Genomic DNA, 113,159 nt, shown 5'->3' on the forward strand with positions numbered 1-113,159 from the left:
TTCGAGCCCGGGGTCTACGAGCCCGATCCCGACAAGTCCGCGCAATGGAATCGCGGCGCGTATCTGGTCGAGGGGCTGGGGCATTGCGGCTCCTGTCATACGCCGAAGAATGTCTTCGGGGCCGCCGACGAGGACGCACGCTATACCGGCTCGGAACTGCAGCAATGGTTCGCGCCCAGTCTGCGTGGCGGTTTCGACGAGGGCCTGGGTGACTGGTCGAAAGAAAACATCGTCGAATATCTGAAGACCGGGGCCAACGGCGACCATGTCGCCGCCGGGTTGATGCGGGAGGTGATCGAGAAGAGTACCCAGCACATGACCGACGAAGATCTGACCGCCATCGCCACCTACCTCAAGGACCTGCCGGGTGGAGGCGATCGAGTCGGACAGACTGGCCCGGACACGGAGGGAGAAAGCGTGCCTCTCGTCGAACAGCAGGAAGACGGCCGGCAGGAGGAGAGCCAGACCGACGATGGCGAATCCGGTCTGGGACGGGCGCTGTACGTCGACAACTGCACGGGATGCCACGGCTATGATGGCGAGGGCATCCAGAACGTGTTCCCGGAATTGCGCGACAGCCCCATCGTGCAGCAGGACAATCCCGCCTCGCTGATTCACGTGGTACTGCGCGGCGCCCGGGAACCCAATACCGAGGCGCGCCCCAACCTGCTGTCCATGCCCAACTTCGACTGGAAACTCGACGATGATCAGATTGCGGCGCTGTTGACTTACATTCGAGGTGCCTGGGGCAACGACGCCTCGGCGGTGAGCCCCGATACCGTTGCGGATCTGCGTGAAGCGACGACGCTCGAGGCCACGCCCGTAGAGCCCGAGTGACGGAGTCGGAAGCAAGAGCGGGAAAGTTTTTCGGTGGGTTGTGTGTGGGCCGCGTTGGTACCCGGCGAACGGCCATGGCGGTCACTGGCCCCGCGAGGAGGCAAACTCAAGGGCTGCGTCGATCGAGAAAGCGCCTCGGTCAGGGCGCTTTTGAGGTATCGACCGACGTATTTCAGTAAGGCTGAGTCTGATGCGCTCACACTAGCGGGCCGCATTCAAAAAGGCCGCATCCGCTGGGTTCACGGCGTCTGACGCATTGCCCGGCTAGCCTGCAGGGTTCGGGTCAGCAGTGCTCGCAGTGCCGCAGGACGTACCGGCTTGAGAAGCAGATGATAGCCGCCCCGGCGAACCTCCTCGGCGACCTCGTCGGTACGATCGGCGGTGATCACGATACCCGGCACCGGCCCCTGGCAGAGCTCCTCGAGCGCTTCGAGCGCCATCATGCCGGTGATCTCGTTGTCGAGGTGATAGTCGGCGAGAATGGCCTCGGGATCGCCGTCGAGATGGCGCAGCACCGACTTGGCTCCACCGATGGTCGTGGCCGTGAACACCTCGCATCCCCAGCCACTGAGCATGGCCTTCATGCCCTCGAGGATCAGCGTCTCGTTGTCGATGCAAAGGATGCGGGTGCCGGCCAGCTTGTTGCCGGCCCGTCGCGCGGGGGCGTCCTCGGGCTTCTGCTCGATGGCCTGGGCGTGCACGATGGGCACCGAGACCGCAAACACCGTCCCCACGCCGACCCATGAGCGCACCTTGATCGGGTGATCGAGCACACGGCTCATGCGCTCGGCAATGGAGAGTCCCAGCCCCAGCCCCTTTTCACTCTCCTTGTGGCGCGAGGCCTGATCGAGGCGGCGGAATTCCTGAAAGATCTCGGTGAGCTTGGACTCGGGAATCCCCGGGCCGGTGTCCCACACCTCGATGGACAGGCGTTCGCCCTGACGTCGGCAGCCGAGCAGCACCCGGCCCTGCTGGGTGTAGCGGATGGCGTTGGACAGGAAATTCTGCACGATGCGCCGCAGCATCTGGGCATCGCTGTCGACCCAGGCCCGGGTCGACACCACGTCCATGTCGAGACCACGGTCCTCGGCCATGACTTCGAACTCGGCACGCAGCGGCCGGAAGATGTCGGCCAGAGCGAAATGCGCGCGCCGTGGCGTCAGGGCGCCGGCATCCAGCTTGGAGATGTCGAGCAGTGTGCCGAGCAGTTCTTCTGCGGCCTGCAGGGAATTGTCGATGTGGCCAATGGTGCGCTTCAGATCATCGGCATCGACCTGCTGGGATAGCGCCGAGGTGAACAGGCGTGCGGCGTTGAGAGGCTGCAGCAGGTCGTGGCTGGCCGCGGCCAGAAAGCGGGTCTTCGAGGTATTGGCGTCCTCGGCGAGCTGCTTGGCCTGGCGCAGGGCCTGTTCGGCCTCGGCACGGACGCGGTTTTCCTGACGCAGCGCGGCGTTGGCCTCGGACAATGCCTGGGTGCGCTCGCGCACCCGTTCCTCGAGATTCTCGTTGGTCTCGCGCAGGGCGATCTCCGCCAGGCGCCGCTCGGTGATGTCCTGATAGAGGGCGAAGAAGCCGAGAATGCCGCCGGCGTCGCTGAAGTGCGGCGTATAGGTGACCAGCATGTAGCGTGTACCGCCGTCGCCGTCGTCGAGCGAGATTTCGAAGCTGACCCGTTCGCCGGCGAGCGCCCGGTGCATCCAGGGAGCCCTCTCCCGGGCGATCTGACGGGGCATGACGCTGTCGACGCTTTCGCCGATCACCGCGTTGCGGTCGATGCCCATGGCGGCTTCGTAGGCGCGGTTGGTGAAGAGGTAGCGACACTCCTTGTCGAAATAGGCGATCAGTGCCGGCACGTTATCGGTGTAGATACGGATATTGTTCTCGGAGCGGATCAACGCCTCTTCGGTACGCTTCTGCTGGGTGATGTCCTGATAGGTGTAGACGAAACCACCGCCGGGCATGGGATTGCCCTGAACGTCGAGCACGCTGTCGTCCTGGCGGTAGCGCACGTAGCGGTGCGGCTGCCCCTGACGGATGTTCTCGAGCAGCAGGTCGACGTGTTCCTCCGGGTCGCCGGGGCCGTACTCGCCATTGTGGGCGTTGTAGCGGAAGATCTTGTCGATCGGTGCCCCGACGCGAATGAGATTGTCCGGGAAACGGAACAGCTCCAGATAGCGCTGGTTCCACACCACCAGGCGCATGTTCTGGTCGACCACGCTGATACCCTGATTGATGTTCTCGATGGTCGCCTGGAGCAGGGCGCGGTTGAATTCGAGCACCTGCGAGGCTTCGTCGACGATGGAGATGACGTCGGAGATGCCGATGCCGCGGCCCTGCAGGGCGGAGTTGACCACGATACGTGCCGAGGAGGCACCGAGCACGGAGGCCAGGAAGCGCTCGGTGAACTGGATCACGTCGATGGAGGCGCGGGTGTTGTCATCGAGCGTCGTGCCGTTGCGTCTGGCGTAGTCATCGAAGGCTCTCGAGACCTGCCCCGCTCCGAGAAAACGCTGGCAGAGTACCTTGAGGTCACCCACCGTGGTGGCGCCGGTCCAGGGCCGGTTCACCGAGGTCTGGCGGGTCTCGATGCTGTCGACGAACAGCGAGGCCTGAATGCGTTCGACCACCCGCTGCGAGGTGATCTGCGACACGAAGATGTAGCAGAACAGGTTGAGGCCCAGCGAGAGCATCACGCCGTGGGTGAAGGGGTCGCCGACGTTGAGACCGAACAGCTGCGTGGGCGAGAGCCAGGCGATGTCCCACGGGCCGCCGAGCAGCCAGGAGGGCGCCAGCAGCCCCGCCTTGACCAGGGCCGGCAGCAGGAGAGTATAGGCCCACACCGCGAAGCCCGCGTTCATGCCGACGATGACACCGAGGCGATTGCCGCGCTTCCAGTACAGGCCGCCGAGCAGGGCGGGGGCGAACTGAGCCGCGGCGGCAAACGACAGCATGCCGGTGGAGGCCAGCGAACTGTACTCGGCGATCAGCCGGTAGAAACCGTAGGCCAGGGTGAGGATGACGACGATGGTCAGCCGTCGTGCGCGCAGCACCAGCCTGCCGTAGTCGCGGGGCTGGGTATCGAACCAGCGCAGGCGGAACAGCAGGGGAATCACGAGTTCGTTGGAGATCATGATCGACACTGCGACCGCCGCCAGGATCACCATGCCGGTGGCGGCCGAGAAGCCACCGATGAAGGTCAGTAGCGTCAGCCATTCGTGGCCGCTGACCAAGGGCAGCATCAGGACGAAGGTGTCGGGCTCCACCGAGCCGTCGGGAAACAGGGTCAGGCCGGCAGCGGCAATCGGCAGCACGAAGAAGCCGAACGCCAGCAGGTAGAGGGGAAACAGCCAGCGGGCCCGGGCGGCATCGTCGGGATGAATGTTCTCCACCACGGCGACATGGAACTGTCGGGGCAGACAGAAGATGGCCAGCATGGCGAGCAGGGTCTGGGCCCAGAACCCTTGGCCGAAATCCTGCTCGGCAAGCTGACGTTGCAATTGCAGGAAGGTGTCGGCGCGTCCGAACAGATCGCCGATACCGTCGAACAGACCCCAGGTGACGAAGACGCCCAGCACGAGAAAGGCCAACAGCTTGACCAGCGACTCGAAGGCGATGGCGTGAATCAGTCCTTCATGATGCTCCGTGGCGTCGGTGTGCCGGGTACCGAAGAGAATCGCGAACAACGCCATGACTACCGCCACGTAGAAGGCGGTGTCGCCGAACAGTGGGGCACGGGTCATGTCGGAAGTGGCGGTCAGCACCTGAAAAGCCGAGGACACGGCTTTCAACTGCAGGGCGATGTAGGGCAGAGTGCCGATCAGCGCGACCAGGCTGGCAAACACGGCCAGTGCCTGGGTCTTGCCGTAGCGTGAAGCGATGAAATCGGCGATGGAGGTGACATTCTGGCGTTTGGCGACGCGGATCATCTTCGCCAGTACCGGCCAGAACAGCAGGAAGGTCAGCAGTGGACCGACGAAGATGCTGGCGAACGACCAGCCCGAGGTTGCAGCCTGCCCCACGGCCCCGTAGAAGGTCCATGACGTGCAATACACTGCCAGCGCCAGGCTATAGACGATCGGACGTCGACGCGCCATGCCGTGACGCTGGGCGCGACGATCGCCGCGCCAGGCAATGGCGAAGAGCATGGCGATGTACGCAAGGGATACAACGATGAGCAGCCAACCCTGAAACATAATCTTCTCCTGCAGTGCAGCCCCATTCTAGGGGAATGCCGACCGCGAGGGCAGCCATGAACCTGCCTGCGGGCATGAAACCCGGGAGCAGGTTGCTGGCAGGAGAGAACGTTACGCGTTGGTGCAGATCGCCTGGAACAGCGGGGCCGAACTCTCGACACGGTGCAGTTGCGCATAGCGTGGCTGCCCGTCGTCCTCGGCGAGGGGCACCATTTCCCGGGCGCTGCAATTCAGCAGGTAGGCCTGGTGGGAGATATGGTCGGTGTGCTGGCGCTCGAAACGGTACAGGATAAACTCGACGAGGTGATCCTCACCGGCCTTGCGAGTGACGAGATTGTTCTGGTCGATGACGTTGAAGGCGATGGTCAGAGGGAAGAGATAGGTCCATGGTCGCCAGAACATGTGATGGGCTTCCGTGGAAACGACCTGGGCCGATTCCGGCAACTGGGCCCGCTTGTGGTCGAACCAGCTGTATTCGTAGTGAATCTGGTAGCCGAGTATCCCCAGGCCGCCCAAGGCTGGAATGATCCAGCGGGGCAGACGCTTGCCACTGAGCTGTCGCAGAATCAGCCCGACCCCGGCAGCCCCCAGACCGGCAGCCAAGGCGGCGATCAATTGCCAAATCATACAATGCCTTCCTAACGAAATCGGGCTTCCCGCTGGGAAGCCCGACGTGGTGTGGACCCATGACCCGGACCTGCCGGGTCATGGGTATTATGGCTTAGTGGTCGATGGCACCACCAGCTCCTTTGGGGTAGCGCACGCTTTCCACCAGATCCTGGATCTCCTGCGGCGGCTCTTCGGTCGCATTGGAGACGAGGTAGGCCACGGCGAAGTTGAGGATGGCACCCACGGCACCGATGGAGAGCGGGGAAATGCCCAGCATCCAGCTGTCCGGGGTATCCGGCAGGTTGTTGGTGCCCGGGATGAAGAACCAGCCCTTGTAGATGAAGATGTAGACCAGGGTGAAGATCAGGCCGACGAGCATGCCGGTGATGGCGCCCTTGTTGTTCACCCGCTTGGAGAAGATCCCCATCATCAGCACCGGGAACAGCGAGGCGGCAGCGATACCGAAGGCCAGTGCCACGACCTGGGCGGCGAACCCGGGGGGATTGGCTCCGAGGTAAGTGGCCACGACGATGGCGACGGACATCGATATCCTGGCGGCCAGGAGCTCGCCCTTTTCGGTGATTCTGGGATTGATCGCCCCCTTGATCAGGTCATGGCTGATGGCCGAGGAGATGGCCAGCAGCAGGCCGGCTGCGGTGGACAGGGCCGCGGCCAGGCCGCCCGCGGCGATCAGGCCGACAACCCAGCCAGGCAGGTTGGCGATTTCGGGGTTGGCCAGGACCAGAATGTCATTGTTGACTTCCAGTTCGTTGCCTTCCCAGCCGCGCTCGGAGAAGTCGGCGGACCCATTGTAGAACTGGATGTTGCCATCGTTGTTCTTGTCCTGATAAGTGATCAGGCCGGTCTCTTCCCAGGTCCGGATCCACTCGGGACGGTTCTCGTAGGCGATGGGGTTGGCAGCGGCGTCCTCGTAGTTCTCTACCTGACCTGCCATGTCCGGGTAGATGGTGGTCATCAGGTTCAGGCGCGCCATGGAAGCCACGGCCGGTGCGGTCAGATAGAGCAGACCGATGAATACCAGCGCCCAGCCTGCGGACCAGCGTGCGTCGGCAACCTTGGGCACGGTGAAGAAGCGCATGATGACGTGGGGCAGGCCGGCGGTGCCGATCATCAGCGACAGGGTGAACAGCACCATGTTCAGCTTGTTATCCACCATCGCCGTGTAGGCGTTGAAGCCCAGGGCCGTGACCACCTCGTTGAGCTTGGACAGCAGCGGCTCGCCGGACACACTGTGATCGGAGAACAGGCCGAGCGGCGGGATGGGATTGTCGGTCAGTTCCAGAGAGATGAATATCGCCGGAATCGTGTAGGCGATGATCAGCACGATGTACTGGGCCACCTGGGTATAGGTGATCCCTTTCATGCCGCCCAGCACCGAGTAGAAGAACACCACGACGGCGGCAATGATCAGGCCGGTGGTCGCGTCGACTTCCAGAAAGCGCGAGAAGGCCACACCGGCACCGGCCATCTGGCCGATGACGTAGGTGACCGAGGCAATGATCAGGCATACCACTGCCACCATGCGCGCCGGCTTGCTGTAGAAGCGGTCGCCGATGAATTCAGGAACCGTGAACTTGCCGAACTTGCGCAGGTAGGGAGCCAACAGCAAGGCCAACAGGACATACCCGCCGGTCCAGCCCATCAGGAAGGTGGAGTTGGCGTACCCTCCGGCGGCGATGAGACCCGCCATGGAGATGAACGAGGCGGCGGACATCCAGTCGGCCCCGATGGCCATGCCGTTGGTGATGGGATGGACCCCGCCACCCGCGACGTAGAAGTCCTTGGTCGAGCCGGCCTTGGCCCAGATCGCAATGCCGATATAGATGGCAAAGGAGGCCCCGACGAAGAGAACGTTGATCGCAAACTGACTCATGGCTTACTCCTCGAGTCCGAATTTCTTGTCCAATCGATTCATCTTCCAGGCGTAGAAGAAGATCAGAACGATGAAGACGAGGATGGAGCCCTGTTGTGCGAACCAGAATCCCAGGTCCGTGCCGCCGACAGAAATGCCTGACAGCAAGGGGCGTAGCAGGATGGCGCAGCCATAAGACACCAGCGCCCATACGATCAGGCATCCGGTGATCAGGCGGACATTCGCCTTCCAGTAAGCAGCGGCATTGGTTTTGTCTTCTGCCATAGTATTGCTCTCCGCTTGTTTTTAAGTAGGAGTTGCTTCGAGAACAGTTTTGCTCGGCAGGATGCCTGTCGATCGTCCGACAGGCATCCATTCCATTATTGTCATCGGAGTCTGCATTGTTTTGATGACAGGAATTGGCTGTCGCTGTAAAAGTCTCCCTGCTTGTTTTTTTATTGCGCGACTGTTGTTATTTCTCTCATATATGCTTGGATTTCTGACGCTTTATTGCGTGATGTCATCCTTATGCCTCGCAGGCAATATTGGTCAATAAACGAAAAAAATAAAATCCCATACTTTGGTATTGTGGAAAGGTTGTTAAGTGCTGGTTTATGTTTTTTTGTTTTTAAAAACAACAAGATAAATTTGGTTGTTCTCTGAGTGCCGCAAGGAGTGATTTCTGAATAGGACGATGGTATATGCATCGGGGGATAGGACAATGGTCTAACAATTAATCACCTAGAACCTTGGTCTATGTTCAATTGAAAGAAATATGGCTGATATTCTAGCTTTGTCACTGTAAACGACAGAGGAGACATGAAGGAATTCACCGGCAAGTCTGCCGCACTTGTCCCTTGTGAATGTGCCGCTGACTCGAAACTTGATCGACAAGGCATGCCAAGCTTTCTCGTTGCGTATTGGATTCTGTCTGGAAAGCCGGCGAGTGCGGTCCAGACAAGACAAAAGTCGGTGAAAGAACGGAGTTTGCATGAGTAAGTGAGCACCTTGAGCCGATTCAGTGCAGATACTTTTTAGACGGACCGTAAGGTGATCTCCGTATCGATGAAGACCCGCGCGGTAGGATCAATGGCTCGCCTGCTTACGGTTGTCAGCGGGATACAGCCGTCATGACGAGGGCGATATGATGGTCGACATCGATTTTTCACAAGCTCCCTTTTCTCTGCTTGATGAGGCAGGGAGGTCACGGGTCAGGCGCGGGGCCGACCTGGCCTATTTCGATGCCGGGAAGATCATTCTCGATTCCGGCCAGCCCGGCGAGTTCGTCTTTGTCATCCACAAGGGCGAAGTTGCGGAGCTGGATATGTCGGTTCCCGAATCCCAGCGGCGTATCGGTCATTACACCAGCGGCGATATCTTCGGAGCGATCAGCATTCTGAACGGCAAGAGCCGCTATCGCTTCCAGACCGAGCAGGAAAGCCTGTGTTACCTGCTGCCCAAGTCGCTGTTTCTGACGCTATGCGAGGAAGCGCCTTCCTTTGGCGAGTTCTTCCAGCAGCGGCTGGCGGAAAAGACCCGGCGCCTGCTCGAGCGCCGTGCCGAAGGTGGCGTCACCATGGCCGGCTTCATGCTGGCACGCATCACCGAGTGCATGCGTGAGCCGTTGATGGCCACGCCCGAGACGACGCTGGCCGAGGCCGCGGCGCTGCTCAATACCCATCATGCTGATAGCCTGCTGGTAAGCGATGGTAAACGCTGCGGCATGGTCACCAAGACCGATCTGCTCAATGCCGCCGTCATCGAGGGAGTGCCGACGGCATCGCCGGTTCTCGGCATCGCCCACTTCGAACTGATCTCGGCGCGTGCCGGGGCCTACCTGTTCGAGGCGCTGATCAGCATGACCCGCCACGAGGTGGCCCGCGTCGTGGTCATGGAGGAAGGCCGGGTGCTGGGCGTGGTCGAGCTTACCGATGTGCTGAGCTTCTTCTCGAGTCGCGCCTATGTGGTCGGTCTGCAGCTCGAGCAGGCCGAGACCCTGGATGAGTTGGCGCAAGCCAGCGCTCGGCTGCCGGAGCTGATACGGGGACTCATGGCCCAAGGCGTCAAGCTGCGCTTCGCCATGGAGCTGATGGCGGCCCTGAACGGACGTATCATGTCCAAGGCATTTCAGTTCGTCGTGCCGGAGCCTTGCCAGTCGCAGAGCTGTCTGCTGGTGATGGGTAGCGAAGGCCGCGGAGAGCAGATCCTCAAGACCGATCAGGACAATGCGCTGATCCTTCCCGACGGCAGTGACTGGCCTGACGTCGCCGAGACGATGCCACGCCTGACCGAAGCGCTGCTGACGCTGGGGTATCCGCCCTGTCCCGGCAACATCATGGTCTCCAATCCCGACTGGGTAGCCACCGAGTCGGCATGGCGCGGCAAGGTTGCACGCTGGGCCTCGAGACGCGACGGCGCTTCGCTGATGAATCTCGCCATCATGCTCGACGCCCATGCGGTGGCCGGCAACGTCGCCCTGCTCGACGGGCTGCGTGAACATCTCTTCGAGCATTGTTCGGGGGATGAGCTGTTTCTGTCGCAATTCGCACGTGCGGCGTTGCGTTTCTCCACGCCGCTGACCATGTTCGGCTCCGTGAAGCGGCCGGAGCATGGCATCGACATCAAGAAAGGCGGGATATTCCCCATCGTGCATGGGGTGCGGACTCTGGTGATGGAGCGACGCATTGCCTCGACCTCGACCTTCGCCCGCCTGAATGCCCTGGTGGCGGATGGTCGGCTCGATGCCGAATTCGCCGAGGATCTGGAAGCCGCCATGTCGCTGTTTGCCGAGCTGCGTCTCAAGCAGCAACTGGCGCAGTTGGATGGGGCGCCCATGGTCGAGCCCAACCGTATCGTGGTACAGCGCCTGTCGTCGCTGGAGCGGGATCTGTTGCGCGAGGCGCTGCACACGGTCAAGGAGTTCAAGCAGCGCCTGTCACATCGCTATCACCTCGAATATTGAGAATCGAGACATCAAGCATCCGGAAGGGAGGAGTGGGCCATGATGCGTACCCTGCGCCGCGCCAGTGATCGTCGCCGTCATGGCAATGGCAGCTACGCGTGGCTGTTCGTGCCTTACGTAGGAGAAGAAATGGTCGCGCTTGACTGCGAGACCACCGGGCTCGACCCCAAGAGCGCCGAGCTGGTGTCGATCGCCGCCGTCAAGCTGCGTGGCGACAGGGTATTGACCAGCGATTCCCTGGATATCCGCTTGCAGCGTCCGGAGGGGCTCGGCGGCGATTCGATCCGTATCCATGGCCTGCGGGGAGTCGATCTGCATGGAGGTGAGGCGCTGGGAGATGCCTTGGCGAAACTGCTGGAGTTCATCGGCAATCGTCCTTTGCTGGGCTGGTGCATCGATTACGACATGGCCGTGATCAACCGCCACCTGCGTCCCCGGTTCGGTTTCGATCTGCCCAACGAGTGTATCGACATTGCCCAGGTCTATGCGAAAGAGATGCGTCGTGCGTGCCCCGAACTGGAACCTCATCTGAGTTTCGAGGCGCTTGCTGCGGCGCTCGACGTGCCTGTCATGGGACGGCATACCGCATTGGGGGACGCCGTGACCACGGCACTGATGTATCTGCATCTGAAAAAGCAGGCGCCCAAGCGTGCGTGATGTATCGCGACAGGCTGCCGTCCGCTGTTTGCTCCGTACGAGAACGAGGAAGGAGACGCCGTCATGGCCGTGTTCGAGAATGTGCTGTTGATGGCCGGGCTGACGGTAGTGGTGCTGGCCTACGTCCTGTACTTGCATCGCACCCAGGACATTCGCGGGGTGCTGATGTTCTGGTCACACCGCCTGGCGCTTACGCCCGTAGAGTTTCGGTTACAGCGCGGCGGTATTGTCCTGATGTTTATAGGCGTGCTGCTGCGTTATCTCTCCATATTGCACCTGTTGTGAGATCGGCGATATACCGGACTGTCTCAGCGCGTCTTGAGCCCCAGGCGTTTCGCCAGGCGGTGCAGATTACTGCGGTCGAGCTGCAGTTGGCGGGCCACGGCGGCCCAGTTGCCGTCGCACTGCGCCAGGGACTGTTCGATCAACTGGCGCTGGAAAGCCTCGGTTGCCTGGCGCAGGTCGGGTGAAGCATGTTGCTGCGCTGGCGGTGGCGGGATTGCCGGCGAGATCGCCGCCGGTGCCGGGACGTGAAGGGCTTCCGCCAGATCGAGATGATGGGCTTCTATGCGCACCACGGTCTGGCGACGAGAACCGGAGGAGTGAGCCTGTTCCGCGACGGCGCGTAACGCGGCGCGTGCCAGGGTGTGCTCCAGTTCGCGTACATTGCCCGGCCAGCGCCATGCCAGTAACCGTGCCTGAGCTTCGGGGGCTAGGCGCAGGTTGGCCAGCCCCAGGCGCACACGATTGTCCTCGAGGAAATGGCCGGCCAGTACCGGCAGGTCCGCGTAACGTTCACGCAGTGGCGGGACACGCAGCGGAAAGGCGTTGAGACGATGGTAAAGATCCTCGCGAAAGCGTCCGGCGGCGACCTCCTCGGCCAGGTCACGATTGGTGAGGGCAATGATGCGTACATCGACCTGTTGGAGCCGCTCGCTACCTAGCGGCTGAATCTCGCCCTCCTGAAGCACCCGCAACAGCTTGGGCTGAAGGGCCATGGGCAGCTCGCCGATTTCATCGAGCATCAGCGTGCCGCCGTCGGCCATGGCGAAATGCCCCCGGTGATCGCGCACCGCGCCGGAAAAGGCACCGCGGCGGTGGCCGAACAGCTCGCTTTCGATCAACTGGGCACTGATGGCTCCGCAGTTGACCCGCACCAGTGGACCGCGGCTGCGGGTGGAGCGGGCATGCAGCGCTCGTGCCACCCGCTCCTTGCCGACACCGGTTTCGCCGTGGATCAGCACACCCAGATTCGTCGTGGCGACCAGATCGATGCTGTTATCGAGTTCACGCATCGCCTGACTCCGCCATGGCAGTGAAGGGCTCGTATGACTGGCGTCGTCCAGCGCTTCGCTCAGTCTAAGGCGTGTCGTGTCCAACTGTTCGGCAAGACGCAGGCAGGTGGCGAGCAGTGCGGCGGAGGCAAGCAGCTCGTCTTCGTCCAGCGCCGTCAGGCTGCCCGGTGTCAGGGCATCCAACGTCAGCATGCCGATCAGGCGCTGGCCGTCGCGTAGAGCCACGCCGACGCAGTCGTGCACTTCGCTCAGGGCCTCATCGAGCAGACCATCGAAAGGGTCGGGCAGGGGGCAGTCCTGGGCGAAGCGGCAGACGCCGGGATGTGCGGCGATCGTCGCCAAGCGCGGATGAGCTTCGAGCGCGAAATGACGGCCCTGAACTTCCTGATCCATGCCGAGTACCGCTACGGGGTGCAATTCACCGTCGATCATGACCAGCAGTGTGCTGGCGTCGGCGGGGTAGTCGCGCACCAGCGCCTGTAGCAGCTCGGCCCAGTAGGGCTGGGCCTGGCTCCAGCGCTGTCCCTCGCTCAGTTGACGCAGCAATCGCTTCAGGGCGATCAGGAATGCGGTCATTTTTACCCTTTGGCAAGCGGTGAGGTCGAATTGACCTCGATAGAGGTGGTCATAACATCACGCAGCGCTTGACGATACAAGCTCGGCAATCGTAACCATCCATGATAATTGATTGAAACATAAGGGGGCGCGGAATATGGCCCGGGTTTTGCGTTGAGTCTGGCGTCATTCACGTCAATTCCTCGCAGAAGGAGACTCCATGCTGACCCCTGACCAGGAACGTATCGTCGCCGCCACCGCTCCGGTGGTGGCCGAACATCTCGACACCATCACCCAGCGTTTCTATCCGTTGATGTTCGAGCGTTATCCCGATGTCAAGGCACTCTTCAACGCCAGTCACCAGGCCAGCGGCGCCCAGCCGCGTGCGCTTGCCGGTGCGGTACTGGCCTATGTGCAACTGCGCCAGGACCCGCGGGACACTCGCAGCCTGCTGGCTCCCATCGTCGGCAAGCATATTGCCCTGAATATCCGCCCCGATCAGTACCCGATCGTCGGCGAATGCCTGCTGTCCGCGGTCGCCGAGGTACTGGGCGATGCCGTGACGCCCGAGGTGGCCGATGCCTGGGGCGCGCTCTATGAAGAACTCGCCGGCCACCTGATCGAACTTGAGGACCGACGCTACTTCGAGTTCGCTTCTCGCCCGGGAGGGTGGCGAGGCCCGCGTGGCTTCCGCATCGCCGAAAGTCACGAGGAGAGCTGCGTGATTCGCTCTTTCGTGCTGACGCCGGAGGACGGCGAGGCGGTGGCGGACTTTACGCCCGGCCAGTATATCGGCGTCAAGCTGGAGATCGATGGCGAACCGGTCTATCGCCACTACAGTCTCTCGGCGTCGCCCAACGGCAAGTCCTATCGCATCTCGGTGCGTCGTGATCCCGAAGGCCGAGCCAGCCGTCATCTACACGACACACAACAGGTCGGCGACCGCCTCGAACTGCTGCCGCCGGCAGGGGAGCTGGTTCTCGACGAGAGCCAGGCACCGGTCGTGCTGATCAGTGGCGGGGTGGGACAGACACCGATACTGCCCCTGGCCCGCCAGGCGTTGAAGGATGGACGGCAGGTCGCCTACCTGCATGCGGCTCTGGACGGTCGGCATCGTGCCTTCGCCGATGAGCTCGCGGCACTGAAGGCGGAGTATCCCGAGCGGTTGACCACGGTCTCGATCTACGAGCGTCCGCAGGCGGAGGATACCCCCAGCCATGCGGGACTCATCACGCCCGAGCTGGTCTCGCTGTATCTCCCCGCCGGTAACCCCGAGGTCTATTTCGTCGGTCCGCAGGGCTTCATGTCATGCATCGACAATGCCCTTGAGGACTTGGGCGTTCCTTCAGCGCAGCGCCACTACGAACATTTCGGTCCGGCTAAGCCGCTGCATTGATTGTCGCTATCTCAAGGCCATCGCTGAGCGCGGGTCGGTGATATATCGCCCCGCGTATCGGTAGCCGTTACAGGCGGCTGGACGGCCGGCGTGACCAAGCATGTAGCGATGCAGAAAAGCGATAACGATCCGCAGTTGGATTCGTCGGGACCGTTGCAGAATACTGTTGGGCGGTACAGGTACAGTAGCCTCGAAGGAACCGCATGGATTACTTTCTGATCAAGCATATTCACATGAGCGCAGCCGCCCTGAGCATTTCGCTGTTCACGCTTAGAGCCTGGTGGTCGGTGCGCGAGTCGCCACGGCTCAACCAGCGTTGGGTGCGCGTGCTGCCGCATCTGATCGATACCGTATTGCTGGCGGCGGGAGTGACGCTGATGTTCATGCTGCATGCCTGGCCCACCCAGCAGCCATGGCTCGCGGCCAAGCTCATCGGGCTGGTGGCCTATATCGGAGTGGGTACCCTGGCGATCAAGCGCGGACGCACGCCGCGCTCGCGGGGGCTGGCGGCGTTACTGGCTATCGCCATCTTCGCCTATATCGTCGGTACGGCCCTGGCGCATCACCCGCTCTCCTGGTGGCGGTTGATCTAATCCCCACCGCCCTTCGTGGGGTGAAAGCGCGATGCAAGGCGCATGCATGCGAGTGCCGGTGTAGAACGCGGGGCGCATTTCTTAATGTCGTTACCGGATGATAGCGGGGCCGTGAATGGCCTCGCTATACGGTCTCGACAGCACATCAGATCACCCGCGAAAAACGCTTTTCCTGCTTCGGCTTCTTGAGGTAGTGGTCGAAGACCATCGCCACGTTGCGCATCAACAGCCGTCCGGCCGGCTTGAGTTCGATGGCGTCACGATGGACCTCGACCAGGCCGTCGGCGATGAAATCGTCGAGCGAGGCCAGCTCCGCGGCGAAGTAGACGTTGAAATCGATATTGTGCTGGCGCTCGATGCTGGCAAAGTCGATGCGATCGTGGCACATCAGCTGGTTGATCACGTCGCGGCGCAGCTCGTCATCCGCATTGAGCTCGTAGCCGCGACATACCGGCAGCTGCCCTGCATCGAGAGCCATGTAGTAAGCCGACAGCTCCTTGAAATTCTGACTGTAACTGGCCCCGACCTTGCCGATCGAGGTCACGCCCAGGCCGATCAGGTCGCAGTCGGCGTGCGTGGAGTAGCCTTGAAAGTTGCGCTGCAGCGTGCCGTTTTGCTGGGCCAGGGTCAGCTCGTCGTCGGGCAGCGCGAAGTGATCCATGCCGATGTAGACGTAGCCGGCCGCCGTCAAGCGTGTGATGGTGAGCTCGAGCAGCTCGAGCTTGCGTTCGGGAGGCGGCATATCCTCGGGACGAATCAGGCGCTGAGCGCGGAATAGCTCCGGCAGGTGAGCATAGTTGTAGACGGCGAGCCGGTCGGGACGCAGGGCGATCACCTTGTCGAGTGTGGCATCGAAGCTGGCCACGGTCTGCTTGGGCAGGCCATAGATCAGGTCCACGCTGACCGAGCGGAAGCGGGATTGCCGGGCAGCGTCGATCAACTCGCGAGTCTGCTGCTCGGTCTGGATACGGTTGACCGCTTTCTGGACTTCCGGATCGAAATCCTGCACGCCGAAGCTGAGCCGGTTGAAGCCGATCTCGGCCAGGGTGGCGATCTGGGTGGGCGTCACCGTGCGCGGATCGACTTCCAGCGAAAACTCCCGATTGTCGCTGTGATCCATGTGGAAATGGCGATCAAGTTCGGCGAACAGCTCACGGAGCTGCTCGCTGGTGAAATAGGTCGGTGTCCCGCCGCCCAGGTGCAACTGCTCGAGCTTGCGACTGCTGTCGAATAGCGGTGCCTGTAGCGCGATTTCACGCTTGAGGTATTCCAGATACTCCACCGCACGCTCAGTCTTGTGCGTGATGATCTTGTTGCAGGCGCAGTAGTAGCAGAGGCTGCGGCAGAATGGCACGTGGACGTAGACCGAGAGCGGCTTGGGATGCGCCATGGCATTGCTGTCCTGTGCGGCGCGGCGATACTCCGATGGCGTGTAGCCGGCATGAAACTGTGGCGCCGTAGGATAGGAGGTGTAGCGTGGGCCGGGCCGGTCGTATTTCTCGAGTAGAGTCCGGTCGAAGCGCAGGGCGGAAGTCATGGTCGTCACCGTTGGTGGAGGAGAAGGCGTGTAATTGTTTTGGAGGCACTATATCGGCTGGTGACGAGAGAGGTGTTGACGTGTGTCATGCCCAGTCCTGCCAGGCATGCCGTCATGCGTGCCGGATACCGCAAGCTTGTCGATAACCGGTGGTCTTTACGGGATCAGACGTGGGATCAGGAGATGCCCTGATTGGCTGCCCATACCGCGGCTTCGGTACGCGAGCGCATGTTGAGCTTCTTCAGCAGGTGACGGACATGTACCTTGACCGTGCCTTCACGGATGTCCAGCCGGTGGGCGATCAGCTTGTTGGAGTGGCCCTTGACCAACAGCCTCAGGATTTCCCGTTCGCGCCGGGTGAGGTTCTCGGCGCTGGGGCCGGAGGGTGCTGCCGGACGGCGCAGGGCGCCAGCCAGTAGCGGGGTCAGCCGATTGTCGAAGGTCATTTCCTCCCGGGCCAGACGATCGAGCGCTTCCAGCAACTGTTCGGGCGCCATGTCCTTGAGCAGATAGCCGCTGGCGCCGGCGCGAATGGCGGCGATGACGTCCTCTTCCTGATCGGAGACGGTGAGCATCACGATGGGCACGTCGACACCGGCCTGCCGCATGGCCTTGAGCACGCCGATACCGTCCATGTCACGCATGTTGAGATCAAGCAGGATCAGATCGGGAGACATCTCGTTGATCCGAATGAGCGCCTGGCTGCCGCTATCCGCCTCGCCGAGGCAGAACAGCTCGTCGCTCATGTCGAGCAACTGGCGGACACCACTGCGAAACAGCGGGTGGTCGTCCACTATCAGCACCCCGAGTCGTTCGGTATCAGATGTCATGCTGCATTCCTCTCGGTATGAAGGACAGGTCGATACGTGCTCCCCCCAGCGATGAGGAGGAGAAGTGTAGCGTACCGGCCAAGCTATGCGCCCGTTCCTGCATGATAATGGTGCCATAGTGCTGGGGTCGGTTCAGCTCCGCGGGCAAGCCGACCCCATTATCCTCGATACGCATCGTGACGTAAGCGTCGCTTTTGCGCAGCTCAAGCCGCACGTGGCTGGCCCGGGCGTGCTGGACCACGTTGGCCAATGCTTCGCGCAGAATCTGCACCACGTGCAGCTCCTCGTCCGGTGCCAGCAGATCGTCCTCCAGTGCCACATGTTCCTCGATGGTCAGCTTGCCACGGGCGGCGAACTCGGCCACTGCCGCCGAGACGGCGCTGCCGAGGCCCTGCTCGGTCAGGCGCAGGCGGAAGGTGACCAGCAGTTCGCGCAATTGACGATAGGCGTGGTCGATACCCTGGCGAAGCTCGGCGAGGACGGTGGCAATTCGGGGGTCGGCCTCGTCGGTGGCGAGATGCGTCTGGAGCTGACGCTCCAGACGCATGGCCTGAATGTTGAGATAGCTCAGCGACTGAGCCAGGGAGTCATGCAATTCGCGGGCAATCACTGCGCGTTCGTCCATCAGATCCAGACGGCGCTGCTGGCGGCTGCGGGCCTGCAGGACCATGGCCGCACTCAGATGGTCGGCTATCGTTTCGCAGATCTGGCGCTTCCACTGCGGCAGGGACTCCGCGTCGGGCAGGGTGACGATCAGCGTGGCATAGCGCGTGCCGGCTTCCTGTAAAGGGAAGTACAACGCATGCGGGTCCTCCTCCGACGAATCCTCTGCGGTTTCAAGGCGTAGCCTGGCAGGTGCCAGTAGCGTGGCGAAAGGCGCCAGGGCGTGTTCGTAGTCGATGTCCCGCGGTGCAGTAGAGGCCAGATAACGGGCGTTGGCATAGAGCAGACGCAGCGCCAGATGGCTCTCCTGCAGGCGGTAGGACTTGTCCTGTACCTGATTTTCCAATCCCCGGTAGACCAGCGCGAGTTGCTCGGCCATGTCATCGACGGTGGCCGACAGCAGGCCGATCTCATCATCGCGACGATAGTGGCTGCGGGCAGTGAAATCGCCCTGACGCAGTGCCTCGACCACGCTCAGCAGATGCCGCAGTGGGGGCAGGACATGACGAAACACCTGATAGCCGCCGTAGGCGAGGATGGGCAGGGTCAGCAGCAGAAAGGTGATCTGCAGCCACTTCAGCCGTTGCAGACGCTGTTCCGCAGCCTGCTGCATCAACCCGACCAGGCCGTCGAGTTGCGACACATGTGTCGCGATGCGCTGGGCGATGGCCGTGTCGACCCGCGCCGGCTGGCGCAGTGCGGGTCGCAGCAGCTGCTGCCATTGGCGCTGCAGTTCGCGCAGCCGTCGAGTCTGGGGAGCCTGCGGTCGGGCGAACAGTCCCGTGTCGGCGATACGGGCGTATGTGCCATCCATGTCCTCGAGTAACTGCTGCCAGCGCGGCTGCTCCACCTGGGAAGCCACCGCCAGCAGGCGCCAGGCCTGCATGCGCAGTGAGCCGGCCCGGTTGATGGCCTGGGCGTCACCCTGGGCAGTTTCGGTGAGATAGATGGTCGCGACCATGCTACATAACGCCAGCAGCGTTATGGCGCCTAGGGTCATGCCCATGGCGAAGGTCAGCGAATGCCTCAGTCGGTTAAGCACCTCGCCTACTCCTAAAGATTCTTTCTTCAAATTCAACCTACTCCTTAAGAGGTATTATTTATTCATCTACGCATTATTTTTCATGATGATAGCGGGATAGGTATAGCTACCCACTAGGGCTAAGTGCCTGATTCATGAAGTGACTTCCCGCCACTGGGGTTGACGTGGGTCAACAGGGGGTAGACCGTGAGGCGCCAGAGTACCCCTATCGGTGCATCAACAGGCCATAAGGGGAGACACCATGGCGACTACCGTTTCACCGTCCCGTCGTGATCAGCGTCGAGCGCTGGGGTTATCCACCCTGGCGTTTACGCTGTGTTTTGCGGTATGGACCATCTTTTCGATCATCGGTCTGCGGATCAAGCAGGAAATGGGGCTATCCGACACCCAGTTGGGGCTGTTGATGGCTACGCCGGTACTCACCGGCTCGATCAGCCGGCTGTTTCTGGGCATCTGGACGGACCGTTTCGGGGGGCGCTGGGTATTTAGCATCGTGATGCTGGCCACCGCCGGTTGCGTCTATCTGCTGACTCTGGCCTCCAGCTATCCCATGCTGCTGCTCGCCGCGCTGGGCGTCGGCCTGGCCGGGGGCGCTTTCATCGTCGGCGTGGCCTATACCTCGGCCTGGTTCGAACCCCGTCATCAAGGCACCGCGCTGGGACTGTTCGGCGCGGGCAACGTGGGGGCGGCGGTCACCAATTTCGGTGCGCCCTTCCTGTTGTTGGCCATGGACTGGCGCGGTGCGGCACTGGTCTACGCCACGGTGCTGGCGATCATGGGTGTGGTGTTTCCCCTGCTGGCCAAGAACGATCCGCTGAGCGAGGAGCGTCGTCGCAATCCGGTACCGCTCAAGGCTCAACTGGCCCCATTGGCCGAGATTCGCGTATGGCGCTTCTCGCTTTACTACTTTTTCGTCTTCGGCGGCTTCGTCGCCCTGGCCCTGTGGCTGCCGTACTACCTGACCCAGGTCTACGGCTTGAGCATCGCCGCGGCGGGCATGGTCGCCGCTCTTTATTCGATTCCCGCCTCGCTGTTTCGCATTCTCGGCGGCTGGCTGTCCGACCGTTACGGCGCGCGGCGGGTCATGTATTGGACACTAGTGGCCTCGGCGCTGTGCACCTTCCTGCTCAGCTATCCACCCACCGAATACGTGGTCGCGGGCGTGCATGACGAGATCCGCTTCTCCTTCTCGCTGAACTTGGCAGGCTTCATCGTACTGATTTTTGTGCTGGGCTTTTTCATGTCGCTGGGCAAGGCGGCGGTGTTCAAGCACATTCCTGTCTACTATCCCCATCATGTCGGCGCCGTAGGCGGTGTGGTGGGCATGGTTGGCGGCCTGGGCGGCTTCTTCCTGCCGTTGACCTTCGGCATGCTCAACGACGTCATTGGCGTATGGCAGAGCAGCTTCATGCTGCTGTTCGTGGTGGTCGTCGCCGCGCTGGCCTGGATGCACTACGCCATACGCCGCGCCGAGCGCGATGAGTGGCAGCGCCAACAGCCGCACACCGACCTGCCGGAGCTGTCGACCCCCAACCGTTTCGTGCTGGAGGACTGGCGGCCGGAAGATCCTCAGTTCTGGGCGGAAAAAGGCAAGCGCATCGCCACGCGCAATCTATGGATCTCGATTCCCAACCTGCTGCTGGCCTTCGCCGTGTGGATGGTGTGGTCCGTGGTGGTCGCCAAGTTGCCTCAGGTAGGATTCGATTACACCTCCAACCAGCTGTTCTGGCTGGCGGCGCTGCCGGGATTGTCCGGTGCCACGCTGCGCATCTTCTACTCTTTCATGGTGCCGATCTTCGGTGGCCGTCGTTGGACGGCGATTTCCACCGCCTCGCTGTTACTCCCTGCGCTGTGGATCGGCTTTGCCGTACAGAATCCGCAAACGCCTTATCTGGTCATGCTGATCCTGGCCCTGCTGTGCGGCTTCGGTGGGGGTAACTTTGCCTCGAGCATGGCCAACATCTCGTTCTTCTATCCCAAGCGCGAAAAAGGTAACGCCCTGGCCCTGAACGCCGGATTGGGCAATCTGGGTGTCAGCGTCATGCAGTTTATCATTCCGCTGGTCATTACCACCGGCGTATTCGGTGCCCTGGGAGGAGAACCCCAGACCAGCGGAGAGGGCGCACGCCTCTGGCTGCAGAATGCAGGGTTCGTCTGGGTGCCGTTCATTCTCATCGGCACCGTGGCAGCCTGGTTCGGCATGAACGATATCGCCAGTGCACGCTCTTCCTTTTCCGACCAGGCGGTCATCTTCAAGCGTAAGCACAACTGGCTGATGTGTGTGCTTTATACCGGGACCTTCGGCAGCTTCATCGGTTATTCCGCAGGGTTTCCGCTGCTCGCCGCCAATCAGTTTCCCGAAGTCGATGTGCTCAAGTTCGCCTTCCTCGGGCCATTTATCGGGGCGCTTTCCCGTGCTGGTACCGGCTGGGTCTCGGACCGCTTCGGCGGTGAACGGGTCACTTTGTGGGTGTTCGCGGCGATGATCGCTTGCGTGGGGGGCGTGCTGTTCTTTCTCGGAATCAAGGAGCAGCCTGGCGCGTTCTGGGGCTTCTTCGCCATGTTCCTGCTGCTGTTCTTCTTCACTGGCGTGGGCAATGCCAGCACCTTCCAGATGATCCCCGAGATCTTCCGTCAGGAGGTGGCACGTCTGATGCCCCACCTCGACACTCCGGCGCAGCGCCAGCAGAGCGAGAAGGAATCTGCGGCGACCATCGGCTTCACTTCGGCCATCGCCGCCTATGGTGCCTTCTTCATTCCCAAGACCTTTGGCAGCTCCATTGCCTGGACCGGGGGGGCCGAGCCGGCTCTTTACGGATTCATCGTGTTTTATGCGATTTGCATTGGGTTGACCTGGTTCTACTACACTCGGCGTAATGCTGAAATCCGTTTTCGTGACGCGCCTGGCGTCAAGTCCACATCCGCTGCTGCGCAATGACCGATCGGAGCCGCCGTCACCGGCGGCTCCGACAGCGATGACGAACCTGCACAAGGGGAAGATAGACAGTCCGATTCCCGAGAAGTGTTCATGTCAAGCGAGCTCAACGACAGGCAGAGAAGTGATCAACCAGACCGCGCCGGTGGTGGCGGAGCACGCCGAAGCCATCGCCAGCAACTTCTATCCGCTGAGTTCGAGCGTTATCCCCGCGTCCGCTCGATGTTTAACATGCGTCTGCCCCAAGGGGAAACGCCTAGCTGCTACTTCATCGGGCCGTTGCCGTTCATGCTCGTTATCGACATTGCGCTAGAGGAGTTCGGTGTGCCGGATGAGCATCGCCATTACGAACCGACTGCCGCGCTGAACTGACCGATCCCCGACATGCTAGAGAGGAATATTCGTGAGCATTGCCCATTATGCCGATCTGCTGGCCGAGGCGCGCCGGCAACCCGAGCCCCAGCGTCTGCTCTTCGTCTTCACTCGCGCCGAATTGCCTGACAACCCTGACCGGGCGCAGCGCGAGCGCTTCGAGCAGGGACAGGGCGGCGTGTTGACGCCGGTGCTCTGCGTGGACAAGACGCCGGAAGAGTTGACCGACATGGCGGCGCTGGTCGATGAATCGCGGCGTACCGGCATCGACTGGGATGTCGTTTTTGTGGCCGCCCTGGCTGGCGATGGCTACCAGCCGCCTACCAGCGATGAGGCGGAGGGCCCTTTGCAGCGCATGGTCGAAGCATTGCAGATGGGCAGTATCGATAACTTTCTGGCCTTCGATCGTCAGGGGGATGCGATCAGCTTCCAATAAGGTTCATGTGATGCGGTTTGCGCCTGGGATATAAGAGAAAAGGTGGACGTGACGGATGACGTCGTAACGACGTCATCCGTCAAGATAATATCGAGGCCATTCGCTTCCTGAAGCCTTATTTAAACAGCGTTTCTCACCAGCATATGCCGGATCTTGCCAATCGCCCGGTGTGGATTCAGTCCCTTGGGACATACTGCGACGCAGTTCAAGATGCCTCGACAGCGAAACAGACTAAAGGGGTCTTCAAGCTGGGCGAGGCGTTCCTGCGTGGCGGTATCCCGAGAATCGGCCAGGAAACGATAAGCCTGTAGCAGCCCGGCAGGCCCGACGTATTTTTCCGGATTCCACCAGAAAGAGGGACACTGGGTAGAACAACAAGCGCAAAGGATACATTCGTAAAGGCCGTCGAGCTTGTCACGGTCTTCGGGAGATTGTAATCGTTCAATGGCGGGCGGCAGAGTCTCGTTTTGCAGATAAGGCCGAATGCGTTCGTATTGTCGATAGAAGAGCCCCAGATCGACGACTAGATCGCGCATGACCGGCAAGCCGGGAAGGGGGCGAATGATAAGTCGGTTATTCCGGACCACATCAGAGAGCGCGGTGATGCAGGCCAGGCCATTCTTGCCATTTATATTCATTCCATCCGAACCGCAGACGCCTTCACGGCAACTACGCCGGTAGGCAAGCGTGCTGTCCTGCTGCTTGAGCAGCTCGAGCACGTTCAGGATCATCAGGTTACGACCTTGAGTATCGAGCTGAAATTCCTGCATGTAGGGGGCAGAGTCGGTTTCGGGGTTGTAGCGATAGATGGAGACTTGGAGCATGGACATGGAAGCTTCTCCTGGATGAGCCTTATCCGGGCCTTGTTCAAAATTGACTGCACACTGGCCATGCCGCATTCAGGACCTACCTAAAAGCCTGTTTGCAATTCGAAAACCGCGCTTCTTGCAGCTTTTGCCTTGGCTGATTTACGCTGTCGATATTCTATAAAACCTGGCCTGAGGCGTATTTCAACAAGTTGGATGGCCTGTCAGTTGCCTGTCAATTGCCTTCAGTGGATGGGTCTTTCAGTATCGAGTCGAAGTCTTTACAACGTCTTGTGCCGTGAGTGACAGGAGATCCTCGATAAAGGTGTTTTAAAATATTTGTTGATATAAAAGTAAAAGAACAAGGACGCAAATGCAGTACAGAATATGTTTATCATGAGCTATATCATACTTGGACTTGCCGGAATAAAGTGGTTCGGCTCCGGGCTCTACCGATGATGAACTTGATCACTGACAGGTTTCGCCCTTGGCCAAGGCCGATAGTGCCTGCATGTCGAGAATATGTATTTCGCGCCCCTGAACGGAAAGTTGCCCCTGTTGCTGGAAACGGTTGATAACCCGGCTGACCGTTTCTACCGCCAAGCCCAGATAGCTTCCTATATCGGCACGCGACATCGTCAGACGAAAGCTGTAGGGCGAATAACCGCGACGTCTGAAGCGCAGCGAGAGCGCGAGCAGGAAGTTGGCGAGACGTTCGTCGGCAGTTTTATGTGACAACAAGCGCATCATCTGGCGATCGTCACGCATCTCCTTGCTCATGCTGCGATACAATTGTCTGCGCAGTTGAGGAAACCGCTCGGAGAGCGTGTCCAGGCGATCAAAGGGAATCTCGCAGACCGAAGTGGTTTCCAGCGCCGTGACCGTACCCAGATAGGTCTGTTCATCGATACCATCGAGTCCCACCAGCTCGCTAGGCAGATAAAAATTTGTGAGCTGCACCTCTCCGGTATTGTCGGTGGCGATCTGTTTGAGGCTACCTGAGCGCACGGCGAACACACTGGTAAAAGGCGTGCCCTGACGAAACAGGGCTTCGCCTTTCTTCAACGGAGCCCGACGGCGAATGATGGCGTCGAACTGGCTCATGTCCTCGTTCGCCAAGGACAGTGGCAGGCACAGCGAACTTAAATTGCAGCTTTGGCAGTGCGTTTCGCTGAGGCGGGCACGCCGGGAGGTTGCAATGGGGCTCAGCATAAATCCCTCCATAAGGTCGACCTAATCTTATTGTGGTAGATATGAGCCGTAGAAGAAAGCGTGAGCTAGACGCACCACGGCCGCATCGGCTTCAGTACCGCCAGGTTTGGGTATTGGCGATCCGAGACGCTCAAAGGGGCAGTATGCTCCTGTGGCGACTCGAGGATTCTGCTATCAACGGCTTGGGCGCTATGCTTTAGACGCTGATCGCTCTGGATCGGACTCTAGACCTGGCTCTAGAGCGGATCTGCAGCCTATTGCTATTGGCTATTCTGTTTTCAACAGAGGAGGTCTGAACATGCCCCACAAGCAGCTCCCTTCCGGTGCAAGCGAAGTGGCCAGGCATTATCCCGATGTCTGGGAGGCTTTCGCGGCACTAGGCGAGGCCTGTGCCGAAGCCGGCCCGCTGGATGAACGTACCTGTCGCCTGGTCAAGCTCGCGCTCGCCATCGGCGCACGCTCCGAGGGTGCGGTTCACTCGCATACGCGACGCGGCCTGTCGGAATCCATCAGCCCCGAAGAGCTGCGGCAGGTGGCGCTGCTATCGATTCCCACCTTGGGCCTGCCGAATGCCGCCGCCGCGCTGACCTGGATTGAGGACATCACCGATCCGGACAATCCCCCGCCACGCAAATGAACCCTGCTGGCCGTGCCAGGCATGGCCAGCTTTCCACACTTGTCTCCTGGTTATCCCGCCTTGCCTTCTCCTGCCTGTTGCCTATGCGAAACGGGGCCGTCGGGTATCTTTTCGGTGAGTTCGCTTCGCTACGCCAATGTCTTGGCGCAGCGCCCCCTGAGCGCTCGAGAATCACCGTCTACCTACAAATAATCCCGCCGCCTTCATTTATACCTACAAAGGAGTAGTGGATCAGAGAAAGTCCATCATTATTCATGGGATAGAAGTGGCCCGGGGGCTATCTCCGTTGGCATAGCAACCAGCTGCACTGTCCGGTGCCGGGAAACGGCCTTGACCTGTATCAAAAAACCCCTGGCGTACAGGTCGCAAAGTGGCCTCCTGAACAGGCGCCCAAGGGGCCATCGGGAGAACACGGCACGCAAGTCGCCGCCCGAGCTTCGCGCCGACGATTTTATTGGTGGTATGGCGCAGACCGGGCTCCGGCATCCAGTCGACGCGTCGCAGAGGAGGAACATCCCATGAGCCATTTTCTCGATCGACTGCAGTACCTGGGCAAGGCGCGTCCGGCATTCGCCGACGGCCACGGCGAGACGCGTGAAGAGTCCCGCGACTGGGAAGACGGCTATCGCGCCCGCTGGCAGCATGACAAGATCGTGCGCTCCACCCATGGTGTCAATTGCACCGGTTCGTGCAGCTGGAAGATCTACGTCAAGAACGGTCTGGTGACCTGGGAAACCCAGCAGACCGACTATCCCCGTACCCGCCCGGACCTGCCCAACCACGAGCCGCGTGGCTGCCCGCGCGGGGCGAGCTACTCCTGGTATCTCTACAGTGCCAACCGCCTCAAGTATCCGCTGGTACGTCGGACGCTGGTCCAGCTGTGGCGCGAGGCGCTTACCCAACACGGCGATCCGGTCGATGCATGGGCATCGATCGTCGAAGACCCGGCCAAGACCGCGCAGTACAAGAAGGCCCGCGGCATGGGCGGTTTCGTGCGCGCCAACTGGGAAGAGCTCGAGACGCTGATCGCCGCGTCCAATGTCTACACCGCCAAGCAGTACGGCCCCGACCGCGTCATGGGTTTCTCACCGATTCCTGCGATGTCGATGGTCTCCTATGCTGCCGGCGCCCGCTATCTGTCGCTGATCGGCGGGGTGTGCCTGTCGTTCTACGACTGGTACTGCGACCTGCCGCCGGCCTCACCGATGACCTGGGGCGAGCAGACCGACGTGCCGGAATCGGCTGACTGGTACAACTCCAACTACATCATCGCCTGGGGTTCCAACGTTCCGCAGACGCGCACGCCTGACGCTCACTTCTTCACCGAGGTGCGCTACAAGGGCACCAAGACGGTGGCGATCACCCCCGATTACGCCGAGGTCGCCAAGCTGTGCGACGAGTGGCTGAGTCCCAAGCAGGGTACCGACGCGGCGCTGGCCATGGCCATGGGTCACGTGATTCTCAAGGAATTCCACCTCGACAAGCCCAGCGCCTACTTCACCGACTATGTGCGTCGCTACACCGACATGCCGTTTCTGGTCGAGCTCGAAGCCCGTGAAGACGGCAGTTTCGCCCCCGGCAAGCAACTGCGTGCCAGCGACTTCGACGCCAACCTGGGCCAGGACAACAACCCCGAGTGGAAGACCGTGGCCTGGGATGAAGCCAGCAACCGCCTGGTAGTGCCGCGCGGCTCGATCGGTTTCCGCTGGGGCGAGGAAGACGCGGGCGAAGGCCGCTGGAACCTCGAACCGCTCGATGCCGAGGGCAACGAAGTCTCCTTGCAGCTATCGCTGGTCGATAGCCACGACAGCGTCGCCAAGGTCGGCTTCCCCTATTTCGGCGGCATCGCTCACGAGCACTTCAGCCACGTCGAAGGCAACGACGTGCTTTACCACCAGTTGCCGGCCAAGCGCCTGACGCTGGCGGATGGCCGGGAAATCCTGGCGGTGACCGTGTTCGACCTGATGGTCGCCAACTACGGCATCGACCGCGGCCTGGGCGCCGAGGGCGAGGATGACGGTGCCACCGCTTACGACCAGATCAAGCCCTACACTCCGGCCTGGCAGGAAGCGATTACCGGCGTGCCCGCTGAGCAGGCGATCCGCCTTGCCCGCGAGTTCGGCGACAACGCCGACAAGACCCGCGGCCGCTCGATGATCATCGTGGGGGCCGGTCTCAACCACTGGTACCACATGGACATGAGCTACCGCGGCCTGATCAATATGCTGATTCTGTGCGGTTGCATCGGCCAGAGCGGCGGTGGCTGGGCGCACTATGTCGGCCAGGAGAAGCTGCGCCCGCAGACCGGCTGGACCCCGCTGGCCTTCGGCCTCGACTGGCAGCGTCCGCCGCGCCACATGAACGGCACCTCGTTCTTCTACAACCACTCCAGCCAGTGGCGCTACGAGAAGCTCGAGATCAAGGAGCTGCTCTCGCCGCTGGCGCGTCCCGAGAAGTTCACCGGCAGCCTGCTCGACTTCAACGTGCGCGCCGAGCGCATGGGTTGGCTGCCTTCCGCGCCGCAGCTCGACACCAACCCGCTGCGTCTGGCTGCCGCCGCCAAGGCCGCCGGGCAGGATACCGCCGACTACGTGGTCGATCAGTTGAAGAGCGGCAAGCTGCGCTTCGCTGCCGAGAATCCCGACAGTCCGCAGAATTTCCCGCGCAACCTGTTCGTATGGCGCTCCAACCTGCTTGGCTCCTCCGGCAAGGGGCACGAGTATATGCTCAAGTACCTGCTGGGAACCCAGCATGGGCTGCAGGGCAAGGATCTCGGCGAGATGGGCGGGCCGCTGCCCGAAGAGGTGGTCTGGCACGACAAGGCGCCGGAGGGCAAGGTCGACCTGCTGGTGACGCTGGACTTCCGCATGTCCACCACCTGCCTGTACTCCGACGTGGTACTGCCCACCGCGACCTGGTACGAGAAGGACGATCTCAACACTTCGGACATGCACCCGTTCATCCATCCGCTGACCGCGGCCACCGATCCGGCTTGGGAGTCGCGCAGCGACTGGGATATCTACAAGGGCATTGCCAAGGCGTTCTCGCGGGTATGCGTGGGGCATCTGGGGGAGGAGACCGACCTGGTCACACTGCCGATGCAGCACGACTCCGCCGCGGAACTCGCCCAGCCCGAGGTGCTGGACTGGAAGAAGGGCGAGTGCGAGCCGCTGCCCGGCAAGACCATGCCGCACCTGATCGCGGTCAATCGCGACTACCCGGCGACCTATGAGCGCTTCACCTCGGTGGGTCCGCTGCTCGACACTCTGGGCAACGGTGGCAAGGGGATCGGCTGGGAGACCGCTGCCGAGGTCGAGCTGCTCGGTAAGCTCAACCAGCGCAAGGCTGACGGTCCGGCCCAGGGCCGCCCGCGCATCGAGACGGCCATCGATGCCGCCGAGATGATCCTGACGCTTGCGCCGGAGACCAACGGCCAAGTGGCGGTCAAGGCGTGGAACGCGCTGTCGAAGATCACCGGACGCGAGCATGCGCATCTGGCCTTGCCCAAGCAGGAGGAGAAGATCCGCTTCCGCGACATCGTCGCCCAGCCGCGCAAGATCATCTCGAGCCCGACCTGGTCAGGCCTCGAGGACGAGCACGTGTCATACAACGCCTGCTATACCAACGTCCATGAATTGATTCCGTGGCGTACCGTGACCGGCCGTCAGCAGTTCTATCAGGACCACGCCTGGATGCGCGCGTTCGGCGAGAGTCTTCTGACCTATCGTCCGCCGATCAACACCAAGGCGATGAGCGGCTTCAAGGCACCGAAGAGCAACGGTAATCCGGAAATTGCGCTGAACTGGATCACTCCGCACCAGAAGTGGGGCATCCACTCGACCTACAGCGACAATCTCCTGATGCAGACGCTGTCGCGTGGTGGCCCGATCGTCTGGCTATCCGAGGACGACGCTCGCGCCATCGGCGTGGAGGACAACGACTGGATCGAGCTCTACAACTCGAACGGCGCAGTGGCGGCAAGGGCGGTGGTCAGTCAGCGGGTCAAGAACGGCATGGCGATGATGTACCACGCCCAGGAGCGCATCGTGAACGTGCCGGGCTCCGAAGTCACCGGCACCCGTGGCGGCATTCACAATTCCGTGACTCGCGTGTGCCCCAAGCCGACCCACATGATCGGTGGCTACGCTCAACTGTCCTATAGCTTCAACTACTACGGGACCGTGGGCTCCAACCGTGACGAATTCGTCGTGGTGCGCAAGATGCACCACGTCGATTGGCTGGACGGCGAAGGTAACGACAGCGTGCAGGAGAAGGTTGAGAGCTGATTCCGTCCCGTTTCTCGTCAGGCATGACACAATCGCCCCGCAGCAGCGGGGCGATTGCTTTGCAGAACTCGGCTTATGGAGCCTCCCTCATGCCGGAGCGGGAAGCCGTGCGACGCACCGGTTTCCGGCTACGCAAGTCAGGACCGCCAGTGGCGAGATCGGCTGCGTACAGAAGTGCAGCAGTGTTATGTTTGGTCCTTGATTAAGCGAAGCGGAGTTTAAAGGATTTAACCGCAACGCTTAATTCTACTTAACTTAATAATCGTAAAGGTAAGCTTTTATTTGTATTTAAAACTTTTGTGTTGCATGAGAGGTGTTTGAGAACATTCGGTAAAGAATAGTATATAGGTAAGCCTGTTAGCGGCTAACGCGTTTCGCAAAATTCTTCTCATGGTCTAGCTTAGGTAGTGCACGCTAACTAAGGAGGTTTTATGAAAAGGACAGCCCTAACCGTTGCTATCAGTGCGCTCTGCGCCGGTCTTGCGGGAGGTGCCTTGGCGCAGCAGCAAGAACAGCAGTTCTCCGATGCAGATAGGGATAACAATGGTTTCTTGAGTCAGGAAGAAGCCAGGACAGCGGTAAATCTGGATGAAGATACCTTTAATCAAGCAGACGCCAACGGCGATGACCGGCTGGACGTGGATGAATTTCTGATCGTAGTCGAAAGAACGGGAAGCCAGCAGGCTCAGCAAGGACAGCAGCAGACCTCTCAGCAACAGCAGTCTTCTCAGCAGCAGGGCTCTCAAGTCACCGTGGATGAAGAGCCGGCCGACGTTGACGTCCAGACTCAGGCACCGGATGTCACTGTCGAGAAACAGAAGCCCGATGTCACCGTTGAGCAGCCCAAGCCGGAAGTTGAAATAACCCAGCCCAAGCCCGATGTGGAAGTGCAACAGGCCGAGCCCAACGTGTCGGTACAGCAGCAGGGGCAGCCGGAAGTGGAAATCGAGAAAGCTGGCGAAGCTCAGGTTGACGTGGAGCGACCCGATGATCAGCAGCAACAGAACCAGCAAGGCCAGCAACAATCAGGGGCAAGTTCCTTGATGTCCATGCAGGCAAGTGATCTAGAGGGTAAAGCAGTTGTCAATCAAAATGGCCAGGAGATTGGCGACATCGATCGTATCGCCCAGCACACCCAGAATAATCGGCTGTACGGCATCGTCACTGTCGGTGGCTTCTGGGGCATTGGCGGAGAAGAGATCGCGCTTCCACTGGAAGAGATGCAGCTAGAAAATGACCAATTGGTCATGCAAACCAACCGTGGCGAAGACGAAATCAAGCAGTCTGCCGACAGTTACAACGAAAGCGATTATCGTGAGCTGGAGGGTGATCAGACTCTGAGTGAAGCTGCCCAAAGCCAGTAATTGACGTTCTGTTGGGTCATCATGATCTCGCCGATACATGGCGGTTTTCAGGCATGGCTCTGTCTATGCCAGCCGATCAAGCAAGGATGGGGTAAGTCGGCTTCACATCATGTCCGCTTCAAGCAGGCGGTGGAGTATTACACGGTGGTGTAATAGTGATTAACGATGTGAAGCTTACAGGGCTTGCCCATTAAGTCAGAATCGATTCAAGGAGGTTGTTATGAAAAGGACAGCAATAGCCGTTGCCGTAGGTGTCTTGTGTGCGGGTATCTCGGGAAGTGTCCTGGCGCAGGACGAACAACAGCAACAGGGCGCTAAAATCGTCGTGAAAGAGAAACCTGCCCAAATCCAGGTGGAGCAGAATCCTCCAGAGGTTACCGTCGAGCAGCAGAAGCCGAACGTGAATGTCGAGCAGCCCAAGCCGGACGTTCAGGTAAGCCAGCCCGACCCCGAGGTCGACGTGCAACAGGGCCAGCCCGACGTGTCGGTGGAGGGGAAGAGCCAGCCGGAAGTGCAGGTCGAGCGCTCCGGAGAGGCTCAGACCGACGTGCAACAGCAGTAATCATGACGATTGCAGGGTGCGGCAGGAGCCGCACCCTGATTACTGTATAAGACATGCGTCTGGGTTCACGGTGATCGAGACGGCTTCGCTGGAGTTGAGGAACCCAGTGGGCGATGAATCATTCCCGAACCTCGGCAAAACGTGCCGGGGCGACTACCGGCAACGTCTCCAGTCCGGGGCGGGCGAAAAAGAAGCCCTGCTGGCGATGAATGCCGTGATGCAGCAGCCAGCGAGCCTCCTCGGCCAGTTCCACGCCCTCGGCGACCAATTGGATATCCAACTCTTCGGCCATGCCTGCCACGGCGCGCACGATTGACTGCCGGCTGGGATCAATATGTACGTTCTGGATCAGCTGCCGATCGAGCTTCAGGGTATCCGGCGTCAGTTCGGTGAGCAGATCGAGATTGGCGTAGCCGGCGCCGAAATCATCCAGAGCGGTAGAAAAACCCAAACCGTGATAGGTATCGATGATGTCGCGCAAATGACTGCGGTCGCGCACTGCCTCGGACTCGGTAATCTCGAAGTTGATTCGCGAGAGGGGCCAGCCGCAGCGTCGCGAGGCTTCCAGAGTGGCCTGGATACAGGCGGTAGGTTCGTAGACTGCATTGGGCAGGAAATTGATCGACAGGGTCGTCTGCATGGCGAGTGCGCTTGCCAGCTCAATGGCTCTGACGCGACAGGCCTGATCGAAACGATACAGTAGCTGGTCGTCGACCTGGTTGAGCACGCTGTAGGCAGACTGCCCCTCGGGACCGCGCACCAGAGCTTCGTAGGCGATGATCATTGCCTGCTCGACGTCGACGATGGGCTGGAACGCCATGGTGAACTCGAACGGCAACTCGCCGTCACAGCGTCCGCAGTGATCGTTCACTCTTGCGCAGTGGGTCATGTCGCGTTTCCTGATATCCAGTGGTAGCCCTCTCGATCGAGACGGTATTGCCTTTCTATCGGCCGAGATGCGGCGGGCTTGAAAGGCACCGGAACAGGCTCGCCGTACAAGGCGATGCGGGCGATGTCCTCTTCACTGCTTGCCTGGCCTGGAGGCGCTTGTCCTCGCGGCCCGGCCGCCACGCGCCACCATCACCACGCCGCTGATAGTCACGGCCATGCCGGTCAGCGCAACGGGACCGAGAGTCTCATCGAACAGCCACCACGCTTCCAGGGCCGTCAGCGGCGGTACCAGATAGAACAGGCTGGCGACTCGCGAGGCGCCGCCGCGCCGGATCAATGCCATCAGCAGCAGGATCGCCGCTACCGACAGGCCGATGACCAGCCAGACCAGGGCGGCGACGAAGGGGGGCGTCCACAGGATCTGGCGGGTTTCCAGCAAGAGCGCCCCCAGCCCGAGGACGACGCTGGCGGCGAGATACTGCACCACACTGCCGCCCAGCAGCGGCATGTCGGTGCAAAAGCGTTTCTGGTACAGGGTACCGGTGGAGATGGCCAGTAGCGCCGCGAACACGCAGGCCAGCGCGCCTAGACCGAAACCCTCGAACAGGCCGCCGTCGCCCGGGGCGAGCTTGCCGCTCAGCACCAGCGTGATACCGACCAGCCCCAATCCCAACCCCAGCCACTGCCAGCGCGACAGACGCTCGCCGAGTAACGGCAGCGCCAGCGCGGCGGTCAGCAGCGGTTGCAATCCGACGAGCAGCGAGGCCAGGCCCGCCGGTAGTCCGAGGTCGATGGCGTAGAACACGCCGCCCAGATAGGTGGCGTGGACCAGCACGCCGGTGACCGCGACGTGGCCCCAGAGCCTCGGCGAGGCGGGCCAGGGGGCTCTGAACCACCGCATCAATGGCAGCAGGACCAGCAAGGTGAGCGCGAAGCGGATGAACAGGAAGGTGAACGGCTCGGCATAGGGCAGTCCGTACTTGGCGCCGATAAAGCCGGTACTCCACAGCAGCACGAAGAATGCCGGCATCAGGATCAGCCATGGCGTTGGCTGGCGATTCGCCGAGGTGTCCGGGGCCGTTCCGTTCATCGGATGTCCTGAGAGGCGGTGCCTGCTCCCGCGGAACGGGAGGGCTGAGTGGGCCCGGCAGTGCGGCGTGGCATGTTGTCGACGATATCGAAGACCTGCTGCGGGTCAACGTAACCTTCAAGCTGCATTTTCTTGCCCCCATCCATGCCGATGAGTATCACGGTCATTGGCCCCTGCGGATCGATGCCGAGGGCCTTGAGCAGCGCACGGGTCTCGAACGGTGTCATCGCCTGGCCGGTGCGCTGACCGCTGCCGGCCTCGACGCTGTAAAGCACCATCTGGCGTTGGCGGAGGTCGTCCTGGCGTCGGCGGAGCTGTTCGCGCATGCGTTGGTAAGCGGCATTATCGGCATCGGGCGTCACCAGAACCAAGGGACGGAACAGACCCCGGTCGGTGATCAGCGGATTGGCCGGATCGGCGGCCGAGGCGGCGGCGATCGATGCGGTCCAGACCAGTAGGCTGATCAGCAGTAGCGCGAATACGGGGCGTTGTGGCATTTCGAGACTCCTTGCAGTTGTAAACGAGGGCTTGTCGACGGCGGCTAGGCATCGCCCTGGGCAACCCTGCCGTTGCCGACGAGCTGAGACTCCTACCCCCAAATAACCTTGGTGCTACCCGATATACGTCTAAAGGAATAGGGATCTACAAAAATCCATATTCAATCAACTGCCTGCCTACCAATACACGATTACCCCCAACGACATAGGACGGCCCCAGGCGCCTGTAGGCACTGGGAGGGGTTTGACCTGTATCAAAAAAGCGTCGGCGCAAAAGACCCAAAGTGACTCCCGAAGACGCTTCACCAGGTCTAGGGAGACATCCTGTGGCGGCCTGATCAGGCGCGAAAACCGCCTGGCCCTCGATGCACCGCATGCGACTGGTTGAAGGCAATGATACGTACAGGAGATCGTGACATGAAGATCCGCTCGCAAGTGGGCATGGTCCTCAACCTCGACAAGTGCATCGGCTGCCATACCTGCTCGGTGACCTGCAAGAATGTCTGGACCAGCCGCGAGGGCGTGGAGTACGCCTGGTTCAACAACGTCGAGACCAAACCGGGCATCGGCTATCCCAAAGAGTGGGAGAATCAGGCCAAGTGGAAAGGTGGCTGGATGCGTCGCAAGGACGGCCGGATCGAGCCACGCATCGGCGGACGCTTCCGGGTGCTGGCCAAGCTGTTCGCCAACCCCGACCTGCCGGAAATCGATGACTACTACGAGCCGTTCAACTTCGATTACCAGCATCTCCACAAGGCCGGCAAGAGCCAGCACCAGCCGGTCGCACGTCCGCGCAGCGCCATCACCGGTCAGCGCATGAACAAGATCGAGTGGGGTCCCAACTGGGAGGAGATTCTCGGCACCGAATTCGCCAAGCGCCGCAAGGACAAGAATTTCGACAAGGTTCAGGCCGATATCTACGGTCAGTTCGAGAACACCTTCATGATGTACCTGCCGCGACTGTGCGAGCACTGTCTCAACCCGGCGTGCGTGGCGTCGTGCCCGAGTGGTGCGATCTACAAGCGCGAGGAGGACGGCATCGTGCTGATCGATCAGGACAAGTGCCGCGGCTGGCGCATGTGCATCTCCGGCTGTCCGTACAAGAAGATCTACTACAACTGGAAAACCGGCAAGTCCGAAAAGTGCATCTTCTGCTATCCGCGCATCGAGTCCGGGCAGCCGACGGTGTGTTCCGAGACCTGCGTGGGCCGCATCCGTTATCTGGGTGTGCTGCTCTACGATGCCGACCGCATTCAGGAAGTGGCATCGTCTCCCGACGAGCGCGACCTCTACCATCGCCAGTGCGAGATTTTCCTCGACCCCAACGATCCGGAAGTCATCGCCCAGGCGCGCCGCGACGGTGTGACCGAAAACGTGATCAAGGCCGCACAGGCGTCGCCGGTCTACAAGCTGGCGATGGACTGGCAGCTGGCTCTGCCGCTGCATCCCGAATACCGCACGCTGCCCATGGTGTGGTACGTGCCGCCGCTGTCACCGATTCAGACCGCCGCCGAAGCCGGCCATCTGGAAAGCGACGGCGTGCTGCCCGACATCGAGTCACTGCGCATTCCGGTGAAGTATCTTGCCAACCTGCTCACCGCCGGTGAAGAGGAGCCCGTGGTGCGGGCACTCAAGCGCCTGATGGCGATGCGTGTCTACAAGCGTGCTCAGCAGGTCGAGGGGCGCAAAGCCGCCGACGTACTCGCCGAAGTGGGGCTCACCGAGGCGCAGATCGAGGAAATGTACCGCTATCTGGCCATCGCCAACTATGAGGATCGCTTCGTGGTGCCCACCAGTCACCGCGAGCAGGCCCGCGAGGCCTTCCCCGAGCGTGGCGGCTGCGGTTTCTCGTTCGGCAACGGCTGTCATGGCGGCGAAAGCGAAATCAGCCTGTTCGGCGGACGCAAGCACACCAGCACTTTGGTCAAGCCGGCCGTCGAGCATCACGATCCGGAAGAGGAGCACGCCATGCCGCTGGTGATGACCGACTCCGGAGTCAAGTATCACCAGCCGAAGCCGGCCTATTCATCCAAGCAGGCCGAACCGGAGGAGGAGCACAATGCGTAGTCTACGTGTCCTGGCGCGCCTGCTGGACTACCCCACGGCCGAACTGAAACAGGCCGCGGGCGAGATGCTCGAGGCTATCGATGCCGAGGAACACCTGAGCCGCCGGCAGCGCTTCGCCATCAAGTCATGGATCACGCAGATTGCCAATGCCGATCTGCTCGATCTGCAGGCCGACTACGTGGCGCTGTTCGACAAGGGGCGTTCGACCTCGCTGTTGCTGTTCGAGCATGTGCATGGCGAGTCGCGCGACCGCGGCCAGGCGATGGTCGATCTGCTCGATCAGTACCGTGCCGCGGGCTTCGAGCTCGAAGCCCGCGAACTGCCCGATTATCTGCCGGTGTTCCTGGAATACCTCTCTACTCGAGAGGGGGGCGAGATCGCTCGCCAGCTGGGCGACGTGGCACACATCCTGGCGCTGCTCGCCGCGCGCCTCAAGGAGCGGGAGTCCGCCTATGCCCTGGTGCCCGAGTCGCTGTTGGCGATGATCGGTGCCGAAGAGATCGTCGGTGAGCATGCCGAGGCGGTGCAGAAGGAGGCCCGTGACGATACGCCCGCCGCACTCGATGCGGTGTGGGAGGAAGAAGCGGTGCGCTTTCATGCCAAGTCCGACGAGGATTGCGCCCTGCAGTCCGCCACCGGGCGTCGCCAGGCGGAACTCAAGCGCCAGTTTCAGGCCGATGTGCCGCTACGTATCGTGCCGCCAGCCACCAATGCGGCCTCGGGTCATTAATTCAGGAGCCCCGTCATGAACTACCTCAATGAACTGCTGTTCGGTCTCTATCCCTATGTGGCGGGCACGGTGTTCCTGGCCGGTGCGCTGCTGCGCTTCGATCACGGCCAGTACACCTGGAAGACCGGCTCCAGCCAGATGCTCTCCAAGCATCAGATGCGTCTGGGCAGCAACCTGTTCCATATCGGCATTCTGGTGATCTTCTTCGGCCATCTGGTGGGCCTGCTCACGCCGCACTGGGTCTATGCCCCCTTTATCAGTGCCGGTACCAAGCAGATCATCGCCATCATCGTCGGAGGCACTGCCGGGGTGATGTGCCTGACCGGCGGCGCCATGCTGCTGCATCGTCGGCTGACCAACCCGCGCGTACGCGCCACCTCCAGCCGCGCCGATATCCTGATTCTGGCGATGTTGGTGGCTCAGGTCAGCCTGGGGCTTTTGACCATCATTCCCGCCCTGGGCCATCTCGACGGTGGTGCCATGCTGATGCTCGCCGAGTGGGCCCAGTCCGTGGTGTTCTTCAAGGGCGGAGCCGCTGAACACCTGGCGGAGATCGGTCTGATCTACAAGCTGCATATCCTGCTCGGGCTGACCATCATCCTGGTCTTCCCCTTCACCCGTCTGGTGCACGTATGGAGCGCACCGGTGGGGTACATGGGACGGCGTTACCAGATCGTGCGCCGCCGCGCATAACGCGGATTGCGCTCAATCAGCTTTGCTTATCTACCGTTTCAGTTCCCCCTGGGGGATGTCATGCAAAAGATCGAAATCGAACAACTGCCGGGGCGCGTCAGCGCCCCCGTCATCCGGGTCGGCGAGACCGCCATCGACGAGCAGACCATCGCCAGCGAGATGCAGTACTACCCGGCCGAAACCCTTGCCGAGGCCCAGTTGCAGGCAGCGCGTGCCCTGGTGATCCAGGAGCTGCTTCGCCAGCGCAGCGTCGAGCTGGGGTTGGCGTCCGAGAGGGATGCAGACGCTGCCGCTGAGGAAGCCGACCTGGCCGGAATGCTCGACAGCGAACTGGAGGTCCCGGAGCCCGAGGAGGCCGCCTGCCGGCGTTTCTTCGACGCCAATCCCGAGCGCTTTCAGACGCCGGTCATTCTCGAGGTACGCCATATCCTGCTGGCCGCCGCGCCCGATGATTCGCAAGCGCGGGATGCTCAACTCCGACAGGGCGAGGAGCTGCTCGAGGCGTTGCAGAAAGCACCGTATCGCTTCGACGAGTTCGCCCAACGCTACTCGGCGTGTCCGTCGCGAGAGCAGGGCGGCCAACTGGGGCGTCTGGCACCGGGACAGACCGTGGACGAACTGGACCGGGCGCTGCGCCGCCTGCCGGAAGGCCTGCACGATCGCCCGCTGGCTTCGCGCTATGGCTGGCATCTGGTATCCATCGATCGACGTATCGAGGGCGAGCCGCTGGACTACGATCAGGTCGCCGACCGGGTCCGCCACACGCTGCGCGAGCAGGCGTCACGCCGCGCTCTGCGCCACTATCTGCTGGCCCTGGCGGAGCGCTATGGTGTCGAAGGCATCGCGCTCGACGAGGAGAGCGCCGGTGCGCTGATGCAATAAGCATCGTTCAGGAAGACAAGCGGAGGAAACAGCCATGGCCCATGTATCCAGCGACGCGGCGTTTGTACCGCTCAATATGGCGGTGCTCACCGTCTCCGACACTCGCGGCTTCGACCGCGATGGCAGCGGTGACCTGCTCAGTGCGCGGCTCGAGCAGGCCGGTCACCGCCTGGAGGATCGGCGGATCGTACCCGACGATATCTATCGTATCCGCGCGGTGGTTTCCGCCTGGATCGCCCGCGATGACGTCCAGGTGATTCTGGTCAACGGGGGGACCGGTTTCACGCCGCGCGACAACACTCCCGAGGCGCTCACCCCGCTGTTCGACAAGGCCATCGAGGGCTTCGGCGAGCTGTTCCGCCAGCTTTCCCTCGACACCATCGGCACCTCGACGATTCAGTCGCGGGCAGTGGGCGGGGTGGCCAACCGTACCCTGATCTTCGCCATGCCGGGATCACCCAAGGCCTGCGCCACCGCCTGGGATGGCGTGCTCGCCGCCCAGCTCGATGCGCGCACGCGACCGTGCAACTTCGTTGCCATGGTGATGCCGGACGCCGCCTGCTGTACCAGTCGTCAGCCAGAAGTTTCCCAGTCCGAACCGTGGGGACGCGTATGAGCTGCGACGCGCATGCCCACGGTCTTCTCGGTGTCGAACAGGCTCTGGCGCTGCTGCTCGAACGGGCCCGGCCGCTGAATGAGAGCGAGAAGGTCGATCTGGTGCAGGCTCGCGGGCGCATCCTGGCCCAGGATATCCAGGCGGTACTGGATATTCCCGGCTGGGACAACAGCGCGATGGATGGCTATGCACTCCGCAGCGGCGATCTGGAAGTCGCGCGCGACAGCCTGCCGGTCGGCCAGCGTATTCCTGCCGGAGCGGCGCCTGCCCCGCTGCCGGCGGGGCGTTGCGCGCGAATCTTCACCGGTGCGCCGATCCCCCAGGGGGCGGACTGCGTGGTCCCCCAGGAGCGCTGTGAAGTGCTGCAGGATGGCCGGGTGCGTTTCCTCGATCCCGTCACGCCCGGCAGCCATATTCGCCGGCGTGGCGAGGAACTGCGCCGTGGCGAGTCCCTGCTGGAGCGCGGCACCTGGCTGGACAGTGCGGCGCTGGGCGTGCTTGCCAGCCAGGGACTGGCGCAGGTCGAGGTGGTACGTCGCTTACGCGTCGCGTTGCTGTCTACCGGCGACGAGCTGGTCGAACCCGGTCAGCCGCTGCAGCCGGGGCAGCTGTATAACAGCAACCGGGTGGTGCTGGGCGCGGAACTCGCCGACGAAGGTATCGAGCTGATCGACCTCGGTGTGGTCGAAGACACGTTCGAGGCGGCCTGTGCCGCGCTGCAGCGGGCCCAGGCCGAAGCCGACGCGATCATTACCACCGGCGGCGTCTCGGTGGGTGAGGAGGACCATGTACGCAACGCTGTCGAGTCTCTGGGCGGCTTGCATTTTCATGGCGTGGCGATGAAACCCGGCAAACCCTTTGCCTTCGGCTGGGTCGGCGGGACACCGCTGCTGGGACTGCCGGGCAATCCGGTGGCCTCGCTGGTGACCTGGCAGCGTCTGGCACGTCCCTATCTGCGCCGTTGTCAGGGACGGCGTGCGTCGATGCCGCTGAGCTTCCCCGTGGTCGCTGGCTTCTCGCGTCCACTGCGTGCCCGCGAGGAGGTGCTGCGGGTAACGCTCAGGCAGGGCGTGGCGCATCTGGCCGGCGGACAAGGTTCGGCGATGCTGTCGGTGCTGACCCGTGCTGAAGGCTACCTGGTGATTCCCGCCGATCGGGAGGTCCGGGAGGGGTGGGAGTATGACTTCGTTCCCTTCGCCCGCACCGTCCTGTAGAGCCGCACCGTCCTGTAGAGAAGCCGGCCTGTAGAAGCCGTTCTGCAAGGGACCGAGCGGTCTGGCAAGCGGCTCGGTTCAAAAGCATGGCTCCAATCGCAAGCGGTGGTGAAGATATTCACGGCATAGGAGAACATCAATGAAGCGCAATCAGCGTCCTCTGGTCTATTCCTGCTCGGGCTGTTCCGATGTCGCCCAGCTCGCCAATGAGGTGGCGGTGCGCCTCGATCATGCCGGCACCGCGCAGATGTCGTGCATTGCCGGAGTCGGGGGTGGCGTCGAGGCGCTGATCAAGATCGCCCGTTCCGGGCGACCTGTCATCGGCATCGACGGTTGCCCCCTGCACTGCGTGCAATCCTGCCTCGAACAGATCGACCAGCCACTATCCGAGCACGTGAAACTCTACGACATGGGCTATCGCAAGCATCATGGTCGCCGGTATCGCGAAGAGGACATCCAGGCGGTCACCGCGGATGTCGGACAACTGATCGCTCGCCTGTCCTGTTAGCCTTCTTTCTATTGCGGTCAGAGGCCCTGTAAAAGAACCCGCCGTCAGGCGGGCTCAGGTTGAAAGCGAAGCCCGCCGAGAAGAGGCGGGCTTTTGCGTGGTTCCGGTTACGGCGTCAACTGGCTGAAGTAGGCGGCGATGTCGGCGATGTCCTGGTCGGACAGGCTCATGGCCTGCGGCGCCATGATTGCCGCGTTGCCGCCCTGACGCTGTCCCTCGCGATAGGCGGTGAGGGCGTTCTGCAGATAGAGAGCATTCTGCCCGGCGAGGTTGGGGTACATGGGAGCCACGGCTTGGCCGTCCTTGCCGTGACAGGCGACGCAGACGCCGATCTTGGATTCCCCGGCAGCAGGATCGCCTGCAGCATGGGCGACACCGGTCATGGCCAGTGTCAGCGCGGCGAGGGTCAGTAGTCTCTTCATGGTTTTCTCCTTGCTTCATGTTGTTTACCGGTGAGAGCCACCGGACATTCTCGTTGGCATTGTCCGCTCATCCGTCTGGATGGGCGGAATGCCTGGGCCGTCATGCCAGAATTTCCAGTGCGGCAATGATGGCCAGGACGAACATCAGCCATCCGCTGACGAAGTAGCGAAACAGGCGCGGGGCGTGGGCCAGTTCCATGAACCCGTCGATGATGATCTGTCCCTTGAGCGCGGTCAGACCCAGTACCAGAATGGGTAGCCAGGCAGCTTGCAGGCGGTGGCCAAGCGTCCAGGACAGCACGGTCAGCTCCAGCAGCACGATCCACATCCAGGTCAGCGGTTTCATGACGGCCTCACATGAGTACGTAAACGATCGGGAACAGCACCAGCCAGACCAGATCCACCATGTGCCAGTAGCTGGCGCCGCTTTCCACGGCGCCCACGCCGCGGGCGGGATCCTCGCGATACGTGTCATGCCGGCAACGCCGGGCCACGGCGAGGAGGATGATCATGCCCAGCACCACATGCATCAGATGGAAGAAGGTGACGAAGAAATAGAAGAAGTAGAACGTGCTGCTGCGCAGGGTGTAGCCTGCTTCGATCAGGCCGCCATATTCGGTGAGCTTGATCGCGACGTAGGCGACGCCGCTGGCCGCACCTGCCCATAGCCAGTGGGTGCAGGTTGGCAGGGATCCGGCCCGAATCGCTGTCACGGCACGTGCGACACAGTAGCTGCCGGTCAGCAGAATCAGCGTATTGATCAGCCCGAACGTGGTATGTAGCGTGCGCGCACCCGCCGCGAAGATTTCCGGTTCGTGGCTACGTGCCACGACCAGGCCGATCAGCAGCAGGCCGAAGACCGCCAGTTCCACGAGGATAAAGAACCACATGGCCAAGTCGCCGGGGAGGTGGCGGTACGGTGCGGTAACGGGCTCGCTTGGCGGCGAGCAGGCCTGGAGCATCTTCATGACGGCCCTCCGGTGAGCAGCAGGTAGAGCCGGGGCAGCAACTCGGGCAGTTGCTCCGGCTGACGCAGCAGCACGAAGCGCTGGCGGCCGAAGAGATATGGCAGATAGTCGGCGGCGTCCTGGTCGATGGTGACGCAGAATGGCTCCACTCCCGCCTGGCGTGCCTCGACCAGCGCGTGGCGAGTATCCTCGACGCCGTAACGGCCCTCGTAGAGATCCAGATCGTTGGGCTTGCCGTCGGTGAGCAGCAGCAGAAGCCGCTGGCCGGCAGGCTGCTGAGCCAGCACCTCGGTAGCTTGGCGGATGGCCGCCCCCATGCGGGTGTAATAGCCTGGCTCCAGCGCCTGGATGCGTCCGCGTACCGTGTCGTTCCAGGGCTCGGCGAAGTTCTTGATCATGTTGAAACGCACATGGTGACGACGCTTCGATGAAAAGCCATAGAAGGCGAAGCGGTCGTGACCGGCGTCGAGGGATTCACCCAGCAACTGCAGACTGTCGCGGACCACATCGATGACCTGGCCATCGTCGTTCACCCAGGCATCCGTCGATAGCGAAAGATCCGCCAGCACCAGGCAGGCCAGATCGCGATGACGCATATCCAGGTCCCGCCATAGTCGGGCGTCGGCAGGCGCCTGGCCACGCTGGCGCTCGGCTTGAAAGCGAATGCAGGCGGCGATGTCCACCTCGCGGCCCTGGGGTTGACGATTGCTCCACTGCCGTTCGGGACGCAGCGCCTCGAAGCGTTTGCGCAACTGGGCGGCCGTGGGTTGCAAGCGCGCGGGCAGCGGAGCGGGAGCGGCGTCGCGCGAGAGCATGGGAATCACTCGGCAATGGCGCTCGCGCAGCACGTTGCGACGCCAGTCCCACTCCGGCAGCAAGCGGCCTTCTCCGAGGGGAATGTCGTCTTCGGCGCTGGCGGGCAGGTCGAGATCGAGGCGCAGCCGCGAGGCGGGGGCCGTCGCGCGTCGTGCCAGGCTGATACGATCGAGGTCCTCGGCAATTTTCGCCGCGTCCTCGTCCTCGCTGTCATCGGTGGTGCGGTCCACCGGGACGTACTCGGACCAGGAAAACAGACTCTCCAGCCGGAAGATGAGTAGGCCGTCACGGCCGTCGACATCCTCGACGTATTCGGCCTGTTTGCGTGAATGCGCCGCCTGCAGGCGATGGCCGGGCGCACCGCAAGCCTTGCCTGGATCACGCTCCTCAGGAGTAGGGGCCGGGCCGATATCGGGACATGGATACAGCCACAACGGTACCGGCTGCGGTTCGCCCGGGGCGTCAGGCAGGCCATCGCGACAGCCGGGCACCCGCAGAGCATCCTGAATCATCCGCTCACGCCGGCCTTCGGCGCCGCCCAGTGTGGCGGGCGCGGGACGCTGCGCCAGCAGGGCCTCGACGAGACGTCGGTACAGCGGTTGCAAACCGGGAAGGGCGGCAAGCGTCTCGCCGACCAGGCGCTGGTTATCGACGAACCAGTCGGCCTGGGTGACGAGGCGGTCACGGCTGGCAAGGGCGACCAGCCACAAGTAGAGGTCACGATTGAGAGAGGCCTCAGGAAACAGTGCGATGCGCTCGGGAACCCGCACGCTTTCCTGATCCCTCCAGGCCATGGGATGGCGGCGTCCGGTGCCGGCGATGCGCTGCAGCCAGTGCCGGCGGGCCTTGATCTCGCGTGCGGTGGCCGGCGCCACGCGCAGTCCCGGATCGCCACCCAGGGCGCGCAGGACGATCGCCAGGCGAGTCTGCTCGTCGGCCAGCGTGACCGCGGCCTGGGCATGTTCGTCGTTGGCCAGCCGGGTGATCAGACGGTGCCAGCGGATACCGACCAGTTCTTCCATTGTCTTGTCCTCTTGGGGGGCGAGGCGCCTTGGCGACGCCGCTCCGGCGGGAGCGGCGTCGTTCAGCTCAGGCGTTGGCAGTCAGCGGAGCCGGCATGTCGGGCTTGTCCTGGCTGGAGGTCTCGCGTACGGCGACGAAGAAGCTGGCGAGATACAGCAACAGGCCCAGGGCGAACAGGCAGCCTGATCCCAGACGCAGCCAGTAGAAGATGCGCAGGGCGTCCTGAGTGGCCATGAAGGGCAGGGCCTGTCCACTCTCGGGCAGACGCTGCAGCCAGACCTGAGTCACGCCGGCCGCGGTGAGAAATACCGTGATCAGGAGCATGGAGATGCTCATCAGCCAGCAGGACTTGATTTCCAGTGCCTGGGCCCGCTCGCTGTTGCCGGCGGTGCGCCCGCGCAGGATGGGCATGGCGTAGGAGATGATGGTCATGACGATCATCGCGTAGGCGCCGAAGAAGGCCAGGTGGCCATGAGCCGCGGTCAACTGGCTGCCGTGGGTGTAGTAGTTCACCGGTGCCAGGGTGTGCAGGAAACCCCACACGCCTGCGCCCAGAAAGGCCATCACCGAGGTCCCCAGCGCCCAGGTGGTGGCGGCACGGTTGGGGTGGTTGCGGCGACGACGCTTCACCATGCTGAAGGCGAAGACCATCATCATGAAGAAGGGCAGCGGCTCCAGGGCGGAGAAGATCGAGCCCAGCCATAGCCAGTACTGGGGCGCGCCGATGAAGAAGTAGTGGTGGCCGGTGCCGATGATGCCGCTGATCAGGGCCATGGCAATGATCACGTAGAGCCACTTCTCGATGACTTCGCGGTCGACGCCGGTGGTCTTGATCAGCACGAAGGCCAGAATGCTGCCCATGATCAGTTCCCAGACGCCTTCCACCCACAGGTGCACGACCCACCACCAGAAATACTTGTCCATGGTGAGTGAAGCGGGGTTATAGAAGGAGAACAGGAAGAACACGGCGAGCCCGATCAGACCGGTGATCAGGATCATGTTGATCACCGTCTTGCGGCCCTTGAGGATGGTCAGTCCGACGTTGTAAAGAAACCCCAGCGCCACGATGACGATGCCGACCTTGGTGATGGTGGGCTGTTCAAGAAATTCACGGCCCATGGTCGGCAGCACGCTGTTGCCGGTTATCTCGGCCAGCCTGGCATAGGGCACGGCGAGATAGCCGACGATGGTCAGCGTACCGGCGGCGGCGAATACCCAGAACAGGATCCTCGCCAGCAGCGGGCTGTGCAGTTCGCGCTGACACTCTTCGGGCACCAGATAGTAGGTCGCGCCCATGAAGCCGAACAGCAGCCATACGATCAGCAGATTGGTGTGGACCATGCGGGCCACGTTGAAGGGGATTGCCGGGAACAGGAAATCGCCGATGAGGTATTGGGTGCCGAGTACCAGTCCGAACAGGATCTGGCCGACGAACAGGATGATGGCAAAGATGAAGTAGGGCTTGGCCACCGCTTGGCTCTGGTATTTCATGTGCGTTCTCTCTTCTTCCGATCGTGGTCGCAGGGCTCAGCCTTCGATGTTCGGCGGCCAGTTGTTGTCTTCGATGCGTGATGTCCAGATCAGGAACTCGGCCAGGTCGTCGACGTCCTCCTTGGGCAGGTTGAACTGGGGCATCTGGCGGCGGCCGGGTACATGTAGCGGCTGTGCCGCCATCCAAGCCTGGAAGAAGCCCTTGAAAGCCTCTTCGTTACCCATGCCGCGACGGTCGAAGACGTTGGCCAGCTCGGGAGCGAAATAGGCGCCTTCGCCCATCAGGGTGTGGCAGCCGATGCAGTTGTTCTCCTCCCAGATCTCCTTGCCGTGGGCGACCGCCTCGGTGATGCCTTCGCGGTTCTCGCGCTGCGGCAGGGCCGTCACCGTGTCGAAGGTCAGACCGAGAAACAGCAGGATGAAGAAAGCGCTGCCCCCGTAGTAGATGTTGCGGGCCATGCCCTTGGTGAATCTGTCAGACATCACGGTTTCCTCTTGTAGGGCGCGCGGTCCGGTATCTCATGTATTCGGTCCCGGCCTGGGCGCTGTCAGGTTGGCTCATCGTTCAATCGCGGCATCCGAAGTGGGCTCGGACGACATCCATCAGGGCATTCAGGGTGGTCGGATCGTCACTCAACGGCTGCGCCAGACATGCCTCGCAGGCGGCGGCCGGCTCCACGCCGTCCCTGATGAAGCGTGCGGTATGGATCAGCAGGCGAGTCGAGGCGGCTTCCTCGAGGTCGTGCTCGCCGAGATGGCGCAGGGCCCGGCCCAGCTCGACCAGTCGCGAGACGCGCGTGGCGTCGAGCCCGGACTCGCGGGCGACGATTTCGGCTTCTGCCGCGGTGTCGGGGTAGTCGAAGGCCAGCGCCACGAAGCGCTGACGCGTGCTCGGCTTGAGGCCCTTGAGCAGGTTGCGGTAACCGGGGTTATACGAGACCACCAGCATGAAGCCGGGCGCGGCCTCGAGCAGCTCACCGGTGGCATCGATGGGCAGCACGCGACGATCGTCGGCCAGCGGATGCAGCACGACGGTGGTGTCCTTGCGTGCCTCGATCACCTCGTCGAGATAGCAGATGGCGCCTTCGCGTACGGCACGGGTGAGCGGGCCGTCCTGCCAGAAAGTGCCGTTGGCGCCGATCAGGTGCCGTCCCACCAGATCCGCGGCGGTGAGATCGTCATGACATGCGACGGTGTACACCGGGCGCTGCAGCCGTTCGGCCATGTGCTGAACGAAGCGGGTCTTGCCGCAGCCCGTGGGACCCTTAATCAGGACCGGCAGGCCGTGGCGGTCAGCGTGCTCGAAGAGCGCGACCTCGCCTCCTGCGGCGCGGTAGTACGCCTCGCGTGCGGGAGGCCGGATGGGGGTGGTTGCCGGTGTGGCCATGGTCTGTCCTCGCCCTGATGCAATACAACGGATCTAATATGTATTTAATATACATCTTTAAGGGCTGATGGATATTGATCTGAGACAAATTTTTGCTGTGACAGGCGCTGCTTGCCGTCCACACCGGTATCTATCGGCCGGGCTGGCGCAGTCTCTGGGGCGCAATCATTGAGGCGGGAATGCAGCAGTCACCGAGAAGAGGCGAGTCGATGGGCGAGCGGCCGTACCGTTTCATCGGCAGGCCGGATACAGATATGTCCAGCGGGAGTGGCGATGGCCCGGGTGAGACTAGGCTTTGTACGAAAGCTGCCTACACTCGGCCATACGGCGTTAAAAATCAGCTCAAAATGCTCATTTACCTCTCGTAAACTCCGCCTTTTCGCTGTTTTTTGCCTTGCCTGACCATCGCTCGCCGACTTTTCGTACATAGCCTAGGTCCGCAGTTCCAACTGCGTGAAGCGCGGGCGCATCCAGACGAGCAGATTTTCCAGCGTGGCCTGGGCGAAACCGGGATGGGTGGCATAGGCCGGGTCCAGACACTGCCCGGGGCGGGCCAACTGCAGGGCGCACCGCTCGACACCGGCGTCGGCAAGCTGTTCGAGCAACAGGGCGATACGTGCCGGATCGAAGTCCAGCGGATGTACGGTGGTGCGGACCTCCCAGTCGATCGTCGATGCCTGCAGTTGGGTCAGGCTGGCGGCGACGCTGACGGCCATGCCGGGGCGGCCGCAGACGCGATCGTAGTCTTCCGGCAGCGCCTTGATGTCCAGCCCCACCCAGTCGAGAAGAGGCAGTAGCCGAGCCAGGCGTTGAGGATAGACACCGGCGGTATGCAGGCCGATCTTGTAGCCCATGGCCTTGACCCGTTCGGCCGCTGCGATAATCGCGGGGTGCAGGGTGGGTTCCCCGCCACTGAACACTACGGCTTCCAGCAGGCCGCGACGGCGTTCTAGAAACGCTTCTATCTCGGGCCACGTGTGGGCGGATACCGCATTGCGAGGAATCAGCTGGGGATTATGGCAGTAGCCGCAGCGTAGCGGACAGCCTTGGGTAAAAAGGACGCAAGCCAGGTGACCGGGATAGTCGAGTGTGGTCATCGGCGTGACGCCTGCGACGGGCAGGCTAAGGACATGATTGACGTAGGCCGTCTCGGGCATTGCGTGTTCCTCCGGCCGATCGATGGCCAGGGCGCCTGCCGGCGCCCTGGGACTGCTCAGTGACGGGGCAGGCCGTGTTCGATGAAGTGACGTCGTTCGGCATGCTCGGACTGCTTGCCCGGATTGAACTGGCTGACCGGACGGTGATAGCCCATCACCCGTGTCCAGACTTCGCAGCGCTGACGCTGGTCACTGGGCAGATCGGCGGCAGTGAGGGCGGTATTGGATTGCATGGCAAACTCCTTGTGAAAATAACCTAGGGTTGGCAACAGGTCGTTGCGGTGGATTGCCGCATCAGCAGAGCATCGTCGCAGCGCGGGCAAAATTCGTGTTCTCCGGCCAGGTAGCCATGTATCGGACAGATGGAGAACGTCGGCGTGACGGTGAGATACGGCAGGCGAAAGCGGGTCAGGGCGGTCCTGACCAGCTGTCGGCAGGCTCGGGCGCTGGAGATGCGTTCACGCATGTAGAGATGCAGCACCGTACCGCCGGTGTAGCGCGTCTGCAGCGGGTCCTGCAGGGCCAGTGCCTCGAAGGGGTCGTCGGTGTGGCCTACCGGCAACTGGCTGGAATTGGTGTAGTAGGGACTGTCCGGCGTGCCGGCCTGAAGGATGCCGGGGTAACGTCTGGCATCCTCCTTGGCGAAGCGGTAGGTGGTGCCTTCCGCGGGCGTGGCCTCGAGGTTGTAGAGATGGTCGGTTTCGGCCTGGAACTCACGCATCCGCTCGCGAATGTGTTCGAGCAGTTGCAGTGCATGGGCCTGGCCGTCGGGCATGTCGATCGTTAACGCATCGTCGCTGAAGTTGCGCAGCATCTCGTTCAGGCCATTCACGCCGATGGTCGAGAAGTGGTTGCGCAGCGTGCCCAGATAGCGCTGGGTATAGGGATACAGGCCGGCGTCCATGAACTGCTGGATGGTGGTGCGGCGGATCTCCAGGCTGTCGCGGGCCAGGGCCAGCAGTTCGTCAAGATGGCGATAGAGGCCCTGCCAGTCTCCCTTGTGAAGAAAACCGAGTCGGGCGCAGTTGATCGTGACCACCCCTAGGGAGCCGGTCTGCTCGGCGGAGCCGAACAATCCATTGCCGCGCTTCAACAACTCGCGTACATCGAGCTGCAGCCGACAGCACATCGAGCGCACCATGTGCGGTTCGAGATCCGAGTTGAGAAAATTCTGGAAGTACGGCAGTCCGTACTTGGCGGTCAGCTCGAAGAGTCTTTCGGTGTTGGGGCTGTCCCAGTCGAACTCCGGCGTGATGTTGTAGGTCGGGATCGGGAAGGTGAACACCCGTCCGCGGGCGTCGCCCTCGCGCATCACTTCCAGGTAGGCGCGGTTGAGCAGATCCATCTCGGCCTGTAGCTCGCCATAGGTGAATGGCTGCTCCTCACCGGCGATTATCGGTACCTGCTCGGCCAGATCCGCCGGACACACCCAGTCGAAGGTGAGATTGGTAAATGGCGTCTGGGTCCCCCAGCGCGACGGCACGTTGAGATTGTAGATGAATTCCTGCATCGCCTGGCGAATCTGGACATAGTCCAGCTTGTCCTTGCGTACGTAGGGCGCCAGATAGGTGTCGAAGGAACTGAAGGCCTGCGCTCCCGCCCACTCGTTCTGCAGGGTGCCGAGAAAATTGACCATCTGTCCCAGAGCGCTGCTCAGGTGTTTGGGTGGACCGCTTTCGGCGCGCCCGGGGACACCATTGAAGCCTTCGAACAGGAGTTGACGCAGCGACCAGCCCGCGCAATAGCCGCACAACATGTCGAGGTCGTGAAGATGCAGGGCGCCGTCGCGGTGGGCCTGGCCGATCGCCTCCGGATATACTTCGTCGAGCCAGTAGTTGGCCACGACCTTGCCGGCGACGTTGAGAATCATGCCGCCCAGCGAGTAACCCTGGTTGGCGTTGGCATTGACTCGCCAGTCGGCCTTGTGCAGGTATTCGTCGATGGTCCGGCGAACGTCGATGCGTGGCGGGACGCTTGGTCTGGGCTGGGCGGTAGGCATGTTTTTCCTATATATGGGTGGTTTTAGTCTCGTTGACACAACATGTTGTGGTGGTGAGACTAGCGGAGCCCATATTCCTTGCCTTGATCCAAGTCAAGTGATGCCCCCATTCGCACGGGACAGAATATGCCGTGCCTGTCCGGCCGGGCCGCTCGGGCAAAGAGGTCACATCGGTAAATCACAATCGGAGGCAAGATGGAGTTCACTCTGGCCCGCGTCGTCCATGTGCTGGCAGTCGTGTTCTGGATCGGTGGGGTAGCGATGGTGACGACCGTGCTGCTGCCCGCGGTACGTCGGTTCAAGACACCGGAAGAGCGAGTCGCCTTTTTCGAAACGGTCGAGTCCCGCTTTGCCACGCAATCGCGTATCACTACTCTGCTGGCCGGCATCAGCGGTTTCTACATGCTGCACGTGCTGGGCTGGCAGCGTCTGGCGATGGGCGAGTTCTGGTGGATTCACGCAATGATCGCGGTGTGGGGAATCTTCACGCTGATGCTGTTCGTCATCGAGCCGCTGTTCCTACACCGCTGGCTCAAGGCGCGAGCGAAACGGGCCCCGGAATCGACCTTCAGGATGATACAGATCCTGCACTGGGGCCTGCTGATACTGAGCCTGATCACCATTGCCGGGGCGGTCTCCGGTAGCCACGGCTGGTTCTGGTTCTAGCGCTTTCGCTTCAAGTGCTTGGCGTAGGCGCCCGCATGGACGACACCTGACCCAAATCAAGCCTTGCCAATAAGATGTAATTAGAATAAATCTTATTGCTGCGGAGGTGACCATGGCTTCGAACATTCTTTTTCGCCGCGCGCTGTATCGCGGGCTCGCTTATTCCAGTATCGGTCTCGGCATTGCCGGTATCGTGCTGCCTCTGCTGCCAACCACACCTTTTCTGCTGATCGCGGCCTGGGCGGCCCCTCGGGGGTCGGCGAGGCTCGATCGTTGGCTGCATACGCATCCCCGTCTGGGCCCCGTGCTGCACGCCTGGTATGAGCAGCGCGCAGTACCGCGCCGTGCCAAGTGGCTGGCCGGTGCGCTGCTGGCGAGCAGTTGGCTGGGACTCTGGCTGAACACATCGGGGCCACGAATCCCTCTGCTCGCCGGGGTGCTGTTTCTGGCCATTGCCATCTTTGTCTTCACCCGTCCCACTGCGCTAGCGACTCGGGAGGCTTCATGAGGCGTCATTCCCATAGGGCATCGGTACTGCTCGCTTATGCCTTTCGACCGTTCTTTCTCTTGACGGGACTTTACGGGGCGCTAGTGATACTGGCATGGACTGGCATGCTGCTGGGGGGCTGGTCTCTGCCGCTGGGCATGTCGCCGCTGTACTGGCACAGCCATGAAATGCTGTTCGGACTGGTGCCGGCGGCCATTGCCGGCTTTCTGCTCACCGCCATGACCAACTGGACGGGAGCTGCACCCCTGAAGGGCGGCGGATTGGCGGCGCTGGTGCTGCTGTGGCTGGCGGGGCGCGTGGCGATGTGGACGGCCGGCTGGTTACCGACGTGGCTGGTGGCGCTGGTGGATGTGGCGTTTCTGCCGGTACTGGCAGGCTATGTGGCATGCGTGCTGCTGAAGTACCACAACCGGCGCAACCTGATTCTGGTCGCAGTACTGGGCCTCTTGGCACTGAGCAATGGCCTCATGCATCTGGGCATGGCGGGCCGCGGCCTGGCCTGGTTGCGGCTGGGGGAAATGCTGGCGTTCGATCTGCTGACGGTAATGATCGTGGTGATTGCCGGGCGCATCACGCCGGCCTTCACGGCCAACTGGCTGCGCATGCATGGCGGACGGCCGGAGACGGTGCGCCGTTCCGAGCGCTTCGACCGCTATGTGCTGATCACGACCGCATTGATGATTCCTGCCGATCTGATGACCGGCCTGCCGTGGCTCGGGGCGCTGGTGGCGCTGGCGGCGGCAGGTATCAACGCCGTGCGCCTGTGGCGCTGGGCCGGCTGGCAGACCGCTTCCCAGCCGTTATTGTGGATTCTGCACCTGGCCTATGTGTGGATCGTGCTGGCGCTGGGACTCAAGGCGCTGGCGCCTTTTGCCGCTTCCGTTCCGGCCGCTGCCTGGCAGCATGCGCTGGGTATCGGCGGGATCGCCATGCTGATCCTGGGTGTGATGACCCGGGTGGCGATGGGGCATACCGGCCGGCCCATGAAGCTCCCACGCTTCGCCGTGATCATCTATCTGGCGATCCTGGCGGCGGCCGTCAGCCGGGTACTGATGGCGCTGCTGGTCATCGACTATCGCGCCGGGCTTATCGTCGCTGCGGTCGGTTGGGTCACCGCCTTTGCGTTGTTCGTCGCTCTGTACTGGCCGGTGCTGAGCCGCCCCCGGGCAGACGGGCAGCCCGGTTGAGAAGCGCTGCTTTCAGCATGGTCTACATTGGGAAGGCGACATACCCAACGACCATTGCGGAGTGACTCATGACCTCAGAGATGCAGCGTTTCACCGACAAGGTGGTCGTGGTTACCGGTTCCGGTTCGGGCATCGGTGCGGCCACGGCCAAGCGTTTCGACAGTGAAGGGGCCCATGTCGTGCTGGTGGGGCGCACCCGGGAAAAGCTCGACAGGACCGCTTCCCAACTCTCCGAGCGTACCTATGTGAGACCTGCGGACGTCTCCCGGCTCGAGGATGTGGAGGCGCTGTTCAAGGAGATCATCGACAGGTTCGGCCGCTTGGACGTGCTGGTAAACAATGCCGGGACCGTGGCGTCCGGCAAGATCACCGAAGCGAGCGTCGAGGAATGGAGAGACGTCATGGCGACCGATCTCGACGGGGTCTTCTACTGCAGCCGTGCAGCGATGCCCGAGCTGATCAGGCAGCGGGGCTGTATCGTCAATGTCTCGTCGGTCTCCGGCATGGGCGGCGACTGGGGCATGAGCTTCTACAATGCGGCCAAGGGCGCGGTGACCAATTTCACCCGGGCTCTGGCCATGGATCACGGCGCGGATGGCGTTCGCGTCAATGCCGTCTGCCCGAGCCTGACCTGGAGCGAGTTGACGAAGGACATGGCGGATGACGAAACGCTGATGAACAAGTTCAAGGAGCGCAGTCCCATGGGCCGCGGGGCCGAGCCCGAAGAGATCGGCGATGTGATCGCCTTCCTGGCCAGCCAGGATGCGCGCTTCGTCAATGGGGTCAATCTGCCGGTCGATGGCGGCCTGTCGGCGTCCAACGGCCAGCCTCGGCAGGCGTGATGGTAACCGCGCGGGCCGAAGAAGCGGTCCGCGCGTGCAGGTTCGGCAAGTACCCAGGCGGCCAGGGGCAATGATAGAATGGACGCCTTTCAGTCATTCCATCGTGTCGTATCCCATGCAAGCACTCTCCGGCAAAGACAAGCGCGAGTTCGACAAGCTTCACAAACGCCTGCGGCGTCAGGTCGGCAACGCCATCATCGACTACGGCATGATCCATGACGGTGACAAGATCATGGTGTGTCTGTCCGGCGGCAAGGACTCCTATACCATGCTGGAGATTCTGTTGAATCTGCAGCGCAATGCGCCTGTAAGCTTCGAACTGGTGGCGGTCAATCTCGACCAGAAGCAGCCGGGTTTCCCCGAGCATGTATTGCCCGAGTATCTCGAGCAGCGAGGCGTGGCCTACCATATCCTGGAGCGAGACACCTATTCGGTGGTCAAGGAGAAGACGCCCGAAGGCAAGACCACTTGTGCGCTGTGTTCGCGGCTTCGGCGTGGCTCGCTGTACGGTTTCGCCAAGGAGATCGGCGCCAACAAGGTGGCGCTGGGCCATCATCGCGAGGATATCCTCGAGACGCTGTTTCTCAACATGTTCTATGGCGGCACCCTGAAGGCGATGCCGCCCAAGCTGCTCTCCGATGACGGCAAGAATATCGTCATTCGTCCGCTCGCCTATTGTCGCGAGTCGGATATCGCCGAGTTCGCCCGGTTCATGGAGTTCCCTATCATTCCCTGCAATCTGTGCGGCTCACAGCCCAACCTGCAGCGTCAGGTGGTCAAGGAGATGCTTGGCGAATGGGAGAAGACGCATCCCGGACGACTGGAAACCATGTTCAAGGCAGTGACCAATGTCGCGCCGTCCCAACTCGCCGATCGCGATCTGTTCGACTTCACCGGTCTGGAAGCCAAGCAGGTGACACTGCAGGACAACCGTATCGAGGCCTTCGACCTTCTCGCCAGCCAGGCCTAGCGTCGCGGGAATGAACAGCACAGCGCGTGACGCCGGTTCTACCGGCGTCACGCATATGAAGGGAAGGGTCGATGGGCGAGCCAGTCACGGAGAACGGAAGCGATGGATAGAGCGTCTCGCCTGCTGCTTTTTCTCGACGTAGTCGAAGCGGGGAGTTTTACCCGTGCGGCGGACCGGCGCAACATCAACCGTTCCGTGGTGTCTCGCCAGATCGGCCATCTCGAAGACGACCTCCAGGTGCGTCTGTTCAATCGCTCGACACGCAGCCTGTCGCTGACCGGCGTCGGACAGGAAATCTACAAGCGCAGCCTGCTGCTGCGAGAAACGCTGGAGGAGACCGAGGAGATCGCCAGCGCCTATCACAAGGCGCCGCAGGGGACCCTCAAAGTGTCTTGCCCCACCCACTTCGGACGTCTGTACGTGGAAGAGGCGGTGCGGATGTTCCTCGAGCGTTACCCAGAAACCCATGTCGAGATCCAGCTCGATGAGCGCACGGTCGACCTGATCGGTGGCGGTTACGATCTTGCCGTGCGCCTGCTGCCGCTCGAGGACTCGAACCTGATCGCGCGTCCTCTCGCACGCAATCGGCCCATCATCTGCGCCAGCCCGGCCTTCATCGAACGTTTCGGGATGCCTGCGAGTCTCGAAGAGCTGGTGCGTCTGCCCGCGGCCATTTACTCTCGTGACGGACTGGTGCTCGACAGTGTGCGCTATGCCAATCCGCAAGGCGGCACGGAAAAGATTCCTCTGAATCCCCGGTTACGCTCCAATGATCCACTGGCCGTCTACAGCACGATGCGCCATGGGCTGTGCTTCGGCGTGCTGTCCAGCTTCGTGTTGAGCGAGGAAATTCTTACTGGAGAACTCATCCCTCTGCTGACGGATCTGCCCCTCGTCGATTACCCCGATATCCATATCGTCTATCCCCATCGCGAATATCTGGCCCAGAAAACGGCGCGTTTTATAGACTGCCTGAAGGAGGTCGTTGGCGAACCCCCGATATGGGAGCGTCACATTCCTGGTTTCGACAGCATGTATGGCCATTAGGCTTTGTACGAAAACTGCCTACACTCGACCATACGGCGTTAAAAATCAGCTCAAAGTGCTCATTTACCTCTCGTAAACTCCGCATTTTCACTGCTTTTTGCCTTGCCTGATCATCGCTCGCCGACTTTTCGTACATAGCCTAGAACAGCCGTTTGCCTTCAGTGCAGCATGCTGGGAATGAGAAAGGTCTTGATATAAAAAAACCCGCCGAAGCGGGCTGTAAGAGTACAAGTCGGATTCTGTCCTGCCGGTGGTGTGATGCGGATTTACTCGAAGCGGCTCTGCATGATCGGCTCGATAGCCAGCAGCGGCTCGTTGACGTGCTCGAAGGCCTGCACAATGGCGTTTCCCGTCTTGTGCGGCTTCAGCGATGACGATGCCCCCTGGGACATATCCACTTTCGCGGCATTCAGATGCGCAGTGGGAATCAGCGGCTGGTGGACGTCCACGAACGCGGTGCTGCTGTCCTGCTCGATCATGATCTGAGACGGCGCGCTCTGGGAGAAGGTGCCTTGGGACAGGGTCGCCGCCGTTGCCGTGCCGGTAGCAGCCACAGTCGTCAATACGGCAAAAACGGCAGCTAGTGAAGTGCGCATAATCGGTTCCTCAATGGATCGTATGGGAGGAAAACGGCACTACTCGCTGGGATGCGTCTGAAGTTGCCGTGTTTTCTCTATGGGAGCCATTATACGGCGCAGGAAAGAGCGATAAATGCACGCATCGGCACTTCACTGTTGCATTTTTGGCAACAAACTAGCCTCGTCACGCTGATGCGCGCCAGCGCTTGTTGCGATTTCTGTTCAATAGACAGCAAGAATTGTGCCGAAAGGCAACGGAGAGGGCATGAAATGGAAGGTACACGATGCCGGTGAGTGACCGGCATCAACAGGATACGGCGTTACTGGCAGCCTTCGCCTTCGGCCAGTGCCGATAGGGCATCGAGGTCGAGTACATGCACTTCGCGGCCTTGGACGGAAACCAGCCCCTGTTGCTGAAAGCGGCTCAGGATACGACTGACGGTTTCCACGGCAAGGCCCAGATAGTTGCCGATATCGGCACGCGACATCGACAGACGGAAGCTGTAGGGAGAGTAGCCACGGCGGCGGAAGCGCATCGACAGGGTAGTGAAGAAGTTGGCCAGACGCTCGTCAGCGGTCTTGCGTGACAGAAGACGCATCATGCGCCGGTCGTCGCGCATCTCCTTGCTCATGCTGCGATACAACTGGTTGCGCAGCTGGGGAAGCCGTTCGGAGAGCGTATCCAGACGATCGAAGGGAATTTCGCAGACGGTAGTGGTCTCCAGGGCGATCACGCTGCCGAGATAGGTCTGCTCGTCAATCCCATCGAGACCGACCAGTTCACTGGGCAGATAGAAATTGGTGAGCTGTTCCTCACCGGTACTGTCGGTGGTGATCTGCTTGAGGCTCCCGGAGCGGACGGCGAAGACACTCATGAACGGCGTGCCCTGGCGAAACAAGGCTTCCCCTTTCTTCAATGGGGCACGGCGCTGAATGATGGCGTCGAACTGGCTCATGTCTTCGAGCTCCAGAGCCAGCGGCAAACACAGCGAGCTCAAGCTGCAGGTCTGGCAGCGTGTCTCATTCAGGCGGGCATGTCGTGAGGTGGCGACCGGGCTTAGCATGATGTCCTCCACAGTGGCGGCTGAACCCATTATGGAGGAAGCTCTGGCGATAAAAAAGCGAAGTATGCCTAGCTGCGACCTTTTGTATCGTAGTGTTGTCGAAAAGTTCCCTGCTTACCTCATGTTAGGTAGGGAAAAATTTTTCGAGCTCTGCAAGGAGATACGCAATGGCGAGGCGGCCCGGTGACGTCACCTTCAGGTTTTTGCCGTCGAACAGAAAGAAGTCGTCCGGAATGGTAGGCGTCAGGTGCGCCTGGAGTCTCTCGAGATATCGAAGACCATCGATGTCGAACCTTGCACCGATGTCGGCAGCGTCCAGTGCCATATCGCATGTCAGACGCTGAATGACATATTGTCGTATCCTCTCATCCTGATCCAGGCACAAGCCCCTGACACTTGCCAGTTGGCCATTGGAGATCCGCTTTTCCCAACGGGGAATCTCGAGGGCATTTTGGACATGGCAGTTTCCGATCCGGCTGATCGAGGAGACGCCCAGACCGATCAGATCGCCCGGAGGTTGGGAAGTGAAACCGCGTGGTCCCATGTATAGCCTGCCTTCCCGTTGAGCGCGAACGAGGTCGTCATCGGGGCGAGCGTAAAGTCCCATTGCGATGTGGCAATACCCCGCTGCGCCCAGCAACTCATGCGAGAGACGCCGGATCGCCAGCTTTTCCTCCCCATCGGGCAATTGCGCTGCGTTGAGTTGACGCTGTATGCCAAAGTGCTCCGGACGATGTTCATAACCATGCAGCGTCAGCCGGGCCGGAGCCAAGTCGATGATCTGTTCAAGCGTGGCTCCGAAGCTCTCCCGCGTCTGGAGGGGCAGCCCGTAGATCAGGTCGATGTTGAGTGAACGAAACCCCAGTCGCATGGCCTCGTCGATGAGAATTTCGGTCAGTCGACGCGGCTGGATACGATTGACGGCGCGTAGCACCTGCCTGTCCAGATCCTGAACGCCCAGACTCAGACGATTGAACCCTAGAGCCTGGAGATGGCGAAGCGTAAAGACATCGGCAGCCCGGGGATCGATCTCGATGGCGTAGTCGCGATGTGTTGCGCTGGAAAGGCCGAAGTGCGCGTCGAGCTGGTCCACCAGTCGGCTCATTTGGTCCAGTGAAAGAAAAGTGGGGGTACCGCCATGCCAGTAAAGCTGCTCGATCTGGCGTGTCGTGCCCAGATGGCCTGCGAACAACCCCATTTCTCCATCCAGGTGTTCCAGATAGGGAATGGCCAGTCGTGGTTCCTCTAGAATCACGGGCCGGCAATGGCAATAGAGGCAGGCGCTGCGACAGAAAGGGATATTGACATCAATCGCCAGGGGAAGGGCATCGTCCCGTCGGGAAAGCGCTTCGATGAGTGCCGCTGTGCCAATGTCCGCAGTGAAACTCGAAGCTGGTGGGAAATAGGCGTATCCCGCTTCCTCTGGTGGGTAGCGGTGCATCAGGGCATCGTCCCAGATCGGATAGGTCGGGGAGGGAAAAGGCTTTTCGGGTACTGCGTCGGCGGCCATGGGGTGTGTCTCGAATATCGCGGTTCTCCCATGCTATGCCGCCAAGGCGACAGGGTGACTGACGTGGATCAATGCCCATGGACGTGCTGACTCTCCTGGGACATGTCATGGACGGCGGAAGCGTGCATGTTGCCTGGCCATAGATGCCAGAGCTGCCAAGTCGCAAAGAGAATGATCAGCACCGCCGCCAGGGTGCGTGTCGCCGGGTGCCGGATCAAGGCACTCATCTGGCGTGCCGCGACGCCGGTGACCAGCAGGGCCGGCAAGGTGCCCAGACCGAAGGCGGCCATCATGGCCGCGGCGAGTGGCGGGTCGGCCTCGGCCAGACTCCAGGCGAGCATCGAATAGACCAGGCCGCAGGGCAGCCAGCCCCAGACAGCACCCAGCGCCATGGCCTGAGGGATCCTGACGACCGGCATCAGGCGGCGACCGAGAGGCTCGATACGTTTCCAGAAACGTCGCCCCAGCGCCTCGACCCGCAGCAGCCCCTTCCACCAGTCGGCGATATAGAGCGCCATCAGGATCAGCATGACCGCCGCCAGAACGCGCAGGATCAGGGCGATGCCATCCAGGGCATGGCCCAGCAGGCTGCCGAACAGGGCGACCAGCGCACCGGCGACCACGTAACTGGCGATACGGCCCAGGTTGTAGCCCAGCAGCAGGCCGCCGAGACGTGCCGGGTGGCGCATGCTGGGAGGAACGGCAAAGGTCAGAGCGCTCATGATACCGCCGCACATGCCGATGCAGTGAGCGCCGCCAAGCAGGCCGAAGACGAAGGCTGCCGCTAGGGGCGGCAGTGCCAGGCCGGTCGGGTCCATCAGTGGCGTTCCGTCTCGTGAGCGTCCTGATCTTTCGCCGGGGCGGTCGTGGCGCGATCATCGGCACTGTCTGCATGATCGGAGGCATCAGTACGAGTCTGTGCTGCTCGCCGGCGGCGCTGCTCGGGCGTCAGATCGTTCTCGTCCTCGAACAGGATACGATGGGCAGGCCCTTCCAGGTCATCGAACTGGCCCGACTTCACGGCCCAGAAGAAAGTCCATACCGCCAAGCCGAGCAGGACCAGTGAAAGAGGAATCAGCAGATAGAGAATGTTCATGCGGTCGGTTCCGGAGAGGCCGCCTCGGGTGAAGGCATTCGCACCCGGTTGAGGCGCAGGGCATTGGCGATCACGATCAGCGAACTGATGGACATCCCCAGCGCCGCGGCCCAGGGCGGCACGAGACCCATGGCGGCCAGAGGAAGCGCACAGAGGTTGTAGACAAGCGCCCAGACCAGGTTCTGACGAATCAACTGACGTGTCATGCGAGCCAGCTTGATGGCCTCCACGATACGCCACAGGCGGGGGCTCATCAACACGGCATCGGCGTTGGTCCGGGCGAGGTCGGTGGCACCGTTCATGGCGATAGCGACATCGGCGCCGGCCAGCACGGGAACGTCGTTGATCCCATCACCGACCATGACGACGGTTTCCCCCGCTTCCTGCAATGCCCTGATGCGAGCCAGCTTGTCTTCGGGGCTGGCTCCCGCCGTCCAGTGGTCTATACCGAGCGCTGCCGCCAGCGTAGCGACGGCACTGGAGCTGTCGCCCGAGAGCAGTTCCACCTCGAGCCCCGCCGCCTGAAGCGCGCTGACCGTAGGTGCGGCATCCTCACGCAGGCCATCGGCGAGCTCGAACCATGCCAGCGGAACCTCTCCGCGCGCCAGGAGTAGCCACTGTCCCTCTCCCGGTGTGGTGGGAGGCGTGCCGTCAACGGCGAAGTCCGGACGTCCAAGCCGGTAGCGTTGACCATCGATCGTGCCCTCGAGCCCTTGGCCGGGTGTGCTGGTCACCTGCTGCGCGCGTACCCCCGGGACCCGATATTCGCGAAAGGCGCGTGCGATGGGGTGCTCCGAGTGCGCCTCTAGTGCGGCAGCCAACGCCCGTGAGTGAGCCACGGTGAGGGCCGGTTCGATAGGTCGGGTGTCACGCAGTGTCATGTGGCCGGACGTCAGGGTGCCCGTCTTGTCGAAGATGACTCGGGTCGCCTGGGTCAGCGTCTCGATTGCGTGGGCCCGGGTGATCAGCACGCCCCGACGGCGCAACTGGCCATGGCTGGCGGTGAGGGCGGTGGGGGTGGCCAGAGCCAGGGCGCAGGGACAGGTCACGACCAGTACCGATAGCGTGACCCAGAGTACCCGCGAGGGGTCGATAAAGGCCCAGACGACGGCCACGCCGACCGTGGCAACCAACAGCCGCAGCACGAAGTGGTGGGCCATGCGCGAGGCCATTTCGGCGATCTTGGGGCGGCTGGCGAAGGCGCGGTCGGTGAGGTCGAGAATGCTCGAGACCCGCGCGTCGCGTCCGGCGCGGGTGACGCGAATCACCAGCGGGCTTTCCACGTTCAGGCTGCTGCCGGTGACGGCATCGCCTACCTGGCGGACCACGGGCAAGAACTCGCCGGTTAGCGTCGACTCATCGAGGCTCGATTGTCCGGATTCGATGATGCCGTCCGCTGGTACGCTCTGGCCGGGGCGTACCAGAACGCGATCGCCGGCGGTCAGCGCGCTGGCCGGCAGGATCTGCTCGTTGTCCTGATCGTCGAGACGCACCGCGCTGGAAGGCAGCAGGCCCGACAATGCATTGCCGCTGTGGCCGTTGCGGCGGCGTGCACGCATCTCCACGTAACGGCCGAACAGCAGAAAGAAGGTGAACATGGTCACCGAGTCGAAATAGGTATCGCCCGCGCCGGCCACCACGGCGAAGGTGCTCGCTGCGTAGGCACCGAGAATGGCGATGGAGACCGGCACATCCATGCCGAGCTGACGGGTGCGGATATCGCGTAGGGCGTTCTTGAAGAAAGGCACTGCGGAAAACAGCACGACGGGAGTCGTCAGAGCGAACGATAGCCAATGGAACAGGCGCGTGAAGTTCTCGCTGATATCCTCCGGGGCGGAGACATACAGGGGAATGGAGAACATCATGACTTGCATCATGCCGATGGCGGCGACGATCAGGCGGCGCACGGCCTGACGTTCCTCGCGATGCAGTTTCTGCTGGGCGAGGTCGGGTTCGTAGGGCTGTGCAGGGTAGCCGATGGCGGAAAGCTCGGCCAGGATACGCGAGAACTTGAGGCGTTGCGGGTCCCAGGCGACCCGAACGCGATGATGACTCAGGTTGACGGCGCTGGAGGTCACACCATCGAGAGCGTTGAGGCGGTGCTCGATCAGCCAGGCACAGGCAGCGCAGGTGATACCGTCGACAGCCAGCGTGGCATTGAGAAGGCCTTCATCGTCCTCGGCATGAACGAATGCCCGCTGTAGATTCGGATCGTCGAAGACTGCCCAGGTTTCGGCCTTCGCGGCCTGTCGATCGTCGGGCCGCTCCGGCAGCTCGGTACGGAAGCGATAATAGCTTTCCAGGCCACCGTCCACGATGGCATGGGCCACGGCTTCGCAGCCAGGACAGCACAGCGGGTATTGCTGATCGTCCAGACGGATATGCCAGGACGCGCCGGCAGGCACCGGCGCGCCACAATGATAACAGGCGGTCCGTGCTTCGGACGATGCCATGGAAGTATCGAGATTGCCTTGGGCCATCACGTACCGCTGCTCGATGCGCTCAGACGCACCGGGGCCTCCAGAGGGAAGTGGGCTTCGCCGTTAAGACGCCACGCGGGGTCGCCTTCCTGCGTCACCGGCTGCAGCTGCACGTACCAGCGATAGTTCAGTTTCTGCGGCAACTGGCCCACGTAGTGCCCGTCACGTACGCGTTGCAGCGAGATGCTCTGGTCCTGTCTCCCTTGAGAGGGAAAGATGAGGTTCAGCTTGAGTTGCTCGGGACGTTCGTCACCTTCCAGTTCGATGACAACGTCACCGGTGAGGTTGTCGACGCTCAGCGTGGCGGCCATGTTGAGTTCGGCAGCGTGCTGCTCTTGATCGAGAACCTCATTGATGGCCAGGCCCTTCTTGTAATAGTTGTCCTCGACCAACCCGTCATAGCTGGTAATGGACAGTACCAGGAAGGTCGTACCCATGGCGATGGACATCGCCAGAATGGCAAGCAGGAACCAGGGCCAGAACTCTTTGTACCAGGGGCGTGAGTGTTGCATGGTTATCTCCTGGCCTGCCCCAGGAAGCGCGCTTCCTTGTCCAGGGCAATGGTCGAATCGTCTTGTGCCGCGATACGAATCGTGACGGCATGGCTGGGGGCGGTGAGCGAGTCGCTCGGCACGGCCAGTTGCACGGGCAGGGTCCTGCTGGAACTGGCATCGATGGTGATGGTGTCGTTTCCGATCAGGTGCAACCCTTCCAGACCCTGAGCCGAGATTTCATATCGATGCGCCTGCTTGTCCAGGTTGCGGATGCTCAGCGTGTAGGAGTTACTCATTTCGCCGTCTTGCGTCATGTTGAAGAGCTGGTTGCGGTCGCGTTCGACATCGACGTCGAGCGGCAGTCGGTCGCTGACGGTATAGGCAAACACGCCGATCATGGCGAGCAGCGCCACCATGTAGCCGATCAGTCGTGGGCGCAGGATGTGTGTCTTGCCACCCTGCAGGGCGTGCTCGGTCGTGTAACGGATCAGGCCTCGCGGGTAGTTCATCTTGTCCATGACGCTATCGCAGGCGTCGATGCAGGCGGCGCAGGTGATGCATTCGTACTGTAGGCCGTTGCGGATGTCGATCCCCGTGGGGCAGACCTGCACACAAAGACCGCAATCGATACAGTCGCCCAGCCCCTGGGTACGTGGATCGACGCTTTTCTTGCGAGCACCACGTGCCTCGCCACGGGCTTCATCGTAGGACACGATCAGGGTGTCCTTGTCGAACATGACGGCCTGGAAACGGGCGTAGGGGCACATGTAGATGCACACCTGTTCACGCAGCCAGCCGGCGTTGAGATAGGTGAAGAGAGTGAAGAAGCCCACCCAGAACAGTGCCCAGCCGCCCACGTCCAGAGTGGCGAAATCCGCGACCAGACCGTGTATCGGCGTGAAGTAGCCGACGAAGGTGAGGCCGGTGGCGAAGGCAATCAACAGCCACAATGCATGTTTGGCCCCTTTGCGGACGGCCTTTTCCTTGTTCATCGGCTGCTTGTCGAGCTTCATGCGCTTGTTGCGCGAGCCCTCGGTGATGTGTTCGACCCAGATATACAGCCAGGTCCATACGCTCTGCGGGCAGGTGTAACCGCACCACACGCGTCCGGCGAACACGGTAATCAGGAACAGACCGAAGGCGCAGATGATCAGCAACCACGACAGCAGCATGAAATCCTGCGGGTAGAAGGTGGCACCGAAGATATGGAACTCCCTCGAGGGCAGGTCGAACCATACCGCCTGACGCCCATCCCACTGCAGCCAGACGGTACCGAAATACAGTGCCATCAGAGCCCAGTTGGCGTAGCGGCGAATGTGCTGAAAAAACCCTTGGATCTGGCGGACATAGAGATGGCGACGTCTGGCATACATTTCCTGCGTCGCCTGGGTGGGATCGTGGGTGCCGACTTTGCCATTCGGTGTCACGTCCTGAAGCGGAATCTTATTCATCGCTGGCCACCAATTGTGTCATTTATTCCGGTCTTGCCGCCGGGACCCGATGAAGGGTCTTCTTGGTGAATTCTTCTGTACGGCAGGCTGCCGATTGCCCGTCATACGGGGTCTGGTTGATCTGTCGCGCTTTGCCTGGAGAGACTTCCAGGCGAGGCCAGAGGCGGGCATTGGACAAGAGGAGGCAATGCCTGAAACCGAGACTCTTTGTCACGTCCTGGTGAAAGGTATCCGGAAGAGCGGCGGGGAGCCGAAGCATATTCTAACCGGCATGGCGGTACTGAAGAGGCGGGTGCGACGCCAGGCCGCACCCGAGACCGTCTCAGTGAGACAGGCTATAGACATAGGCTGAGACGAGGTGAACCTTGTCCTCGCCGATATACGCAGCCTGGGCCGGCATGTGGCCGTTACGACCGTTGCGCAGGGTTTCCATGACGGAATCCATCGTGTCCTGGCCGGGACGACGGTATAGCCAGACAGTGTCGGTCAGGTCCGCGGAGCCGATCGCCGGGTTACCCTTGCCGTCTGGTCCGTGACAGGCCACGCAGGCGGAGTTGAAGATCGCTTCGCCCTCGCTGGCCCGCGCGGCGTCGTGTTCTTCGCCGGACAGGCTCAGGACGTAGTTGGCCACGTTGCGCAGGTTCTCCTCGCCCAATTGTTGCCATGAGGGCATCAGACCGTTGCGTCCTTCGGCGATACTGACGGTGATGGCTTCAGGCGTGCCGCCATAGAGCCAGTCGTTGTCGGTATGGTCCGGAAAGCCGTAGCCGCCCTTGGCGTTGGAGCCGTGGCATACCGCACAGTTGTTGAGATAGATGCGCTCGGCGACCCGCATGGCATCTTCGTCCTGGGCCAGTTGGGGAATGGGAATTTCCTGATACTGGGTAAAGATCGGCGCGTACTGCTCCTGTGCGTAGTCGATCTCGGCTTGCCACTGACTCTCCTGAGTCCAGCCCAGCAGGCCTTTGAAGTTGCCCAGCCCGGGAAACAGGAGCAGATAGCCCAGGGCGAAGATGATGGTGCCCATAAACAGCAGGAACCACCAGCGCGGTAACGGGTTGTCGAACTCGTCGATGCCATCGGCGCTATGTCCGGTAGTTTCGACTTCGCCGTTGGCATTGGGTTGCTTGTCGGTCTTGCGGTTGGCGAACAGTATCCACCAACAGAAGATGATCGTGCCCAGGGTGATGACGATGATCCAGGCGCTCCAGAAGCTGGAGAGGGAGTCACCCCAAAGATTACTCATGTGTTCTTGTCTCCCCTGTCATGTCGGGAATTGGCCCTGTTTTTCGAATCTGTAGGGTCACGCTCATGTGCCGGAGTGTCTTCATCGGCGAATGGAAGATTCTTCGCTTCGTCGAAGTCTCTCTTGCGACGCTTCGAGTAGGCCCAGAACACCACGCCGAGAAAGGCGATCAGAATCAGCAGGGTCGTGATGCCTCGAAAGGTTCCGATATCCATGATTCAGCGTGTGTCCTTGAGTACCGTGCCCAGTTGCTGCAGATAGGCCACCACGGCGGCGATTTCCTGCTGGCCGCGGACGGCCTGGGTGGCGCCGGCAATGTCTTCCTCGGTGTAAGGCACACCCAGCCCTTTCAGAGCGCGCATCTTGTCCGGCGTATCCTGCCCATCCAGCGTATTTTCGAACAGCCAGGGGTAGTTCGGCATCTTGGATTCGGGGACGACGTCTCGCGGGTTGTACAGGTGAGCGCGATGCCAGTCATCGCTGTAGCGCCCGCCGACACGTGCCAGGTCAGGCCCGGTACGCTTGGAACCCCACAGGAAGGGGTGATCGTAGACGAACTCGCCGGCTACGCTGTAATGCCCGTAGCGTTCGGTCTCGGAGCGGAAAGGGCGGATCATCTGCGAATGACAGTTGTTGCATCCTTCGCGGATATAGATATCGCGGCCCTCGAGTTCCAGCGCGCTCAAGGGGCGCAGCCCCTCGACCGGCTGTGTGGTTTCCTTCTGAAAGAACAGTGGCACGATCTCGACCAGGCCGCCGAAGCTGATCACGACCAGGATCAGCACCGCCAGCAGGCCTACGTTCTTCTCGATAATATCGTGTTTCATCGGAGTCAGGTTCCCTGGTAGATCAGGCAGTCTGGGGGACCGGCTTATGTGCTTCTTCGCCGCGTTTTACCGTGAGGTAGACGTTGAGCGCCATCAGCAGCATGCCTGTCAGGAAGAAGCACCCACCGAGCCAGCGAACGATATATCCCGGATGGCTGGCCTCGAGCGCTTCGATGAAGGTGTACATCAGGGTGCCGTCGGCGTTCACTGCCCGCCACATCAGGCCCTGAAGAATGCCGTTGACCCACATGGCCGAGATGTAGAGGACGGTACCGATGGTTGCCAGCCAGAAGTGCGTGGCGATCAGCTTGGTGGAGTACATGTCGGCACGGTTGAACAGGCGCGGAATCAGGTGATACATCGAGCCGATGGTGATCATGGCGACCCAGCCCAATGCCCCGGCATGCACGTGACCGATCGTCCAGTCGGTGTAATGCGACAGAGCGTTGACCGTCTTGACCGCCATCATCGGGCCTTCGAAGGTCGACATGCCGTAGAAGGACAGGGCGACGACCAGGAATCGCAGGATCGGGTCGGTACGCAGCTTATGCCAGGCACCGGAGAGCGTCATCATGCCGTTGATCATGCCGCCCCAGCTGGGAGCCAGCAGAATGATCGACATGATCATGCCCAGTGACTGCGCCCAGTCGGGCAGGGCGGTATAGTGCAGGTGGTGCGATCCTGCCCACATGTAAGTCGTTATCAGTGCCCAGAAATGCACGATGGACAGGCGGTAGGAGTAGATGGGGCGTTCGGCCTGCTTGGGAACGAAGTAATACATCATGCCCAGGAAGCCCGCTGTCAGCAGGAAGCCGACGGCATTATGACCGTACCACCACTGAGCCATGGCATCGGTGGCACCGGCATAGGCGGAATACGACTTGAAGAGGCTGACCGGAACTTCCGCCGAGTTGACGATGTGCAGCACCGCGACCGTCAGGATGAAAGCGGCATAGAACCAGTTGGCGACATAGATGTGCGAAGTCTTGCGCTTCTTGATGGTTCCCAGGAATACCGCAGCGTAGGCGACCCAGACGATGGTGATCAGAATGTCGATCGGCCATTCCAGCTCGGCATATTCCTTGGAGGTCGTGAATCCCAAGGGAAGCGTGATGGCCGCCAGGACAATGACTGCCTGCCAGCCCCAGAAGACAAAGGCAGCCAACTTGTCGGAGAAGAGCCGTGCCTGACAGGTACGCTGCACGACGTACAGCGAAGTCCCCATCAGTGCGGATCCGCCGAAAGCGAAGATCACTGCGTTAGTGTGCAGGGGGCGTAGACGCCCGAAGCTTGTCCAAGGCAAGCCGAAATTCAGTTCCGGCCAGATCAGCTGCGCAGCAATGAAGACACCTAGGCCCATGCCTACGATGCCCCATACCACGGTCATGATCGCGAACTGCCGAACTACTTTATAATTGTAGGTCGGGTGTTCAAATGCTGTACTCATGTTAGGTTCCCATCGAACGCGGTGTTGGGGGAAGTCCCAGGCGGCAGTGTGCCTTAGGCCTACCGCCTGCATGATGACGTAGATCAAAGTGCAGGACCCGAATTCTAGCGCAGCCGGGGGGTAACCTGAACAAGCGTGCTCAGGCGACTCCTACCAATGGATAGACAGGTGGGTAATGATGAGCCGTGGTCATGAGAGCCGGACGGTCGCTCCCGAAGACTTGAGTGATCTGTTGCGGGAGAATCCCCCTCGTCATGTCCATGTCGAGAATATGGGGTTCCTGGAAATACGCGGTGAAGCTCAGGCAGGCCGTTTGCTGATGGCACATGGTGCCGGAGCTGGGCAGCAATCGGGCTTCATGCGGGGCGTCTGCGAGTCGCTGGCACGCGTCGGCGTTCAGACGCTGGCCTTCGAGTTCCGTTATATGCAGCGAATGCAAGAGGAGTCGCGGCGCCGTCCCCCGCCGAAAATCGACCAGCTGGTGACCGAGATGGCCCGGTGGCGCGATATCGTGACTCATGAGGGCTTGCCCGCTGTATGGCTGGGCGGGAAGTCGATGGGCGGGCGTGTGGCCAGCATCCTGGCGGCGCGAGAAGAAGCGCCGGGCCTGGTGATGTGCGGCTATCCCTTTCATCCGCCGGGCAGGCCCGACAGGACGCGCCTCGACCACTGGCCGATGATTCGCTGCCCTATGCTGGTATTGCAGGGCACTCGGGATCCCTTCGGCAACCGTGAGGATATCGAGAGCTATGAGCTGCCGAAAGCGGCAAAGGTGCATTTTCTCGAAGATGGGGACCATGACTGGAAACCCTGCAAGCGTACCGGGCATACCCAAGATGCCCTGATTGACGAGGCGACGAGCCGCATAGCCGCTTGGATGCGCGCAAGTCGATGAATGCGATGCAAAATACCGAAGGGAAAAGCTGTTGACTTTCATTCGGAGCTCTGTAGAATGCAGCGCCACGTGACCAGGGGTGGTTAGCTCAGTTGGAAGAGCACCAGCCTTACAAGCTGGGGGTCACTGGTTCGAGCCCAGTACCACCCACCACGTCGCTCTGGAGGGTTCAAGCGACTTGGCCTGGAACACGTAGTGAATATGTGGAGCGGTAGTTCAGTCGGTTAGAATGCCGGCCTGTCACGCCGGAGGTCGCGGGTTCGAGTCCCGTCCGCTCCGCCATTTTCACGAGATCGGGATGTTCGTCAAAGGTTGTGCATACACCTGCGGCGTCAGTATGGAGCGGTAGTTCAGTCGGTTAGAATGCCGGCCTGTCACGCCGGAGGTCGCGGGTTCGAGTCCCGTCCGCTCCGCCATCATCCTGAACATTGCAGTAAGCATGACCGATATGGGTGGTTAGCTCAGTTGGAAGAGCACCAGCCTTACAAGCTGGGGGTCACTGGTTCGAGCCCAGTACCACCCACCATGCGGAGCGGTAGTTCAGTCGGTTAGAATGCCGGCCTGTCACGCCGGAGGTCGCGGGTTCGAGTCCCGTCCGCTCCGCCATTCGGTTGCTGATGAAAACCCCGAGAATCTTCTTGGGGTTTTGTCGTTTCAGGATCTGTATCCCTCTTCTTCGCTTCGCCTCCTGCGCACGCATATTCCGTTATTCCGTTGGTACCCTGCACCTTGGTCGAGATTGTGTCTCGTGCGCTCTTCGCTACAATGTTCATACACTTGTTTGAATTGCGTCCAGGCGAGGCTTCGACCGTGACCCATTATCCGCACCTGTTCCGAGCGCTGGAGCTCGGTCCTTTGACGCTCAAGAATCGTATCCTCATGGGATCGATGCATACCAATCTGGAGGAAGCACCCCACGGGTTCGCCAGGCTGGCCGCCTTTTACCGTGAGCGGGCAAGGGCGGGTGTCGGCTTGATCGTGACCGGAGGAATTGCTCCCAACCCCGAGGGCGCGGTCTTCCAGAGCGCCGCCAAGCTGACGACAGCCGAAGAGAGCGAGCGCCACCGCCCGATCACCGAAGCCGTTCATGCCGAGCAGGGCCGAATCTGCATGCAGATCCTGCATGCCGGACGTTATGCCTATTCTCCCGAACTGGTCGCGCCCTCCGCCATTCAGGCACCTATCAATCCCTTCATGCCTCGCGCGTTGTCCTCCTCGGAGGTCGAACAGCAGATCGCCGATTATGTGAGCTGCGCGCAACTGGCTCGCGATGCCGGCTATGACGGGGTCGAAGTGATGGGCTCGGAGGGGTATCTGATCAATCAGTTCATCTGCCCGCGTACCAATCATCGTGACGATGACTGGGGGGGCGACTTTGCGCGCCGGATTCGCTTCCCGGTCGAGATCGTCCGGCGTATTCGAGAGACCTTGGGCAAGGATTTCCTGATCATCTTCCGCCTGTCGATGATCGATCTGGTCGAGGAGGGTAGTAGCTGGGAGGAGATCGTGGCCTTGGGCAAGGCCATCGAGGCGGCCGGAGCCGATCTGATCAACACGGGTATCGGTTGGCACGAGGCCCGTGTGCCCACCATCGTGACCAGTGTGCCAAGGGCCGTGTTTACCGAGGTCACCCGCAGGTTGAAGGCGGAGCTGAAGGTGCCGCTGATCACCACCAACCGCATCAATATGCCCGATGTGGCGGAGCGGGTGCTGGCGCAGGGGCATGCCGACATGGTATCCATGGCCCGGCCCTTTCTTGCCGATCCGCAGTGGACATTGAAGGCCATGGAAGGGCGGGCCGAAGAGATCAACACCTGTATCGCCTGCAATCAGGCATGTCTCGATCACACCTTCCAGGGCAAGCTGACGTCCTGCCTGGTCAATCCGCTGGCCTGCCATGAGACTGAACTGGTCATTGCGCCGGCTGAAACGCCACGCACCGTTGCCGTGGTAGGTGGTGGGCCGGCAGGGCTGGCCTGCGCCCTTACCGCTGCCCAGAGGGGGCATCGGGTCACGCTTTTCGAGCGCCAGGGAGAGATTGGCGGGCAGTTCAATTTTGCGCGCCGCATTCCCGGCAAGGAAGAGTTCGACGAAACGATCCGTTATTTTCAGGTCATGCTCGACAAGAGCGGCGTCGAGTTGCGTCTCAATAGTGCAGCGGACGTCCGGACCTTGAGCGGTTTCGATGCAGTCGTCCTGGCTACGGGGGTTCGGCCCCGCGAACTGTCGTTGCCCGGCATCGATCATCCCAAGGCGGTGAGTTACCCGATGGCGATCATGCACCCCGAGCGGATCGGCAGGCGGGTGGCGATTATCGGGGCGGGAGGAATCGGCTTCGATGTGGCGGAGTTGCTGACCCATGTCGGGCATCCCTCTCTGGACGCCGAGGCCTGGTGTGAGGAATGGGGCGTCGACCTGGCGGTCGGCGAGCGGGGGGGCATGAAACCGCCGCGCCGGCCGGCTACGCCGCGCGAGGTGGTGATGCTGCAGCGCAAGACCTCGAAGCCCGGCAAGAGCCTGGGCAAGACCACCGGCTGGGTGCACCGGGCTTCGCTCAAGCAGCGCGGGGTCAAGATCCTGACGGGGTGCGAGTACCAGCGCATCGATGATGAGGGATTGCATGTGAGCGTCGATGGCGACATGAGACGGATCGAGGTTGATCATGTGGTGATCTGCGCCGGTCAGGAGTCGGTGGTGGAGCTCGTGGCACCGCTGAAATCCGCCGGTATTGACGTGCATGTGATCGGGGGCGCCTTCGAGGCGGCCGAGCTGGATGCCAAGCAGGCCATTGGCCAGGGAACCCGCCTGGCGGCCGAGCTGTGAAACTGCACATTGGGAGAGCCGTCCCGGCTTGGGGTACCGGTACGATACGCTGATGTTAGACTGAAACGATGTCTATCATGCCGTTCCGGTGCGGTCAGGTGAATATCGGCCATGCCGGCGTGGCGTCGTTTCAGTCCTCTCTCCCGGACTTCATTGAAGGATTCAAGGCATGGCCTCCGACTGTACACCTCGCTTTCTGGTCAGTGACAACACCTCGGGCATCTGCCCCGAAGCGCTTGAATATCTAATCAGGGCCAATGCGTGTGATGACCTGGCTTACGGCAACGATGTCTGGACCCACCGGGCGGCCGATCGCTTTCGTGAACTGTTCGATTACGATTGCGACGTTTTCTTCGTCTTCAACGGTACGGCGGCCAATTCGCTGGCCCTGGCCTCCATGGGCCAGAGCTACCACAGCGTGATCTGTCATGAGCTGGCGCACATCGAAACCGACGAGTGCGGCGGGCCGGAGTTCTTCTCCAACGGCTCGAAGCTGCTGACCTGTTCGGGCAACGAGGGCAAGCTGACCCCGGCGGGCATCGAGCAGCTGGTTACCCGGCGCAGCGACATTCATTATCCCAAGCCCCGGGTGGTCTCGATTACCCAGGCGACCGAGGTGGGGACTGTCTATTCACGGGACGAGTTGCTGGCTATCCGCACCATGGCAGACAAGTACGATCTGCGCCTGCACATGGACGGGGCCCGCTTCGCCAACGCCTGCGTGGCATTGGAGGCCTCGCCGGCGGAGCTGACCTGGCAGGTCGGAGTCGATGCCCTGTGCTTCTCAGGCACCAAGAACGGGCTGCCGGTGGGCGAGGCAATCCTGTTCTTCAATCATGATCTGGCGGAGGATTTTGCCTATCGGTGCAAGCAGGCCGGGCAACTGGCGTCCAAGATGCGCTTCATTGCCGCTCCTTGGCTGGGGCTGCTGGAAACCGGGGCCTGGCGGAGCAACGCCGAGCATGCCAATGCCATGGCACGCTACCTTGTCGATGGGCTGGCCCAGCTGTCCGGTGCCAAGCTGCTGTTTCCCGCCCAGGCCAACAGCGTCTTCGTCAGCTTGCCGGTGGCCGTGATCGAACGCCTGCGCAGCCTCGGTTGGGCGTTCTATACCTTCATCGGTGCCGGCGGAGTGCGTTTCGTATGTGCCTGGAACACGACCACCGAGCTTCTCGATGCTCTGCTTGCCGACATTCGTCAGGCGCTGGCCAGTACTTGATCTTCCTGCCCTGCTGTTGCTCCTCTCGCTGGCCGGCATGATGGCATGCCGGCCGCCTTCTTTAGGTCGTACCCACGAAAAGATGATGTCGGGCTTCGTCCGCCACAACGAAAGTACGAAGTGATCCTGCTCGTTTCAACGAAACAATCGAGGCACGCTGGGTTCTCAGACATAGAGAGGATGCACTGCGTTGAATTCCGAATGTCATGCCTGCCTACGCCAGTCTTCCTTCATCCGTCTATTCTGATGATTAACCAGCCCGGAATCCGGACGACAGTAGTCAGCGACCGGGAGTCGCGATAAGGAGGCTTTCCATGAGCATCTTCGAGCATGTGCAGAACCGCTACGAGCAGGTTCAGCAGGAAGAGATGAGTCTTCAGGAGTATCTGGAGCTCTGTCGTCAGGACTCCGGTGCATACGCTTCGGCAGCTGAACGCATGCTGTCCGCCATCGGCGAGCCGGAGGTCATCGATACGGCCAAGGATCCCCGACTGTCGCGCATTTTTACCAACAAGGTGATTCGGCGTTATCCGGCATTTTCCGAATTCCACGGCATGGAGGAGGCCATCGAGCAGATCGTGGCCTATTTTCGCCACGCTGCGCAGGGATTGGAGGAGCGCAAGCAGATCCTCTATCTGCTGGGGCCGGTAGGGGGCGGCAAGTCCTCATTGGCGGAGCGTCTGAAGCTGCTCATGGAGCGGGTGCCTTTCTATGCGATCAAGGATTCGCCGGTTTACGAGTCGCCGTTGGGGCTGTTTTCTCCCGAAGAGGACGGCGAACTGCTCGAGAAGGAGTACCGCATTCCCCAGCGCTACCTGCGCGCGGTGATGTCGCCCTGGGCGGCCAAGCGACTCAAGGAGTACGGAGGCGATATCTCCAGGTTCCGCGTAGTGCGCCTGCACCCCTCCCGTCTCAACCAGATCGCCATTTCCAAGACCGAGCCGGGCGATGAGAACAATCAGGATATCTCTTCGCTGGTGGGCAAGGTCGATATCCGTCAGCTGGAACTCTACTCGCAGGACGATCCCGACGCTTACAGCTTCTCCGGCGGGTTGTGCAAGGCCAACCAGGGGCTGATGGAATTCGTCGAAATGTTCAAGGCGCCGATCAAGGTCCTGCATCCGCTGCTGACGGCAACGCAGGAGGGCAATTACAACCCCACCGAGGGGATGGGGGCGATTCCCTTCGACGGTATCGTGCTAGCTCACTCCAACGAATCCGAATGGCAGCAGTTTCGCAACAACCGCAACAACGAAGCCTTTCTCGATCGTGTCTATATCGTCAAGGTGCCGTATTGCCTGCGCGTGTCCGAGGAGATCAAGATCTATCAGAAGCTTCTGGAGCACTCCTCGCTCGACCAGGCGCCTTGTGCCCCGGACACCCTGCGCATGCTGGCCAAGTTCACGGTGCTCTCGCGCCTCAAGGAGCCGGAGAATTCGAGTGTCTATTCGAAGATGCGAATCTACGACGGCGAGAATCTCAAGGATACCGATCCGAAGGCCAAGTCGATCCAGGAGTACCGCGACAGTGCGGGGGTCGACGAGGGAATGGACGGGCTGTCGACACGTTTTGCCTTCAAGATTCTCTCCAAGGTCTTCAACTTCGACACCCATGAGATAGCGGCCAATCCGGTGCACCTGCTCTACGTGCTCGAACAGCGTCTCGAGCAGGAGCAACTGCCCAAGGAGACCCACGAGCGTTATCTGCGCTACATCAAGGAGTATCTGGCGCCACGCTACGTGGATTTCATCGGCAAGGAGATCCAGACCGCCTATCTGGAGTCCTACTCCGAATACGGGCAGAACATCTTCGACCGCTACGTGACGTATGCCGACTTCTGGATTCAGGATCAGGAGTATCGCGACCCGGAGACCGGCGAGTTGTTCGACCGGCAATCGCTTAACGAAGAGCTGGAAAAGATCGAGAAGCCGGCAGGCATTTCCAACCCCAAGGACTTTCGCCATGAGGTGGTCAACTTCGTGCTGCGGGCACGCGCCCAGAACAACGGTATGAATCCCAGCTGGCAGTCCTATGAGAAGCTGCGGGGCGTTATCGAGAAAAAGATGTTTGCCAACACGGAGGAGCTGCTTCCCGTCATCTCCTTCAACGCCAAGGCTTCAACCGCGGATCAGCGTAAGCACGAGGACTTCGTGGCACGGATGGTTGATCGCGGCTACACCGAGAAACAGGTCCGTCTGCTTTCGGAGTGGTATCTGCGTGTACGCAAGTCGCAGTAGAGCGGAGCGCACGTCGTCATGAGTTGAGCGGGGTTGCGCGGATATTGCCATCCGGCGGGCTTCGCAGCATCAAGTGCCCCTCCCGGGGCCGAGCGGTCCCGGGAATCCTGCGGTTTGTAACGCGCAGCGGAGGTCAGCATGAGCTATTTCATCGACCGACGGGCCAATGCCCGTCACAAGAGTGCCGTCAATCGCCAACGCTTCCTGCAGCGTTATCGTACCCATATCAAACGTTCCGTGGAGGAGGCGGTCAACCGCCGCTCGATTACCGACATGGAGCGTGGCGAGAAGGTTTCGATTCCCGCCCGGGACATTTCCGAACCGGTGTTTCAGCATGGCCCGGGAGGGCAGCGCACGATCGTCAGTCCGGGAAACAAGGAGTTCACCGAGGGGGATCGGCTGCGGCGCCCCGGTGGCGGTGGGGGAGGCGACGGGGGCGGCGAGGGTAGCGCCTCCAATCAGGGCGAGGGCATGGATGAGTTCGCTTTTACCCTGTCGCGTGAGGAGTTTCTGGATTTCGTCTTCGATGGGCTCGAATTGCCTCATCTCGAGCGCAAGCAGCTCGCCGACGTGGAGGAGGTCAAGCCGGTACGTGCCGGCATCTCGCGCGACGGCATTCCGGCGCGAATCAATATTGTCCGTTCCATGCGCGAGGCCCAGGCCCGACGCATCGCCATGCGCGCGCCCATCCGCCGCGCCCTGCGCGAGGCCGTCGAGGCTCTGGAGGCGGAAGAACGCAAGGATCCCGTGCTGCGAAACCCTTCGCGCATCACGGAACTGAAGGCCGAGATCGCCCGTCTGGAGCGTCGCCTGGAAGCGGTCCCTTTCATCGATACCTACGATCTTCGTTACAACAACCTGGTCAACCAGCCGCAGCCGTCCAACAAGGCGGTGATGTTCTGTGTCATGGACGTCTCGGGTTCCATGACGCAGTCCCACAAGGATATTGCCAAGCGCTTCTTTCTGCTGCTCTACCTGTTTCTGGAGCGCAACTACGAAAAGGTCGAGCTGGTGTTCGTGCGTCATCACACGGCAGCCAAGGAAGTCGATGAGCAGGAGTTCTTCTACTCGAGGGAGACGGGCGGCACGATTGTCTCCAGCGCGCTGACACTGGTCGATAAGATCATCAATGCGCGCTATCCGCCGGGACAGTGGAATCTGTACGTGGCCCAGGCCTCGGACGGTGACAACTGGGATGACGATTCCACGACCTGCCGCGAACTGCTGGCCAAGGCATTGATGCCGCGCCTGCAGTATTACGCTTATGTGGAAATCACGCCGCACGCGCATCAGGCTTTATGGGAAGAGTATGAGACCGTGCAGGCAGAGTATCCCGAACGCTTTGCCATGCAGCAGATCGTTCAAGCGGGGGAGGTTTATCCGGTTTTTCGCGAGCTCTTCCGCAGCCGTGCCCAGGTCTGAACGGACAGCATGCCGCACGGGTCATCCTTCGAGGAGGCTACATGACAACACGAGCGCCGATTGCCCGCGGTTCCGACTGGAACTTCGAGGTGCTAGCCGAGTACGAGCGTGAAATTGCCCGGCTCGCCGACGAGTATCGTCTCGATACCTATCCTAACCAGATCGAAGTCATCACCTCGGAGCAGATGATGGACGCCTACGCCAGCGTAGGCATGCCGGTCGGTTATCATCACTGGTCGTTCGGTAAGCAGTTTCTTTCCGTTGAGCAGGCTTACCGGCGTGGGCAGATGGGGCTCGCTTACGAATTGGTGATCAACTCCGACCCCTGTATCGCCTACCTGATGGAAGAGAACACCCTGATGATGCAGGTGCTGGTCATGGCGCATGCCTGCTATGGCCACAACTCCTTCTTCAAGGGCAATTATCTGTTCCGCACCTGGACCGATGCCTCGGCCATCATCGATTATCTGGTTTTCGCTCGAAAGTACGTGACCGAGTGCGAGGAGCGTCACGGGGTGACGGCAGTCGAACAACTGCTCGATGCCTGCCACGCGCTGCAGAATTATGGCGTCGACCGCTACAAGCGTCCTTCCCCCATCTCGGCCGAAGAGGAGATGCGTCGCCAGCAGGAGCGTGAAGCCTATCTGCAGACGCAGATCAATGCCTTGTGGAGCACGATCCCGACACCGGCCCAAGCCAATGCGGCCGGGGTCGAACATGACGAAGAGGATCCGCTCGGGCTGCACCGCCATGGACGCTATCCTGCCGAGCCGCAGGAGAACCTGCTCTACTTCATCGAGAAGAATGCACCGCTGCTGGAACCCTGGCAGCGGGAAATCGTGAGAATCGTCAGGAAGCTGGCCCAGTATTTCTATCCACAACGCCAGACGCAGGTCATGAATGAAGGGTGGGCCACATTCTGGCATTACACCTTGATGAACCGCATGTATGACGAGGGGCTGGTGGATGAAGGGCTTATGCTGGAGTTCTTGCAGTCGCACACTGCAGTCGTCAACCAGCCCGACTTCGACAGTCCCTACTACAGCGGCATCAATCCCTACACGCTGGGATTCGCGATGTTCTCCGACATCAAGCGGATATGCCAGGCGCCAACCGATGAGGATCGGACATGGTTTCCCGATATGGCCGGCGGCGACTGGCTGGAGACCGTGCACTTCGCCATGCGTAACTTCAAGGATGAATCCTTCATCCAGCAGTTTCTATCGCCCAAGGTGATTCGCGATCTGAAGCTGTTTGCGCTGGTGGACGACGATCGCGACGAGATGCTGACCATTTCCGCCATTCATGACGACCGAGGCTATCAGCGGGTGCGCGAAGCCTTGTCGACGCAATACGCCTTGTCGGTACGCGAGCCGAATATTCAGGTATGGGAGGCGAACGTACGCGGCGACCGCTCCCTGATGCTGCGCCATGTGCAGGATCGCCGGCGTCCGCTGGGCAAGAGCGTCTATCCGGTGATGCGGCACCTGCATCAGCTGTGGGGGTTCCCGGTCAGGCTGGAGTCGATGGAAGAGGAGACGGTGGTGCGGCGTTACCAGTGGCCATTACCCGAGGAGGAGCGGGGCTGACTGGCGACAAGCGACGCATGAAAAACGATGCATGAACAAAACGCATGAGCAAAAAGAGGCGCCGGAAGATATCCGGCGCAACGTTGTCAGGGCTTCTGGGTCCAGGACTGACACCAGCCGCCGGGTTCGACGCTATGCTGGGGAAAGAGCTGGCAACCATGGTTGGCTTCCTTGAAGAACATGCAGTTGGCGCAGTGCTCCCCTTCCTCGTAGGCGGGATGGCCGCTGGCCTGGCTGGCATCCGTAACATAATTCAAGGCTTTGGCCTGCGGGTTGTCGGGGTCGAGCGGCGTCAACTCCTGGGCCAGGGCGCGCTGCGACAGGATACCTGCCCCTAGCGGCAGAGCGGCAAGGCCGAGAAGGCTGTTACGCATGAAATCACGGCGGCTTTGATTGGCCATGGTATCTCCTTGATCATTCATTAATGCACGGTAAGCACCCTGGACCCCTTGGCAACGCCAATTGCCGATCACGCGGTGGTCGCAGGTGAGGCGGTATTCCGCTCTTGTCTCGTTCTGGCAGAGTTCAGCGCTTTTTCGATGAATTATCGTATCGGGAACTCTACACTTTCATCCTACTTTAACAGGAGGCTGCAGGGCGAGATTCCGCCTGGTTGTTGCGGCAATCCGCCGCGCAACGGCGAACCCGCCATCGGGGCGAGAGCATCATGAAATATACGATATTAGAGACAGAACTTGGCAATCTGTTGCTGGCCGGTAATACGCATGGGTTGTGTCATCTGCGCCTGCCCAGGGGAGACGTTCCCGTCGAGCCCGAGGCTGACTGGGAGAGAGACGATGTCTACCTGAGCGAGGCGTGCGATCAGCTATTGGCATACCTTGGCGGACGACGGCGCAGCTTCAGTGTTGCACTGGCCCCGCAGGGCAGCACGTTTCAGAAGGAGGTCTGGGCAGCATTGTTGCGTATACCCTATGGACAGACCTGTACGTACGGGGCGCTGGCCAAGCGGCTGGGTCGTGAGGGAGCGGCACGTGCAATCGGTGCGGCCAATGGCGCCAACCCACTGCCATTGATCATTCCCTGCCACCGAGTGGTATCGTCCCGGGGCATGGGTGGCTATAGCGGTGGCGCCTCTTTCAAGCGCCGTCTGCTACGCCTGGAGAACGCTGCCTTCACAAGCTGATATACTGCGGGCCTTGAGGTGGCGAAGTCTGGCGCTTACAGGCATTGCAGATTCACGGGAGAGAACGGAATGCAGAATGCGGTGATTCTGATCGATGTGGAGAAGGGACAGGTCAGGTCGGTGGCTCAGCGCCTGGCCGGGGTCGAAGGCATCAGCGAAGTCTATTCCACCTGCGGACGTTACGATCTGGTGGCCATCGCGCGTACACGCGACTTCGAGACATTGGCGGAGCTGGTGACGGTACGCTTGATGACCGTGGAGGGAATCCGAGATACCGAGACTCTCAATGCCCTGCAGGTGCATTCGCGTCACGACCTGGAAACCATGTTCTCGGTCGGTCTCTAGCAGGCCGACGGGCTTGGAACCGCTCAAGCGGCGTCCAGACTGGCCGATAGTAATGCCGAGTGATTCGTTTTACGCACAGGAATTCAGGATTGGCAAATTCACGCTGCCTGTTGGTTGCGTACGCTGACTTCGCGTACTCCATGGTCGCGCTCCATTTGATGTCCTTATGAAGGATGTTGGACGCGCTCTGCGTCAAGAGCGCGGGGATGATTCGTAAGGTGCATCAGTGATGATAGCAAGCATTGCATGGCAGGTTCGCCGCCTGATCAGGGCCGGTGGCATTTCGATCGTCTTCGCTCTGGTAGGAAGCGGGCTCTGGTACTGGCAGGAGCGTGACTATCGCGATCAGCTCAGTTGGATGGGCGTCCCGGAGTGGGAAGCGCCGAGCCTGACCACGTTCCAGCGCGTGTTGCGCAACGACGGTTACCTGGTCGGCTGGTCGGACATTCGCATCAGTCCTCTATGGGCCAGTTACTACCTGCATGCCGTAGAGAACCCGCATAGCGCTCCGCGGCCCGATGGCTTCAAGCGAGACTGGCGTTCGCTCTGGCCGGTAACGTCCGATGACTATACGCGCAGCGGCTACGATCGCGGCCATCTGGCGCCCAACTATGCCATCTCGGCAGTGTATGGGCGTCAGGCTCAGTTGCAGACGTTCATGATGACCAACATCACCCCGCAGCGCCCCGACCTCAACCGGCGTCTCTGGCAGCGTCTGGAGGAAGCGGTCATGGACGATTTCGTGCCGCGTTTCGGAGGGCTCTGGGTGGTCACCGGTCCGGTCTTCGGCGATGACTTCTTCCATCGGGTCGGCTTCGTGCAGGTGCCCGAAGCCTTCTACAAGATCCTGGTCGTGCCGGGCAAGACCACGCATGTGTTGGCCTTTCTGGTGCCGCAGAACGTGCGCGGCAACGAACCGCTGGATCGCTTTCTGGTCAGTGTCGACGAAATCGAGGCGCGTACGGGGCTCAACTTCTTCCCGAGATTGCCGGAAGCGGCCGAGCGAATACTGGAAAGCGGCATTCACCGTGAAGGCTGGGGGCTGGAGAAGATCGCCAATCGGCCGGGACGCTACCAGTAAGCGCGGCCGGGCGGACCCTGTCAGACAGCCGTGGCGAGATGCCGACGCAGGAAGCCCGCAGCCTGGTCGAGTGTGCGCGCAGCGGCGGATACTGCGCCAGCCATTTCGATGAAGCCGTGGACCATGCGCGGCACCTCCACATACTCGACCGCTACGCCCGCCGCTTGCAACGCATCGCGATAGTAGCGGCCCTCGTCGAGCAGGGCATCGTACTCGGCGGCTACGATCAGCGCCGGCGGCAGACCGCTGAAGTCGGTGGCGCGCAGCGGTGACACGCGCAGGTCGGTGGTGTCATGGTCGCCAACGAAGGGTTCGGCGAGGGCGTGCATCAGCTCGGTGGTTAGCGGTGGCACGTCACCGTTGCGCTGGCGCGACGGGAAGTCGTCCGAGTCCGGAGTGAGATCGACGCTGGGATAGAATAACACCTGGGCGCACAGCGCCACCTCGCTGCCGCGCAACTGCTGGCACGCCATCGCCGATAGTCCGCCGCCGGCACTGTCGCCCGCCACTGCCAGGCGCGACGCATCCAACCCCAGCGCATCTGCGTGGGCGGCTATCCAGCGGATCGCCGCGAGCACGTCCTCGGGGCCGGCCGGCGCGGGGTATTCGGGAGCCAGCCGATAATCGACGGCGATCACCGCCTCCCCCGAGCCGTGGGCGAGGCGTCGGCAGATCTTGTCGTGACTCTCCAGATCGCCGATCGTCCAGCCGCCACCATGGAGATAGATCGTGGCGGGTTGGGGGGCGCCCCCTGGCGCCTGCGGCTGATACAGACGCAGGGGAATCGGGCCCTGGGGGCCGTCGGCCTCGAGCGCGCGAATCGCGTGCATCGGCTTGGTGTCGCCGCCGAGGAGATTCCCCATCGTGCGATAGACCTCGCGCATCTGCGCGATCGGCAGAGTATCCAGCGGTGGCAGAGATTGGGCGGCCATCTCGCCCAGGACCGCCTGAACCTCGGGGTCGAGGCGGGAGAGATCGAATTGGGGCGGCATCGGTATATCCTCCAGCATGTCCAGCTTTCAACGTGGCTATCGTTCGATTCGCCTATCCGGCGGCAGACTCGTCGGCCATCGCGATCTGCCGCGCCGCCCGGCGGGGCTCAGTCGACCAGCATCAGGGCATCCAGGGCGAGCACGCCCTGGCCCTTGGAATAGACCATGACCGGGTTGAGATCAATCTCGGCGATTCGCGGTTCGGCCTGCATCAGGGCGCCCAGACGTACGACCAGCTCAGCGAGGGCGCGGATATCGCACTCGGGCTTGCCGCGATGGCCTTTCAGCAGCGCCGCGCCATGGAGACGATCCAGTTCGCGCATGACCGCCGGCACCGTGAGATCCGCCGGCAGCAGACGCACGTCGCGCACTACCTCGGCGGTGACGCCGCCGAAGCCGACCAGGATGATCGGCCCCCACTGCGGATCGTGGCGGGCGCCGACGATCATCTCGCAGCCGGGGGGACTCATCCGCTCGATCAGGATGCCGTCGAGGTCGGTGCCCGGCGCGAGGCGGGCCAGGTCGTCGTGCATGCGCTGCCACGCCTGGGCCACGGCCGTATCGCCTTCGACCCCGAGAATCACGCCGCCGACATCGCTCTTGTGGCTCAGCGCCGGCGACTGTGCCTTGAGGGCGACCGCACCCTGCAGGCGTGTGGCGATGGTTCGAGCCTGATCGGGCGAGGTGGCCAGTTCGCCCTCGGCGAAGGGGATGCCGAGCGGTCCCAGCAGGTGCTTTGCCTGGTATTCGGGGATCACGCCTGCGCGCTCGGGCAGCGCCAGCGACAATGACGCGGGCGCCGCGACCTCGAAGTCGCGCTCGGCCAGGTGCCGCAGGCGGGCGAGGGCACGCAGCGCGCGCTCATGGCTGGGAAAGTAGGGCACGCCAAGCGCACGTAGCTCGCTTATGTACTCCTCGGGGATGAGCGCTCCTTCGTCGAGGCCGGCACAGACGACGGGCAACGCCGGCCGATGCTCGCGAACCGCCTGCAGCACCGGCGGCAGCTTGATCCGGCAGGTGACCGGATCGGTCTGGATCAGGCCGATCACCACCGCGCCGAAGCGCTCATCGGCGAACAGTGCCGTCAGCGTACGCTGATAAATGTCCGGGTCGACCAGCCCCTGGGCGGTCAGATCGAGCGGATTGCTCACCTCGACGAAGGTCGGCATGGCCTCGCGCAGTGCCGGCGAGTCCTCGGCGCCGATCTGCGGCAGGGGTAGCTCGAGCGTTTCGCAGAGATCGAGACACAGCGCCTTGAACGCACCGGACTCGCCCAGAATCGCGGTGCCGGCGTTGGGCAGGCGCGGGCAGCGCAGGGCGATTTCGGCGATGTCGCCGAGCTCCTCGAGGGTGTCGGCGAGTACCACGCCGGCACGCTCGACCAGCGCCCGCATCACCGCATAGTCGCCCGCCATGGCACCGGTATGGGTGGCGGCGGAGGCGCGGGCGGCACTGCTCTTGCCCGGATGCAGCAAGATCAGCCGTTTGTTCCGCTCCCTGGCCTGTCGGGCCAGGGCCAGCAGCCGCCGTGGCTGGCGGAACTGCTCGGCGATCATCGCGATCACCGGCGTGCCCGGGTCCTCGAGCAGATACTCGAGATAATCCTCGAGATGGCTGGCGGCCTCGTTGCCGGTCGAAATGGCGTAGGAGAGCGGCAGGTCGCGGCTGGCGATCGTGGTATTGAGCACCGTCATCATCGCGCCACTCTGAGAGAGGATGCCGATCGCCGGATGCTGGCGATGACGCTCGGCCTCGTCGGCGCTGATCGCGACCTCGATGAAGGTCAGCGGCAGGCGCTGGCGGTAGTGGATGCAGCCCAGGCAGTTGGGACCCTCCACCAGCATGCCGGCTCGTGCCGCAATGCGGGCGATCTCGCGCTGCTGTGCCAGCCCTTCCTCGCCGGCCTCGGCGAAGCCGGCGGAGAAGATCACGACCGCCCCGACACGACGCTCGGCCAGCTCGCGAACCGCATCCAGCACGGCTGCTTGGGGAATCGCCAGCAGCGCCACGTCGACGCCTTGCGGCAGTGCCGCGATTTCGTTCAGGCACGGGCGGCCGCCGATCTCGCTGCGCTTGGGATTGATCAGGTAAATGTCGCCGCTGTAGGCGTTGCGCTCCAGATTGCCGAGCACCGAAGCGCCCAGCGCGCCGGGCGTCGCCGAGGCGCCGACGATGGCGATCGAGCGCGGTGTCAGCAGGCGCTTCACCGCGTCCTCGGGCGGACGCGTCGGCGCTGCGTTCGATGAGTCGAACATGGTGGTGACTCCCCTCGGTTGGCGTCAGTCGTCGCGGTGCTGGGAACGGTCGTAGGCGCCCAGGCCGGGCTTGTAGCGCTTCTCGTCGAGAAACTGCTTGAGCCCCTCGTGACGCCCGCTGTCGTCGTGGCTGTTGGCGGCTTCCTGGGCACGCACCAGATAATCCTCGGCGTTGTCGTAGGTCATCTCGCGCACGCGGCGCAGCGCATCCTTGGTCGCCTTCAGGGCAATCTGATTCTTCTCGAGCAGCACCTTGGCGACTTCGGTGACGCGCGTCTCGAGCCGTGCGAGCGGTACGGCCTCGTTGACCAGTCCCCACTCGGCGGCGGTGGCGCCGTCGACCGGTTCGCCGGTCATGGCGTGGTACATCGCGCGGCGGAAGGAGAGCAGTTCCACGGCGACCTTGGAGGCGCCGCCGCCGGGCAGGATGCCCCAGTTGATCTCCGACAGGCCGAACTTGGCTTCCTCGGCGGCGAAGGCCAGATCGCAGGCGAACAGCGGGCCGTAGCCGCCGCCGAAACACCAGCCGTTGATCATGGCAATGGTCGGTTTCTGGTACCAGCGCAGGCGGCGCCACCAGCCATAGCTCTCGCGCTGGGCCTTGCGGGTGCCGGCGAGGCCGTGGGCTTCGGTATCGCGAAAGTACTGCTGCAGGTCCATGCCGGCGGTCCAGGCGCTGCCTTCGCCGGTCAGCACCAGCACGCCGACGTCATCGTGGAATTCCAGTTCGTCGAGGACTTCCAGCATGCGCCGGTTGAGCGCCGGGCTCATGGCATTGCGCTTCTCGGGTCGATTGAACTTCACCCAGGCGATGCCGGCGTCGATGGTGTAGGTGACGGTGTCTTTCTCGTGCTGCGATTCCATGGAAGTACCTCGATATGGCGTCAGATGATGGAATAGACGAGCCGGGCAATGTCCCGGTCGTCGAGGGCCAGGTTTTCGATGGTCAGGGCGTGTATGGCCGATGACTCGAGGGTCGAAGAGCCCCCGGGGAGGCCGGCGGGGACCGGTTGCCGGGGACTCATGTTCAGAACGGATAGGCCGGTGGCGCATCCTTGATCGTGACCCACTGCCAGTGGGTGTACTGCTCCCAGTCCGCAGGACCGCCGACGCTGGTGCCGTTACCCGAGCTGCCGGTACCGCCGAACGGGTTGACCGCCTCGTCGGCCACGGTCTGGTCGTTGATGTGCAGCAGCCCGGTGTCGAGCCGTTCGCCGAGCGCCATCGCGCGACCGACCGAGGCCGACAGGATGCCGGCGGAGAGGCCGTAGTCGGTGGCGTTGGCCAGCGCCACGGCGTCATCGTCGTCGTCGAAGGGGATGATGTTGGCGACCGGGCCGAAGATCTCCTCCTCGAAGGCGCGCATTCCCGGGCGCACGTTGGAGAGCACCGTGGCGGCGTAGAACAGTCCCTCGTGGGTGCCGCCAGCCTCGATCACCGCACCGGCGGCAACGCTCTCGTCGACGATCTCGCGGACGTGCTCGAGCTGGCGCTGATCGATGATCGGCCCCAGCGCCACCTGGGCCTTGGCCGGGTCGCCCACCGGCAGTTGCCGGGCCTTGTCGGCGAGACGTCGGGTCAGCTCCGCGGCGATGCTGCGTTGGACCAGAACGCGACCGGTCGCCATGCAGATCTGCCCCTGATGGAAGTAGGCTCCGAAGGCGATGGCCGAGACCGCCTGATCCAGATCGGCGTCGTCGAGCACGATCAGGGCGTTCTTGCCGCCGAGCTCCAGCGAGACCTTCTTCAGATGGCGTCCCGCCAGTTCGCCGATCTTGCGTCCGGCGGCGGTCGAGCCGGTGAAGGCGATCATCGGTACGCCCTTGGCCTCGACCAGCGCCTGACCGGCGTCGGCACCCCCCGGCAGCACGTGCAGCAGCCCCTTGGGCAGCCCGGCGGCGGCCAGTACCTCGGCGATCGCGAAACCGCCGGCGTAGGGCGTGCGCGGATCGGGCTTCACCACCACGGCGTTGCCCACGGCGAGCGCCGGTGCCACCGAGCGCAGCGACAGGACCAGCGGGAAGTTGAACGGCGAGATCACGCCGACGACGCCCAGCGGCAACTGCCGCGCCAGGCTCATGCGTCCCGGGGCGCTGGGCAGTACCTGTCCCGTCGCCTGCAGCGGCATGGCGGCGGCACGCTGCAGCATGACGATGGCTTCGCGCACCTCATGTTCGCCCTTGGGCAGGATGGCGCCCGTTTCGCGGGCGATTCGGCTCGCCACCTCGGCCGCGTTGTGCTCGAGCAGCGCGGCGGCGCGATGAAAGACGCCTGCGCGCTCACGCGGTGGTGTCGCCGCCCAGGCACGCTGGGCGGCGATGGCCTTTTCCACGGCCCGGATGACATTCTCGGCGCCGGCCTTGCCGACCCGATGCAGCGTCTGGCCGGAGCCCGGCTCGATGACGTCCAGAGGCTCCGGGGCATCGATCCAGTCGCCGTCGAACAGCTTGCCGTGCCAGCTGTCCGGATGCGGGAAAGCCGGTGTCGTCGTGTCGTTCATGCAAATTTCCTCGTATCGCTGTCGAGCGTGAATCGTCTATAAGGGGCAAGGGCGGGATAGGGGAGGGGCTGCCTGGCGTCGGCCACGCGCTCGCCGCTGGCGTCCTTGATCGCGTTCGGGTGGGAGAACCGGGGGTGTTGCAGGAGGGGCCAGCCGGGAACGGTGTGGCCGAGGGTGTCGAGAAAGCGGGTGCCACCGGTGTCTATCCCGGCGCTGGGCTGTACCGTCCGGGGCCCTGGCTGGGCCATCGGCATCTGGAGCTCGGTCACGCCCAGTAGCAGCCACGCGGACAGCAGGCCGCGCGGCCATGGCGTCAGGGCAGCTTTTCCAGCCTCTCCAAGCCCTGCAGCAACGCCTCGCCATGCTCGGCGCCGATGTGTGCCAGCAGGCGTGACTCCATGCGCTGCACCGCTTTTTCGGCATGTTCCAGCAGTGACTTGCCGGCGGCACTGAGATGCAAATGCTGCATGCGCCGGTCCTGCTTGCCTCTGACCTGATGCAGCAGGTCGCGCTTCATCAAACGGGCGACCACGATCGCCAGATTGGGCGGCGACACGTCCAGCACTTCGGCCAGTTGCCGCTGATTGGCGCCGGGGTTGGCATCCACCAGTACCAGCAGCGAGAAATCGACCGGCTTCAGATCGAAGCTCGCCACGCAATCCAGAAACTGTCGCCGGATCTGCAGCTCGGCCCGGGTGATCCGGAAGCCGAGAAATTGCGTCAGGCGCGCCTGGTCGAGTGGATCGTGGTCGTCGGGAATCATGATGTACGAGCGCTACCTGCCATTGTGTGTGATCGGGGCCGTTGTCCAGGACAGCGGTCGAGTATCGTGTCGCGGGCCCATCCCCTGCACCGGTGCGGAAGCGGTTCAGGATGCCCGGTGCGTTGTCACCATGATAGCGGCTCGTGCATCGGAAATGGCGTGAGATCGTCTGTTTTAGCATTGTTCTATCCCCAGCGAGGGCGCCGATAAGGTCATCGTCAGGGCTCGTGGAGCCTTCACGTACCACCCTCTCTCGGCCGAGTGCGTCGTCGGCATGCAGAGCGAGTATTTGGGGATATTTAGTTATGATCAATAATCATTATGTCTAATAACTAGTTGCCGCGACGTCGATGGACGAGCGTGCGGAAGACGCCGCGCCGGACACGTTCCGTGAGCGGTACGAGGGTGAAGCGAAGAAAAAGGCGTGAAGCTAACTCAGGAGAGAGAGGAGAAGAGCGTTGGGAGCGGGGAGCTGGTCGTTCGGGTAATGCTGAGTGAGTAAGTGCCTACGATAGCGTGGCGGGGGATGCATATCGTCAGTGGCCATGTATCGCGCCAAGGGCCAGAGACAGCCACTCGTCAATCGCGCCAGGGCCACGTTCGCGATGACGTCGGGATTATATCCGGGCAACGATCGATAACGCTTGCGAGCGTTATAGGGAAGCGTACAGGGAAAATCAGAGGGAGAAAAATCGAAACCGGGGATGTTTCGATACACATGATACGTTGGTGCCCAGGAGAGGACTTGAACCTCCACGTCCGTAAGGACACTAGCACCTGAAGCTAGCGCGTCTACCAATTCCGCCACCTGGGCGCATCATGTACATGTTCGATTGGTGCCCGGAAGAGGACTTGAACCTCCACGTCCGTAAGGACACTAGCACCTGAAGCTAGCGCGTCTACCAATTCCGCCATCCGGGCGAACATGTCGTGCCGAACCTGCCTTGCCAACCCAAGAGATTCGAGAATCGCTTGGTGCCCAGGAGAGGACTTGAACCTCCACGTCCGTAAGGACACTAGCACCTGAAGCTAGCGCGTCTACCAATTCCGCCACCTGGGCAAGGCGCGATGCATGTTACCGATTCTTGGCCCGAATGCAAGAGGAAATGCGCGCCGAAACGGAAACATTTTGCGACGACGCAGGTCGGGTGGTTGGGTCTGCCTGTTGTCAAGGCTATACTGGCCGGCATGACACGAATATCTGCTCGCGATCACGCCCGCTGCCATTCGCACCTTCGTCTTCAAGGAAGTTGTTTTATATGAATCATTGGACGCTCAGTGACGATCCGCACGCGGAACGTGAAGCGCAAAAATACGACAAGCCCGTCCCCAGCCGCGAATACCTTCTGGCGCGACTCGAGGAGTACGGTAAACCGATCACCCACGAGAACATGAGCCGTATGCTGGGCCTCGAGGACGAGGACCAGATGGAAGCCGTGCGTCGCCGGCTTGCCGCCATGGAACGTGACGGCCAGGTCTTGCGAGACCGGCGCGGTGCCTACGCCCTGATCGACAAGCTCGACCTGATCAAGGGGCGCGTGCAAGGGCACCGCGATGGAATGGGTTTTCTGATCCGCGACGATGGCAAGAAGCCCGACCTCGTTCTGCCGCCGCGCCAGATGCGCCGGGTCTTCGACGGCGACCATGTGCTGGTCCGCGTCAGTGGGCGCGACCGGCGCGGGCGTGATGAAGCCACCATTGTCGAAGTGCTGGCCCGTAACACCCAGACGCTGGTCGGCGTCTATAGGCAGAACACGGCCGAATTCGCGGTGCTGATTCCCGAGAATTCCCGCATCGCCCAGGAAGTCATCGTGCCGCACAGCGCCAGCGGCGGGGCACGGGATGGACAGATCGTCTCGGTGCGCATCACCCAGCAGCCCGACACCCGTATTCAGCCGGTTGGCGAAGTCGTCGAAGTGCTGGGCGAGCGCATGGACCCGGGGCTCGAAATCGACATCGCCATCCGTTCCCACGATATTCCGGCGACCTTTCCCCCCGAGGTGGAGCGGGAAATTTCCGGCATGTCCGCCGAAGTGCTGGAGGCGGACAAGACGTCGCGTATCGACTTGCGCGACACGCCGCTGGTCACCATCGACGGCGAGGATGCCAAGGATTTCGATGATGCCGTCTGCGCCTGGAAGACCCGCTCGGGCAGCTGGAAGTTGCTGGTGGCCATCGCCGATGTCTCGCACTATGTGCGTCCCGGCAGTGCGCTGGACAACGAGGCTTTCGTCCGCGGCAATTCGGTCTATTTCCCCGGGCAGGTCGTACCGATGCTGCCCGAGCTGCTCTCCAACGGCCTCTGTTCGCTCAATCCGCATGTCGATCGCCTGACGCTGGTCTGCGAGATGAATATCTCGAAATCCGGTGCCATCAGCCGTTTCAAGTTCTACGAAGCCGTAATGCGCTCCCATGCCCGGCTGACCTACACCCAGGTCGGTACCATGCTCGAATCTCCCGACAGTCCGGAGGGGCAGGCACTGCGCGAGCAGTATCGCGATCTGATTCCCTCGATCGAGAATCTGCATGGCCTCTACCAGGTGTTGCGGGCGGCGCGCAACGAGCGTGGAGCGATCGACTTCGAGACTACCGAAACGCAGATCGTCTTCAACGACGAGCGCAAGATCGAAAAGATCGTCCCGCGGACTCGCAACGATGCCCACAAGCTGATCGAGGAGTGCATGCTGGCGGCGAATGTCGCCACGGCACGCTTCCTCGACAAGCATGACTTGCCGGCCCTGTATCGGGTTCACCAGCCGCCCGCGACAGAGCGCCTCGAGAACCTGCGCCTGTTCCTCGCCGAGCTGGGATTGTCGTTGGGCGGCGGTGAAGAGCCGACGCCGAAGGATTTCCAGGTCCTGCGCGAAGCCATCAAGGATCGTCCCGATGCGGATATCATCCAGACCGTGATGTTGCGTTCGATGAGTCAGGCGGTCTATTCGCCGCATAACGAAGGACATTTCGGTCTGGCCTATCAGGCTTATGCGCACTTCACCTCGCCGATCCGTCGCTATCCCGACCTGCTGGTGCATCGGGCGATCCGCTCGGTGATTCGCGGGCCGCGCCAGACAGCCAACGTGATGCGTGCCGAAGGCGCCCCCGTGGAGAAGCCCAGCAAGTGGTGTCCCTATACATTCGAGCAGATGGTCGAGCTGGGTGAGCATTGCTCGATGACGGAGCGCCGTGCCGATGATGCCACGCGCGACGTGGCCGACTGGCTCAAGTGCGAGTTCCTCTCCGATAAGGTGGGAGAAGTCTTTGATGGCACGATCGCGGCGGTAACCCAGTTCGGCATCTTCGTACGCCTCGATGAGGTCTATGTCGAAGGGCTGGTACATGTCACCGGGCTGCCTTCCGACTATTACCATTACCAGCCCGAGAAGCATCGCTTGAAAGGTGAGCGTGGCGGTTTTTCCTATCGTCTGGGGGATGGAGTGACGGTACAGGTGGCACGTGTCGATCTCGACGAGCGCAAGATCGATTTCGAACTTGTCGATGCGCAGCCGCGAGCCCGACGCCAGCCTCGTCGCAAGCCGCTGGAAGGGCCGGAAGTCTTCAAGGAGGAGAGTTCTGCCAAGCCGGCTCCGCGCAAGCGGAAGCAGCGTCCCGGCCGGCGCGAGCGTCAGGGGCCGGAGAGCACGACTGAGAGCAAGGAGCGGCGCTCAAGAAGCCGGGGTCCTCGCAAGCCGAAAGGTGACAAGCAGTGAGCGGCAAGGAAGGCGGCCGCAGGAAAGCCAGGCGTCACGATGGCCAGCGAAAGACAGCTCCTCCCGGCGGGCTCGAGCCGGTTTATGGCGTGCATGCCGTGCAGGCGCTGTTCGAGCGTGGCGACCCGCCCCGGGAAATGTGGTTTCAGACAGGGCACGCCGAAAGCCGTCTGGCTGAGCTGCTTGAGCAGGCGCGCAAGAGAGGCGTGCGGCTCTCCTCGGTGGCCCGGGACGAGCTTGATGACCTCTCCCGGGGGGCGGCTCACCAGGGGGTGATCGCCTTCAGTTCGCCCCTGTCCATGGAGAGTGAGGAGTCACTATGGCTCAGGCTCGGCGCCTGGTCGCTCGAGGTGCCGCCGCTGCTGCTGATCCTTGATGGCGTCACCGATCCGCACAACTTCGGGGCGTGTCTGCGCAGTGCCGATGCTGCCGGTGCTCACGGCGTCATCGTGCCCAAGGATAAGTCGGCACCGCTCAACGCCACGGTGCGCAAGGTGGCTTGTGGCGCGGCCGAAGCCATCCCGGTGTATCAGGTCACTAACCTGGCGCGTGCCATGGCAAGGCTCAAGGAGCAGGGCGTCTGGATCACCGGCACGGCGGGTGAAGCCGAAGCAAGCCTGTATGAAGGCGATTTTATCGGGGCCTGTGCGCTGGTCATGGGCGCAGAGGGCAAAGGCCTGCGGCGCCTGACGCGCGAGGCCTGCGATGGTCTGGTCAAGCTGCCCATGGCCGGCAGCGTCTCCAGCCTCAACGTCTCGGTTGCTACCGGCATCTGTCTGTTCGAGATCGTTCGTCAGCGCATGCAGCGACAGGCCAGCGTGACTTCTCTTTAGCATGACGATCCTTACGGTTGCAACGGCCGAAGGGGATCACTACAATTATGCGGCTGTTTTGAGATCACGGGCCAGTTCGATCACGAATTGGCCCGTGATTGTTATGCGACGCATACCGTTTGCTTGGAGCGGCTAGCGTACGACAGCGGTCAGGCAGTCGCTCCTTGTTCATGAGCTGATCGGTTCGACTGCCCGGCGCAATATTCCATTTCACTCCTTGCTTCCAGCGGCGTCATCGTTCGCCTCATGGAAGCTGCCAAACCGCAAGGAGCTATCATGCGTCATTATGAAATCGTGTTCATGGTCCACCCGGATCAGAGCGAGCAGGTTCCGGCCATGGTCGAGCGCTACACCAGCGTCATCACCGAGAATGGCGGCACCGTGCATCGCCTTGAAGACTGGGGACGTCGCCACATGGCCTACCCGATCAACAAGATCCACAAGGCCCACTACGTACTGATGAATGTCGAATGCCGCGGCGAGACACTCGAGGAACTCGAGAACATCTTCCGCTTCAACGACGCCATCATTCGTAGCCTGGTTGTACGTTGCAAGGAAGCGATCACCGAAGCGTCTCCGATGATGAAGCCGACCGAAGAGAAGAGCCGCCGTCGCGACGACAGCAAGTCCGACCGCCCCCGGTCCGAGCGCTCTGAAGAAACCGCTGAAGAAGCCCACTGATCCGCATTCACCAGGAGACATACCCCATGGCACGTTTTTTCCGTCGCCGTAAGTTCTGCCGCTTTACCGCTGAAGGCGTGAAGTATATCGATTACAAGGATATCGATACGCTCAAGGCCTACATCACCGAAACCGGCAAGATCGTACCTAGCCGCATCACCGGCACCAAGGCTCGTTATCAGCGTCAGCTGTCCACGGCCATCAAGCGCGCCCGCTATCTGGCGCTGCTGCCCTACACCGACAGCCACCAGTAAGACAACCACGCGCGATGCTGGCCCTGGCCCGTTGGATGATGCGCGGAACCCCGTATGCTGCGGGGGCTGCCGCCATCGCCGCACTGATCCCCTGGCTGTTCTGGTTCAGTGCGGCTGCCGTCGCGCTGGTGACGTTGCGACGTGGCCTGGGGCCGGGAATGCCGGTACTGATTGCCGCTGCAGTGCCTGCCGGCTGGTGGTGGACGCAAGGTGATGCGGTACCCCTGGCCAGCATTCTGCTCGTGACCCTGATGGCTACGGTGCTGCGCGCCAGGATGCGCTGGAGCGACACATTGATCGCCGGCATGCTGGTCTGTGCGGGTATGGTCCAGTTGGACATCTTTCTGCCGCCTGGCGGCGCTGGCCCGCTGCTTGAGCAGTTGCGTCAGGGATCGCCGGAAGTGGATCGCATGCTTGGGGAACTGGCGGCCGAAGGTGTCGCGACCGAGCAACTCGCGGGACTGCTGATCAGCGGCGTGACGGGGCTGGTCGTATTGCTCGCCTCGACCGCCTGTCTGGCGCTGGCTCGTAGCTGGCAGGCCGGGTTGTACAATCCGGGAGGCTTTCGCAGCGAATTCCATGTGCTGCGTCTGTCCGGCAAGCAGCTCCTGTTGCTGGTGGCGATCGGGGGGGTGGGCATGGTATTCGCCCTGCCGGCCGCTGCGATGCTTACCTGGGTGCCGCTACTCGTCGCCGGTGTCGCGCTGGTACATGGTTGGATAGGTCTGAAGGGGATGAACGGGCTGTGGCTGGTCGGCTTTTATGTATTGCTGCTGACCACCTGGCCTACGATTCTGATTGTGCTGTTGCTGGCCGTTATGGACACCTTTGCGGATTTCCGCAGTCGTCTGGCCCGCAGCGACTGACAAGAGGTTAACGAGATGGAAGTCATTCTGCTCGACAAGATTGGCAAGCTGGGCGCTTTGGGTGACAAGGTTACCGTCAAGCCTGGTTACGGCCGTAACTACCTGGTGCCCTACGGATTGGCCGTACCGGCGACCAAGGACAATGTAGAGGCTTTCGAAGCCCAGCGTGCGGAACTGGAAGCTCAGGCCGAGGAGCGCAAGAGCGAAGCCCAGGCCCGTGCTGCCCAGCTCTCCGAAATCGAGCTGTCTCTGGTGGCGCGTGCCGGTGACGAAGGCAAGCTGTTCGGCTCCATCGGTCCGCGTGATCTGGCCGAAGCCATTGCTCAGGCCGGTATCGACATCGCCAAGAGCGAAGTCCGCATGCCGGAAGGTCCGATCCGTCAGACCGGCGAATACGACATTGCGCTGCAGCTGCATGCCGAAGTCTCTGCCACGGTACGTGTGGTCGTTGTGGCCGAGTAAGCCGTAACGCTGCTGACGCCCGAGGGCTGGAAGGGGCGCGAAGGTTATTCTTCGCGCCCTTTTTGTATCTTGACCGACCAGAACTTGAGCCGATGTGTCGCGATGGCGGCAATGTCGCGGCCGGGCTTGGTAGAATAGCGTGGCATGGACGAAAGCCATGCCGCGTCATCACTTGTCGAGAATCGTCACATGAGTGAACTTGCTGAGCAGGATCTTGAAACTGCGTCCCTCAAGGTGCCGCCGCACTCGCTCGAGGCCGAGCAATCCGTGCTGGGCGGCCTGATGCTGGACAACAGCGCCTGGGATACGGTCTCCGAACGCCTGGTGGCGGACGATTTCTATCGCTACGAGCATCGGCTGATCTACAACGCCATGGTGCAGCTGGCGGATAGCAGCCATCCGCTGGATGTGGTGACACTTTCGGAAGTGCTGGAAAATCGTGACCACCTGGAGCATGTGGGAGGGCTGGCCTATCTGGCCGAGCTGGCGCGCAACACGCCTTCTGCCGGGAACATTCGCGCCTACACGGATATCGTGCGTGAGCGGGCCACACTGCGCAAGCTGATCCAGGCTGCCAACCAGATCGCCGAAGGTGCCTTCAGCCCTCAGGGACGTCCCGCCGATGAACTGGTCAACGAGGCGGAGCGGCTGGTCTTCCAGATCAGCGAATCGCGACCCAAGTTCGGCGGTCCGGTGGGCATGAGCCAACTGCTCAGCAAGGCCGTCGACCGCATCGATGAGCTTTTCAACATGAAAGGGGAGATGACGGGACTCTCCACGGGCTTCCGCGATCTCGACGAGATGACCTCGGGACTGCAGCCTTCGGATCTGGTCATTATCGCCGGGCGCCCCTCGATGGGGAAAACCACTTTTGCCATGAACCTGGTCGAGCATGCCGTTGTGTCGGGTGACAAGCCGGTGGTGGTGTACTCGATGGAGATGCCCGCCGAGGCTCTGATGCTGCGCATGATCTCGTCGTTGGGGCGTATCGATCAGACCCGCGTACGTACCGGGCAGCTCGAGGATGAGGACTGGCCGCGCCTGACCTCGGCCGTCAACCTGCTCAAGGACAAGCGGCTTTTTGTCGACGATACCCCGGCACTTTCACCCAACGAGTTGCGCTCGCGTACCCGACGGCTGGCGCGGGAAAACGGTGGCATCGGCCTGATCATGATCGATTACCTGCAGCTGATGCAGGTGCCGGGCATGTCCGAGAACCGCACCGCGGAGATTTCCGAGATATCCCGCTCGTTGAAGGGGCTGGCCAAGGAGTTCGCCTGTCCGGTAGTGGCGCTCTCCCAGCTCAACCGCTCATTGGAGCAGCGTCCCAACAAGCGCCCGGTAATGTCCGACCTGCGCGAGTCCGGGGCGATCGAGCAGGATGCCGACCTCATCGCCTTCGTCTACCGGGATGAGGTCTACAATACCGATAACCCCGACAACAAGGGACTTGCGGAGCTGATCATCGGCAAGCAGCGTAACGGGCCCATCGGTACCGTGCATATGGCGTTCATCGGCAAGTACACGCGGTTCGAAGACCTGGCGCCGGACAGTTACGGCCAGCATTTCGGTGAATGAGGCACCTTGAGCCTTCTGGGTGAGCCTCTATAATTCGCCCTCCCAATCATGGTGCAAGGAGACGACATGGCAGGTGGATTTCGACGCGGTAATCGCAAGCGGATGCCCAAGCTGGAAGCCAGGGGGCAGTTGGAGAGCATCGAGCGTGAAGGGCCATTCAAGGAGTGGCTGGGGATGCCCGACCTGTATCGCTTCATGCTGGTCGTGGATGGCGAAACCTACAGCTATCAGACGGAAGATGCCGAGCTTCCCGTGAAAGAGGGTGACCGCGTGGTATTCCGCTATAAGGAGACCAAGGCGGGAAAATGGGTCGACCGTAACTCGCTGGGCGTCGCCATTGATCCGGCGTCCTATCAGCGGGACTGACGCGACACGACGGGATAACCGGCTGCGGTCGGCATCCGGACGGGCGCGTCAGGATTCCTCGCCTGACAGAGCATCGCCCGCATCTTGGCGAAGGGGGAATCTCGCTCGCCTTTCGCGCCCTGCTGTTATCCGCTAACCGGCCATCGCAGCCCACTGATTGCCGGCGGAATCATGCGTGGCGTAAGTTGTCCCTGCAGACAACTTACGCTACACCTATCTGTCAAATGCTCTGTCACCATGCACCAACATGATATTGTCATCTTGGTGCGATAGGGTGTACGCCAAATGAAGGATGGCATCGAACGACATGGAGGGAGTCATGGAAATTACGCAGTTGAAGCGCTTTGTGCAGGAACATGACCATTTCGAGATATGTGTGATCAGTCTCGCGGAAAGCCGCTATTACCAGGTTGAGCTGGAAGATGTGGAAGGCAGGCGTCTCCTCTTGACTCAGCGCGGCAAGCCGATGCTGTTTCGTACGCTTGATGATGTTTATGGCGAGTTGAAATGTGCCGGTATCAACCGTGCCTATCTGGTGCAGCATGTCGCTGGCGATGAAGCTTCCAGCCGGGAGGCGGCCTACCGGGCCCCCTTGTCCTCACGGGTTCCCCTGGCGTTCTAGTCGGCGCCGTATGGCAAGCCGGAACTGGCTTGCCGTTGCTTTCTCCCCTTCTAATTCGTGGTCTCTCACCCCTCTAACCTTGGTCCTCCGGAAGTCTCCCTTCGCTTCACATGCCTTTGATGTGCCGTAAGCGCAAACAAATCTTGACGATAGGATAACCTCATTCTCCTGAGCCCCAGGCGCACTGGTACAATTGCGTCTTTATATTGCACAGGAGAGAGGCCATGACGGCTGTCCGCTATGGCGTGATGCTGGTGAATCTCGGCACACCCGATGCCCCGACGCCGGAGGCGGTAAGACGATACCTGGCGGAGTTCCTTGGGGATCGTCGAGTCATCGATCTGCCGCGGGCACTATGGTGGCCGATTCTGCACGGCGTCATTCTGCGTACCAGGCCCCGCAAGGTGGCCAAGGCATATGCTGCGGTATGGCAGGATGAAGGCTCGCCGCTACTGAGCATCGGGCTTCGCCAGCAGCGTGCGCTGAAAGCTCACCTGGACAAACATGTCGGTGAAGAGATTCCGGTGGAACTGGCCATGACCTACGGCAATCCCAGCATGGAGGCCGCGGGGCTCGCCCTGCGCCGTGCCGGGGCCGAACGGATACTGGTGCTGCCTCTCTATCCCCAGTTCTCGAGCACTACCACTGCCGCAGTGTTCGACCGCCTGGCACGGGCACTGTCGCCCTGTCCGCATCTCCCCGAGTTGCGCTTCGTGCGCGACTATCACGACCACCCGGCTTACATCGGGGCGCTGGCCAATAGCGTACGCGAACACTGGGCTCGTCACGGTGGACAGCGCGGCCGGCTGCTCATGTCCTACCATGGCATTCCCAAGCGCTACGCCGAGAAGGGCGATCCCTATCCTCACCATTGCGAGACCACCAGCCGCCTGTTGGCCGAGTCACTGGGGCTGGAGGAGGGCGAATGGTTCCAGACGTATCAGTCTCGCTTCGGGCGCGAGGAGTGGCTGAAGCCCTACACCGACGAGACCCTGCAAGCGTGGGGAAAGGAGGGCGTGAAGCACGTCGATGTGATGAGTCCTGCTTTCGCCGCCGACTGTCTGGAGACGCTGGAAGAGCTGGAAGTGGAGAATCGCGGCTACTTCGAGAACGCTGGCGGCGTAACCTACCGCTATATTCCGGCACTCAACGATCGTGACGACCATATCGCGCTATTGGCGGAGCTGGTCGAGACGCACACTATGGGATGGTAGTCATGCTGCCCCGGGCGCCGCTTCGACAAGAACCGAAGCGGCGCCCGGGTGCGCGATCAGGATAGACGTGAGTCGTCGAGCTGCTCTAGCTCACCGGCCTCGGGCTCCTCATCGCTTTCGTGAAATTCACGGGGATCGCCGCGAGTGCGCGAGTGACGGGGCAGCTTCTGATGCAGCGCGCTCTTGGCCAGCAGGTGCGAGGAGACCGGAGCCGTGATGAACAGGAAGATGGTAATCAGCATTTCCTGCAGGCTGACACCGCCGTTCACCAGACTGAAATAGACCATGGAGGCGATCAGCGTGCAGCCGATGCCCAGCGTCGTTGTCTTCGACGGTCCATGGAGACGCATGTAGAAGTCCTTGAAGCGCGTCATCCCCAGGGAGCCGATGAAGGCGAAGGTCCCACCGGTAATCAGGAGGAAGGCGATGACGCCTTCCATCACGGTATAGAAGCCGATCATGAGAGTCTCCTACTCGATGATGTCGCCACGCAGCAAGTACTTGCACACCGCCACGGTGCTGATGAAACCCAGCATGGCGATCAAGAGCGCCGCTTCGAAATAGGTCTTGGAATTCATCCAGATACAGAACAGCACGATCAGTCCGATCGAATTGATGTACATGGTGTCCAGGGCCAGGATGCGGTCCGGCAGGGATGGGCCAATGGCCAACCGGTATAGATTGAGCAGAATCGACGCCGTGAGCAGCGCCAGGCTGATCCAGAGTGCGACGTCTAGCATTCGTATATCTCCTTGAGCGGACGTTCGTAGCGCTCGCGAATCTCCTCGATCAGTTCCTGTTCGTCGGCGATATCCAAGGCATGGATCAGCAGAGTCCGGCCGTCCAGGCGCAGGTGCGCGGATACCGTGCCGGGGGTCAGCGTGATGGTGCTGGCCAGTACAGTGATCGGAAAATTCTCCTTCAATTCCAGCGGGTATTCCACGAAAGCCGGCCGCGCACGATCGCGCGGATCGAGGATGATGCGCGAGACCTGCAGATTGGCGGTAATGATGTCACCGAGCACGCGCAAACAGTAGCGGACCATCAGCCAAGGACGTTTGAGGTCCGGTTGGCGCTCCCAGAAGGAGCGGGTCAGGATGGGGATGATCAGGGCCAGGAAGCCGCCGAGCAGCCATTGGCCCAAGGCAACGCTCTGCTGCAGCAGCAGCCAGACCGCCAGCAGCAGAACGGACAACAGTGGCATGGGCAGCCAGGGTCGGGATCGAATCATGCCTCGTCTCCTGTCGTATCGGACGCGATGATGGTGCGCATGTACGTTTCCTGATCCGCCAGCTGGCTGGCGGTCGCCCGGGTGTAATCGGTAATGGGGCCGCCGAGAATGACCAGCAGCGGCGAGGCGCCGATCAGCAAGGCGATGCCGGTCAGGCGCAAGGGCCCTAGCGTGACCGTCGACCCTTCCCCTTGCGTTGCGCGCCAGAAGACGGTCGAACCGGCACGCCCCAGTGCCACGATGGAGACGAGGCCGTTTGCCAGCAGGATCGTCCATAACCAGGGTTGCTGAGCGGGCATGGCCGTCTGCAGCAGTAGCGTTTTGCCGACGGCACCCGAGAGGGGCGGCAAGCCCGCGATGGCCACGGCGCCGGTAAAGAAGAGAATCCCCAGCGGGGCGACTTGATTGACCGCCCGGGCCCGTACGATGCGAGCACCGGCCTTGCCGCGTTGCTTGGCGATGGCATCGGCCAGCAGAAAGAGCCCTGCCGTGATCAGCGTGCTGTGCACCAGGTAGTAGAGCAGGGCGCTGGTGGCCTCCTGGCGGTTGATGCCGATACCGGCCAGCATGGTGCCTATCGAGACGATGATGAAATAAGCCACCATGGTGCGCAGGTCGCGGGCCGCCAGCACCCCCACCGTGCCCAGAACCAGCGTCGCTAGCCCCAGCCACCAGACCCAGGGCTGGGCGAGGTCGGCCAGGATTCCCGCATGGGAGCCGAAGATCAGCGTATAGACGCGCAGGATGCCGTAAATGCCCACCTTGCTCATGATGACGAACAGGGCGGCGACAGGAGCCGGTGCGGCAGCATAGGCGCGAGGCAGCCAGAAATACAGAGGCACCATGGCGGCCTTGAGACCGAACACCACCAGCAACAGCATGGCCCCGACCCTGACCAGGCTGGCCTGATCCGGATCGAGCGTCATGACCCGAATGGCCATGTCGGCCATGTTCAGCGTGCCGGTCGCTCCGTAGAGAACGCCCAGCGCGATCAGAAACAGCGAGGAACCGGCGAGATTCAGGGCGACATACTGGAAGCTGGAATGGATGCGCACCTTGCCGCCGCCATGCATGAGCAGGGCGTAGGAGGCGATCAGCAACACTTCGAAAAACACGAACAGGTTGAACAGATCGCCGGTCAGGAAGGCGCCGTTGATACCCATCAGCTGGAGCTGGAACAAGCCATGGAAGTTGGAGCCTTCTTCGTCGTGTCCCGCGCAGGCATAGGCGAGGCTGGCGAAGGCCAGGATGGCCGTGAGCAGCACCATCATCGCCGATAGGCGATCCATGACCAGAATGATGCCGAACGGTGGCTGCCAGTCACCCAGGGCATAGTAGCGAATCTGTCCATCGCTGCTCTGGATGACCTGCAGGATCGCGACGACGACCAGTAATCCTGTCGCTGCCAAGGCGACGATACGCCGCGGCTGTGCCGGGCCCTCCCGCTTCAATAACAGCGCCAGTCCGGTCAGCAGCGGAAGAATAATCGGAAGAATGATCAGGTGCTGCATCAGGACTTGTCCTCGCGCGGGTCTTCTGCACGCTGGACATTGGCGTGGTCGTTACCCAGATCACCACGCACGCGCATGGCAAGAATGACCGAGAAGGCGGTCATGGCGAAACCAATGACGATGGCGGTCAGTACCAGGGCCTGAGGCAGCGGATCGGCATATGTCCCGTCCTCTCCGCTGATCACGGGTGCCCCGTCGGTCGTCAGTCCTCCGGTGGAAAACAGGAACAGATTGACGGCGTAGGTCAGCAGAGTCAGTCCCATCACGACGGGAAAGGTCCGCCCCCGGAGCGCCAGGTAGAGCCCGCTGGCGGCCAGGACTCCGGTGAGCGTGGCAAAAAGCGCTTCCATCAGGCTTTCTCCTTCTGCTTGGAGGGGCGATGCGGTGTGGTGAGCTTGCCGAGGTTGGCCAGGATCATCAGCGTGGCACCGACGACGGTCAGGTAGACGCCGAGGTCGAACAGCATGGCGGTGGCCAGCTCCACATCGCCGATGAGGGGTATGTGGAAGTGGCCGAAGCTGGAGGTCAGGAAGGGATAACCGAACAGCCAGCTGCCTAGGCCGGTCAGGGTGGCAATGCCGACCCCCGCCACGGCGATCGGCTGAAAGGGGAATGAGAGACGCTGCTGAGTCCAGTCCACACCACGGGCGATATAGATCAGAATCAGCGCCACGGCGGTGACCAGGCCGGCGATGAAGCCGCCACCCGGCTCGTTGTGCCCGCGCAGGAAGATGAAGATCGAGACCAGCAGCGCCAGGGGCAGCAATGTCTGGGAAACGGTCGCCAGGATCATGGGATGGCGGTCGGGTGACCACGGGCGCCCCTCGAAGTCACTGGACGGCATGAACAGGCGCAGGCGATTGAGCAGCTTGTAGATGCCAACGGCCGCGATGCACAGCACCGTGATTTCGCCGAGCGTATCGAAGCCACGAAAGTCCACCAGGATGACATTGACCACATTGTGGCCGCCTCCGCCGGGGACGCTGTGCGCAAGGTGAAAGTCGGAAATGGACTCCAGCGGGCGTGTCAGCAGGGCATAGTTCAGACTGGCCACGATGCCGCCGAATCCGGCCGAGAGCAGCACGTCACGCACGATGCGCGGCCCGCTTGACTCCTTGGGCGTACGCTGCGGCAGGAAGAACAGTGCCAGCATCAGCAGAATCATCGTGACCACTTCGACGGCCAGCTGCGTCAACGCCAGATCCGGCGCCGAGAACCGTGCGAAGGCCAGTGACACCATCAGTCCCACCACCGACAGCATCAAGAGCGCAATCAGGCGCTGGCGATGCAGGTAGGCGGTGGCCAGCCCGGCAAACATGGTGATCAACGCACCCGCAATCAGCAGGCCGTCGAGGGGCTGATGCGGCTTCTCGCCGGTGAGAGTGGAGATGCCCATCAAACCGCCCCCGGCCATGCACAACACGGTGATGACCACCCACAGCATGTAGCGCTGCAGGGAGCCGTTTTCCAGCGTATCCAGTCCCCACTGGGCGGCACGCACCAAGCCCTGCATGACCCCTTCATAGACCTTGAGCGACTCGAGAGGCCTGAACTGGCGCTGGAAATTGAACAGATGCTGGCGCAGAAAATAGAGCCCGACCCCGCCGCTCAGGGCGACGATGCTCATTATCAGAGGCAGGTTGACGCCATGCCAGATGGCCAGATGGAACTCGGGCACCGGTGGCGCCAATGCCGCATCGGCCGCGGCATGGATCAGAGCGTTGACCGTGATGGCGGGCAACAGGCCGACGGCGACGCACAGCGCTACCAGAAGCATGATGGGGGCGCGCATCAACAGCGGCGGCTCGTGCGGGGTGCTGGGCAACTCGCGTGTCGGGCCGTCGAAGAAGACATTGCGCACAAAGCGCAGGGCATAGGCTGCCGACAGCAGGCTGCCCAGCGTCGCCAGCGTCGGAATCAGCCAGGAGAGTCCGCCGAGCAGATGGGTCTCCAGCGTCTCGGTCAGCATCATCTCCTTGGACAGATAGCCGTTGAGCAGCGGTACCCCGCCCATGGAGGCCGACGCCAGTGTCGCCAGTACCATGGTCATCGGCATGTAGCGCCACAGCCCCTTGAGCTTGCGGATATCCCGGGTGCCGCACTCATGGTCGATGATGCCCGCCACCATGAACAAGGAGGCCTTGAACATGGCGTGATTGAGGATATGGAACACTCCGGCGACTACCGCCATGCGCGTGTCGAGACCGAAGAGCATGGTGATCAGTCCCAGATGGCTGACCGTGGAGTAAGCCAGAATGCTTTTCAGATCATGCTTGATCAGGGCGAAGTAGGCGCCATAGAGCATCGTCACCAGCCCGGTGAGGCCCACCAGGTAGAGCCAGATGTCCGGGCCCGCCAAGGCGGGATGCAGACGGGCGAGCAGGAAAACGCCGGCCTTGACCATGGTCGCCGAATGCAGATAGGCCGACACCGGCGTGGGAGCCGACATGGCCTGGGGAAGCCAGAACTGGAAGGGGAACTGGGCCGACTTGGTGAAGGCTCCCAGCAACACCAGCAATACGGCAGGCAGATAACGCGGATCCTGCTGGATGACTTCACGGCTGTCGAGCACGACCTGCATATCGTAGCTACCGACGATCTGCCCGATCAGGATCAAGCCGGCCAGTAGGGCGAGCCCGCCCATGCCGGTGACGGTCAGCGCCATGCGGGCACCGCGACGGGCATCCGATTGGGTATACCAGAATCCGATCAGCAGAAAGGAGGACAGGCTGGTGAGTTCCCAGGAGACCCAGAGCAGTATCAGGTTGTCGGCCAGCACGATTCCCAGCATGGCCGTCATGAACAGCATGAGGAACGCGTAGAAACGCGGCATGCTGTCTTCTTTGGCGAGATAGAAGCGCGTATAGAGAATGATCAGCAGACCGATGCCCAGAATCAGCAGCGAAAACAGCAATGACAACCCGTCGAGGCGTAACGCCAAGTCCAGGCCCAGCGGCGGAATCCATGGAATGTCGAGGCGCAGCGTCTCGCCTCCGAGCACCCGAGGCATTTGTGACAGCACCAGACCTATTGCAACGGCAGGTGCCAGAACCGTCAGCAAGGCACAGGTGTTGCGCCTTTCATTGGAGCCTATCAAGGGCACCAGGCTGCCAAGCAGAGGTAGCAGCACGATCAGAAGCAGGGACATGAACGACTCGCTCTTGTCGTGGATATTCGTACACGCCCGCCATTGGGCGCCGGGCACGGGTAAGAGTATGGTCGCTGCGGCGGCGACCGTCAGTCGTTACAGGCGGGAGGATCGGTAAGATAAGGGCGTCTGACGCCTCGCGGCGCCAGCATCCAGGCCGGCGTGCGGTTGGTCAGGCCGGTTGCCGGGCAGATCGGCAGAGTTTCGGCACCGTCATGGCAGGGCGCGCGGCATTCCCGAGGGCCGCGCTGTTCTAGGCCCGTCATGGTGTCTTCCTCCCTTCATGGCTTCCCGGCGCGTCGTCCCTTTGCGCCTTAACAGGCTGAAATGATTGGCGGATTGTTTGAAAATGACGACGCCGAACCGAAATGATCATGCGACTGTACCATGGCCTACGACCCCCTGCCAGCACGCCTCGGCCGCATAATGGAGCCGGACATGTCGCGCAGGCGCTTGTTGCGAATCGCCTCAGGCGCGAGCCACATGCGAGGCGGTGTCGGCCATGCCCGAGCTGTCGGCATGAGGCTGTCGGCCTGGTGCGAAGCAGGCGGATGTACGGGTAGGGCGCGGCGTGCAGACGAGACACCGCAAGTGCTGGTCGCGAGTCGCATCTGCCATTAGCATGGCGCCATTTTTCAAGCTTCGTGAACTGACGGCAGTGGTGCGTCATGCGATCTCGTATAAAGGAAAAGCAAACCGTATGCGTAAGGGTACATGGGTTCTGATGTTGGGCGCGTGGCTGTCAGGCTGTCAGAGTTCGGTAGCGCAGCTGGACGCGGCACCGCAGGCCGACAGCGCGGCGGCGGCGAACGCTGTCGAGCGGAACGCGGAAGCCGCAATGGCTGAGCCCGAGGCTCCTCGCGACTTTGCCCAATGGCTCAAGGCGTTTCGTCGGACAGCAGCGGAACGGGGAATCGAGGCCGATACGCTGGATGCTGCGCTGGACGGAGCCAGCTTCCTGCCGCGCGTCATCGAACTCGATCGTGCCCAGCCGGAGTTCACCCGTCCGGTGTGGCAATATCTGGACAGTGCAGTATCCACGCAGCGGGTCGAGACGGGGCGGACCAAGCTGGCAGCGTATCGTGAAACGGCCGAGCGCGTCGAACAGCGCTACGCGGTACCCAAGGAGGTGGTGACGGCCATCTGGGGAATCGAGAGCAACTACGGCGGGAATTTCGGTAGTTTCGAAACCATCGATGCGCTCGCCACCCTGGGCTATGACGGTCGTCGCCCCGGGTTTGCCCAGGGGGAGCTGATGGCCGCGCTCGGCATTCTGCAAAGCGGCGACATCGATCGTGACCATATGCGCGGCTCCTGGGCCGGTGCCATGGGGCACACCCAGTTCCTGCCTTCCAGCTTCCTGGCCTATGCGGTGGATGCCGATGGGGACGGCCGCCGTGACATCTGGGGGAGCATCGCCGATGTCATGGCCTCGACTGCCCACTATCTGGCCGAGTCCGGCTGGCAGGACGGCGAAGTTTGGGGCAGGGAGGTGCGCCTGCCGGCAGATTTCGATTATGCCCAGACCGAGCTGAGCGTGCGCCAGCCCAGTGAGCAGTGGGCGGCCCAGGGCGTGACGCCGATGCGGGGCGATGGGCTGCCCGGCTTGGCGGATGCTTCGGTGATCGCTCCTGCCGGCGCCCGGGGGCCGGCTTTTCTGGTCGGAAACAACTTTCGCGTGATCATGAAATACAACGCCTCGACCAGCTATGCCCTGGCCGTCGCTCTGCTCGCCGATCGCATCGCCGGTCAGTCGGGGCTGGTGGCGTCATGGCCGCGCGAGGAGCCCTCCCTGTCCCGCGCGCAGGTCAAAGAGGTGCAGACTCTGCTCAATGCACGCGGCATGGCTGTCGGCGAGCCGGATGGCGTCGTCGGGCCCAACACGCGTCGTGGCCTGCGCGAATATCAACGCGCGCAGGGCATGACGCCCGACGGCTTTGTCACGCAGGCGCTGCTCGAGCGTCTGCGCAGCGATTGAGATGAATTCCCGGGCCGCAAAAATCCTCTCGGCTATACTCTTAGCAGAGTAATAAGCCTGCGAGACCGGACATGAAAAAACGCTATACGTGGCCAGTCGTGGCGATTGTGGCCGTTGCGGTGGCCTTGGTGATTCTGCGGGCCATGCTGCCCGATCTGGTACGCGACTATCTCAACGGGCAACTGGCCGACATGGGCGACTATCGCGGCCATGTCGAGGATGTCGATATCCATCTCTGGCGCGGTGCCTACTCCATCGACGGTCTGAACATCGTCAAGACCAGCGGTGAGGTGCCCGTGCCGTTTTTCCGTGTCGACACCATCGATCTGTCAGTGAGCTGGGAGGATCTCTGGCAGGGGGCGATCGTCGCCAGGGCGGATCTGTTCCAGCCCGAGCTGAATTATGTCGATGCCGAACAGGAGCAAAACAGCCAGTCCGGCGAGGGCGGAGACTGGCGCGAGTCCCTGCAGGCCCTGTTGCCTATCGAGCTCAACCGCCTCAGTCTTCATCGGGGTCGTGTCCATTTTCGCAACTTCAATTCCCAGCCACCGGTGGATCTGGAAATTTCCGAGATCCAGGCCACGGCGACCAACCTCAGCAACGCCGATCGCAGTGAGGGGGCACGGGTTGCCGATATCGACGCCCAAGGGCTGATGCTCAACCAAGCGCATACCGAGTTGCATGCGAAGCTCGACCCGCTGGGCGACTTGCAGAATTTCGACATGCAACTGCGAGTCAGCGATATCGACCTGACGCGCCTCAACGAACTGACCGAGGCCTACGGCAATTTCGATTTCGAGTCGGGCTCGGGCGACTTCGTCATGGAGCTCGAGGCGACCGATGGCCGGTTGCAGGGGTATGCCAAACCGATGCTGAACAATGTCAACATCCTCGATCTCGAAGAGGACGCCGAGAAGGGCTTGCTGAGTGCCGCCTGGGAGTCACTGGTCGCTGGGGTGGGCTGGGTGTTTCGCAATCACCCCGAGGACAAGCTGGCCTCACGCATCGAAATCAGCGGCAATCTCAACCAGCAGGATATCAGCGGTTGGCAAGCCTTTGTCTCGGCATTGCACAACGCCTTCGTCGAGGCCTATCAGGCGCGTTTCGAAGAGGGCGCGGCCGAATGACGGCCGCCGGACATATCCTTTGGGTCAGGACGACGCGGTCAGCATGAGTGCCGGCCCGGAGCGTAAGGGCGCCTTGCCTTGCCGCGACGGTTTTGGCTGTTCCGAGGCGTTCTCGAGTGTCGAGGCGAACTGCTCGATCGCCGAAACCACGTCGTTGGCGCCGGTGCGGATCTTCGCGACGATCTCGCCGGCATCGCCTGCCAGCTTCACGCCGCTGTCGACGCTGCCTAGGCAGTCGCGCATGTCGGCGCTGGCCTGGCGGGTGAGTTCGCGCAGGTTGCTGATGGTGGAAACGATATCCCGGGTTGCCTGGGTCGTGCGTATCGAGAGCTGACGTACCTCGTGGGAGACGACGGCGAAACCGCGCCCATGTTCCCCTGCGCGTGCAGCCTCGATAGCGGCATTGAGCGCCAACAGGTTGGTCTGCTCCGCGATGGTTTGGATGTTCTCGATCACCGAATTGATGGCGTTCGAGCGCTGGTCGAGTTCATCGATCAACTGCGAGGTACGGGTCACCGTATCGGCAATATGCCGAATCTCGTCGATGGCGTGATTGAGGATGCGGCTACCGTCGTTCGCCGTCACCTCGGTCTCCGAGGAGATGCGGTAGGCCATCTGGGCACTAGCCGACTCGGCACGATGACGTTCGACGCGAGCGGTGACGTCGGTGGCGAACTTCACCACCTTGAACAACTTGCCGTCGGGGTCGAAGACGGGATTGTAGGTGGCCTCCAGCCATAGCTCTCGGCCGCGGCTGTCCAGGCGCTTGAACTGACCGGCTATGTATTCGCCCTGGTTGAGGCGCTCCCAAAACTGCTCGTATTCGCGACTCTGCACATAGGCGCGTTCGCAGAGCTGGCTGTGATGGGCGCCCTGCAACTCCTGCAGCGTGTAGTTCACCGTATCCAGGAAGTTCTGGTTGGCAGTCACTATTTCGCCGCTGGGTGAGAACTCGATCACGGCCATGGAGCGGTCTATGGCATCGAGGCGACTGCGCATGTCCTGCTCCTGGCGGACCTTTTCGGTAATATCTGCGGCCGTCTTGACCACTCGTCTCACCTGCCCACGGCGCCCCATGATCGGATTGTAGGAAGCTTCCAGCCAGAGGGGTTCACCCCGCTTGTTGAGCCGCTTGAAACGCCCGGAGACGAATTCGCCGCGCTGCAGCCGGGCCCAGAAATTCCGGTACTCGGCACTATGCGCATGATCGGCTTCGCAGAACATGCGGTGGTGTTGACCGATAACTTCAGCGGCGTCGTAACCGGTCGCTTCCAGGAAGTTCTCATTGGCTGAGATGATAATGCCGTCAGGCTGGAACTCGATAATGGCCATGGAACGCTGCATGGCATCGATGATGGCAGCATTGCGACGGGACTTGGAGAGAAGCGGCATGGTGGGCTCTTCTTGGAAACGGCTCGGTTCACGGGATGACGGCGCGCGTCATTATTATTGTTTCGTTGGGTTGAACAGTAGTGAGCGGAAGGCGGTGAAGAAAATGAATTGTAATTATAGTGTCTAATTGACAGTCACTATGAAGAATAAGGTAACTGATCGTTTAAATCGCGTTAATTTTTGCGGATAATCTCGCTTGACCGGAGCAAATTGCGTGAGGGGGCAGAGGTTAAAACAGCCGCGCCAGGAGTGCCGTGACCGCCGTCTCGACGCGCAGGATACGGCTACCCAGATGAACGCCCTCGAAGCCTTGCGCCAGAAATGCCTCGACTTCGTAGGCGATGAACCCTCCCTCGGGGCCAACGGCCAGCACGGCCGGTTCCTGCAGGCCACGTGGGCACTGCCCTGCCATGCCCGGGTGGGCCAGGAGTCCGCGTCGCCCTTCAAGCAGGGAGGGGAGGCGATCCTCCATGAACGGCTTGAAGCGCGTTTCGACATGAATCTCGGGCAGGACAGTGTCGCGGGCCTGCTCGAGGCCGAGTACCAGATGTTCACGCATCTTTTCCGGACGCAGCTCGGGCGACTGCCAGTAGCTTTTCTCGACCCGCCGGGTGTGCAGCAGCGTCAGTTGCTTGACGCCCAGCGCAGTGACGTGCTCCAGGGTGCGCGCCAGCATGCGTGGCCGGGGCAGGGCCAGCAGCAGATGAACCGGCAGCGGCGGCGGCGGCGGTTGATCGAGCGTCACTTCAAACTCGGCATGGGACGCTTCCAGCGACAGCAGGCGGCCTCGTCCCATGGCACCGCCGACAAGGCCCAGCGTCAGCTCGTCTCCGGGGGCTGCACGATGAACGTCACGCAGATGGCGCAGCCGCCGGGGGTCGTGAATGCGGGCATGATGGGTGTCGAGGAGGTCGTCGGGTGACAGCAGGATCAGGTTCATGGGCTTTCCAGGCGAGTGCGCCGGCATTCTAGCAGAGACGTCACGGGGTCGGCGACGGAGGCTGTCGTGTCGGTGCCGACGAGAGAAAGCGGGCGGTTTCTGCCATAATGCCCGCTCACCGATCTTTCACCTCTTGAGCAAGGTTCACCCAGATGAAGGTTCTGATCATCGGCGGCGGCGGCCGCGAGCATGCACTCGCCTGGAAAGCGGCGCAATCACCACGTGTGGAAACCGTCTACGTGGCGCCCGGGAATGCCGGAACCGCTCGTGAGCCCAAGCTGAACAACGTGGCGATCGATGCCCAGGACCTTGCCGGCCTCGAGGCATTCGCCCGCGACAATGCCATCGGTCTGACCATCGTGGGACCGGAAGCGCCGCTGGTCGAGGGCATCGTCGATCGCTTTCGCGCTGCGGGGATGCCCGTCTTCGGCCCGACCCAGGCGGCGGCGCAGTTGGAAGGCTCCAAGGCCTTCACCAAAGACTTTCTGGCGCGACACGCCATCCCCACTGCCGCCTACGCCACCTTTACCGAAGTGGAGCCCGCCCTGGCCTATCTGCGCGAACAGGGGGCGCCCATCGTGATCAAGGCCGACGGCCTGGCTGCCGGCAAGGGCGTGATCGTGGCCATGAGCGAAGCCGAAGCCGAAGCCGCCATCCGCGACATGCTATCGGGCAATGCCTTCGGCGATGCCGGTGCGCGCGTGGTCATCGAGGAGTTTCTCGACGGCGAGGAGGCGAGCTTCATCGTCATGGTCGATGGCGAACATGTCTTGCCGATGGCGACCAGTCAGGACCACAAGCGGGTCGGCGATGGCGACAGCGGCCCCAACACCGGCGGCATGGGCGCCTACTCTCCGGCGCCGGTGGTCACCGACGCGGTATATCGGCGGATCATGGATGAGGTGATCCTGCCTACCGTACGTGGCATGGCGATCGAGGGCTGTCCCTACACCGGCTTCCTCTACGCGGGGCTGATGATCGACGCTCAGGGGACACCCAAGGTGATCGAATACAACTGTCGCTTCGGCGATCCGGAAACCCAGCCGATCATGCTGCGTCTGAAGTCCGATCTCGTGCAGCTCTGCCTGGCCGGCGTCGAGGGTCGTCTCGACGAAGCCGAATGCCAGTGGGACCGGCGTGCGGCGGTCGGTGTGGTCATGGCCGCCGGCGGTTATCCCGAAACCTATCGCAAGGGCGACGAGATCACCGGGCTCGAGGGGGCCGAGGCGCTGGGCTGCAAGGTCTTTCATGCCGGCACGACGAGCCGAGACGATGGTCGGGTCGTCACCAGCGGCGGACGCGTGTTATGTGTGACGGCGCTGGGGGAACGTGTGGCCAGTGCCCGCGATCGTGCCTACGAAGGCGTTGCAGCCATCCATTGGCAAGATGCGCTCTTTCGTCATGACATCGCCCACCGTGCCATTGCCCGGGAGCGGAATTCCTGAAGTCGATGGCACGCCGATTTCCATTGCCAGGGTGGTCGATGCCGCCGGGAAGCGTGAATGATTGAGGGGGCATGTGCCGGGGGGGCGAATGGTCTCGTTATTTTTCATTTCGCTGCGCCGCCTTGCGGTGGGCGACAGCGGTGCGCTGCATGTCGGCCATTTGCGGCATTCCGGTCCTGGATGTCTCGAATGAGCCGCGGCGGCATTATCCAAGTTCGGAGAGCGTGCTGATGTCACGGGAGTATCCCATCGTTGCGGTCACCGGCTCCTCGGGGGCGGGCACCACGACGGTTCGCCGAACCTTCGAGCGCATGTTCACCCGCGAGGACGTGCATGCCGCCTTCGTCGATGGCGATGCCTTCCATCGCTACACCAAGGATGAATTGGTCCGCATCTTTCTCGAGGAGCCGGAGCGCAAGGCCGAACTCTCCCACTTTGCCGTGGAGGCCAATCTGCTCGACCGGCTCGAAGCGCTGTTGCAGGAGTATGGCGAATACGGTACCGGGACCTATCGGCACTACATTCACGCCGAGGACAAGCGGATGATCGAGGCCGGCTGCCGGGTCGGGACCTTTACCGACTGGCAGCCGCTGCCCTGTGGTACCGATCTTTTGCTCTACGAGGGCCTGCACGGTGGTCTGGTCACCCACGAACACGATATTGCCCGGCACGTGGATATGCTGATCGGCGTAGCGCCGACCATGAATCTTGAATGGATCCAGAAGATCGATCGCGACACCAAGCTGCGTGGCTATTCTCAGGAGGCGGTCATCGATACCATCCTGGGGCGCATGCATGACTACGTGCGCTATATCCAGCCGCAGTTCTCGCGCACGCACATCAACTTCCAGCGCGTGCCGACGGTGGATACGTCCAACCCCTTCGAGGTCCAGGATATTCCGAGCGATGCCGAGTCCTTCGTCGTCATCCGCTTCCGCGATCCGGAGTCGGTGGACTTTCCCTATTTGCTGGCGATGATCCATGATGCCTTCATGAGCCGACCCAACATGCTGGTGGTGCCGGGGGCCCGCATGTCGCTGGCCATGGATCTGATTCTGGCGCCGGTCGTCAAGCAATTGCTCGGGCAGCGGCGTTTTCGCTGACGTTGCTGCACATGGCAGTGATACGTTCCACCAGGCTGTGATGCATAGAGGAGTCCCATGGAGACGCTTTTCACCAAGATCATCAATCGCGAGATTCCTGCGGATATCGTTTACGAGGACGAGCACGTGCTGGCCTTCAACGACATCAACCCGCAGGCGCCGACCCATATCCTGATCATTCCCAAGAAAGAGATCCCCACGCTGAACGATATCGAGGAGGAGGATCTGGCGCTGGTCGGACGGCTGCAGTTCACGGCGGCCAAGCTGGCCAATCAATTGGGCTTCGCCGAGGACGGCTATCGCGTGGTCATGAATTGCAATGAAGACGGGGGCCAGACGGTCTATCATATCCACATGCATCTGATGGGCGGTCGCCGCTTCACGTGGCCGGCCGGTTGACCGGCATCGGGATATGTCGTCGAAGATGGCTTCTCGTCTACCGGGCGTGTGACGCATCGATGCTGACGGAGCCGCCCCGCGGGGCGGCTCTCCTGTGCCCGGCGCTGCCCGTCTGAAGCCGCGCCGTCAGTCGCGCGCCAGAGTGTTCATGGAAACAGTTTATTCAAGGGGTTGGTCATGTTACGCAAGCTGTCCCGAACCGATCATCTGATTCATCAGTTCGACACCGTGCTACGCACCTTGATGCCGCATGCCGCCCAGGCCTCGCGTCCATCGCCAGCACTCGACGAGCAGGACGCCGAGATGAATGAAGAGGAACGGCGCCATTCAGCCGGGCTGATGCGCATCAACCACACCGGGGAAGTCTGTGCCCAGGCGCTGTATCAAGGACAGGGCATGACGGCTAAGCTGGCCGACACGCGTGTGCAGATGGAACAGGCCGCCCAAGAGGAGATCGATCATCTGGCCTGGTGCGACTCACGCCTGCAGGAACTCAATGACCGTACCAGTTATCTCAATCCACTGTTCTACGCAGCGTCCTTCGGCATGGGGGCGCTGGCCGGAGCGGTAAGCGATCGGGTCAGCCTGGGCTTCGTGGCAGCCACGGAGGAGCAGGTCGGCAAACATCTCGATGCCCACCTGCGCAAGCTACCGGCCGCCGACAGACGCTCACGTGCCGTCCTCGAGCAGATGCGCGAGGACGAGGCTCACCATGAGCATATGGCGATCGAGGCGGGCGGGCAGGTCTTTCCGTTACCCGTCAAGCTCGGCATGCGCCTGATGTCCAAGCTGATGACCCAGAGCGTCTACCGGGTGTAGTCCGGCAGACAGCGCTCAGGCGTCGACGATTTCATAGGAGTGCGACATCTCGACACCGCCCTGAGCGAGCATGATCGAAGCGCTGCAGTACTTCTCGGCCGAAAGTTCCACGGCGCGCTTCACCTGCGCCTCCTTGAGGCCGCGCCCGGTGACGGTGAAGTGCACATGGATCCGGGTGAAGACGCTGGGCGTACCGTCGAAGCGCTCTGCCTCGAGAGTGGCCACGCAGTCGGTAACCGGTGCGCGGGCCTTCTCGAGAATCTGGATCACATCGAAGGAGGTGCAGCCGCCGAGCCCCATCAGCATCATTTCCATCGGCCGCGGGCCGGTGTTGCGGCCACCATGCTCGGGGTTGCCGTCGAGAACCACGCTATGGCCACTGCCGGATTCGGCGACGAACTGACGCCCGTCGGTCCACTTGACGCTGGCTTTCATCGAATCATCTTTCCTCTTGGTTGGCTTGGAACCGGTGCGTATCGAGTACGTACCCTCGCCATCACTGAACGGGTTTTCAAGGCGCGCAGCATAGCACTGCTGGCGGGGAGATGCGTGACTCGGCCGCTTGCTTAGCCATGCAACAGCCAGGCATCCAGCGCCTTCAGACGCTGAGGCGTTCCCACATCCACCCAGTGTCCCGCATGATGGGTACCGCCGACACGATCCGCGTCCATGGCCCAATAGAGGCATGGCGCCAGTTTGGCG

Annotated in this window: 104 protein-coding genes and 8 tRNA genes (2 of these 112 running past the window's edge); 57 read left to right on the plus strand and 55 right to left on the minus strand. The window is 61.8% G+C overall.

All coding sequences use genetic code 11. The features are described 5' to 3' along the window. Positions 1–837, plus strand: partial view of a c-type cytochrome gene (locus ACYQ12_RS04375; protein WP_459868267.1) — the 3' portion only. Its footprint begins 417 nt before the window's first position; only the last 837 of its 1,254 coding nucleotides appear in the window; the start codon falls outside the window, past its left edge; the stop codon is at positions 835–837. A gap of 239 nt (positions 838–1,076) precedes the next feature. On the opposite strand, the gene ACYQ12_RS04380 is transcribed toward ACYQ12_RS04375, so the two are convergent. The 4 genes from ACYQ12_RS04380 to ACYQ12_RS04395 form a co-directional block, all read right to left on the minus strand. Then, complete coding sequence (locus ACYQ12_RS04380) at positions 1,077–5,030, minus strand: hybrid sensor histidine kinase/response regulator (protein ID WP_459868270.1); 3,954 nt, start codon at positions 5,028–5,030, stop codon at positions 1,077–1,079. A 111-nt stretch (positions 5,031–5,141) separates the two neighbouring features. Continuing rightward, positions 5,142–5,657, minus strand: a complete 516-nt coding sequence (locus tag ACYQ12_RS04385) for a hypothetical protein (RefSeq protein WP_459868273.1) — start codon at positions 5,655–5,657, stop codon at positions 5,142–5,144. 94 nt (positions 5,658–5,751) lie between these two features. Then, positions 5,752–7,533, minus strand: a complete 1,782-nt coding sequence (locus tag ACYQ12_RS04390; protein WP_459868276.1) for a sodium:solute symporter family protein — start codon at positions 7,531–7,533, stop codon at positions 5,752–5,754. 3 nt (positions 7,534–7,536) lie between these two features. Continuing rightward, the gene (locus tag ACYQ12_RS04395; RefSeq protein ID WP_459868279.1) at positions 7,537–7,797 is read right to left on the minus strand and encodes a DUF4212 domain-containing protein; all 261 of its coding nucleotides are present in this window, start codon (positions 7,795–7,797) and stop codon (positions 7,537–7,539) included. Between the two features lie 862 nt (positions 7,798–8,659). Between ACYQ12_RS04395 and ACYQ12_RS04400 the strand changes: the two genes are divergently transcribed. The 3 genes from ACYQ12_RS04400 (at position 8,660) to ACYQ12_RS04410 (ending at position 11,416) form a co-directional block, all read left to right on the plus strand. Further along, the gene (locus ACYQ12_RS04400; RefSeq protein ID WP_459874463.1) at positions 8,660–10,474 is read left to right on the plus strand and encodes a putative nucleotidyltransferase substrate binding domain-containing protein; all 1,815 of its coding nucleotides are present in this window, start codon (positions 8,660–8,662) and stop codon (positions 10,472–10,474) included. Between the two features lie 39 nt (positions 10,475–10,513). After that, entirely contained in the window at positions 10,514–11,131 is a 618-nt protein-coding gene (locus ACYQ12_RS04405) for a 3'-5' exonuclease (protein ID WP_459868282.1), read from the plus strand. Positions 11,132–11,194: 63 nt separating this feature from the next. After that, on the plus strand, positions 11,195–11,416 hold the full coding sequence (locus tag ACYQ12_RS04410; RefSeq protein WP_459868285.1) for a hypothetical protein: 222 nt from the start codon (positions 11,195–11,197) through the stop codon (positions 11,414–11,416). 23 nt (positions 11,417–11,439) lie between these two features. Here the strand turns inward: ACYQ12_RS04410 and norR are convergent, their stop codons facing one another. After that, entirely contained in the window at positions 11,440–13,002 is a 1,563-nt protein-coding gene (gene norR, locus ACYQ12_RS04415; protein WP_459868288.1) for a nitric oxide reductase transcriptional regulator NorR, read from the minus strand. Positions 13,003–13,201: 199 nt separating this feature from the next. Here norR and hmpA point away from each other — a divergent pair, with 199 nt between their 5' ends. Both hmpA and ACYQ12_RS04425 read left to right on the plus strand, forming a co-directional pair. Next, complete coding sequence (hmpA, locus tag ACYQ12_RS04420; RefSeq protein WP_459868291.1) at positions 13,202–14,377, plus strand: NO-inducible flavohemoprotein; 1,176 nt, start codon at positions 13,202–13,204, stop codon at positions 14,375–14,377. A 203-nt stretch (positions 14,378–14,580) separates the two neighbouring features. Next, entirely contained in the window at positions 14,581–14,970 is a 390-nt protein-coding gene (locus tag ACYQ12_RS04425) for a SirB2 family protein (protein WP_459868294.1), read from the plus strand. Between the two features lie 145 nt (positions 14,971–15,115). On the opposite strand, the gene hemN (ACYQ12_RS04430) is transcribed toward ACYQ12_RS04425, so the two are convergent. The 3 genes from hemN (ACYQ12_RS04430) to ACYQ12_RS04440 form a co-directional block, all read right to left on the minus strand. Continuing rightward, a complete protein-coding gene (gene hemN / locus ACYQ12_RS04430) occupies positions 15,116–16,507 on the minus strand; it encodes an oxygen-independent coproporphyrinogen III oxidase (RefSeq protein WP_459868296.1) in 1,392 nt (463 codons plus the stop codon). 176 nt (positions 16,508–16,683) lie between these two features. Then, entirely contained in the window at positions 16,684–17,337 is a 654-nt protein-coding gene (gene narL, locus ACYQ12_RS04435) for a two-component system response regulator NarL (protein WP_459868299.1), read from the minus strand. Beyond that, positions 17,327–19,042 carry a histidine kinase gene (locus ACYQ12_RS04440; RefSeq protein ID WP_459868302.1) on the minus strand — a complete coding sequence of 572 codons (1,716 nt, stop codon included), beginning with the start codon at positions 19,040–19,042 and terminating at the stop codon, positions 17,327–17,329. Before ACYQ12_RS04440 ends, narL begins: the two co-directional genes overlap by 11 nt. A 241-nt stretch (positions 19,043–19,283) precedes the next feature. Here ACYQ12_RS04440 and ACYQ12_RS04445 point away from each other — a divergent pair, with 241 nt between their 5' ends. The 3 genes from ACYQ12_RS04445 to ACYQ12_RS04455 all read left to right on the plus strand — a co-directional run bounded on the left by ACYQ12_RS04445 (position 19,284) and on the right by ACYQ12_RS04455 (position 22,785). After that, the gene (locus ACYQ12_RS04445; RefSeq protein WP_459868305.1) at positions 19,284–21,980 is read left to right on the plus strand and encodes a nitrate/nitrite transporter; all 2,697 of its coding nucleotides are present in this window, start codon (positions 19,284–19,286) and stop codon (positions 21,978–21,980) included. A gap of 228 nt (positions 21,981–22,208) precedes the next feature. Next, positions 22,209–22,349 carry a hypothetical protein gene (locus ACYQ12_RS04450; RefSeq protein WP_459868308.1) on the plus strand — a complete coding sequence of 47 codons (141 nt, stop codon included), beginning with the start codon at positions 22,209–22,211 and terminating at the stop codon, positions 22,347–22,349. A 31-nt stretch (positions 22,350–22,380) separates the two neighbouring features. Further along, on the plus strand, positions 22,381–22,785 hold the full coding sequence (locus ACYQ12_RS04455; RefSeq protein ID WP_459868310.1) for a ribonucleotide reductase subunit alpha: 405 nt from the start codon (positions 22,381–22,383) through the stop codon (positions 22,783–22,785). Between the two features lie 119 nt (positions 22,786–22,904). On the opposite strand, the gene ACYQ12_RS04460 is transcribed toward ACYQ12_RS04455, so the two are convergent. Next, positions 22,905–23,615 (minus strand): succinate dehydrogenase iron-sulfur subunit, encoded by a 711-nt coding sequence (locus tag ACYQ12_RS04460; protein WP_459868313.1) that lies wholly within the window; start codon positions 23,613–23,615, stop codon positions 22,905–22,907. 444 nt (positions 23,616–24,059) lie between these two features. After that, a complete protein-coding gene (fnr, locus tag ACYQ12_RS04465; RefSeq protein WP_459868316.1) occupies positions 24,060–24,803 on the minus strand; it encodes a fumarate/nitrate reduction transcriptional regulator Fnr in 744 nt (247 codons plus the stop codon). A gap of 298 nt (positions 24,804–25,101) precedes the next feature. Here fnr (ACYQ12_RS04465) and ACYQ12_RS04470 point away from each other — a divergent pair, with 298 nt between their 5' ends. From ACYQ12_RS04470 to ACYQ12_RS04485, 4 genes are all read left to right on the plus strand, one after another. After that, positions 25,102–25,440: a carboxymuconolactone decarboxylase family protein gene (locus tag ACYQ12_RS04470; protein WP_459868319.1), complete on the plus strand. Its 339-nt coding sequence runs from the start codon at positions 25,102–25,104 to the stop codon at positions 25,438–25,440. Between the two features lie 518 nt (positions 25,441–25,958). Beyond that, on the plus strand, positions 25,959–29,726 hold the full coding sequence (locus ACYQ12_RS04475; protein WP_459868322.1) for a nitrate reductase subunit alpha: 3,768 nt from the start codon (positions 25,959–25,961) through the stop codon (positions 29,724–29,726). 431 nt (positions 29,727–30,157) lie between these two features. Further along, positions 30,158–31,090, plus strand: coding sequence for a PRC-barrel domain-containing protein (locus ACYQ12_RS04480; RefSeq protein WP_459868326.1), 933 nt, complete (start codon positions 30,158–30,160; stop codon positions 31,088–31,090). A 220-nt stretch (positions 31,091–31,310) separates the two neighbouring features. Further along, positions 31,311–31,652 carry a DUF6470 family protein gene (locus ACYQ12_RS04485; RefSeq protein ID WP_459868329.1) on the plus strand — a complete coding sequence of 114 codons (342 nt, stop codon included), beginning with the start codon at positions 31,311–31,313 and terminating at the stop codon, positions 31,650–31,652. A gap of 118 nt (positions 31,653–31,770) precedes the next feature. Here ACYQ12_RS04485 and ACYQ12_RS04490 read toward each other — a convergent pair whose 3' ends face one another. The 3 genes from ACYQ12_RS04490 to ACYQ12_RS04500 all read right to left on the minus strand — a co-directional run bounded on the left by ACYQ12_RS04490 (position 31,771) and on the right by ACYQ12_RS04500 (position 34,130). Then, positions 31,771–32,541 (minus strand): EAL domain-containing protein, encoded by a 771-nt coding sequence (locus ACYQ12_RS04490; RefSeq protein ID WP_459868332.1) that lies wholly within the window; start codon positions 32,539–32,541, stop codon positions 31,771–31,773. A 132-nt stretch (positions 32,542–32,673) separates the two neighbouring features. Next, positions 32,674–33,633 (minus strand): DMT family transporter, encoded by a 960-nt coding sequence (locus ACYQ12_RS04495; protein WP_459868335.1) that lies wholly within the window; start codon positions 33,631–33,633, stop codon positions 32,674–32,676. Further along, positions 33,630–34,130: a DUF4174 domain-containing protein gene (locus ACYQ12_RS04500; protein WP_459868338.1), complete on the minus strand. Its 501-nt coding sequence runs from the start codon at positions 34,128–34,130 to the stop codon at positions 33,630–33,632. The genes ACYQ12_RS04495 and ACYQ12_RS04500 overlap by 4 nt, the downstream gene beginning before the upstream one ends. A gap of 417 nt (positions 34,131–34,547) precedes the next feature. On the opposite strand from ACYQ12_RS04500, the gene narH reads away from it, so the two are divergent. From narH to ACYQ12_RS04535, 7 genes are all read left to right on the plus strand, one after another. Beyond that, positions 34,548–36,197 (plus strand): nitrate reductase subunit beta, encoded by a 1,650-nt coding sequence (gene narH / locus ACYQ12_RS04505; protein ID WP_459868341.1) that lies wholly within the window; start codon positions 34,548–34,550, stop codon positions 36,195–36,197. Further along, the gene (narJ, locus tag ACYQ12_RS04510) at positions 36,190–36,927 is read left to right on the plus strand and encodes a nitrate reductase molybdenum cofactor assembly chaperone (RefSeq protein ID WP_459868344.1); all 738 of its coding nucleotides are present in this window, start codon (positions 36,190–36,192) and stop codon (positions 36,925–36,927) included. Before narH ends, narJ begins: the two co-directional genes overlap by 8 nt. A gap of 15 nt (positions 36,928–36,942) precedes the next feature. Beyond that, positions 36,943–37,620 carry a respiratory nitrate reductase subunit gamma gene (gene narI / locus ACYQ12_RS04515; RefSeq protein ID WP_459868347.1) on the plus strand — a complete coding sequence of 226 codons (678 nt, stop codon included), beginning with the start codon at positions 36,943–36,945 and terminating at the stop codon, positions 37,618–37,620. Between the two features lie 60 nt (positions 37,621–37,680). After that, positions 37,681–38,502: a peptidylprolyl isomerase gene (locus ACYQ12_RS04520; RefSeq protein ID WP_459868350.1), complete on the plus strand. Its 822-nt coding sequence runs from the start codon at positions 37,681–37,683 to the stop codon at positions 38,500–38,502. 34 nt (positions 38,503–38,536) lie between these two features. Beyond that, complete coding sequence (moaB, locus tag ACYQ12_RS04525; RefSeq protein WP_459868353.1) at positions 38,537–39,118, plus strand: molybdenum cofactor biosynthesis protein B; 582 nt, start codon at positions 38,537–38,539, stop codon at positions 39,116–39,118. Continuing rightward, complete coding sequence (locus ACYQ12_RS04530; RefSeq protein ID WP_459868356.1) at positions 39,115–40,332, plus strand: molybdopterin molybdotransferase MoeA; 1,218 nt, start codon at positions 39,115–39,117, stop codon at positions 40,330–40,332. The genes moaB and ACYQ12_RS04530 overlap by 4 nt, the downstream gene beginning before the upstream one ends. Positions 40,333–40,471: 139 nt before the next feature. After that, positions 40,472–40,840 carry a putative zinc-binding protein gene (locus ACYQ12_RS04535; protein WP_459868359.1) on the plus strand — a complete coding sequence of 123 codons (369 nt, stop codon included), beginning with the start codon at positions 40,472–40,474 and terminating at the stop codon, positions 40,838–40,840. A gap of 107 nt (positions 40,841–40,947) precedes the next feature. Here the strand turns inward: ACYQ12_RS04535 and ACYQ12_RS04540 are convergent, their stop codons facing one another. The 10 genes from ACYQ12_RS04540 to ACYQ12_RS04585 form a co-directional block, all read right to left on the minus strand. Next, positions 40,948–41,262, minus strand: a complete 315-nt coding sequence (locus tag ACYQ12_RS04540; RefSeq protein ID WP_459868362.1) for a c-type cytochrome — start codon at positions 41,260–41,262, stop codon at positions 40,948–40,950. 100 nt (positions 41,263–41,362) lie between these two features. Continuing rightward, positions 41,363–41,608 (minus strand): cytochrome C oxidase subunit IV family protein, encoded by a 246-nt coding sequence (locus ACYQ12_RS04545; RefSeq protein WP_459868365.1) that lies wholly within the window; start codon positions 41,606–41,608, stop codon positions 41,363–41,365. A 7-nt stretch (positions 41,609–41,615) separates the two neighbouring features. After that, positions 41,616–42,230, minus strand: coding sequence for a cytochrome c oxidase subunit 3 (locus ACYQ12_RS04550; protein WP_459868368.1), 615 nt, complete (start codon positions 42,228–42,230; stop codon positions 41,616–41,618). Then, positions 42,227–44,068 carry a nitric oxide reductase activation protein NorD gene (locus tag ACYQ12_RS04555; protein ID WP_459868371.1) on the minus strand — a complete coding sequence of 614 codons (1,842 nt, stop codon included), beginning with the start codon at positions 44,066–44,068 and terminating at the stop codon, positions 42,227–42,229. The genes ACYQ12_RS04550 and ACYQ12_RS04555 overlap by 4 nt, the downstream gene beginning before the upstream one ends. A gap of 67 nt (positions 44,069–44,135) precedes the next feature. Continuing rightward, the gene (locus ACYQ12_RS04560; RefSeq protein ID WP_459868375.1) at positions 44,136–45,560 is read right to left on the minus strand and encodes a cbb3-type cytochrome c oxidase subunit I; all 1,425 of its coding nucleotides are present in this window, start codon (positions 45,558–45,560) and stop codon (positions 44,136–44,138) included. Between the two features lie 36 nt (positions 45,561–45,596). After that, entirely contained in the window at positions 45,597–46,043 is a 447-nt protein-coding gene (locus ACYQ12_RS04565) for a c-type cytochrome (RefSeq protein ID WP_459636588.1), read from the minus strand. Between the two features lie 82 nt (positions 46,044–46,125). Continuing rightward, positions 46,126–46,947: a CbbQ/NirQ/NorQ/GpvN family protein gene (locus ACYQ12_RS04570; protein ID WP_459868379.1), complete on the minus strand. Its 822-nt coding sequence runs from the start codon at positions 46,945–46,947 to the stop codon at positions 46,126–46,128. A 431-nt stretch (positions 46,948–47,378) separates the two neighbouring features. After that, on the minus strand, positions 47,379–48,104 hold the full coding sequence (locus ACYQ12_RS04575) for an anaerobic ribonucleoside-triphosphate reductase activating protein (RefSeq protein ID WP_459868382.1): 726 nt from the start codon (positions 48,102–48,104) through the stop codon (positions 47,379–47,381). A gap of 56 nt (positions 48,105–48,160) precedes the next feature. Next, a complete protein-coding gene (gene nrdD, locus ACYQ12_RS04580; RefSeq protein ID WP_459868385.1) occupies positions 48,161–48,337 on the minus strand; it encodes an anaerobic ribonucleoside-triphosphate reductase in 177 nt (58 codons plus the stop codon). A 23-nt stretch (positions 48,338–48,360) separates the two neighbouring features. Beyond that, positions 48,361–50,103: a ribonucleoside triphosphate reductase gene (locus ACYQ12_RS04585; protein ID WP_459868388.1), complete on the minus strand. Its 1,743-nt coding sequence runs from the start codon at positions 50,101–50,103 to the stop codon at positions 48,361–48,363. Between the two features lie 195 nt (positions 50,104–50,298). Between ACYQ12_RS04585 and ACYQ12_RS04590 the strand changes: the two genes are divergently transcribed. From ACYQ12_RS04590 to ACYQ12_RS04615, 6 genes are all read left to right on the plus strand, one after another. Further along, the gene (locus tag ACYQ12_RS04590) at positions 50,299–50,769 is read left to right on the plus strand and encodes a hypothetical protein (protein WP_459868391.1); all 471 of its coding nucleotides are present in this window, start codon (positions 50,299–50,301) and stop codon (positions 50,767–50,769) included. 112 nt (positions 50,770–50,881) lie between these two features. Next, the gene (locus ACYQ12_RS04595; protein WP_459868394.1) at positions 50,882–51,277 is read left to right on the plus strand and encodes a YbaN family protein; all 396 of its coding nucleotides are present in this window, start codon (positions 50,882–50,884) and stop codon (positions 51,275–51,277) included. Continuing rightward, a complete protein-coding gene (locus ACYQ12_RS04600) occupies positions 51,274–52,464 on the plus strand; it encodes an NnrS family protein (protein WP_459868397.1) in 1,191 nt (396 codons plus the stop codon). The genes ACYQ12_RS04595 and ACYQ12_RS04600 overlap by 4 nt, the downstream gene beginning before the upstream one ends. A gap of 68 nt (positions 52,465–52,532) precedes the next feature. Then, positions 52,533–53,306 (plus strand): meso-2,3-butanediol dehydrogenase, encoded by a 774-nt coding sequence (budC, locus tag ACYQ12_RS04605; RefSeq protein ID WP_459868400.1) that lies wholly within the window; start codon positions 52,533–52,535, stop codon positions 53,304–53,306. 115 nt (positions 53,307–53,421) lie between these two features. After that, a complete protein-coding gene (gene ttcA, locus ACYQ12_RS04610; protein WP_459868402.1) occupies positions 53,422–54,276 on the plus strand; it encodes a tRNA 2-thiocytidine(32) synthetase TtcA in 855 nt (284 codons plus the stop codon). A gap of 102 nt (positions 54,277–54,378) precedes the next feature. Further along, on the plus strand, positions 54,379–55,323 hold the full coding sequence (locus ACYQ12_RS04615) for a LysR family transcriptional regulator (protein ID WP_459868405.1): 945 nt from the start codon (positions 54,379–54,381) through the stop codon (positions 55,321–55,323). Positions 55,324–55,589: 266 nt separating this feature from the next. Here the strand turns inward: ACYQ12_RS04615 and ACYQ12_RS04620 are convergent, their stop codons facing one another. The 12 genes from ACYQ12_RS04620 to ccoN form a co-directional block, all read right to left on the minus strand. Further along, positions 55,590–55,919, minus strand: a complete 330-nt coding sequence (locus ACYQ12_RS04620; protein WP_459868408.1) for a hypothetical protein — start codon at positions 55,917–55,919, stop codon at positions 55,590–55,592. A 302-nt stretch (positions 55,920–56,221) separates the two neighbouring features. Then, entirely contained in the window at positions 56,222–56,965 is a 744-nt protein-coding gene (gene fnr / locus ACYQ12_RS04625; RefSeq protein ID WP_459868411.1) for a fumarate/nitrate reduction transcriptional regulator Fnr, read from the minus strand. 124 nt (positions 56,966–57,089) lie between these two features. Then, positions 57,090–58,475: an oxygen-independent coproporphyrinogen III oxidase gene (gene hemN, locus ACYQ12_RS04630; protein ID WP_459868414.1), complete on the minus strand. Its 1,386-nt coding sequence runs from the start codon at positions 58,473–58,475 to the stop codon at positions 57,090–57,092. A 68-nt stretch (positions 58,476–58,543) separates the two neighbouring features. Further along, a complete protein-coding gene (locus tag ACYQ12_RS04635; protein ID WP_459868417.1) occupies positions 58,544–59,293 on the minus strand; it encodes a sulfite exporter TauE/SafE family protein in 750 nt (249 codons plus the stop codon). Continuing rightward, positions 59,293–59,571, minus strand: coding sequence for a cbb3-type cytochrome oxidase assembly protein CcoS (gene ccoS / locus ACYQ12_RS04640; RefSeq protein ID WP_459868420.1), 279 nt, complete (start codon positions 59,569–59,571; stop codon positions 59,293–59,295). The genes ACYQ12_RS04635 and ccoS overlap by 1 nt, the downstream gene beginning before the upstream one ends. Beyond that, positions 59,568–62,024, minus strand: a complete 2,457-nt coding sequence (locus tag ACYQ12_RS04645) for a heavy metal translocating P-type ATPase (RefSeq protein WP_459868423.1) — start codon at positions 62,022–62,024, stop codon at positions 59,568–59,570. Before ACYQ12_RS04645 ends, ccoS begins: the two co-directional genes overlap by 4 nt. A gap of 26 nt (positions 62,025–62,050) precedes the next feature. Further along, on the minus strand, positions 62,051–62,563 hold the full coding sequence (locus ACYQ12_RS04650) for a FixH family protein (protein ID WP_459868426.1): 513 nt from the start codon (positions 62,561–62,563) through the stop codon (positions 62,051–62,053). Positions 62,564–62,565: 2 nt separating this feature from the next. After that, positions 62,566–63,996, minus strand: coding sequence for a cytochrome c oxidase accessory protein CcoG (ccoG, locus tag ACYQ12_RS04655; RefSeq protein ID WP_459868429.1), 1,431 nt, complete (start codon positions 63,994–63,996; stop codon positions 62,566–62,568). Between the two features lie 322 nt (positions 63,997–64,318). Continuing rightward, positions 64,319–65,242 (minus strand): cytochrome-c oxidase, cbb3-type subunit III, encoded by a 924-nt coding sequence (ccoP, locus tag ACYQ12_RS04660; RefSeq protein ID WP_459868432.1) that lies wholly within the window; start codon positions 65,240–65,242, stop codon positions 64,319–64,321. Continuing rightward, positions 65,239–65,457: a cbb3-type cytochrome oxidase subunit 3 gene (locus tag ACYQ12_RS04665; RefSeq protein WP_459868435.1), complete on the minus strand. Its 219-nt coding sequence runs from the start codon at positions 65,455–65,457 to the stop codon at positions 65,239–65,241. Before ACYQ12_RS04665 ends, ccoP begins: the two co-directional genes overlap by 4 nt. Before the next feature lie 3 nt (positions 65,458–65,460). Next, on the minus strand, positions 65,461–66,069 hold the full coding sequence (gene ccoO / locus ACYQ12_RS04670; protein ID WP_459868437.1) for a cytochrome-c oxidase, cbb3-type subunit II: 609 nt from the start codon (positions 66,067–66,069) through the stop codon (positions 65,461–65,463). A gap of 22 nt (positions 66,070–66,091) precedes the next feature. Then, entirely contained in the window at positions 66,092–67,516 is a 1,425-nt protein-coding gene (ccoN, locus tag ACYQ12_RS04675; protein WP_459868441.1) for a cytochrome-c oxidase, cbb3-type subunit I, read from the minus strand. A 178-nt stretch (positions 67,517–67,694) separates the two neighbouring features. Between ccoN and ACYQ12_RS04680 the strand changes: the two genes are divergently transcribed. The 11 genes from ACYQ12_RS04680 (at position 67,695) to ACYQ12_RS04730 (ending at position 77,701) form a co-directional block, all read left to right on the plus strand. Then, complete coding sequence (locus tag ACYQ12_RS04680; protein WP_459868444.1) at positions 67,695–68,411, plus strand: alpha/beta family hydrolase; 717 nt, start codon at positions 67,695–67,697, stop codon at positions 68,409–68,411. Between the two features lie 77 nt (positions 68,412–68,488). Next, a tRNA-Val gene (locus tag ACYQ12_RS04685) sits at positions 68,489–68,564 on the plus strand. Positions 68,565–68,616: 52 nt separating this feature from the next. Beyond that, a tRNA-Asp gene (locus ACYQ12_RS04690) sits at positions 68,617–68,693 on the plus strand. A 57-nt stretch (positions 68,694–68,750) separates the two neighbouring features. Continuing rightward, positions 68,751–68,827: transfer RNA gene (locus ACYQ12_RS04695), tRNA-Asp, on the plus strand. A 34-nt stretch (positions 68,828–68,861) separates the two neighbouring features. Continuing rightward, positions 68,862–68,937, plus strand: a tRNA-Val gene (locus ACYQ12_RS04700). Positions 68,938–68,940: 3 nt separating this feature from the next. After that, positions 68,941–69,017, plus strand: a tRNA-Asp gene (locus ACYQ12_RS04705). 159 nt (positions 69,018–69,176) lie between these two features. Then, positions 69,177–71,234 (plus strand): FAD-dependent oxidoreductase, encoded by a 2,058-nt coding sequence (locus ACYQ12_RS04710; protein WP_459868447.1) that lies wholly within the window; start codon positions 69,177–69,179, stop codon positions 71,232–71,234. A 169-nt stretch (positions 71,235–71,403) separates the two neighbouring features. Beyond that, positions 71,404–72,453, plus strand: a complete 1,050-nt coding sequence (locus ACYQ12_RS04715; protein WP_459868450.1) for a threonine aldolase family protein — start codon at positions 71,404–71,406, stop codon at positions 72,451–72,453. Between the two features lie 314 nt (positions 72,454–72,767). Beyond that, positions 72,768–74,690, plus strand: a complete 1,923-nt coding sequence (locus ACYQ12_RS04720; RefSeq protein WP_459868453.1) for a PrkA family serine protein kinase — start codon at positions 72,768–72,770, stop codon at positions 74,688–74,690. Between the two features lie 138 nt (positions 74,691–74,828). Continuing rightward, complete coding sequence (locus ACYQ12_RS04725) at positions 74,829–76,112, plus strand: YeaH/YhbH family protein (RefSeq protein ID WP_459868456.1); 1,284 nt, start codon at positions 74,829–74,831, stop codon at positions 76,110–76,112. 41 nt (positions 76,113–76,153) lie between these two features. Beyond that, entirely contained in the window at positions 76,154–77,701 is a 1,548-nt protein-coding gene (locus ACYQ12_RS04730; RefSeq protein WP_459868459.1) for a SpoVR family protein, read from the plus strand. A gap of 86 nt (positions 77,702–77,787) precedes the next feature. Here the strand turns inward: ACYQ12_RS04730 and ACYQ12_RS04735 are convergent, their stop codons facing one another. Next, positions 77,788–78,102, minus strand: coding sequence for a high-potential iron-sulfur protein (locus ACYQ12_RS04735; RefSeq protein ID WP_459868462.1), 315 nt, complete (start codon positions 78,100–78,102; stop codon positions 77,788–77,790). A gap of 266 nt (positions 78,103–78,368) precedes the next feature. On the opposite strand from ACYQ12_RS04735, the gene ACYQ12_RS04740 reads away from it, so the two are divergent. The 3 genes from ACYQ12_RS04740 to ACYQ12_RS04750 all read left to right on the plus strand — a co-directional run bounded on the left by ACYQ12_RS04740 (position 78,369) and on the right by ACYQ12_RS04750 (position 80,271). Beyond that, the gene (locus ACYQ12_RS04740) at positions 78,369–78,845 is read left to right on the plus strand and encodes a methylated-DNA--[protein]-cysteine S-methyltransferase (RefSeq protein WP_459868465.1); all 477 of its coding nucleotides are present in this window, start codon (positions 78,369–78,371) and stop codon (positions 78,843–78,845) included. Positions 78,846–78,914: 69 nt separating this feature from the next. Then, entirely contained in the window at positions 78,915–79,190 is a 276-nt protein-coding gene (locus ACYQ12_RS04745) for an Lrp/AsnC family transcriptional regulator (RefSeq protein ID WP_459868468.1), read from the plus strand. A gap of 229 nt (positions 79,191–79,419) precedes the next feature. Then, positions 79,420–80,271: a DNA/RNA non-specific endonuclease gene (locus ACYQ12_RS04750; protein WP_459868472.1), complete on the plus strand. Its 852-nt coding sequence runs from the start codon at positions 79,420–79,422 to the stop codon at positions 80,269–80,271. 20 nt (positions 80,272–80,291) lie between these two features. Here the strand turns inward: ACYQ12_RS04750 and ACYQ12_RS04755 are convergent, their stop codons facing one another. The 4 genes from ACYQ12_RS04755 to ACYQ12_RS04770 form a co-directional block, all read right to left on the minus strand. Next, positions 80,292–81,263 (minus strand): alpha/beta hydrolase, encoded by a 972-nt coding sequence (locus ACYQ12_RS04755; protein WP_459868475.1) that lies wholly within the window; start codon positions 81,261–81,263, stop codon positions 80,292–80,294. Positions 81,264–81,370: 107 nt separating this feature from the next. Beyond that, positions 81,371–83,518, minus strand: coding sequence for an acetate--CoA ligase family protein (locus ACYQ12_RS04760; RefSeq protein ID WP_459868478.1), 2,148 nt, complete (start codon positions 83,516–83,518; stop codon positions 81,371–81,373). Positions 83,519–83,542: 24 nt separating this feature from the next. Continuing rightward, a complete protein-coding gene (locus ACYQ12_RS04765) occupies positions 83,543–84,382 on the minus strand; it encodes a p-hydroxycinnamoyl CoA hydratase/lyase (protein ID WP_459868481.1) in 840 nt (279 codons plus the stop codon). 163 nt (positions 84,383–84,545) lie between these two features. Beyond that, on the minus strand, positions 84,546–86,018 hold the full coding sequence (locus ACYQ12_RS04770) for a benzaldehyde dehydrogenase (RefSeq protein WP_459868484.1): 1,473 nt from the start codon (positions 86,016–86,018) through the stop codon (positions 84,546–84,548). 134 nt (positions 86,019–86,152) lie between these two features. On the opposite strand from ACYQ12_RS04770, the gene ACYQ12_RS04775 reads away from it, so the two are divergent. Next, positions 86,153–86,296: a hypothetical protein gene (locus ACYQ12_RS04775; RefSeq protein WP_459868487.1), complete on the plus strand. Its 144-nt coding sequence runs from the start codon at positions 86,153–86,155 to the stop codon at positions 86,294–86,296. A 35-nt stretch (positions 86,297–86,331) separates the two neighbouring features. On the opposite strand, the gene ACYQ12_RS04780 is transcribed toward ACYQ12_RS04775, so the two are convergent. From ACYQ12_RS04780 to ACYQ12_RS04795, 4 genes are all read right to left on the minus strand, one after another. After that, positions 86,332–86,781: a MarR family winged helix-turn-helix transcriptional regulator gene (locus tag ACYQ12_RS04780; RefSeq protein ID WP_459868490.1), complete on the minus strand. Its 450-nt coding sequence runs from the start codon at positions 86,779–86,781 to the stop codon at positions 86,332–86,334. Between the two features lie 727 nt (positions 86,782–87,508). Further along, positions 87,509–87,595, minus strand: a tRNA-Leu gene (locus ACYQ12_RS04785). A gap of 20 nt (positions 87,596–87,615) precedes the next feature. After that, positions 87,616–87,702 (minus strand) — tRNA-Leu (locus ACYQ12_RS04790). A 52-nt stretch (positions 87,703–87,754) separates the two neighbouring features. After that, positions 87,755–87,841, minus strand: a tRNA-Leu gene (locus ACYQ12_RS04795). Between the two features lie 199 nt (positions 87,842–88,040). Between ACYQ12_RS04795 and rnr the strand changes: the two genes are divergently transcribed. The 10 genes from rnr (at position 88,041) to hemH (ending at position 97,364) form a co-directional block, all read left to right on the plus strand. Next, positions 88,041–90,488 carry a ribonuclease R gene (gene rnr, locus ACYQ12_RS04800; protein ID WP_459868492.1) on the plus strand — a complete coding sequence of 816 codons (2,448 nt, stop codon included), beginning with the start codon at positions 88,041–88,043 and terminating at the stop codon, positions 90,486–90,488. Between the two features lie 89 nt (positions 90,489–90,577). Then, positions 90,578–91,321, plus strand: coding sequence for a 23S rRNA (guanosine(2251)-2'-O)-methyltransferase RlmB (rlmB, locus tag ACYQ12_RS04805; protein WP_459874464.1), 744 nt, complete (start codon positions 90,578–90,580; stop codon positions 91,319–91,321). A gap of 276 nt (positions 91,322–91,597) precedes the next feature. Further along, positions 91,598–92,002: a 30S ribosomal protein S6 gene (gene rpsF / locus ACYQ12_RS04810; RefSeq protein WP_459868495.1), complete on the plus strand. Its 405-nt coding sequence runs from the start codon at positions 91,598–91,600 to the stop codon at positions 92,000–92,002. Positions 92,003–92,028: 26 nt separating this feature from the next. Further along, entirely contained in the window at positions 92,029–92,256 is a 228-nt protein-coding gene (gene rpsR / locus ACYQ12_RS04815; RefSeq protein ID WP_297460623.1) for a 30S ribosomal protein S18, read from the plus strand. A 14-nt stretch (positions 92,257–92,270) separates the two neighbouring features. Next, complete coding sequence (locus ACYQ12_RS04820) at positions 92,271–93,122, plus strand: hypothetical protein (protein ID WP_459868497.1); 852 nt, start codon at positions 92,271–92,273, stop codon at positions 93,120–93,122. 15 nt (positions 93,123–93,137) lie between these two features. Then, on the plus strand, positions 93,138–93,584 hold the full coding sequence (gene rplI / locus ACYQ12_RS04825) for a 50S ribosomal protein L9 (protein WP_459868499.1): 447 nt from the start codon (positions 93,138–93,140) through the stop codon (positions 93,582–93,584). A 189-nt stretch (positions 93,585–93,773) separates the two neighbouring features. Continuing rightward, the gene (gene dnaB, locus ACYQ12_RS04830) at positions 93,774–95,162 is read left to right on the plus strand and encodes a replicative DNA helicase (RefSeq protein WP_459868502.1); all 1,389 of its coding nucleotides are present in this window, start codon (positions 93,774–93,776) and stop codon (positions 95,160–95,162) included. 66 nt (positions 95,163–95,228) lie between these two features. Beyond that, positions 95,229–95,528, plus strand: a complete 300-nt coding sequence (locus ACYQ12_RS04835; RefSeq protein ID WP_459868505.1) for a hypothetical protein — start codon at positions 95,229–95,231, stop codon at positions 95,526–95,528. 319 nt (positions 95,529–95,847) lie between these two features. Then, entirely contained in the window at positions 95,848–96,150 is a 303-nt protein-coding gene (locus ACYQ12_RS04840; protein ID WP_459868508.1) for a DUF6482 family protein, read from the plus strand. Between the two features lie 224 nt (positions 96,151–96,374). After that, positions 96,375–97,364, plus strand: coding sequence for a ferrochelatase (gene hemH / locus ACYQ12_RS04845; RefSeq protein WP_459868511.1), 990 nt, complete (start codon positions 96,375–96,377; stop codon positions 97,362–97,364). A gap of 56 nt (positions 97,365–97,420) precedes the next feature. On the opposite strand, the gene ACYQ12_RS04850 is transcribed toward hemH, so the two are convergent. The 7 genes from ACYQ12_RS04850 to ACYQ12_RS04880 form a co-directional block, all read right to left on the minus strand. After that, positions 97,421–97,825 (minus strand): Na+/H+ antiporter subunit G, encoded by a 405-nt coding sequence (locus tag ACYQ12_RS04850; protein ID WP_459868514.1) that lies wholly within the window; start codon positions 97,823–97,825, stop codon positions 97,421–97,423. A 9-nt stretch (positions 97,826–97,834) separates the two neighbouring features. After that, the gene (locus tag ACYQ12_RS04855) at positions 97,835–98,104 is read right to left on the minus strand and encodes a K+/H+ antiporter subunit F (protein ID WP_459868517.1); all 270 of its coding nucleotides are present in this window, start codon (positions 98,102–98,104) and stop codon (positions 97,835–97,837) included. Continuing rightward, positions 98,098–98,595 carry a Na+/H+ antiporter subunit E gene (locus tag ACYQ12_RS04860; RefSeq protein WP_459868520.1) on the minus strand — a complete coding sequence of 166 codons (498 nt, stop codon included), beginning with the start codon at positions 98,593–98,595 and terminating at the stop codon, positions 98,098–98,100. The genes ACYQ12_RS04855 and ACYQ12_RS04860 overlap by 7 nt, the downstream gene beginning before the upstream one ends. Continuing rightward, the gene (locus ACYQ12_RS04865) at positions 98,592–100,109 is read right to left on the minus strand and encodes a monovalent cation/H+ antiporter subunit D (protein WP_459874465.1); all 1,518 of its coding nucleotides are present in this window, start codon (positions 100,107–100,109) and stop codon (positions 98,592–98,594) included. Before ACYQ12_RS04865 ends, ACYQ12_RS04860 begins: the two co-directional genes overlap by 4 nt. Continuing rightward, positions 100,106–100,456: a Na+/H+ antiporter subunit C gene (locus ACYQ12_RS04870; RefSeq protein ID WP_459868523.1), complete on the minus strand. Its 351-nt coding sequence runs from the start codon at positions 100,454–100,456 to the stop codon at positions 100,106–100,108. Before ACYQ12_RS04870 ends, ACYQ12_RS04865 begins: the two co-directional genes overlap by 4 nt. Next, positions 100,456–103,254, minus strand: coding sequence for a monovalent cation/H+ antiporter subunit A (locus ACYQ12_RS04875; RefSeq protein ID WP_459868526.1), 2,799 nt, complete (start codon positions 103,252–103,254; stop codon positions 100,456–100,458). The genes ACYQ12_RS04870 and ACYQ12_RS04875 overlap by 1 nt, the downstream gene beginning before the upstream one ends. Positions 103,255–103,343: 89 nt before the next feature. Next, positions 103,344–103,520, minus strand: coding sequence for a hypothetical protein (locus tag ACYQ12_RS04880; protein WP_459868529.1), 177 nt, complete (start codon positions 103,518–103,520; stop codon positions 103,344–103,346). A gap of 434 nt (positions 103,521–103,954) precedes the next feature. On the opposite strand from ACYQ12_RS04880, the gene ACYQ12_RS04885 reads away from it, so the two are divergent. Next, complete coding sequence (locus tag ACYQ12_RS04885) at positions 103,955–105,232, plus strand: lytic murein transglycosylase (protein WP_459868532.1); 1,278 nt, start codon at positions 103,955–103,957, stop codon at positions 105,230–105,232. A 71-nt stretch (positions 105,233–105,303) separates the two neighbouring features. Next, complete coding sequence (locus ACYQ12_RS04890) at positions 105,304–106,359, plus strand: DUF748 domain-containing protein (RefSeq protein WP_459868535.1); 1,056 nt, start codon at positions 105,304–105,306, stop codon at positions 106,357–106,359. A gap of 24 nt (positions 106,360–106,383) precedes the next feature. On the opposite strand, the gene ACYQ12_RS04895 is transcribed toward ACYQ12_RS04890, so the two are convergent. Next, a complete protein-coding gene (locus tag ACYQ12_RS04895) occupies positions 106,384–107,751 on the minus strand; it encodes a methyl-accepting chemotaxis protein (protein ID WP_459868538.1) in 1,368 nt (455 codons plus the stop codon). A 229-nt stretch (positions 107,752–107,980) separates the two neighbouring features. Beyond that, positions 107,981–108,691, minus strand: a complete 711-nt coding sequence (locus tag ACYQ12_RS04900) for a 16S rRNA (uracil(1498)-N(3))-methyltransferase (protein WP_459868541.1) — start codon at positions 108,689–108,691, stop codon at positions 107,981–107,983. Between the two features lie 152 nt (positions 108,692–108,843). Here ACYQ12_RS04900 and purD point away from each other — a divergent pair, with 152 nt between their 5' ends. The 4 genes from purD to coq7 all read left to right on the plus strand — a co-directional run bounded on the left by purD (position 108,844) and on the right by coq7 (position 112,457). Next, positions 108,844–110,136 carry a phosphoribosylamine--glycine ligase gene (purD, locus tag ACYQ12_RS04905; RefSeq protein WP_459868544.1) on the plus strand — a complete coding sequence of 431 codons (1,293 nt, stop codon included), beginning with the start codon at positions 108,844–108,846 and terminating at the stop codon, positions 110,134–110,136. A gap of 230 nt (positions 110,137–110,366) precedes the next feature. Continuing rightward, a complete protein-coding gene (locus tag ACYQ12_RS04910; RefSeq protein WP_459868547.1) occupies positions 110,367–111,239 on the plus strand; it encodes a phosphoribulokinase in 873 nt (290 codons plus the stop codon). A 57-nt stretch (positions 111,240–111,296) separates the two neighbouring features. Next, a complete protein-coding gene (locus ACYQ12_RS04915; protein ID WP_459868550.1) occupies positions 111,297–111,638 on the plus strand; it encodes a histidine triad nucleotide-binding protein in 342 nt (113 codons plus the stop codon). 177 nt (positions 111,639–111,815) lie between these two features. Next, complete coding sequence (gene coq7, locus ACYQ12_RS04920; protein WP_459868553.1) at positions 111,816–112,457, plus strand: 2-polyprenyl-3-methyl-6-methoxy-1,4-benzoquinone monooxygenase; 642 nt, start codon at positions 111,816–111,818, stop codon at positions 112,455–112,457. 15 nt (positions 112,458–112,472) lie between these two features. On the opposite strand, the gene ACYQ12_RS04925 is transcribed toward coq7, so the two are convergent. Beyond that, entirely contained in the window at positions 112,473–112,892 is a 420-nt protein-coding gene (locus tag ACYQ12_RS04925; protein WP_459868556.1) for an OsmC family protein, read from the minus strand. 131 nt (positions 112,893–113,023) lie between these two features. Then, on the minus strand, positions 113,024–113,159 hold the end of the coding sequence (murU, locus tag ACYQ12_RS04930) for an N-acetylmuramate alpha-1-phosphate uridylyltransferase MurU (RefSeq protein ID WP_459868559.1). The gene runs 533 nt beyond the window's last position; 136 of the gene's 669 nt are visible here — the last part of the coding sequence; the start codon falls outside the window, past its right edge; the stop codon is at positions 113,024–113,026.

It is taken from the genome of Halomonas shantousis (assembly GCF_054654615.1).

Coding starts and splice junctions, on each gene's coding strand:
- ACYQ12_RS04380 (WP_459868270.1), bottom strand. CDS start 5,030: ATGTTTCAGGGTTGGCTGCTCATCGTTGTATCCCTTGCGTACATCGCC.
- ACYQ12_RS04385 (WP_459868273.1), bottom strand. CDS start 5,657: ATGATTTGGCAATTGATCGCCGCCTTGGCTGCCGGTCTGGGGGCTGCC.
- ACYQ12_RS04390 (WP_459868276.1), bottom strand. CDS start 7,533: ATGAGTCAGTTTGCGATCAACGTTCTCTTCGTCGGGGCCTCCTTTGCC.
- ACYQ12_RS04395 (WP_459868279.1), bottom strand. CDS start 7,797: ATGGCAGAAGACAAAACCAATGCCGCTGCTTACTGGAAGGCGAATGTC.
- ACYQ12_RS04400 (WP_459874463.1), top strand. CDS start 8,660: ATGGTCGACATCGATTTTTCACAAGCTCCCTTTTCTCTGCTTGATGAG.
- ACYQ12_RS04405 (WP_459868282.1), top strand. CDS start 10,514: ATGATGCGTACCCTGCGCCGCGCCAGTGATCGTCGCCGTCATGGCAAT.
- ACYQ12_RS04410 (WP_459868285.1), top strand. CDS start 11,195: ATGGCCGTGTTCGAGAATGTGCTGTTGATGGCCGGGCTGACGGTAGTG.
- norR (WP_459868288.1), bottom strand. CDS start 13,002: ATGACCGCATTCCTGATCGCCCTGAAGCGATTGCTGCGTCAACTGAGC.
- hmpA (WP_459868291.1), top strand. CDS start 13,202: ATGCTGACCCCTGACCAGGAACGTATCGTCGCCGCCACCGCTCCGGTG.
- ACYQ12_RS04425 (WP_459868294.1), top strand. CDS start 14,581: ATGGATTACTTTCTGATCAAGCATATTCACATGAGCGCAGCCGCCCTG.
- hemN (WP_459868296.1), bottom strand. CDS start 16,507: ATGACTTCCGCCCTGCGCTTCGACCGGACTCTACTCGAGAAATACGAC.
- narL (WP_459868299.1), bottom strand. CDS start 17,337: ATGACATCTGATACCGAACGACTCGGGGTGCTGATAGTGGACGACCAC.
- ACYQ12_RS04445 (WP_459868305.1), top strand. CDS start 19,284: ATGGCGACTACCGTTTCACCGTCCCGTCGTGATCAGCGTCGAGCGCTG.
- ACYQ12_RS04450 (WP_459868308.1), top strand. CDS start 22,209: ATGCGTCTGCCCCAAGGGGAAACGCCTAGCTGCTACTTCATCGGGCCG.
- ACYQ12_RS04460 (WP_459868313.1), bottom strand. CDS start 23,615: ATGTCCATGCTCCAAGTCTCCATCTATCGCTACAACCCCGAAACCGAC.
- fnr (WP_459868316.1), bottom strand. CDS start 24,803: ATGCTGAGCCCCATTGCAACCTCCCGGCGTGCCCGCCTCAGCGAAACG.
- ACYQ12_RS04470 (WP_459868319.1), top strand. CDS start 25,102: ATGCCCCACAAGCAGCTCCCTTCCGGTGCAAGCGAAGTGGCCAGGCAT.
- ACYQ12_RS04475 (WP_459868322.1), top strand. CDS start 25,959: ATGAGCCATTTTCTCGATCGACTGCAGTACCTGGGCAAGGCGCGTCCG.
- ACYQ12_RS04480 (WP_459868326.1), top strand. CDS start 30,158: ATGAAAAGGACAGCCCTAACCGTTGCTATCAGTGCGCTCTGCGCCGGT.
- ACYQ12_RS04485 (WP_459868329.1), top strand. CDS start 31,311: ATGAAAAGGACAGCAATAGCCGTTGCCGTAGGTGTCTTGTGTGCGGGT.
- ACYQ12_RS04490 (WP_459868332.1), bottom strand. CDS start 32,541: ATGACCCACTGCGCAAGAGTGAACGATCACTGCGGACGCTGTGACGGC.
- ACYQ12_RS04495 (WP_459868335.1), bottom strand. CDS start 33,633: ATGAACGGAACGGCCCCGGACACCTCGGCGAATCGCCAGCCAACGCCA.
- ACYQ12_RS04500 (WP_459868338.1), bottom strand. CDS start 34,130: ATGCCACAACGCCCCGTATTCGCGCTACTGCTGATCAGCCTACTGGTC.
- narH (WP_459868341.1), top strand. CDS start 34,548: ATGAAGATCCGCTCGCAAGTGGGCATGGTCCTCAACCTCGACAAGTGC.
- narJ (WP_459868344.1), top strand. CDS start 36,190: ATGCGTAGTCTACGTGTCCTGGCGCGCCTGCTGGACTACCCCACGGCC.
- narI (WP_459868347.1), top strand. CDS start 36,943: ATGAACTACCTCAATGAACTGCTGTTCGGTCTCTATCCCTATGTGGCG.
- ACYQ12_RS04520 (WP_459868350.1), top strand. CDS start 37,681: ATGCAAAAGATCGAAATCGAACAACTGCCGGGGCGCGTCAGCGCCCCC.
- moaB (WP_459868353.1), top strand. CDS start 38,537: ATGGCCCATGTATCCAGCGACGCGGCGTTTGTACCGCTCAATATGGCG.
- ACYQ12_RS04530 (WP_459868356.1), top strand. CDS start 39,115: ATGAGCTGCGACGCGCATGCCCACGGTCTTCTCGGTGTCGAACAGGCT.
- ACYQ12_RS04535 (WP_459868359.1), top strand. CDS start 40,472: ATGAAGCGCAATCAGCGTCCTCTGGTCTATTCCTGCTCGGGCTGTTCC.
- ACYQ12_RS04540 (WP_459868362.1), bottom strand. CDS start 41,262: ATGAAGAGACTACTGACCCTCGCCGCGCTGACACTGGCCATGACCGGT.
- ACYQ12_RS04545 (WP_459868365.1), bottom strand. CDS start 41,608: ATGAAACCGCTGACCTGGATGTGGATCGTGCTGCTGGAGCTGACCGTG.
- ACYQ12_RS04550 (WP_459868368.1), bottom strand. CDS start 42,230: ATGAAGATGCTCCAGGCCTGCTCGCCGCCAAGCGAGCCCGTTACCGCA.
- ACYQ12_RS04555 (WP_459868371.1), bottom strand. CDS start 44,068: ATGGAAGAACTGGTCGGTATCCGCTGGCACCGTCTGATCACCCGGCTG.
- ACYQ12_RS04560 (WP_459868375.1), bottom strand. CDS start 45,560: ATGAAATACCAGAGCCAAGCGGTGGCCAAGCCCTACTTCATCTTTGCC.
- ACYQ12_RS04565 (WP_459636588.1), bottom strand. CDS start 46,043: ATGTCTGACAGATTCACCAAGGGCATGGCCCGCAACATCTACTACGGG.
- ACYQ12_RS04570 (WP_459868379.1), bottom strand. CDS start 46,947: ATGGCCACACCGGCAACCACCCCCATCCGGCCTCCCGCACGCGAGGCG.
- ACYQ12_RS04575 (WP_459868382.1), bottom strand. CDS start 48,104: ATGCCCGAGACGGCCTACGTCAATCATGTCCTTAGCCTGCCCGTCGCA.
- nrdD (WP_459868385.1), bottom strand. CDS start 48,337: ATGCAATCCAATACCGCCCTCACTGCCGCCGATCTGCCCAGTGACCAG.
- ACYQ12_RS04585 (WP_459868388.1), bottom strand. CDS start 50,103: ATGCCTACCGCCCAGCCCAGACCAAGCGTCCCGCCACGCATCGACGTT.
- ACYQ12_RS04590 (WP_459868391.1), top strand. CDS start 50,299: ATGGAGTTCACTCTGGCCCGCGTCGTCCATGTGCTGGCAGTCGTGTTC.
- ACYQ12_RS04595 (WP_459868394.1), top strand. CDS start 50,882: ATGGCTTCGAACATTCTTTTTCGCCGCGCGCTGTATCGCGGGCTCGCT.
- ACYQ12_RS04600 (WP_459868397.1), top strand. CDS start 51,274: ATGAGGCGTCATTCCCATAGGGCATCGGTACTGCTCGCTTATGCCTTT.
- budC (WP_459868400.1), top strand. CDS start 52,533: ATGACCTCAGAGATGCAGCGTTTCACCGACAAGGTGGTCGTGGTTACC.
- ttcA (WP_459868402.1), top strand. CDS start 53,422: ATGCAAGCACTCTCCGGCAAAGACAAGCGCGAGTTCGACAAGCTTCAC.
- ACYQ12_RS04615 (WP_459868405.1), top strand. CDS start 54,379: ATGGATAGAGCGTCTCGCCTGCTGCTTTTTCTCGACGTAGTCGAAGCG.
- ACYQ12_RS04620 (WP_459868408.1), bottom strand. CDS start 55,919: ATGCGCACTTCACTAGCTGCCGTTTTTGCCGTATTGACGACTGTGGCT.
- fnr (WP_459868411.1), bottom strand. CDS start 56,965: ATGCTAAGCCCGGTCGCCACCTCACGACATGCCCGCCTGAATGAGACA.
- hemN (WP_459868414.1), bottom strand. CDS start 58,475: ATGGCCGCCGACGCAGTACCCGAAAAGCCTTTTCCCTCCCCGACCTAT.
- ACYQ12_RS04635 (WP_459868417.1), bottom strand. CDS start 59,293: ATGGACCCGACCGGCCTGGCACTGCCGCCCCTAGCGGCAGCCTTCGTC.
- ccoS (WP_459868420.1), bottom strand. CDS start 59,571: ATGAACATTCTCTATCTGCTGATTCCTCTTTCACTGGTCCTGCTCGGC.
- ACYQ12_RS04645 (WP_459868423.1), bottom strand. CDS start 62,024: ATGGCATCGTCCGAAGCACGGACCGCCTGTTATCATTGTGGCGCGCCG.
- ACYQ12_RS04650 (WP_459868426.1), bottom strand. CDS start 62,563: ATGCAACACTCACGCCCCTGGTACAAAGAGTTCTGGCCCTGGTTCCTG.
- ccoG (WP_459868429.1), bottom strand. CDS start 63,996: ATGAATAAGATTCCGCTTCAGGACGTGACACCGAATGGCAAAGTCGGC.
- ccoP (WP_459868432.1), bottom strand. CDS start 65,242: ATGAGTAATCTTTGGGGTGACTCCCTCTCCAGCTTCTGGAGCGCCTGG.
- ACYQ12_RS04665 (WP_459868435.1), bottom strand. CDS start 65,457: ATGGATATCGGAACCTTTCGAGGCATCACGACCCTGCTGATTCTGATC.
- ccoO (WP_459868437.1), bottom strand. CDS start 66,069: ATGAAACACGATATTATCGAGAAGAACGTAGGCCTGCTGGCGGTGCTG.
- ccoN (WP_459868441.1), bottom strand. CDS start 67,516: ATGAGTACAGCATTTGAACACCCGACCTACAATTATAAAGTAGTTCGG.
- ACYQ12_RS04680 (WP_459868444.1), top strand. CDS start 67,695: ATGAGCCGTGGTCATGAGAGCCGGACGGTCGCTCCCGAAGACTTGAGT.
- ACYQ12_RS04710 (WP_459868447.1), top strand. CDS start 69,177: ATGTTCATACACTTGTTTGAATTGCGTCCAGGCGAGGCTTCGACCGTG.
- ACYQ12_RS04715 (WP_459868450.1), top strand. CDS start 71,404: ATGGCCTCCGACTGTACACCTCGCTTTCTGGTCAGTGACAACACCTCG.
- ACYQ12_RS04720 (WP_459868453.1), top strand. CDS start 72,768: ATGAGCATCTTCGAGCATGTGCAGAACCGCTACGAGCAGGTTCAGCAG.
- ACYQ12_RS04725 (WP_459868456.1), top strand. CDS start 74,829: ATGAGCTATTTCATCGACCGACGGGCCAATGCCCGTCACAAGAGTGCC.
- ACYQ12_RS04730 (WP_459868459.1), top strand. CDS start 76,154: ATGACAACACGAGCGCCGATTGCCCGCGGTTCCGACTGGAACTTCGAG.
- ACYQ12_RS04735 (WP_459868462.1), bottom strand. CDS start 78,102: ATGGCCAATCAAAGCCGCCGTGATTTCATGCGTAACAGCCTTCTCGGC.
- ACYQ12_RS04740 (WP_459868465.1), top strand. CDS start 78,369: ATGAAATATACGATATTAGAGACAGAACTTGGCAATCTGTTGCTGGCC.
- ACYQ12_RS04745 (WP_459868468.1), top strand. CDS start 78,915: ATGCAGAATGCGGTGATTCTGATCGATGTGGAGAAGGGACAGGTCAGG.
- ACYQ12_RS04750 (WP_459868472.1), top strand. CDS start 79,420: ATGATAGCAAGCATTGCATGGCAGGTTCGCCGCCTGATCAGGGCCGGT.
- ACYQ12_RS04755 (WP_459868475.1), bottom strand. CDS start 81,263: ATGCCGCCCCAATTCGATCTCTCCCGCCTCGACCCCGAGGTTCAGGCG.
- ACYQ12_RS04760 (WP_459868478.1), bottom strand. CDS start 83,518: ATGTTCGACTCATCGAACGCAGCGCCGACGCGTCCGCCCGAGGACGCG.
- ACYQ12_RS04765 (WP_459868481.1), bottom strand. CDS start 84,382: ATGGAATCGCAGCACGAGAAAGACACCGTCACCTACACCATCGACGCC.
- ACYQ12_RS04770 (WP_459868484.1), bottom strand. CDS start 86,018: ATGAACGACACGACGACACCGGCTTTCCCGCATCCGGACAGCTGGCAC.
- ACYQ12_RS04780 (WP_459868490.1), bottom strand. CDS start 86,781: ATGATTCCCGACGACCACGATCCACTCGACCAGGCGCGCCTGACGCAA.
- rnr (WP_459868492.1), top strand. CDS start 88,041: ATGAATCATTGGACGCTCAGTGACGATCCGCACGCGGAACGTGAAGCG.
- rpsF (WP_459868495.1), top strand. CDS start 91,598: ATGCGTCATTATGAAATCGTGTTCATGGTCCACCCGGATCAGAGCGAG.
- rpsR (WP_297460623.1), top strand. CDS start 92,029: ATGGCACGTTTTTTCCGTCGCCGTAAGTTCTGCCGCTTTACCGCTGAA.
- ACYQ12_RS04820 (WP_459868497.1), top strand. CDS start 92,271: ATGCTGGCCCTGGCCCGTTGGATGATGCGCGGAACCCCGTATGCTGCG.
- rplI (WP_459868499.1), top strand. CDS start 93,138: ATGGAAGTCATTCTGCTCGACAAGATTGGCAAGCTGGGCGCTTTGGGT.
- dnaB (WP_459868502.1), top strand. CDS start 93,774: ATGAGTGAACTTGCTGAGCAGGATCTTGAAACTGCGTCCCTCAAGGTG.
- ACYQ12_RS04835 (WP_459868505.1), top strand. CDS start 95,229: ATGGCAGGTGGATTTCGACGCGGTAATCGCAAGCGGATGCCCAAGCTG.
- ACYQ12_RS04840 (WP_459868508.1), top strand. CDS start 95,848: ATGGAAATTACGCAGTTGAAGCGCTTTGTGCAGGAACATGACCATTTC.
- hemH (WP_459868511.1), top strand. CDS start 96,375: ATGACGGCTGTCCGCTATGGCGTGATGCTGGTGAATCTCGGCACACCC.
- ACYQ12_RS04850 (WP_459868514.1), bottom strand. CDS start 97,825: ATGATCGGCTTCTATACCGTGATGGAAGGCGTCATCGCCTTCCTCCTG.
- ACYQ12_RS04855 (WP_459868517.1), bottom strand. CDS start 98,104: ATGCTAGACGTCGCACTCTGGATCAGCCTGGCGCTGCTCACGGCGTCG.
- ACYQ12_RS04860 (WP_459868520.1), bottom strand. CDS start 98,595: ATGATTCGATCCCGACCCTGGCTGCCCATGCCACTGTTGTCCGTTCTG.
- ACYQ12_RS04870 (WP_459868523.1), bottom strand. CDS start 100,456: ATGGAAGCGCTTTTTGCCACGCTCACCGGAGTCCTGGCCGCCAGCGGG.
- ACYQ12_RS04875 (WP_459868526.1), bottom strand. CDS start 103,254: ATGTCCCTGCTTCTGATCGTGCTGCTACCTCTGCTTGGCAGCCTGGTG.
- ACYQ12_RS04880 (WP_459868529.1), bottom strand. CDS start 103,520: ATGACGGGCCTAGAACAGCGCGGCCCTCGGGAATGCCGCGCGCCCTGC.
- ACYQ12_RS04885 (WP_459868532.1), top strand. CDS start 103,955: ATGCGTAAGGGTACATGGGTTCTGATGTTGGGCGCGTGGCTGTCAGGC.
- ACYQ12_RS04890 (WP_459868535.1), top strand. CDS start 105,304: ATGAAAAAACGCTATACGTGGCCAGTCGTGGCGATTGTGGCCGTTGCG.
- ACYQ12_RS04895 (WP_459868538.1), bottom strand. CDS start 107,751: ATGCCGCTTCTCTCCAAGTCCCGTCGCAATGCTGCCATCATCGATGCC.
- ACYQ12_RS04900 (WP_459868541.1), bottom strand. CDS start 108,691: ATGAACCTGATCCTGCTGTCACCCGACGACCTCCTCGACACCCATCAT.
- purD (WP_459868544.1), top strand. CDS start 108,844: ATGAAGGTTCTGATCATCGGCGGCGGCGGCCGCGAGCATGCACTCGCC.
- ACYQ12_RS04910 (WP_459868547.1), top strand. CDS start 110,367: ATGTCACGGGAGTATCCCATCGTTGCGGTCACCGGCTCCTCGGGGGCG.
- ACYQ12_RS04915 (WP_459868550.1), top strand. CDS start 111,297: ATGGAGACGCTTTTCACCAAGATCATCAATCGCGAGATTCCTGCGGAT.
- coq7 (WP_459868553.1), top strand. CDS start 111,816: ATGTTACGCAAGCTGTCCCGAACCGATCATCTGATTCATCAGTTCGAC.
- ACYQ12_RS04925 (WP_459868556.1), bottom strand. CDS start 112,892: ATGAAAGCCAGCGTCAAGTGGACCGACGGGCGTCAGTTCGTCGCCGAA.